Annotated in this window: 120 protein-coding genes, 2 tRNA genes, 1 other RNA gene, 1 pseudogene and 1 riboswitch (1 of these 125 cut by a window edge); of the genes and pseudogenes, 46 read left to right on the forward strand and 78 right to left on the reverse strand. The window is 45.7% G+C overall.

Annotated features, from left to right (window positions below; translation table 11 throughout):
* A protein-coding gene (locus NWF04_03805) for an FtsX-like permease family protein (GenBank protein ID MCW4005707.1) crosses the window boundary here: on the reverse strand, window positions 1-1,501 show its start. Its footprint begins 1,898 nt before the window's first position; 1,501 of the gene's 3,399 nt are visible here — the first part of the coding sequence; the start codon lies at window positions 1,499-1,501; its stop codon lies off the left edge, out of view.
* Between the two features lie 143 nt (window positions 1,502-1,644).
* Here NWF04_03805 and NWF04_03810 point away from each other — a divergent pair, with 143 nt between their 5' ends.
* The gene (locus NWF04_03810) at window positions 1,645-2,295 is read left to right on the forward strand and encodes a helix-turn-helix domain-containing protein (protein ID MCW4005708.1); all 651 of its coding nucleotides are present in this window, start codon (window positions 1,645-1,647) and stop codon (window positions 2,293-2,295) included.
* A gap of 32 nt (window positions 2,296-2,327) precedes the next feature.
* On the opposite strand, the gene ffs is transcribed toward NWF04_03810, so the two are convergent.
* From ffs to NWF04_03835, 5 genes are all read right to left on the reverse strand, one after another.
* Window positions 2,328-2,642, reverse strand: an RNA gene (gene ffs, locus NWF04_03815) — signal recognition particle sRNA.
* 215 nt (window positions 2,643-2,857) lie between these two features.
* Window positions 2,858-4,957 (reverse strand): exosortase/archaeosortase family protein, encoded by a 2,100-nt coding sequence (locus NWF04_03820; protein MCW4005709.1) that lies wholly within the window; start codon window positions 4,955-4,957, stop codon window positions 2,858-2,860.
* 139 nt (window positions 4,958-5,096) lie between these two features.
* A complete protein-coding gene (locus NWF04_03825; GenBank protein ID MCW4005710.1) occupies window positions 5,097-5,423 on the reverse strand; it encodes a winged helix-turn-helix domain-containing protein in 327 nt (108 codons plus the stop codon).
* Between the two features lie 62 nt (window positions 5,424-5,485).
* Window positions 5,486-6,406, reverse strand: coding sequence for an SDR family NAD(P)-dependent oxidoreductase (locus NWF04_03830; GenBank protein MCW4005711.1), 921 nt, complete (start codon window positions 6,404-6,406; stop codon window positions 5,486-5,488).
* A 105-nt stretch (window positions 6,407-6,511) separates the two neighbouring features.
* Window positions 6,512-7,477, reverse strand: coding sequence for a hypothetical protein (locus tag NWF04_03835; protein ID MCW4005712.1), 966 nt, complete (start codon window positions 7,475-7,477; stop codon window positions 6,512-6,514).
* A 184-nt stretch (window positions 7,478-7,661) separates the two neighbouring features.
* Between NWF04_03835 and NWF04_03840 the strand changes: the two genes are divergently transcribed.
* Window positions 7,662-8,777, forward strand: coding sequence for a DegT/DnrJ/EryC1/StrS family aminotransferase (locus NWF04_03840; GenBank protein MCW4005713.1), 1,116 nt, complete (start codon window positions 7,662-7,664; stop codon window positions 8,775-8,777).
* Between the two features lie 121 nt (window positions 8,778-8,898).
* Here the strand turns inward: NWF04_03840 and NWF04_03845 are convergent, their stop codons facing one another.
* Together NWF04_03845 and NWF04_03850 are read right to left on the reverse strand one after the other, a co-directional pair.
* Complete coding sequence (locus NWF04_03845; protein MCW4005714.1) at window positions 8,899-9,642, reverse strand: glycosyltransferase family 2 protein; 744 nt, start codon at window positions 9,640-9,642, stop codon at window positions 8,899-8,901.
* A 161-nt stretch (window positions 9,643-9,803) separates the two neighbouring features.
* Window positions 9,804-11,141: a UDP-glucose/GDP-mannose dehydrogenase family protein gene (locus tag NWF04_03850; protein ID MCW4005715.1), complete on the reverse strand. Its 1,338-nt coding sequence runs from the start codon at window positions 11,139-11,141 to the stop codon at window positions 9,804-9,806.
* Window positions 11,142-11,245: 104 nt separating this feature from the next.
* Between NWF04_03850 and NWF04_03855 the strand changes: the two genes are divergently transcribed.
* Both NWF04_03855 and NWF04_03860 read left to right on the forward strand, forming a co-directional pair.
* On the forward strand, window positions 11,246-12,124 hold the full coding sequence (locus NWF04_03855; GenBank protein ID MCW4005716.1) for a sugar phosphate nucleotidyltransferase: 879 nt from the start codon (window positions 11,246-11,248) through the stop codon (window positions 12,122-12,124).
* Window positions 12,125-12,281: 157 nt separating this feature from the next.
* A complete protein-coding gene (locus NWF04_03860; protein ID MCW4005717.1) occupies window positions 12,282-13,559 on the forward strand; it encodes a Coenzyme F420 hydrogenase/dehydrogenase, beta subunit C-terminal domain in 1,278 nt (425 codons plus the stop codon).
* A gap of 15 nt (window positions 13,560-13,574) precedes the next feature.
* Here NWF04_03860 and NWF04_03865 read toward each other — a convergent pair whose 3' ends face one another.
* The 4 genes from NWF04_03865 to NWF04_03880 form a co-directional block, all read right to left on the reverse strand.
* The gene (locus tag NWF04_03865) at window positions 13,575-14,702 is read right to left on the reverse strand and encodes a hypothetical protein (protein MCW4005718.1); all 1,128 of its coding nucleotides are present in this window, start codon (window positions 14,700-14,702) and stop codon (window positions 13,575-13,577) included.
* A 55-nt stretch (window positions 14,703-14,757) separates the two neighbouring features.
* Entirely contained in the window at window positions 14,758-15,687 is a 930-nt protein-coding gene (locus NWF04_03870; protein ID MCW4005719.1) for a glycosyltransferase family 2 protein, read from the reverse strand.
* 78 nt (window positions 15,688-15,765) lie between these two features.
* Window positions 15,766-16,545: a hypothetical protein gene (locus NWF04_03875; protein ID MCW4005720.1), complete on the reverse strand. Its 780-nt coding sequence runs from the start codon at window positions 16,543-16,545 to the stop codon at window positions 15,766-15,768.
* A gap of 86 nt (window positions 16,546-16,631) precedes the next feature.
* Window positions 16,632-17,096: a DUF1616 domain-containing protein gene (locus tag NWF04_03880; protein ID MCW4005721.1), complete on the reverse strand. Its 465-nt coding sequence runs from the start codon at window positions 17,094-17,096 to the stop codon at window positions 16,632-16,634.
* On the opposite strand from NWF04_03880, the gene NWF04_03885 reads away from it, so the two are divergent.
* Window positions 17,090-17,374, forward strand: a complete 285-nt coding sequence (locus tag NWF04_03885; protein MCW4005722.1) for a hypothetical protein — start codon at window positions 17,090-17,092, stop codon at window positions 17,372-17,374. The two genes, NWF04_03880 and NWF04_03885, sit on opposite strands and share 7 nt — an antisense overlap.
* 74 nt (window positions 17,375-17,448) lie before the next feature.
* On the opposite strand, the gene NWF04_03890 is transcribed toward NWF04_03885, so the two are convergent.
* The 15 genes and pseudogenes from NWF04_03890 to eif1A form a co-directional block, all read right to left on the reverse strand.
* Window positions 17,449-18,702, reverse strand: a complete 1,254-nt coding sequence (locus tag NWF04_03890; protein MCW4005723.1) for a putative glycoside hydrolase — start codon at window positions 18,700-18,702, stop codon at window positions 17,449-17,451.
* A 230-nt stretch (window positions 18,703-18,932) separates the two neighbouring features.
* The gene (locus NWF04_03895) at window positions 18,933-20,660 is read right to left on the reverse strand and encodes a hypothetical protein (GenBank protein ID MCW4005724.1); all 1,728 of its coding nucleotides are present in this window, start codon (window positions 20,658-20,660) and stop codon (window positions 18,933-18,935) included.
* A gap of 211 nt (window positions 20,661-20,871) precedes the next feature.
* Window positions 20,872-21,021: pseudogene (locus tag NWF04_03900) on the reverse strand (acyltransferase).
* A 290-nt stretch (window positions 21,022-21,311) separates the two neighbouring features.
* On the reverse strand, window positions 21,312-22,505 hold the full coding sequence (locus NWF04_03905) for a glycosyltransferase (protein MCW4005725.1): 1,194 nt from the start codon (window positions 22,503-22,505) through the stop codon (window positions 21,312-21,314).
* 95 nt (window positions 22,506-22,600) lie between these two features.
* The gene (locus NWF04_03910; GenBank protein MCW4005726.1) at window positions 22,601-23,620 is read right to left on the reverse strand and encodes a glycosyltransferase; all 1,020 of its coding nucleotides are present in this window, start codon (window positions 23,618-23,620) and stop codon (window positions 22,601-22,603) included.
* A 197-nt stretch (window positions 23,621-23,817) separates the two neighbouring features.
* Window positions 23,818-24,714, reverse strand: a complete 897-nt coding sequence (locus NWF04_03915) for a hypothetical protein (protein ID MCW4005727.1) — start codon at window positions 24,712-24,714, stop codon at window positions 23,818-23,820.
* A gap of 5 nt (window positions 24,715-24,719) precedes the next feature.
* The gene (locus tag NWF04_03920; GenBank protein ID MCW4005728.1) at window positions 24,720-25,721 is read right to left on the reverse strand and encodes a Gfo/Idh/MocA family oxidoreductase; all 1,002 of its coding nucleotides are present in this window, start codon (window positions 25,719-25,721) and stop codon (window positions 24,720-24,722) included.
* 35 nt (window positions 25,722-25,756) lie between these two features.
* Entirely contained in the window at window positions 25,757-26,728 is a 972-nt protein-coding gene (locus NWF04_03925) for an NAD-dependent epimerase/dehydratase family protein (GenBank protein ID MCW4005729.1), read from the reverse strand.
* A gap of 77 nt (window positions 26,729-26,805) precedes the next feature.
* On the reverse strand, window positions 26,806-27,558 hold the full coding sequence (locus tag NWF04_03930; GenBank protein MCW4005730.1) for a glycosyltransferase family 2 protein: 753 nt from the start codon (window positions 27,556-27,558) through the stop codon (window positions 26,806-26,808).
* A 185-nt stretch (window positions 27,559-27,743) separates the two neighbouring features.
* Window positions 27,744-28,343, reverse strand: a complete 600-nt coding sequence (locus NWF04_03935; GenBank protein MCW4005731.1) for a DUF1616 domain-containing protein — start codon at window positions 28,341-28,343, stop codon at window positions 27,744-27,746.
* 12 nt (window positions 28,344-28,355) lie between these two features.
* The gene (locus NWF04_03940; GenBank protein ID MCW4005732.1) at window positions 28,356-28,832 is read right to left on the reverse strand and encodes a hypothetical protein; all 477 of its coding nucleotides are present in this window, start codon (window positions 28,830-28,832) and stop codon (window positions 28,356-28,358) included.
* 593 nt (window positions 28,833-29,425) lie between these two features.
* Complete coding sequence (locus NWF04_03945) at window positions 29,426-30,997, reverse strand: flippase (GenBank protein MCW4005733.1); 1,572 nt, start codon at window positions 30,995-30,997, stop codon at window positions 29,426-29,428.
* Window positions 30,998-31,197: 200 nt separating this feature from the next.
* Window positions 31,198-31,773, reverse strand: coding sequence for a KH domain-containing protein (locus tag NWF04_03950; GenBank protein MCW4005734.1), 576 nt, complete (start codon window positions 31,771-31,773; stop codon window positions 31,198-31,200).
* A complete protein-coding gene (locus tag NWF04_03955; protein MCW4005735.1) occupies window positions 31,760-32,554 on the reverse strand; it encodes a serine protein kinase RIO in 795 nt (264 codons plus the stop codon). The genes NWF04_03950 and NWF04_03955 overlap by 14 nt, the downstream gene beginning before the upstream one ends.
* A gap of 85 nt (window positions 32,555-32,639) precedes the next feature.
* Window positions 32,640-32,945, reverse strand: a complete 306-nt coding sequence (eif1A, locus tag NWF04_03960) for a translation initiation factor eIF-1A (protein MCW4005736.1) — start codon at window positions 32,943-32,945, stop codon at window positions 32,640-32,642.
* A 181-nt stretch (window positions 32,946-33,126) separates the two neighbouring features.
* On the opposite strand from eif1A, the gene NWF04_03965 reads away from it, so the two are divergent.
* From NWF04_03965 to NWF04_03975, 3 genes are all read left to right on the forward strand, one after another.
* Window positions 33,127-33,918: an HD domain-containing protein gene (locus NWF04_03965; GenBank protein ID MCW4005737.1), complete on the forward strand. Its 792-nt coding sequence runs from the start codon at window positions 33,127-33,129 to the stop codon at window positions 33,916-33,918.
* A gap of 190 nt (window positions 33,919-34,108) precedes the next feature.
* The gene (locus NWF04_03970; GenBank protein ID MCW4005738.1) at window positions 34,109-34,924 is read left to right on the forward strand and encodes a tRNA (adenine-N1)-methyltransferase; all 816 of its coding nucleotides are present in this window, start codon (window positions 34,109-34,111) and stop codon (window positions 34,922-34,924) included.
* A gap of 83 nt (window positions 34,925-35,007) precedes the next feature.
* Window positions 35,008-35,793, forward strand: a complete 786-nt coding sequence (locus NWF04_03975) for a sugar phosphate isomerase/epimerase (GenBank protein ID MCW4005739.1) — start codon at window positions 35,008-35,010, stop codon at window positions 35,791-35,793.
* Here NWF04_03975 and rnz read toward each other — a convergent pair.
* From rnz to crcB, 5 genes are all read right to left on the reverse strand, one after another.
* On the reverse strand, window positions 35,782-36,702 hold the full coding sequence (rnz, locus tag NWF04_03980; protein MCW4005740.1) for a ribonuclease Z: 921 nt from the start codon (window positions 36,700-36,702) through the stop codon (window positions 35,782-35,784). The two genes, NWF04_03975 and rnz, sit on opposite strands and share 12 nt — an antisense overlap.
* Before the next feature lie 5 nt (window positions 36,703-36,707).
* Window positions 36,708-37,745: a DNA methyltransferase gene (locus NWF04_03985; protein MCW4005741.1), complete on the reverse strand. Its 1,038-nt coding sequence runs from the start codon at window positions 37,743-37,745 to the stop codon at window positions 36,708-36,710.
* Between the two features lie 3 nt (window positions 37,746-37,748).
* Window positions 37,749-38,624, reverse strand: a complete 876-nt coding sequence (gene prs, locus NWF04_03990; protein ID MCW4005742.1) for a ribose-phosphate diphosphokinase — start codon at window positions 38,622-38,624, stop codon at window positions 37,749-37,751.
* A 274-nt stretch (window positions 38,625-38,898) separates the two neighbouring features.
* Complete coding sequence (locus NWF04_03995; protein MCW4005743.1) at window positions 38,899-39,210, reverse strand: DUF190 domain-containing protein; 312 nt, start codon at window positions 39,208-39,210, stop codon at window positions 38,899-38,901.
* Window positions 39,207-39,596, reverse strand: coding sequence for a fluoride efflux transporter CrcB (gene crcB / locus NWF04_04000; GenBank protein MCW4005744.1), 390 nt, complete (start codon window positions 39,594-39,596; stop codon window positions 39,207-39,209). Before crcB ends, NWF04_03995 begins: the two co-directional genes overlap by 4 nt.
* Before the next feature lie 19 nt (window positions 39,597-39,615).
* Window positions 39,616-39,694, reverse strand: a riboswitch (Fluoride riboswitch).
* Between the two features lie 280 nt (window positions 39,695-39,974).
* Between crcB and NWF04_04005 the strand changes: the two genes are divergently transcribed.
* Window positions 39,975-40,958 (forward strand): hypothetical protein, encoded by a 984-nt coding sequence (locus NWF04_04005; GenBank protein ID MCW4005745.1) that lies wholly within the window; start codon window positions 39,975-39,977, stop codon window positions 40,956-40,958.
* 48 nt (window positions 40,959-41,006) lie between these two features.
* On the opposite strand, the gene NWF04_04010 is transcribed toward NWF04_04005, so the two are convergent.
* Both NWF04_04010 and NWF04_04015 read right to left on the reverse strand, forming a co-directional pair.
* On the reverse strand, window positions 41,007-41,321 hold the full coding sequence (locus NWF04_04010; GenBank protein ID MCW4005746.1) for a hypothetical protein: 315 nt from the start codon (window positions 41,319-41,321) through the stop codon (window positions 41,007-41,009).
* 460 nt (window positions 41,322-41,781) lie between these two features.
* Complete coding sequence (locus tag NWF04_04015) at window positions 41,782-43,284, reverse strand: hypothetical protein (GenBank protein MCW4005747.1); 1,503 nt, start codon at window positions 43,282-43,284, stop codon at window positions 41,782-41,784.
* Window positions 43,285-43,452: 168 nt separating this feature from the next.
* On the opposite strand from NWF04_04015, the gene NWF04_04020 reads away from it, so the two are divergent.
* From NWF04_04020 to NWF04_04030, 3 genes are all read left to right on the forward strand, one after another.
* Window positions 43,453-43,530, forward strand: a tRNA-Lys gene (locus NWF04_04020).
* A gap of 160 nt (window positions 43,531-43,690) precedes the next feature.
* On the forward strand, window positions 43,691-44,146 hold the full coding sequence (locus NWF04_04025) for a MarR family transcriptional regulator (GenBank protein MCW4005748.1): 456 nt from the start codon (window positions 43,691-43,693) through the stop codon (window positions 44,144-44,146).
* Window positions 44,139-45,317, forward strand: coding sequence for an MFS transporter (locus NWF04_04030; protein ID MCW4005749.1), 1,179 nt, complete (start codon window positions 44,139-44,141; stop codon window positions 45,315-45,317). The genes NWF04_04025 and NWF04_04030 overlap by 8 nt, the downstream gene beginning before the upstream one ends.
* 76 nt (window positions 45,318-45,393) lie before the next feature.
* On the opposite strand, the gene NWF04_04035 is transcribed toward NWF04_04030, so the two are convergent.
* Together NWF04_04035 and NWF04_04040 are read right to left on the reverse strand one after the other, a co-directional pair.
* The gene (locus NWF04_04035; GenBank protein ID MCW4005750.1) at window positions 45,394-46,218 is read right to left on the reverse strand and encodes an ABC transporter permease subunit; all 825 of its coding nucleotides are present in this window, start codon (window positions 46,216-46,218) and stop codon (window positions 45,394-45,396) included.
* Entirely contained in the window at window positions 46,215-47,153 is a 939-nt protein-coding gene (locus tag NWF04_04040; GenBank protein MCW4005751.1) for an ABC transporter ATP-binding protein, read from the reverse strand. The genes NWF04_04035 and NWF04_04040 overlap by 4 nt, the downstream gene beginning before the upstream one ends.
* A 79-nt stretch (window positions 47,154-47,232) precedes the next feature.
* On the opposite strand from NWF04_04040, the gene NWF04_04045 reads away from it, so the two are divergent.
* From NWF04_04045 to NWF04_04080, 8 genes are all read left to right on the forward strand, one after another.
* The gene (locus NWF04_04045) at window positions 47,233-47,739 is read left to right on the forward strand and encodes a winged helix-turn-helix domain-containing protein (GenBank protein MCW4005752.1); all 507 of its coding nucleotides are present in this window, start codon (window positions 47,233-47,235) and stop codon (window positions 47,737-47,739) included.
* A gap of 406 nt (window positions 47,740-48,145) precedes the next feature.
* The gene (locus tag NWF04_04050) at window positions 48,146-48,289 is read left to right on the forward strand and encodes a ribbon-helix-helix domain-containing protein (GenBank protein ID MCW4005753.1); all 144 of its coding nucleotides are present in this window, start codon (window positions 48,146-48,148) and stop codon (window positions 48,287-48,289) included.
* A gap of 242 nt (window positions 48,290-48,531) precedes the next feature.
* A complete protein-coding gene (locus NWF04_04055; protein MCW4005754.1) occupies window positions 48,532-48,690 on the forward strand; it encodes a hypothetical protein in 159 nt (52 codons plus the stop codon).
* Between the two features lie 43 nt (window positions 48,691-48,733).
* Window positions 48,734-49,267, forward strand: coding sequence for an Hsp20/alpha crystallin family protein (locus NWF04_04060; GenBank protein MCW4005755.1), 534 nt, complete (start codon window positions 48,734-48,736; stop codon window positions 49,265-49,267).
* A 280-nt stretch (window positions 49,268-49,547) separates the two neighbouring features.
* Entirely contained in the window at window positions 49,548-50,519 is a 972-nt protein-coding gene (locus tag NWF04_04065) for a DUF1508 domain-containing protein (protein MCW4005756.1), read from the forward strand.
* A gap of 247 nt (window positions 50,520-50,766) precedes the next feature.
* The gene (locus NWF04_04070) at window positions 50,767-51,552 is read left to right on the forward strand and encodes a hypothetical protein (protein ID MCW4005757.1); all 786 of its coding nucleotides are present in this window, start codon (window positions 50,767-50,769) and stop codon (window positions 51,550-51,552) included.
* Window positions 51,553-51,865: 313 nt separating this feature from the next.
* Window positions 51,866-52,078: a hypothetical protein gene (locus tag NWF04_04075; protein MCW4005758.1), complete on the forward strand. Its 213-nt coding sequence runs from the start codon at window positions 51,866-51,868 to the stop codon at window positions 52,076-52,078.
* A gap of 356 nt (window positions 52,079-52,434) precedes the next feature.
* Complete coding sequence (locus NWF04_04080) at window positions 52,435-52,950, forward strand: hypothetical protein (protein ID MCW4005759.1); 516 nt, start codon at window positions 52,435-52,437, stop codon at window positions 52,948-52,950.
* A gap of 118 nt (window positions 52,951-53,068) precedes the next feature.
* Here NWF04_04080 and NWF04_04085 read toward each other — a convergent pair whose 3' ends face one another.
* From NWF04_04085 to NWF04_04115, 7 genes are all read right to left on the reverse strand, one after another.
* On the reverse strand, window positions 53,069-54,385 hold the full coding sequence (locus tag NWF04_04085; protein ID MCW4005760.1) for a flippase-like domain-containing protein: 1,317 nt from the start codon (window positions 54,383-54,385) through the stop codon (window positions 53,069-53,071).
* 112 nt (window positions 54,386-54,497) lie between these two features.
* Window positions 54,498-54,656 (reverse strand): lmo0937 family membrane protein, encoded by a 159-nt coding sequence (locus NWF04_04090; GenBank protein ID MCW4005761.1) that lies wholly within the window; start codon window positions 54,654-54,656, stop codon window positions 54,498-54,500.
* A 690-nt stretch (window positions 54,657-55,346) separates the two neighbouring features.
* Entirely contained in the window at window positions 55,347-55,865 is a 519-nt protein-coding gene (locus NWF04_04095) for a hypothetical protein (GenBank protein MCW4005762.1), read from the reverse strand.
* 20 nt (window positions 55,866-55,885) lie between these two features.
* Window positions 55,886-57,070, reverse strand: a complete 1,185-nt coding sequence (locus tag NWF04_04100; protein MCW4005763.1) for a CBS domain-containing protein — start codon at window positions 57,068-57,070, stop codon at window positions 55,886-55,888.
* Window positions 57,071-57,753: 683 nt separating this feature from the next.
* Complete coding sequence (locus NWF04_04105) at window positions 57,754-58,572, reverse strand: DUF3463 domain-containing protein (protein ID MCW4005764.1); 819 nt, start codon at window positions 58,570-58,572, stop codon at window positions 57,754-57,756.
* Window positions 58,573-58,908: 336 nt separating this feature from the next.
* Window positions 58,909-59,112: a hypothetical protein gene (locus NWF04_04110; protein MCW4005765.1), complete on the reverse strand. Its 204-nt coding sequence runs from the start codon at window positions 59,110-59,112 to the stop codon at window positions 58,909-58,911.
* Between the two features lie 95 nt (window positions 59,113-59,207).
* Window positions 59,208-59,504: a hypothetical protein gene (locus NWF04_04115; GenBank protein MCW4005766.1), complete on the reverse strand. Its 297-nt coding sequence runs from the start codon at window positions 59,502-59,504 to the stop codon at window positions 59,208-59,210.
* A gap of 512 nt (window positions 59,505-60,016) precedes the next feature.
* On the opposite strand from NWF04_04115, the gene NWF04_04120 reads away from it, so the two are divergent.
* Window positions 60,017-60,295 carry a hypothetical protein gene (locus NWF04_04120; GenBank protein ID MCW4005767.1) on the forward strand — a complete coding sequence of 93 codons (279 nt, stop codon included), beginning with the start codon at window positions 60,017-60,019 and terminating at the stop codon, window positions 60,293-60,295.
* Window positions 60,296-60,407: 112 nt separating this feature from the next.
* Entirely contained in the window at window positions 60,408-60,947 is a 540-nt protein-coding gene (locus NWF04_04125) for a class IV adenylate cyclase (GenBank protein ID MCW4005768.1), read from the forward strand.
* Here the strand turns inward: NWF04_04125 and NWF04_04130 are convergent.
* Window positions 60,941-61,525, reverse strand: a complete 585-nt coding sequence (locus NWF04_04130; GenBank protein MCW4005769.1) for a hypothetical protein — start codon at window positions 61,523-61,525, stop codon at window positions 60,941-60,943. The two genes, NWF04_04125 and NWF04_04130, sit on opposite strands and share 7 nt — an antisense overlap.
* A gap of 340 nt (window positions 61,526-61,865) precedes the next feature.
* On the opposite strand from NWF04_04130, the gene ppk1 reads away from it, so the two are divergent.
* Genes ppk1 through NWF04_04145 form a run of 3 tightly spaced genes read left to right on the forward strand, consistent with a single transcriptional unit; the run spans window position 61,866 to window position 67,904 of the window.
* Window positions 61,866-64,013, forward strand: coding sequence for a polyphosphate kinase 1 (ppk1, locus tag NWF04_04135; protein ID MCW4005770.1), 2,148 nt, complete (start codon window positions 61,866-61,868; stop codon window positions 64,011-64,013).
* Window positions 63,997-66,321, forward strand: a complete 2,325-nt coding sequence (locus NWF04_04140) for a YfcE family phosphodiesterase (protein MCW4005771.1) — start codon at window positions 63,997-63,999, stop codon at window positions 66,319-66,321. Before ppk1 ends, NWF04_04140 begins: the two co-directional genes overlap by 17 nt.
* The gene (locus tag NWF04_04145) at window positions 66,306-67,904 is read left to right on the forward strand and encodes a Ppx/GppA family phosphatase (GenBank protein ID MCW4005772.1); all 1,599 of its coding nucleotides are present in this window, start codon (window positions 66,306-66,308) and stop codon (window positions 67,902-67,904) included. The genes NWF04_04140 and NWF04_04145 overlap by 16 nt, the downstream gene beginning before the upstream one ends.
* Before the next feature lie 71 nt (window positions 67,905-67,975).
* On the opposite strand, the gene NWF04_04150 is transcribed toward NWF04_04145, so the two are convergent.
* From NWF04_04150 to NWF04_04195, 10 genes are all read right to left on the reverse strand, one after another.
* On the reverse strand, window positions 67,976-68,341 hold the full coding sequence (locus NWF04_04150; GenBank protein MCW4005773.1) for a roadblock/LC7 domain-containing protein: 366 nt from the start codon (window positions 68,339-68,341) through the stop codon (window positions 67,976-67,978).
* Window positions 68,342-68,347: 6 nt separating this feature from the next.
* On the reverse strand, window positions 68,348-69,553 hold the full coding sequence (locus NWF04_04155) for an ADP-ribosylation factor-like protein (protein MCW4005774.1): 1,206 nt from the start codon (window positions 69,551-69,553) through the stop codon (window positions 68,348-68,350).
* Window positions 69,546-70,076 (reverse strand): hypothetical protein, encoded by a 531-nt coding sequence (locus tag NWF04_04160; protein ID MCW4005775.1) that lies wholly within the window; start codon window positions 70,074-70,076, stop codon window positions 69,546-69,548. Before NWF04_04160 ends, NWF04_04155 begins: the two co-directional genes overlap by 8 nt.
* A gap of 5 nt (window positions 70,077-70,081) precedes the next feature.
* Window positions 70,082-70,792, reverse strand: coding sequence for an AAA family ATPase (locus NWF04_04165; protein ID MCW4005776.1), 711 nt, complete (start codon window positions 70,790-70,792; stop codon window positions 70,082-70,084).
* A complete protein-coding gene (locus tag NWF04_04170; GenBank protein ID MCW4005777.1) occupies window positions 70,789-71,523 on the reverse strand; it encodes an RAD55 family ATPase in 735 nt (244 codons plus the stop codon). The genes NWF04_04165 and NWF04_04170 overlap by 4 nt, the downstream gene beginning before the upstream one ends.
* Window positions 71,520-73,895 (reverse strand): PAS domain S-box protein, encoded by a 2,376-nt coding sequence (locus NWF04_04175; GenBank protein ID MCW4005778.1) that lies wholly within the window; start codon window positions 73,893-73,895, stop codon window positions 71,520-71,522. The genes NWF04_04170 and NWF04_04175 overlap by 4 nt, the downstream gene beginning before the upstream one ends.
* A gap of 170 nt (window positions 73,896-74,065) precedes the next feature.
* On the reverse strand, window positions 74,066-75,130 hold the full coding sequence (locus tag NWF04_04180) for a radical SAM protein (GenBank protein ID MCW4005779.1): 1,065 nt from the start codon (window positions 75,128-75,130) through the stop codon (window positions 74,066-74,068).
* 69 nt (window positions 75,131-75,199) lie between these two features.
* Window positions 75,200-76,204 (reverse strand): MBL fold metallo-hydrolase, encoded by a 1,005-nt coding sequence (locus tag NWF04_04185; protein MCW4005780.1) that lies wholly within the window; start codon window positions 76,202-76,204, stop codon window positions 75,200-75,202.
* 11 nt (window positions 76,205-76,215) lie between these two features.
* Window positions 76,216-76,785: an Lrp/AsnC family transcriptional regulator gene (locus NWF04_04190; protein MCW4005781.1), complete on the reverse strand. Its 570-nt coding sequence runs from the start codon at window positions 76,783-76,785 to the stop codon at window positions 76,216-76,218.
* A 98-nt stretch (window positions 76,786-76,883) separates the two neighbouring features.
* On the reverse strand, window positions 76,884-77,234 hold the full coding sequence (locus NWF04_04195) for a hypothetical protein (GenBank protein ID MCW4005782.1): 351 nt from the start codon (window positions 77,232-77,234) through the stop codon (window positions 76,884-76,886).
* A gap of 437 nt (window positions 77,235-77,671) precedes the next feature.
* On the opposite strand from NWF04_04195, the gene NWF04_04200 reads away from it, so the two are divergent.
* Both NWF04_04200 and NWF04_04205 read left to right on the forward strand, forming a co-directional pair.
* On the forward strand, window positions 77,672-80,119 hold the full coding sequence (locus NWF04_04200; protein MCW4005783.1) for a plasma-membrane proton-efflux P-type ATPase: 2,448 nt from the start codon (window positions 77,672-77,674) through the stop codon (window positions 80,117-80,119).
* 74 nt (window positions 80,120-80,193) lie between these two features.
* A complete protein-coding gene (locus tag NWF04_04205) occupies window positions 80,194-80,427 on the forward strand; it encodes an Lrp/AsnC family transcriptional regulator (protein ID MCW4005784.1) in 234 nt (77 codons plus the stop codon).
* A gap of 35 nt (window positions 80,428-80,462) precedes the next feature.
* Here the strand turns inward: NWF04_04205 and NWF04_04210 are convergent, their stop codons facing one another.
* The 6 genes from NWF04_04210 to NWF04_04235 form a co-directional block, all read right to left on the reverse strand.
* The gene (locus tag NWF04_04210; protein MCW4005785.1) at window positions 80,463-81,008 is read right to left on the reverse strand and encodes a ribbon-helix-helix protein, CopG family; all 546 of its coding nucleotides are present in this window, start codon (window positions 81,006-81,008) and stop codon (window positions 80,463-80,465) included.
* A gap of 14 nt (window positions 81,009-81,022) precedes the next feature.
* On the reverse strand, window positions 81,023-81,523 hold the full coding sequence (locus NWF04_04215) for an Lrp/AsnC family transcriptional regulator (protein MCW4005786.1): 501 nt from the start codon (window positions 81,521-81,523) through the stop codon (window positions 81,023-81,025).
* Window positions 81,524-81,813: 290 nt separating this feature from the next.
* Window positions 81,814-82,296 carry a GNAT family N-acetyltransferase gene (locus NWF04_04220; GenBank protein ID MCW4005787.1) on the reverse strand — a complete coding sequence of 161 codons (483 nt, stop codon included), beginning with the start codon at window positions 82,294-82,296 and terminating at the stop codon, window positions 81,814-81,816.
* Between the two features lie 57 nt (window positions 82,297-82,353).
* A complete protein-coding gene (larA, locus tag NWF04_04225) occupies window positions 82,354-83,625 on the reverse strand; it encodes a nickel-dependent lactate racemase (protein MCW4005788.1) in 1,272 nt (423 codons plus the stop codon).
* A 110-nt stretch (window positions 83,626-83,735) separates the two neighbouring features.
* The gene (locus NWF04_04230) at window positions 83,736-84,506 is read right to left on the reverse strand and encodes an HAD-IIB family hydrolase (protein MCW4005789.1); all 771 of its coding nucleotides are present in this window, start codon (window positions 84,504-84,506) and stop codon (window positions 83,736-83,738) included.
* On the reverse strand, window positions 84,496-85,680 hold the full coding sequence (locus NWF04_04235; GenBank protein ID MCW4005790.1) for a glucosyl-3-phosphoglycerate synthase: 1,185 nt from the start codon (window positions 85,678-85,680) through the stop codon (window positions 84,496-84,498). Before NWF04_04235 ends, NWF04_04230 begins: the two co-directional genes overlap by 11 nt.
* Window positions 85,681-86,042: 362 nt before the next feature.
* Between NWF04_04235 and NWF04_04240 the strand changes: the two genes are divergently transcribed.
* The 3 genes from NWF04_04240 to pyrE all read left to right on the forward strand — a co-directional run bounded on the left by NWF04_04240 (window position 86,043) and on the right by pyrE (window position 88,468).
* Window positions 86,043-87,053, forward strand: a complete 1,011-nt coding sequence (locus NWF04_04240; protein ID MCW4005791.1) for a sodium:calcium antiporter — start codon at window positions 86,043-86,045, stop codon at window positions 87,051-87,053.
* Window positions 87,054-87,135: 82 nt separating this feature from the next.
* Window positions 87,136-87,840: an MBL fold metallo-hydrolase gene (locus NWF04_04245; GenBank protein MCW4005792.1), complete on the forward strand. Its 705-nt coding sequence runs from the start codon at window positions 87,136-87,138 to the stop codon at window positions 87,838-87,840.
* Window positions 87,833-88,468, forward strand: a complete 636-nt coding sequence (gene pyrE, locus NWF04_04250) for an orotate phosphoribosyltransferase (protein ID MCW4005793.1) — start codon at window positions 87,833-87,835, stop codon at window positions 88,466-88,468. The genes NWF04_04245 and pyrE overlap by 8 nt, the downstream gene beginning before the upstream one ends.
* On the opposite strand, the gene NWF04_04255 is transcribed toward pyrE, so the two are convergent.
* The 5 genes from NWF04_04255 to NWF04_04275 all read right to left on the reverse strand — a co-directional run bounded on the left by NWF04_04255 (window position 88,465) and on the right by NWF04_04275 (window position 94,022).
* Entirely contained in the window at window positions 88,465-89,031 is a 567-nt protein-coding gene (locus tag NWF04_04255; protein MCW4005794.1) for a TATA-box-binding protein, read from the reverse strand. The two genes, pyrE and NWF04_04255, sit on opposite strands and share 4 nt — an antisense overlap.
* Window positions 89,032-89,092: 61 nt before the next feature.
* Window positions 89,093-89,821 (reverse strand): hypothetical protein, encoded by a 729-nt coding sequence (locus NWF04_04260; GenBank protein MCW4005795.1) that lies wholly within the window; start codon window positions 89,819-89,821, stop codon window positions 89,093-89,095.
* Window positions 89,822-89,879: 58 nt separating this feature from the next.
* Window positions 89,880-90,569, reverse strand: coding sequence for a S26 family signal peptidase (locus NWF04_04265; protein MCW4005796.1), 690 nt, complete (start codon window positions 90,567-90,569; stop codon window positions 89,880-89,882).
* A 140-nt stretch (window positions 90,570-90,709) separates the two neighbouring features.
* A complete protein-coding gene (locus NWF04_04270; protein ID MCW4005797.1) occupies window positions 90,710-90,880 on the reverse strand; it encodes a chorismate-binding protein in 171 nt (56 codons plus the stop codon).
* 265 nt (window positions 90,881-91,145) lie between these two features.
* Window positions 91,146-94,022, reverse strand: a complete 2,877-nt coding sequence (locus NWF04_04275; GenBank protein MCW4005798.1) for a DEAD/DEAH box helicase — start codon at window positions 94,020-94,022, stop codon at window positions 91,146-91,148.
* Window positions 94,023-94,327: 305 nt separating this feature from the next.
* Here NWF04_04275 and NWF04_04280 point away from each other — a divergent pair, with 305 nt between their 5' ends.
* From NWF04_04280 to NWF04_04290, 3 genes are all read left to right on the forward strand, one after another.
* Complete coding sequence (locus tag NWF04_04280; GenBank protein ID MCW4005799.1) at window positions 94,328-94,654, forward strand: hypothetical protein; 327 nt, start codon at window positions 94,328-94,330, stop codon at window positions 94,652-94,654.
* A 110-nt stretch (window positions 94,655-94,764) separates the two neighbouring features.
* Window positions 94,765-95,193 (forward strand): class I SAM-dependent methyltransferase, encoded by a 429-nt coding sequence (locus NWF04_04285; protein ID MCW4005800.1) that lies wholly within the window; start codon window positions 94,765-94,767, stop codon window positions 95,191-95,193.
* A 47-nt stretch (window positions 95,194-95,240) separates the two neighbouring features.
* On the forward strand, window positions 95,241-95,753 hold the full coding sequence (locus tag NWF04_04290; protein MCW4005801.1) for a YkgJ family cysteine cluster protein: 513 nt from the start codon (window positions 95,241-95,243) through the stop codon (window positions 95,751-95,753).
* Here NWF04_04290 and NWF04_04295 read toward each other — a convergent pair.
* Window positions 95,750-96,211, reverse strand: a complete 462-nt coding sequence (locus NWF04_04295; GenBank protein ID MCW4005802.1) for a response regulator — start codon at window positions 96,209-96,211, stop codon at window positions 95,750-95,752. The genes NWF04_04290 and NWF04_04295 overlap by 4 nt on opposite strands.
* Window positions 96,212-96,355: 144 nt before the next feature.
* Here NWF04_04295 and NWF04_04300 point away from each other — a divergent pair, with 144 nt between their 5' ends.
* Window positions 96,356-96,853: a YkgJ family cysteine cluster protein gene (locus tag NWF04_04300; GenBank protein ID MCW4005803.1), complete on the forward strand. Its 498-nt coding sequence runs from the start codon at window positions 96,356-96,358 to the stop codon at window positions 96,851-96,853.
* A 57-nt stretch (window positions 96,854-96,910) separates the two neighbouring features.
* Here NWF04_04300 and NWF04_04305 read toward each other — a convergent pair whose 3' ends face one another.
* A complete protein-coding gene (locus tag NWF04_04305; GenBank protein ID MCW4005804.1) occupies window positions 96,911-97,090 on the reverse strand; it encodes a tautomerase family protein in 180 nt (59 codons plus the stop codon).
* Between the two features lie 177 nt (window positions 97,091-97,267).
* Here NWF04_04305 and NWF04_04310 point away from each other — a divergent pair, with 177 nt between their 5' ends.
* On the forward strand, window positions 97,268-97,618 hold the full coding sequence (locus tag NWF04_04310) for a DUF5658 family protein (protein ID MCW4005805.1): 351 nt from the start codon (window positions 97,268-97,270) through the stop codon (window positions 97,616-97,618).
* A gap of 59 nt (window positions 97,619-97,677) precedes the next feature.
* Window positions 97,678-98,040, forward strand: coding sequence for a hypothetical protein (locus tag NWF04_04315; protein MCW4005806.1), 363 nt, complete (start codon window positions 97,678-97,680; stop codon window positions 98,038-98,040).
* A 12-nt stretch (window positions 98,041-98,052) separates the two neighbouring features.
* On the opposite strand, the gene NWF04_04320 is transcribed toward NWF04_04315, so the two are convergent.
* Window positions 98,053-98,445, reverse strand: coding sequence for a Mov34/MPN/PAD-1 family protein (locus NWF04_04320; protein MCW4005807.1), 393 nt, complete (start codon window positions 98,443-98,445; stop codon window positions 98,053-98,055).
* 85 nt (window positions 98,446-98,530) lie between these two features.
* The gene (locus tag NWF04_04325; GenBank protein MCW4005808.1) at window positions 98,531-98,944 is read right to left on the reverse strand and encodes an NUDIX hydrolase; all 414 of its coding nucleotides are present in this window, start codon (window positions 98,942-98,944) and stop codon (window positions 98,531-98,533) included.
* Between the two features lie 158 nt (window positions 98,945-99,102).
* On the opposite strand from NWF04_04325, the gene NWF04_04330 reads away from it, so the two are divergent.
* Genes NWF04_04330 through NWF04_04340 form a run of 3 tightly spaced genes read left to right on the forward strand, consistent with a single transcriptional unit; the run spans window position 99,103 to window position 100,298 of the window.
* Complete coding sequence (locus NWF04_04330) at window positions 99,103-99,423, forward strand: metalloregulator ArsR/SmtB family transcription factor (GenBank protein MCW4005809.1); 321 nt, start codon at window positions 99,103-99,105, stop codon at window positions 99,421-99,423.
* Between the two features lies 1 nt (window position 99,424).
* Entirely contained in the window at window positions 99,425-100,054 is a 630-nt protein-coding gene (locus tag NWF04_04335; GenBank protein ID MCW4005810.1) for a 4Fe-4S ferredoxin, read from the forward strand.
* Window positions 100,044-100,298 (forward strand): hypothetical protein, encoded by a 255-nt coding sequence (locus NWF04_04340; protein ID MCW4005811.1) that lies wholly within the window; start codon window positions 100,044-100,046, stop codon window positions 100,296-100,298. The genes NWF04_04335 and NWF04_04340 overlap by 11 nt, the downstream gene beginning before the upstream one ends.
* Window positions 100,299-100,339: 41 nt before the next feature.
* Here NWF04_04340 and NWF04_04345 read toward each other — a convergent pair whose 3' ends face one another.
* Both NWF04_04345 and NWF04_04350 read right to left on the reverse strand, forming a co-directional pair.
* Window positions 100,340-100,900 carry an arginine decarboxylase, pyruvoyl-dependent gene (locus NWF04_04345; protein ID MCW4005812.1) on the reverse strand — a complete coding sequence of 187 codons (561 nt, stop codon included), beginning with the start codon at window positions 100,898-100,900 and terminating at the stop codon, window positions 100,340-100,342.
* 352 nt (window positions 100,901-101,252) lie between these two features.
* A complete protein-coding gene (locus tag NWF04_04350; GenBank protein MCW4005813.1) occupies window positions 101,253-102,050 on the reverse strand; it encodes a YegP family protein in 798 nt (265 codons plus the stop codon).
* Window positions 102,051-102,250: 200 nt separating this feature from the next.
* On the opposite strand from NWF04_04350, the gene NWF04_04355 reads away from it, so the two are divergent.
* The 5 genes from NWF04_04355 to moaA are packed head-to-tail and all read left to right on the forward strand — an operon-like array spanning window position 102,251 to window position 105,667.
* On the forward strand, window positions 102,251-103,438 hold the full coding sequence (locus NWF04_04355; protein ID MCW4005814.1) for an ORC1-type DNA replication protein: 1,188 nt from the start codon (window positions 102,251-102,253) through the stop codon (window positions 103,436-103,438).
* Window position 103,439: 1 nt separating this feature from the next.
* Window positions 103,440-103,706 (forward strand): winged helix-turn-helix domain-containing protein, encoded by a 267-nt coding sequence (locus tag NWF04_04360; protein MCW4005815.1) that lies wholly within the window; start codon window positions 103,440-103,442, stop codon window positions 103,704-103,706.
* 38 nt (window positions 103,707-103,744) lie between these two features.
* Window positions 103,745-104,194, forward strand: coding sequence for a cyclic pyranopterin monophosphate synthase MoaC (gene moaC, locus NWF04_04365; protein ID MCW4005816.1), 450 nt, complete (start codon window positions 103,745-103,747; stop codon window positions 104,192-104,194).
* The gene (locus NWF04_04370) at window positions 104,187-104,729 is read left to right on the forward strand and encodes a molybdenum cofactor biosynthesis protein MoaB (protein MCW4005817.1); all 543 of its coding nucleotides are present in this window, start codon (window positions 104,187-104,189) and stop codon (window positions 104,727-104,729) included. The genes moaC and NWF04_04370 overlap by 8 nt, the downstream gene beginning before the upstream one ends.
* Window positions 104,726-105,667, forward strand: a complete 942-nt coding sequence (gene moaA / locus NWF04_04375) for a GTP 3',8-cyclase MoaA (protein MCW4005818.1) — start codon at window positions 104,726-104,728, stop codon at window positions 105,665-105,667. The genes NWF04_04370 and moaA overlap by 4 nt, the downstream gene beginning before the upstream one ends.
* Before the next feature lies 1 nt (window position 105,668).
* Here the strand turns inward: moaA and NWF04_04380 are convergent, their stop codons facing one another.
* The 6 genes from NWF04_04380 to NWF04_04405 all read right to left on the reverse strand — a co-directional run bounded on the left by NWF04_04380 (window position 105,669) and on the right by NWF04_04405 (window position 109,963).
* Entirely contained in the window at window positions 105,669-105,935 is a 267-nt protein-coding gene (locus tag NWF04_04380) for a hypothetical protein (protein MCW4005819.1), read from the reverse strand.
* 64 nt (window positions 105,936-105,999) lie between these two features.
* A complete protein-coding gene (locus tag NWF04_04385; GenBank protein MCW4005820.1) occupies window positions 106,000-106,758 on the reverse strand; it encodes a hypothetical protein in 759 nt (252 codons plus the stop codon).
* A gap of 148 nt (window positions 106,759-106,906) precedes the next feature.
* Window positions 106,907-107,881, reverse strand: coding sequence for a thiamine pyrophosphate-dependent enzyme (locus NWF04_04390; GenBank protein ID MCW4005821.1), 975 nt, complete (start codon window positions 107,879-107,881; stop codon window positions 106,907-106,909).
* A gap of 12 nt (window positions 107,882-107,893) precedes the next feature.
* On the reverse strand, window positions 107,894-109,126 hold the full coding sequence (gene porA, locus NWF04_04395) for a pyruvate ferredoxin oxidoreductase (GenBank protein MCW4005822.1): 1,233 nt from the start codon (window positions 109,124-109,126) through the stop codon (window positions 107,894-107,896).
* Window positions 109,127-109,139: 13 nt separating this feature from the next.
* Window positions 109,140-109,412, reverse strand: a complete 273-nt coding sequence (locus NWF04_04400) for a 4Fe-4S binding protein (GenBank protein ID MCW4005823.1) — start codon at window positions 109,410-109,412, stop codon at window positions 109,140-109,142.
* The gene (locus NWF04_04405) at window positions 109,412-109,963 is read right to left on the reverse strand and encodes a 2-oxoacid:acceptor oxidoreductase family protein (GenBank protein MCW4005824.1); all 552 of its coding nucleotides are present in this window, start codon (window positions 109,961-109,963) and stop codon (window positions 109,412-109,414) included. Before NWF04_04405 ends, NWF04_04400 begins: the two co-directional genes overlap by 1 nt.
* A 318-nt stretch (window positions 109,964-110,281) precedes the next feature.
* Between NWF04_04405 and NWF04_04410 the strand changes: the two genes are divergently transcribed.
* The gene (locus NWF04_04410) at window positions 110,282-111,727 is read left to right on the forward strand and encodes a B12-binding domain-containing radical SAM protein (GenBank protein ID MCW4005825.1); all 1,446 of its coding nucleotides are present in this window, start codon (window positions 110,282-110,284) and stop codon (window positions 111,725-111,727) included.
* A gap of 62 nt (window positions 111,728-111,789) precedes the next feature.
* Window positions 111,790-111,866 (forward strand) — tRNA-Asn (locus tag NWF04_04415).
* Between the two features lie 236 nt (window positions 111,867-112,102).
* Here NWF04_04415 and prf1 read toward each other — a convergent pair.
* Window positions 112,103-113,335, reverse strand: a complete 1,233-nt coding sequence (gene prf1, locus NWF04_04420; protein ID MCW4005826.1) for a peptide chain release factor aRF-1 — start codon at window positions 113,333-113,335, stop codon at window positions 112,103-112,105.
* Window positions 113,336-113,971 lie beyond the last annotated feature (636 nt).

Below are 113,971 nucleotides of genomic sequence, written 5' to 3' on the forward strand. Positions count from 1 at the left end.
CTTCAACTGTCCAGATGACATTGGTGCTGCTTTCGAAAACACCGTTAAACAGCAAAACCACGCAGCCGCCCACAATCGCCAACGCACCCAAGGCTACTAGGTTTTGGCTGGTTTTCTCTTCAAAGCGTGTCTTGATTCCACGCAGGGCTTCAACGATGTTCACGCGCGAAGCTCGCATCGCAGGCAGCAGCCCAGTTACGATGCTTAAGAGTACGCCGACAATTACTGAGATTATTACAATTTCTTGGGAGATTACGGGTTGGACGCTAAACTCACCTGTGCGAAAAATACTAACCAAATAATACGCTACGCCCTGACCAAACGCTATGCCGCCAAATAAGCCTAAGACGCCGCCGATGACGCCTTGGAGTAGGTTTTCGATAAGCATGGAGCGGAAGATGCCTGTTCGGTTCTCTCCGACTGCTCTTAGGACACCTGTTTGGAATTCGCGGTCTTCAACGTTCATTAGTTGGACGTTGGTGATTAGCAAAACGCCAGTTATCATGATAAGAAGCCCCAGAGCAGTTAGCACGCTGGATAGCAGGGTCATGAAGAACGCGGCTACGTTGAAAAAGTTCAAGCGGGGCGCAGTTACGGCGTAGATGTCGTAGGATTCGCCTGTGAGGGGGTTGGTTTGCTGGGGGACTTGGTTTTTGAGGGCTTCAACTTGCTCTTTGAGGTAGTCCTCACTTATTTCGTAGGTGAAGTGGTTGGTTTTTAGCGAGATAAGGTACGTGCTGATTTGGTCGGTTTGGCGCAGGGGGTCTTGCAGGCTTACCCAGCCCTGAAGATGCGGCAGGGCAAAAACTATGTCCGAATATTGTGAGCCGATGCCGGGGCGGTTGGAATCAAAAATGCCCACAACGGTCAACTCGGCCTTTTCAACGCTGTAAACGGGGTAAACTGTGGGTGCCCCAGTGGTAGGGTCAATTATTGGAGCTCCTGTGGTGGGGTCAACCGCGACGGAGAGGGTGACGTTGGTGAATTCTGTATTTAATTTGAAGGGAACTGCGATGTTCTTTGTTAAACCCAGGTTCTCGGCTAGGGCGCTTGACATTAGGACGGTTGAGTTGCTGTTTAGCCGTGAAAGACTCAGTTCACCGTCGGATTGCCAGTCGTAAAAAACTCCGAAAACCTTAGGGAAATCAGCGGGGATGCCAACGGCTGTGACATCAGGGTCAAACTGCGAACCCACGCTCACAGGTATTTGCGACGATAACTCAGGCATTATGCCGACGGCGTCGGGAACCAGCGAGGCTATGGCTTCTTGTTCGGAAGCTGCTAGGTAGCCGCCTGTGGTGGAGTTGGTTACTTGGATGTCTACTTCGCCTTGGCTTTGCAGCAGGCTGCTGATAAATGAGCTCTCCAGCGTGTCAGTGGTAATCTGGATGCCCACAAGCAAAGTCACACCCAACGTAATCGCAAGTATTGCACTTAGATTCTTGGCTTTTCTTCTGGCTAAAGCACGTTTTGCAATCGTGAAACTGGATTTTGTTCCCATTTAGAAGTCACCTGATGGCAAATAGAGACCCAATTTAGGAGGTGAAATATGCTTGCTATAATGCAAGTCCGACAAAATAAGATTCTACCGCATATACTCGGGTCTTCGCAAAGGATATATCCGTAAAAACCGTAAGCGCAGGTATGCGCCGTTTAATATTGGAGGTCTCGGATAGGGAGCTTGCCAAGTTCGGGGTAGACCCAGCTACTTTTCAGAGGATAAAATCTTTGGAGCTGCAGCATTTTCTTAGGCAAGACAAAACAGAATTTGCGGCAATCTGGAAAGTCGAATTCAAAGACCCCACAACACAAGTAAGCGCGATGCTAGAAAACCAGTTCTTAACAGAAGCCCAAGTTCTAGAACAAGAAAAAAACGGAGCCTACACCGTCTTCCTGCGCGGAGGCCCCATCTTATCCTCTGTTCTCGAATCCATAGACATAACAAACGGGTACTTGTTTCCGCCGTTGGAAGTTAGAGACGGCAAAGTCAAAATCTCCTTTTTAGGCAACGAAAAACAGGTCGCAAAATTCTTAGAAGGCATAAACAACTGGGGAATCCGCTACAAGGTTATTCTTTTGGCGCATGCAGATTTCTCTCCGAACTCGCCGCTTAGCAAGTTAACAGAAAAACAACGAGAAATTCTCATAGCCGCCTACGAATCGGGATACTATGATGTGCCCAGAAAAATTAACTCAGAAAAGTTGGCGGAAAAGCTTTGCATTACAAACTCCACGCTGGTAGAGCATCTAAGAAAAGCAGAGCACCGCCTACTAACCCACATACTGGCCAGATAACCAGCAAAACAAAAGTGCAGGAAAAGAAGAGACGGCGGGCCACAAAGATTCGACACCTAGACTCCATCAAGCACCTCCAGCCCTACGCTCTTACCCGCAATCCTTTGTGCGCTAAACGTCCAAACTTAGGTTGCTCTCTCCCGAGCCTAGCCAGATTCGCCTGTCAAACCCTGAAAACAGTTTCCCTACGGAAACCGCTCAGAGACCGCCAGCCTCAAAGGACGGATAGTCACCGTTTCGGAAACGAGGGACAAGACGGCCTTTTGCGCCTCAGTCTTCGCTGTCAGCCCGTCATATAGAGGGTTTACGGTACAGGGGACCCCTACCCCCTCGCCTAAGACCCGCCGCCAAACATAACCACTTGCGCCTCAGTATAAAAGTTTAGTTACGTCGCCAAGATTAAGTGGCAAATTTAGTGGGTGGAGTTTTGGGTGTGCGTAGTGTAGTTTAGGTGCTCACCAATTACCGTGGTTTATGAGGTAGAATGTTGGTGGCACAAAGATTTGTTGTTGAAAAACCTTTAACGTATGCTAAAGGGTTAGACGCGCTAACGCTGTGGTGGTCAATGGTTTGTTAAGCTGCTAAAAAAAGGAAAGTTGAAGCGGAGTATTTGGGATTTCCAGCGTATGGTTGGGACATCGTTGCCGTTATTTACAAGGACACGCCGCAGTAGCCCAACGTTTTCTTGTTCGGCAAGTTTTTGGGCAATCCAGTCTTCAGTAACGGTGGTATCTGATAGCTTTTGGTATTCTTCAAATACGGTGTGTGTGGTTGCCACGCCGTGTTCTTGGGCGTTATTGAATGCGTCTACAACGAGTTGGTCTTGTTTTGCAAGCTTGCTTAAAAGCATGTGAAGACGATTCCGCTCTTGTCGAGAAAGCAAGATAAAGTAGATGATAACAGCCACAAGAAGTACAATGCTAGCCGCAGACAAAGTAAGACCGTTTTGGCTAATGGCTAAGGAAACAACTGTCCAGGTCTGTATGGGCGACCAATAATTTTTGACGGCAAGAGCTACAGGCAACAGTTTAGCTTCAGCTTTAGGAACATCAGCAGGAGATGAAGGATAAGCAATTATGCTCATTTTAACGTGCATTGTTTGAGTTGTCTCGTTTACGTTAAAGGTAGCCGTTTGGTACCAGTAAAGAACCGCTTGAGTTTGGTTTGTAGCGGAATACTGGAAAGCAAAGAACCGCGCAACCAAAGGCGGGTTATCCTGAATAGAAACATCGCGCAGGTCAAGCTGGACCACTTTGGGTTTCATACCCTGACTAAGAGGATAATTCACCAAACAAGTCTCCCATCTGTGAAGAGGAATCATAGATGTTGCTAATTCAACAGCTACCCAAATCGTTTGACCTGAACCATTCGTTGGACGATAGGCATAAACTAAAGAGGCATCTTGCCCAGAGAGTTCCTGAAACGCAGTATCGCGGTACACAAAACTCAGTGCATAACCGTCGATTTGAGGAAGAATTTCGGTGTTCCCTTGCTCACCCGAAGGCGTTTGAACCATAACCTCGGCAGGACCTTGTGTCAACGCAAATACAGGAGCCTGAATGGATAAAAGCGCTACCACAATCAAAGCTATACTGAAGATTTTCACAAAGTCTGCCTTTCGCAGGTTAAGCTTTGGATAAGAGTAAAGTTTTCCGCAATCAGCGCAGTAAGGACTGGCAGATTTAGGCAAAGAATCATTACAGGAGGGGCACGTTGGAATTGGAGGCGGTTTTTTAAAGAGTTTCTCGGTGATAACAAAAAGCAGCAAGGTACCAACAAACATTAGCACAGTAGCACCAAAAGTATGGAAAACTTCGAGGGCTAAAGCGTCACCGTAGTAGTAGCCGATTCCAACTATAGTGGTTATGCGCAAAATGTTTAGGAGAATGATTAAAGGTATGCCTATGATTAGGATGCTGAATTTGTTACGGAATTTTCCGCGTGTGATGTAAGCAATGAAAAGTGAGAATATGACGAAACCGATTAAACTGTAGATGCCTGAACAGGCTACGTCTACACTAAAGGTCATTATGCTGTTGTCAGGTCGGGTAAGGGTAATCATGGGGCTACCGTAGGAATCGGAAAGTACAGAAGCCATTCCAAACAGGTTAGCGATTGAATTTGCTGCGGTAGCACTGATATTTGACAGGGCAGAACCAACGCCGTACAAGAATTCGGACGGGGGAGGCGTTAGGAAAATCAGGAAGACTATTGGAAAGAGTAGCTGTTTTAGAACTTGCATGTCAAACAAAACAAGGGTAAGCCCTGCTACGAACACAGGAAGCGTGACCATGTGATATTCTAGGGGCGTGAAAGTGTATGAGCCATACCAGTAAGTCATGATAGCGGTTGCGCAGAGAAGTATTCCCGCTAAAAGACCGAAGTGTTGCTGGAAAAAGTTGCCTTGTGGCTGATTGACGCGAAGAGCAGCACTCACCATTTTTCTTTTCCGGTACAAGAAGTAAGAGAACAGAAAAGGTATTGCAAGTATGTGAAAAGACGCGTCATCTTGCAGGGCGTTATTCAAAATTATAATCAGGTCTTGGGCGTACAAAGCAATAATACTTATTGAGATAGTAGCTAACTTTAGCGCGATTGTTAACCTATGCTGATTCGCCGCAAAAAACGAATGTGAAGAGGACGATGAAGAGGTATTATGCATTTTTCTACACGCCAAGTTAAGTTATCTTCTCGCGATGAACAATTTAAATCTAGATGTATGTATCATCTACTAGTATGGAAAAGCTATATTTGCAGAAGTAACAGAGCAGACAGGGCAGCATACGGGGAAGGAAAACAAATTATATGCCAAGTTGGGTATCACTGCTGCAAAGTTTCTCTAAAGCAGCTTTCTCTGTCTCTAATTCGGTCATTACAAGTTGAACGTCACGACAGTGAAGCTGAAAAGAGCTATACTGACTAAGGAAATCCTTGCCCTTGGCAGTTAGCTGATACAGGGAACGGTCACGTTTAACAAAATTAAGCTTCAAAGCAGTTTTAAGATATTTCTCCAAAAGCTTGAAACTTAGATTCGCCGCATGCATAATCCGTGTTTTCGGTGACCCTGACCCTGCAGCCTCCAAAATCGCAGCTATAAGACGCAGTTTATCACGGTTTTTCCTTACCATAACGCATTCACACTCTAAAACAGAAAAAGAAGGAAACAAAAGCAAATAGGCTAAGCAGATGCCTATTCAATCAGGGTTTTTAATCCATCGGTGAGGCTAACGTTTGCACTAAAACCTAGTTCTTTAAGAGTTTTGGTTTTGTCGCCGTAACTGTGTTTTATGTCACCGACCCGAGCTGGACTGTAGGTAATTTTGGATTTACTTTTTGTGACGGATAAAATGTTTGCTGCCAAGGCGTTAACACTTGTTGGAGTGCCCGTGCAAACGTTGAAAACATCCGTCTTTACTTGGGTGTTTTCTAAAGCTAAAACCAGAGCACTTACAATATCATCTACATGGATGAAGTCTCTTGTTTGTTCCCCGTCGCCTTCTACAGTTAGGTTTTCGCCTTTCAAGGCGCGGTTGAGGAATTTTGTGATAACCCCGCTGTAGGGGCTGTTCTCGTTTTTAGGTCCATAAACGTTGAAGAAACGAAGCGCTACGGTTTTAAGGTCATAGCAGTTGGAAAAGGCACTACAGTAGGCTTCTCCTGCGGCTTTAGAAGCAGCATAAGGAGATAACGGCTTTAGAGCAGTATCTTCTGTAACTGGCAGGCTTTTAACGTCGCCGTAAACTGCGGTGGAGGAAGCAAACACAACTTTTTTGACTTTGGACTGGACGGCTTCATGCAGCACATTGAATGTGCCAGTGACATTTACGTCATGGTTTGAAGTGGGGTCTACAACAGAAGTCTTAACATCAATTAACGCTGCAAGATGCATTATTGCATTGACTTCACATAAAGCGGTATGTAACGCTTTTTTGTCACAGATGTCGCCCTGAATGAAACTGAAAAGAGGGCTGTCTTGAGCGTAGTTTAGGTTTTCCAGCTTTCCAGAAGACAAGTTATCAAAAACAGTAACAAAATAGCCACTATTTAGAAGGCGTTTGACTAGATTTGAGCCGATGAAACCAGCACCGCCAGTCACAAGAACTTTATACATATTTCAATTCACCCAGATAATAATAGTTTAACGATACATAAAGTATATGCAACTTGGAATTCAACCAAGAAACTTGAGTTTAAAAAAAAAGAAAATTTTGTAGAGTTACTTCGCAGGGCGCTTAACTACCTTAAACACGGCAAAAGCTGCAATGCAAGCAAATAGCGCAACCAGAGCACCAAAAGTGTATTCTGGAACAACTACAGGCGGAGCAGGCGGTACTGTTGGAGCGGGCGGAGATGTTGGAGTAGGTGTTGGAGTAGGTGTAGGTGTAGCAGTTGGAGTAGGTGTAGGTGTAGCGGTCGGAGTAGGTGTTGGAGTAGGTGTAGCAGTTGGAGTAGGTGTAGGTGTAGCGGTCGGAGTAGGTGTTGGAGTAGGTGTAGCAGTTGGAGTAGGTGTTGGAGTAGGTGTTGGAGTAGGTGTAGCAGTTGGAGTAGGTGTAGCAGTTGGAGTAGGTGTTGGAGTAGGTGTAGCAGTTGGAGTAGGTGTGGGTCCGTCGCCAACTCCTATGGGTGTTCCAGTCAAGTCAGATGCTTTGATCATGGCCACTACGGTGTTAGGTGGAGTAAAGGTTGTGTCAACAGCTTTCCAGACGGTTCCGTCCCAGTAGGACATGATGCTGGCGCTGGTGAAGGCAGAATTTGTGATGTAGATGGTAACGTTAACGTCTGATCCAATGCTGGTTTGGTCCAAAGAGACTACTTGTACGTCGTAGAAGGCAAAGTTTACGAAGCCAAAAGCGGTATCTTCTGTTCCTGGAGGTAGTTCAGGTCCGAAGTTTATTGTAGTGATGTTAATTGGTTCACTGTCTAAGGTTGCGGGTCCGTTGATTTCAACGGTTATGTTTGTATTAGCGTGGTTAACAACCACAGCACCGTTCGTGGTAGTTACTACGTCGCTTTGGCTTATGCCACCTGAAAATTGTGCTTCTATTGGTGTTGGCTGTGTAGCTACAAAAGCTATTGCAGCGATTATGACTATGGTAGCTACGGTAATAGCAATTATCGTTGAGTGACTGCGAAGTGACTTTTGAAAACTAGTACCGTTTGAGTTTGTATGTGCAAAGTGCATCGAATAATCTGTCTCCTTTCTTTAGACGATATTCTCTGCGCTACCTATTTAAGTATATATGTTCAACAACTGCGTTGTTCTACGTATCAACAGGTCCAAAACAGGCACTGGCTTAGCTAAAACCAACGCCAACGCTGAAATATAAGCCAAGCAGATAATTTCTTAGAAAAGGAAGTCTATAAACGTGATTCCGATAAACATCCCGACAATTGGGGAAGAAGAAATAGACGCAGTCACCAAAGTCTTAAGAAGCGGCATACTCACCAGCAGTTTAGGCGCAGGTCCAAACGTGACCGAATTCGAAAAAGCCTACGCCAAATTCGCGGGTGTAAAACATGCAATTGCAGTAAATTCAGGAACCGCAGCTTTGCATGCAGCTTTGGCGGCAGCTGGCATAAACCGCGGTGACGAAGTGATTTTGCCAAGTTTTACGTTTGTAGCCACTGCAGAGGCAGTTGTTCTGGCGGGGGGTAAACCCGTATTTGCAGATATTGACCCTAAAACATATTCTATCTCGTTAGAAACCGCAAAAAAGGTCTTTACAGACAGGTGCAAGGCGATTGTTCCTGTTGACTTGTATGGGTTACCTGTGGATGTTGCGCCAATCAAAGAGTTTGCGGTTGATCATGATTTGGCGGTTGTTGAAGATTGTGCACAATCTCATGGAGCAGAATATAAGGGTAAGCCTGCGGGGGCTTTTGCGGATGCAGCTTGCTGGAGCTTGTATGCAGCAAAAAACATTGGCACGGGGGAAGGAGGCGTAGTAACAACAGATGATGATGACATAGCGGAGTTAGTGCGAATGGTTCGAACCCACGGAGAAAAAACAAAGTATTCTTCGCTTATGTTGGGTACAAACTACCGCATGACCGAAATTGAAGCGGCTATTGGCAGAGTGCAACTCAAAAGGCTGCCAGAGTTTCTTGAAAAACGAAGCCGAAATGCCCACAAACTCAATAACCTGCTATGCAACAACGACAGACTGGTTTTACCCGTTGAATCAGAAAAACAAAAACCCAGCTGGTACCTGTACACCGTCAGAATCAACGACGCAACAGAAACACAAAGAAACCAGATAATAACGGAGATGCACAGCAAAGACATCGGAGCAGAAGCATATTACCCCATACCCGTCCATCAAATGCCGTATTACCAAAAAGAGTTTGGCGCAGGCGAGTTGCCTGAAACCATGAAAGCAGCCAAACAAGTGATTTCGTTACCTATCCAACCACGAATAAGCGAGGAACAGATAGAATTCATTGCAACCGCGTTTCTAAATGAACTGCAAAAGCTGTTCTGATAAAACCAAAGCAGCAAACGACAGCGCAGAAATCAACGACAAAGAGGGTAAAAAAGGCAGTTGAAGGTGTTGCTTTGCGAAGACGGCGTGTAAATGGGTTGTTTTTCAGAGTAAAAGGGGTTTAGTGCAGCAAGGAAGCTGCGAATTCTTGGAAGATGGTTTTGAATATTTTGAAGCCGTCTCTGAAGGTTCTTAGATTGGAGGTTCCGTTTTTTCGTTCGTATTCGACGCTTGGGACTTCTTTGACGACTAAGCCGCTGGTTAAGGATTTGATGAAGAGTTCTGTTTCGATTTCAAAGTTATCAGACTCTAACACGGGAGCTAATGTTTCAACGGCGCGTTTGTTGAATGCAGCATAGCCGTAGCATAAATCGGTGTAGTTAGCTTGGGGCCAAAACATGTTCACTACGGAGGTCATGAGGGTGTTTCCGAATCTTCGCAGTGCGCTCATGTCGTGGGTGTATGCGTCTTTGAGAAAACGAGACCCTTTTGCAACGTCGGCGCCAGAAGCTAAAGCCTCAATGAAGACAGGGATTTCTTTTGGGTCCATAGAGCCGTCGGCGTCCATCAAAACCAGAGCGTCAACATCCAAGTAGCCATTGCTTAAGACCTGGCGAACTGCAGAACCTTTTCCTTTACCTATCTGCAGCACAACTTTAGCACCATTTTTAGATGCAACCTTTGAAGTATCATCGTGTGATTTACCATCAATAACTAAAACGTTCCCATAACCAAGACTCTTAAGCTCAGAAAGAACCTCTCCAATGTTCTTCTCCTCGTTAAGAGTTGGAATCACAACGCCAACAGTAACGGGTTCCTTGACAGAGTCAGAGAACAAATTGCTTTTATGCATACTTGCCATCATTTTAGCATCCACATAATCGGATACTTCACGACACCATATAAGGCAAGTTTCGGCTGAAAAAATACATCTGGAAACGAAATATAACGGCTAAAGAAAGCCTCTGGACAGACCCTTGACGTAACTTCAGGGACAGTAGATATGTAGCTAAAAAAGCAGCTTAACTATCCAAGGCCTATAGCTGCAAACTGTAGGCTTTTACTGTATTCTACGGGGTCATAGATACGTCGTCCGTCAATGAGCACAGGCTGTTTGAGGTACTTCACAAAGTTAGCGGGCGTGAGTTTTTTGAATTCATCCCATTCAGTCACGAGAATAGCTGCATCGGCATTTCTTAGGCAATCAATAGCGGTGTCTGTGTACTCAATTTTATCTTGGAATATTTTTTTGGCAACAGACATTGCAACGGGGTCATAGGCAACCACAGTAGCGCCTTCAATCAGTAGCTGGTTTATTATAGGCACCACACGGGCTTCTCGCATATCATCTGTGTTTGGCTTGAAAGCTAAACCTAAAATCGCTATCCTCTTGCCTTTGAGGGTGCCAAGTTTGTTTTGGCATAATTGAACGGCGTGAAGCGGCTGAGTTTTATTTACGTTTTCAATTGACTCTAAAAATTCAGGGGTGTAGCCCAAAGCTTTTGAAGAGGCAATCAAAGCTTTCACGTCTTTTGGAAAACATGAACCACCATAACCTAAACCAGCAGCCAAAAAGAAGGGACCAATCCTTTTATCTAAGCCCATAGCATGAGCCACAACTTTTACGTCTGAACCAGGAACTTTTTCGCAGATATTGGCGATAGTGTTGATGAAGCTTATCTTGGCTGCGAGCATCGAGTTGCTAGCATACTTGATTAATTCTGCTGTGGATAAGGTTGTTCGGATGAGGGGAGGCAGATTTTCTGCGTAGAAATCTGTGTACAGCTTTTCGAGGATGTCGCCTGCCTTTTTGTCACATGAGCCGATGACTACGCGGTCGGCGTCAAAGGAGTCCTTGAAAGCTGAGCCTTGGCGTAAAAACTCAGGATTCATGCATAAACCAAACTCTGCGCCACATTCTTTTTGGGACGCTTGCTCTAAAATAGGCTTTACAACATCTTGAGTGGTTCCAGGTATAACCGTGCTCTTTACCACTACAGTATGATAGCCCTGTTTTTGTTTTAACGCGTTACCTATTTCTTGTGAAACAGCTTTTACATATTGAAGGTCGATGCTGCCATCGGGTTTACTTGGGGTTCCTACGGCGATATAGGTGATATCAGTTTCCAACACAGCCTTCAGGGTCTGATTAGTTAAACAATGTAAACTACCGTTTTCAATAACGGCTGTAAGCAATTCAGATAAACCAGGTTCATGAAAAGGCGGGATGCCTTCATTTATCTTGTTAATCTTTTCAGAAACAACATCTGAAGCAATAACATCATAACCTTTACTTGCAAAACCAACAGCGGTACATAAACCAACATAGCCAACGCCAATTACAGATATTCTTGGTTTATTCATCATAAGATCCTCTAATAGAGATATAATTTAGCTCTAGCAGTCACATTAGATATATACTTGTTTACCCGTTTACCAAAGAAGAGGCACATGGAGACGATAAAGGAATGGTTCGCAAAGTAATAATTACTGCAGCAGGTTTGGGTACACGTTTATTCCCAGCAACTAAAGAGCAACCCAAAGAAATGCTGCCGATTTTTTCTCAAACTTTGGAAGGCGATTTGTCGGTGAAGCCACTTGTCCAAGTAGTGTTTGAACAGTTGTATGAAGCGGAGATTAAGGAGTTCTGTTTTGTAGTTGGGAGAGGAAAACGAAGTATTGAGGATCATTTTACTCCAGATGACAACTGTGTTAGAAGTTTAGAGGGAACAGGGAAGTGTACCCAAGCAAACGACTTAGAGAGTTTTTATGAAAAACTTAGAACCGCGAAAGTGATGTGGGTTAATCAGCCAGAGACCAAAGGGTTTGGAGACGCAATTTTAATGGCGCAACCGTTTGTTCAAAACGAACCTTGTTTAGTGCACGCTGGAGACGGCTACATCATATCGGAAAAGATGGATCACCTTACGAAACTAATCAGCACATATGAAAGATTCAACGCAGATGCCGCATTTTTGGTCTTAGAAATTGATAACCCCAAACAGTACGGCATTGTTGAAGGCGAAGAGATTGAATCGGGAATCATCAAGGTTGACAAAGTGGTGGAGAAACCCAGCGAGCCGAAAACAAATCTTGCAATAATGGCTATGTACGTTTTTCATCCAGTCATCTTTAAGGCACTTGAGGTAACCAAACCTGGAAAAAACAAAGAGATACAGATAACAGACGCCATTCAAAAACTCATTGACTGGGGATTAAATGTTTATGCAGTTAAGCTTGACAAAAGGTACACGCGTTTGGACATTGGCAGCCCAGAAATATACCGGGAAGCATTAACGTTATCGTACCAAAGATTTGGCCCTAAAACAGAAGAAAAGGAACAGTAAAGGAAAATTAGCAATTTTACACGGTAGTAACAAGGTAACAACCGCAAAGCGGCGCCGCGTAAAGATACAGCAGATATCAAAAGAGCAGCAATTGAAGAAGGACTCTGGATTATATGCTAAAAAGGCTTGTATCTGAATTCAAGGTTGGAAGTGAAGCATGGACTTAATTTCGAAAATAGTTGACAAGAAACTATGCGTAGGCTGTGGAACATGTGTTGGCAGTTGCCCTACGTTAAGCTTAGAAATTAAGGAAACAGAATACGGGTCATATTCACCTATCTTCAAGGGGGAAGGATGCAGTGACTGTGGTGTTTGTCTTGCGGTTTGTCCAGCAAAAAACATGCCCTTCAACTCAGAAGCCAAAGCAGCAGATAATACCCCTATTGGAGTCGTGAGGGCAGGATACATTGGGTGCTCAGGAGATCAAGAAATTCTAAAGAAGGGAAGCTCTGGCGGTTTAACATCATCAATATTAACGTATGCTCTTGAGAGCAAATTGATTGACGGCGCAATTGTAGTTACAATGGATAAAGAGGAACCATGGAGAACAAAAGTTGTCATCGCTAAAACAAAAGAGGAAATACTACAAGCAGCGGGTTCAAAATACGCCGTTGTTCCAGTAAATTCAGTTTTTGCGGCAATACGCAAATCAAAAGGCAAATTTGCGCTCGTGGGCTTGCCCTGTCATATTCGCGGGCTTGAGTTAGTGAAACAACGAGGTATGCGAAGTATTTCAGACAAAATTGTTTTCACGGTGGGTCTTTACTGCGGCTTGAACCTTCGAACAACTGCGACCACTTTTCTTACAAAAAAATTAGGCATAACTAATAAAGAAACAATTCAAAAACTAGAGTACCGACGAGGCTTTCCTGGAGCGCTTTACATCAAATCACAAAGCGGCGAGGTTTCGTTACCGAAAAAGGATTATAGGCTCATTAACCTTCTTTTCCAAAACGAAGCTTGCTCTTATTGTGATGACCTAACAAACCAGAAGGCGGATATTTCAATTGGAGACCTTTTTGATGCGGAGTCCAAGGGTCCTGTGGGGATGCTGTTAACAAGAAGCAAAACGGGAGAAAGTATTGCCGAAGAGGCATGCTTAGCAGGATACTTGAAACTGAAAAAGACGAATGTGAACAGGCTCATTAGGTCGCAAAAACAAGGGCTTATCCACAAGAAAAAAGGAGCACCGGTTAGGGAGTACCTGCGGACGTTAAATGTAGACAAGTCAGACCCTAACTATGTAGTACGACCAAAGTCTGTTCCTACTGCGGGGCAAAAAATGTATGAAACTCTTCAGCGCAGCATTCTTTTTGGAAAAATCAATAAACAGTTAGTAAGGATAGCAGAACACTTACCTTTAACGGTCACATCAGTCTTATATAGACACATATTAACGGTGCTTTTTGTATTAGGCAAGTTTTGTTACGAATAAAAGAGCAACAGCAAATCATGACGGTTTTACTTTGACGGTTAAATCCAAGTTTTGCAAGCTGCACAGTTCATAAAACCTAGCAGACAGCGTTTGTGGGTCTTCCGTGTTTTTAGACATAGTATGTTCGTTGAAATCGTAGTGGTCATCGAGCTGCCGTTTAACCCAAACTTCAGGTGAAATAGCAGGCGACAAGTAAGAACCAAAAGATTCAGTTATATATGCAGCTTCAAAACCTACAGGATTATACGGAAAAGCGTACTTGTTTTGATTCAAACCCAAGTTGAACACAGATTTCTCCAAGTACTGAAGTGATTCTGCAATTTTTTTCTTGAAGCCTGAATCACCCCATAAGCTCAAGTTGGGCTCCAGCAGATATAAGGTAGCCAACCCAGATAACGTAAACGCGAGGTAACCTTGGCCAACAGTGTATTCATCTCTTGTTAAAGCGTTACGCATACGTAATTTTGCAAAGCTCAAAAAATTTTGTGTAAGATGCCTTTCGCTTATGAGCATACCAATAAATTCGCTGTTAAACTTCAAAATGTAGGGCAGTTGTGCTAAGAATTTTGTGTTATGGTCTCTAAGTTCGGCACGATTTGTTAGAGCGGCTACTTTGTACGACATTATGAAGAACCATAATTGCTGGTTTAGAGTTGAATGCACTTGGAGCTTTTCGCCGTCTACAGCTAAAATATGCCAAAGGGATAAAGGTTCATTGAAGGGATGTTTAATGAGAACATCGTGAGCTACATCCAAATATCTTGAGTCACGTAAGATTTTGTAAGCTTCGATTAACGCTTCCAGAGTCCAAGCTTGCCCAATTAGTCCATTGCAACTTATGATCTTATTTTCAGATTCAGCACAATAAAAAGAAAAGCTGTTGGGTCTAGCATCGACGCTGGTAAGATAGGAACAAGCCCTTTCAGCAGCTTCCTTGTAAAGAGAATCATGAGTTAATTCGAAAGCTTTCAAAAAAAGAAGGCTCCAATGAGAAGTAAGACGCACGGGGGTTGCTGAATTGTTCCAAGGTCCATTATGACCAGATGGAAAAGTGCCATCTTTTTTCTGCAGGGTTAAAGCTTTTTGTGCGCTCATCAGGATGAGTTCGCGAAGGGTAATTGTTGTTTCTTTGATAGCTGCCATTGTAGATTACCTGAAAATTAATTTTATGGAGTCTAAAATACAGAGGTAGAATAAATTATGGATAACTGCTGAATTTGCGAAGAGCATAATTAATGCGAGTTTCGGTCATAAAAGGATAAAGCTTGACAAATGCATCCCGCCCAAACAGACTTAAAACAAACTGTACAAAACAGCTCATATTACGGGGGTTAGCAAGTGATGCATGAAACAAATACTTCCTGCATAACTGGATATTCCCGTTGAAACAAAAAGCAACACCAAGAGGCAAATAGTATTTTGATTTCACAACACTTGCAGGAATAAACTGGCTGTATTTCAGGAAGAAGTGAAAGAGCCCATTGGCAGTCTTGGTACGATTCGTTGTTATACTGTTCCGAGTTATATAGTAGTTAATAAGAATTTCAGGTACAAAATCAAATTCATAACGTTTCGCAATTCGCAACCATAAATCCCAATCCTGACTAGAGGGCAAAACTTCATCAAAACCATTTATCTCAACCAAAACGTGCTTTTTTACCATGACAGTTGAGGTGGTTCCTACATAGTTGTATTCTAATAGTTTGTGAAAAATTTTACCATTATATTTTGGTAAACTTTTGACCCTGCGATTGTCATAAGTTACCATTTCAAAACCAGTATAAACGGCGCCTAGAGAATCATTACCTTGTTTGAATACGGCTAATTGCTTTTCAAGTTTGGTCGGCAACCATTCGTCATCGTCGTCTAAAAAGGCAATGAATGTTCCTTTTGAGTGACTGATTCCAGTATTTCGAGAAAAATTAGCGCCTCTTTTGGTTTTATTTCTAAAATAAGTTACACACGGGTCATCATACTGGCGAACAACCTGCTCGGTGTTGTCAGTTGAACCGTCATCTACAACTAGTATCTCAAAGTCAGTGAAAGTTTGAGCAAAAACACTATCTAGTGCACGCCTAAGAAGATTAGCTCGATTACAAGTTGGAATAACTACGCTAACAACAACCAAATAAAATCCGCCTTAAGAATTCTTTCTCCAAGTGTATCTGTAATAACGCAACAAGTTTTGAGTGATGGGCTACGTCTGTCACGGGGTATCTATTATCAGAAAGGTCATAATTGAAGTTTTAGTTCGGGAATCAGTAATTTCATGGTGAATCACAATAGGTTTACCTACAACTTTTGCTAATATGCAGGCCAAGGCACTGGACAGCGTGCAGCCAACCTGATTGTGAGTATGTGGACAACTATTTGCTTGTTCACAAATTTCGCTGAGAACGTTTCCAGCAAGTGTAACTACCACTTTGTCGTCTTCAGAGCTGATTTCAATATTCTGAGCCAAGGCTAAATCGTCAATTAAGGTCTTGGGAAGCGTTTGCTTTAGTGACACAAGGTCAATTTTGGTAAAAGACATCGCCACGGCTTTTTCAAGCAATTGAGACAAACCCCTTCCGGGGGGAGTAAGAAATAGACCATCTTTGTGTTGAGAATAGAGTTGCCCGTTACCTTCATCCACCATGGCAGGTATGGAGGTCTGAGGCTTTTTGGGAAGGAAAATTAAACTTGATTCTATGTTCTTGAGGTTTTTGGGGGGTATGTATAAGCCTTTTTCAGAGGAATTAAATTCGAGTAGAATACGCTCAAGGTTATCAAATTGGGAGGTTACTATTGCATCTACAAAGGTCAAGGGTACAGTTCGAGAAGGGGAAATGTAAAAGAGGATAACACCCCAAAAGATTACAGCGGTACCAAAGATAGCTAAATAAGATGAGGCATCAAAAGAAGAAATAAGCAGTAAAACTATGCCAACTACAACTAGGACAATTTCTGCAATTTGAGGCAAGCGGACATTTTTTAGCGAGGGCATGTTTGGAGTTAACCTCTCTTTTACTGTTCAATAGCAATTGCACATTTATTATTTAGGCTGCTTGAGTTCAGTTTTCAACTCAGTTATTAGTCAGTGGCTGTTTTGGAGTTTTTCACCGTTTGATATTCACGGATAATGCTTACTGTAGCGAAACTTAGAGTGAAAACGACCAAAACTGTGGTTAACGGGACTAAGGTTATCGCCCAAGGGGTATAATTAAGCAACAAGCCGACCATAGAATCAAACAATAGGCTAGAGCCAAGGCTCAATACGAAGCGGGCAAAAACATTGAGAGGCGCATTGGTTGAAGGCTTAGCAGTAACTGGCGGAAATAACAAGCGTATCAGAGCATACCCAGGCAGGAAAGCCAAAAAAACTCCACCGAAAAGAATACGCAGAAACTGCAGCACCACGAAATCACCTGGAACTAAAAGCACAAAGACCACAGTTAAAACAGTGAACGCTACAATTATCCAGTACCAAGCCGCTTTTTCTGAAAAAAGAAACTCAGAAAATGTGCTGCCAGCATCGTTGAAACTCTTGGTTGTCATTTGAAGTCACCGGGATTATGTTTTATACACCAATTAGAGAAATAACGCGCAAGGTAAACGTTGCAAAAAACAAAAACGCCAAAAAGAAAGACCCAAGTTTAAGCTTTCTTTTATCCACCTCAAAGTTTGTAGACCCATACCGAGAAGAAGAAAACTCTGTTAAGACGAGCAAAACAATCGTACCTACCGCTATTAAAAATGTAACATCTTCAAAGGTTAATGGTGGAATTTGCACAGTTTTTCCTCTTCAATGGATATCAAGCAGACGCCGAGTTTAATAGTTTTATGGAATATTTCGTTATTAAAAATTTGAGCATGAGAAAATCAAAAAAGGAAGGTTGATTGGAAGGGTTTAGCGTTCTATCAAGACTAACCCTTCATGGGGATTTATCACTAAAGAGGTTGAAGCTGCAGTTCCGTCCATGAGGTCATAATTCTGGTCTGCGGTGTATGTGAGGGGAACGTTGGATGGATTAACGAGGACTAAGCCATTAGAGAAGTCACGAGCGAAAAGTGATATGGACTCAACTTGATAGTAATCACCACATGGCACACCAATGTTCAACTCTTTAATCTGACGGACAAATGAAAGCACCTGAGGGTCTTCGATCATTGTACTTGGGGAACCGCCAAAACCAATGAAATTCTGGCCTGAATTTTCTATTCCAAGTAGCAGTGAACAAAAGCCAAACATTGCCAAATCGTACTTTGTTTCAGCGTAGGGGATAGGCGGGCATTCAACTGGTACGAGCGTTACATAATGGTTTGCAGGGTTTCGTGATAGAAAACTGTCTTGAATCCATTGTACCATGTTAATTGATTGTTGCCATTGATCAACAGAATAGTATTTCGTAGTGTATGAATGATAAAATGGACCTTCACTCATGATTCCAGTCAAACCAGGAGTATTCGATAATATGTACTGATAGTTAATGCCAGTTGGCGTACTCATTTCGAAGCAGAAGCCAGTGAAAATTCCATTAACCACAACTGTTTTGTCGACCCCGACGGCAGCAATTATTGCATTCAACGTATCAACACAACCGTCAAGTATTTGCTGGGTTGTAAATGGTGAACCAGTAGCGGGATTGATAGGCGTTGAATTTGACCCACGCACCCAATCTTCATAGCTGTAGAGCAGGCTGTTATCAACAAAGACACCTGCAAAAGACGGATGCTGTTCAAGCCAATCTGCGACGTTACGACCAACCCATTGTTGATAAGAAGAATTGGTAATGTCAACCAAGTAGTCGGTAGCAGGATCGGATTCAGCTACATAATTGCCCTGCAGGTCTTTAAGCAACCAACCTTGACTTTCAGCGTAACTCCATTCTTCGACCCAGTAGCTATAAATCGAAATCATATTACGGTAAATCAGGAATTCGTAGTCAGGGTTAATTGAAAGGACTTGTTGCATCTTTTCATCATATTCGTTACTAGGATCAAGCACTCGCCATGATTGGCTCATATTGAAGTTGTTGGCGATGGTCTCTGCATCATATTCATTGAAGTTCCAAGATAATTCATAGGTCCCAACCTCAAGGGATGAGTGGACAACCGTGCCAGAAGATGGAAGAGAAGCAACCGCAGGCTCCGCATTACTCACTACAGACAGCGGAAGTAAAAGGGATACTGATAACAGCATAACGGCGAAACAGATACTAAATCGTTGTTTTAGACAGCGATACATGAATTAATCGTTAATGTTACGATTTAATATATATTTTTGTCGTCTTGAACTACACAAATACAAAAACAAAAAGCTTGCCCGGAGAAACCTAGTTAGCAACAATAAGTTTAGAATTCGCGAAGATAAAGGCAAACCAGAGAAAAATGTTACTTTGAGACGGGAGTGTTTAACAGCACATAAGATTCTCCATTATTATAGATCACACTATCGTTCTGAACTGATTCAGCTATTGCAGTAGGAGAACGCGATTGGGCAGGCTCTGAAAAAACTCCAGCTTTCCCAGGAAGGTGGGTTACAAAGAAGTTATAGCCTTGTACGGGTTTGTCACCAAGCGGATAATAGCGGCTGGAATAGTGTTCTGCAGCAAAAGTATTATTGCTTACAGCCGTTATTTGATTTAGAGTTATTTCATCCGCGGCTATGATACCAGCAGATACGTAAGTTACCACAAATTTTGCTACTGCTCGCTGATAAGCCGAGTTATATGTAAAAGTGTTTGCTATTGGAACGGTAGCAGGCAAATCGTCGTATAGAATGTTTGCTTGGGGGTATATTACGTCACAGCTGTAAACTTGGATTGTTGCCAAAGCAATCAAGCAAGCGAAAACTATAGGCATAAATCCTTTCCACTTTTTGTGCAAACGATAAACAGCATATCCAATGAAAAAAGGAGCAGAAAGGTTTACGAAAAATAGGAAACGTACAGGACCAAGACCAACACCTAACCCAATAAAAACTCCTAAAATGGATAAGCAACAAAAAACGAGCATAAAACGGCTCACATCAGCCAGTTTTGGTCTCTTAAATAAAATAAAAGCTATACCGACGCAAGCTAAGAACAGCGCAAAAAGATCAGCACCTTCACGTACAATAACTGTTCTTGAAGCGGCCAACAAGTCTACACGCACCAAGGAAAAAAGAACGTCTGGAACGGCTTCAGCCCTTGGCCCTGACCCAGTTCCTAATCGGAGGAATACGTCGTTTGCTATTTCAGTTAAAGTTGAAATACCGTGGAACATAAGCCATGATGCGCTTATTGAAGCAATTGTTAAAACAGCTGGAAGCGCAACGACCCGGTTTAACCTGCTGAAGGGAACTTTTTGCAGTACAAAAATGAGAGCAAGAATTACTGCTAAAACAACAGATGAAACAGAGTGGGCTGCAGCCAACCCAATAACAAAGAAGATGCATAGTACCCAATAGCGGCGGTCTTTTTTTGCGATTACAGAAACTATAAGGTACAAAGTAATAAACGCAAGGAACATACCAAACAAAGTTCCAGTTACGATATAACTGAAGAAGGATAATGGAATAGCAGAAATTAGTAAAACAAACTTTGTTATAGAATCATTTTTTGGAAAGACTAGTTTTACTAGAACATAAGTCAAAGGTGGATATATGCACCCGAAAACGAGAGGCAGATACTGCATTATGTTCTGCACTGGAACGTTGAGAACCATGGAGAATTCTGAAAAAAGGACGTGTAGTAGGGGAGTGTTAACGTAGAAGGTAAAAGAGGGTGCGTTTGTTGAGGATATTCTCCCTGTTGAAGCAATGTAGGATGCGAGGTTGTATTGCATCTGCTGATCGATGAAACCGCCGGGGAACCAGCCGTATTTCAAAGCTGGAACCAGTATGAAGATAAGTCTACCGATAACTGCCAGAATAACAAGGTAAGACAGCTTTTTCTCTGAAAGGAAACTAAACAAAAAGGCAGATATGAAAAAGATAAAAGGTAACTCTAAGCCTTCTAACGCCCAGCTATCTTGGTAATCCCGCCTAATCAAGATAGCGCTTGCTACAAGATATGCTATTGCAACAAACAAAAGTAGCTTGGAAAGCAGGTTTCGATTAATCGTGGTAATTGCCTCCAACGGCAGCTTCGTAAAAAATAATCATCATTTCATGAAAAAGAGGCATAAAGCTATGTTATTAACTATTTGATATACCAGCTTTTCGTTTGAGATTTGTCCAGAACATATAGGGGTCTTTTTTTCTTGGTCTTTCATGTTCGAAATCAGCCGAGACTATAAAGGAATCAATTTCATCTCGACGAGATTTGATGTAGTCATCAGTGTTTTTGATCACGCGGGCGGGATTTCCTGCAACTATAGACCCATCAGGTACATCACGCGTAACAACGCTTCCCGCGCCGATAATAACATTATTGCCTATATGAACGTCGGGAAGAATTATAGCTCCAGCACCAACGAAACAATTATCGCCGATATGCACTAGACCCATCCGTGAATAGCCAGTTTGGCGTTTTGTGCTTGCGTCATGTGCAATGATTTGTACATAGAAGGAAAACGTGCAGTTGTTTCCTATTGAAATCAACCAAGGAAACGTTGGGTCTATAACGACTGTGCGCGCGATACTACAGTTATTACCAACTGTAAGACCTTTTTTGATTAACCATTTAACTCGCAGTTTTGAAGGAAGTTAAAATAACGCATACAATACCATGCACTAACACCAAGTGACCAGTTTTTTGGTTATCATAACTCATCAGGTATAAATAGAAGTTACGGGGAACTCGTTGAAAGCAGCTTAACTGCTTTATGTAGAAGTTGCTGATTTTTTTTCCAGTCCGCCTTATCCTTAGCAACTTTTAGACCTGCTTTAGCCATTTCGTTGCGGCGTTCAGGATTCTGGATACAGAATATGAGGTTTTGGGCTAAAGCTTCGGGGTTTTTTATTTGGGTAAGCAAACCGTTTTGGTCATGTTTAATCCATTCGCGGTTGGGAAGTATGTCTGAGACAACTACGGGTAAACCGCAAGCCATGGCTTCTAACATTGAAATCGAAGCGCCATCAGAATATGAAGTTGAAACATAGATTTGAGCGGCTCTCAGATGGCTAGGAAGCTCCTTATTTGGGATTCTTCCTGTAAAATGAACATAATCAGTTACGCCTAACTCGGAAACCAAGTTTACAAAAGACCCAGTTAATTTGCCGTGACCCACAATCAAGAAACGAGCGTTTGGACACGATTTTATTACAAGCGGAATAGAGCGAATTAGGTCCTCTACACCATAAACCGGAAAATGATTCCGTGTGCTTATAATAACTGTTTTATCTTCCCAGCCCAGTTGCTTTCGAACTAAAGAACCATCAACTGAGGGGGAAAACCTGTCTAAATCAAGTCCCCAAGGGAAATTCCACATTTTTTTAGAATAGCCTAGTTGTCTAACTGCGTTAGCTTTAACAGCACTGTCAACGATAACTCCGTCTGCTCTACCTAAAATAAACCGAGCCACCGTTCGCAAGACAAAAGAGTTTTTGGCTTCGTCAAGTACGTCAGCGCCCCAAATTAAAACAACGAAGGGGTGGAAATTGGAAAAAGCAGCAGCGAGACCATACGGATTAGTCCCTGAGGCACCATTCCCAATTATTAAGTCAGGGCGAGACTTCTTGACGTAACGTCTAAAAAGCAATGCCCGCATGAAAGCTTTCAAAAGCCAACCAGCATTTCCTTTTTGCGAAGACATCTGCAAGGTTAAAGGTAACTTTAGCAGGGGAGGGTCTTTTATGGTGACTATTTTTGCGTTTGGAGAAATCGCAATAGGCGGTGCCTTTTCACGGATTACTTCGGTTCCAGTTTCATCAAAATAGAAGGCAGTAAGGTCAAAATTGTCGGCTAAAGCTGCAATGAACCGTTGATTTGCGTAATGTTCAGGCCAATTAGCGTAGATAACTTTCAAATCAGTATCAGTCATGTAGTAGCACCTCATGTTTTAGAGAAATGCAGTGAAGAAAAAGTTGGGAAAATATTCCCGAAAGGTTGGCAGTTAACCAAAAAGGGAAAACCTTCTTAGTCAACTCTTCTTGTAGAGGCCACGGTTTCTATTTTGTCAAGTGAACGCCGTTTTATGGTCACTTCATACAGTGCTTTTAGGAGACTGCTCTCGAGGTCAAAGAAGGTAACAATGAAAGAGCGCGAAAAGATCAACGCAACAACAAAGACCAAACCGATGAGACCCCAAATTGCGGCTGCGAAAAAGAAATTAAAGAACGTTAGCGGAACAAGCAGCAAAACGCCCAGCAAAAGCGATATGGGGACAATGGAGAGCATAGCAAAGTTCAAGGGCAAGATTATGGAGCCATACTTGCCGTATTCTCTTTTGAACATCATATGCTTGAAACGTGTGAGAACTCGAATCAGGTTAGCTGCGCGGATTGTTTTTTGTTTCACTCGGTCATTTCGTGAGGCAGCCGCGTATTCATAGAATTTCACGTTTGGGTCATATACGGTTCTAAAGCCTTTCTGGCGAATAAACAGGCCCACAGCAGTATCGAAGGTTTCAAAGCAGTTGTCAAAGTCTTTGATGAGTTCGCTTCGGACAGCGGTTGCTTCACCTTTTATGTACAAAGTTGAATCCATTTTGGTTTCGGCTGTTCGGATATAATTGTAGATTTTCTGGTATAGGCTCTCAGATTTGCCGATTTGTTCATCCACATTTAAAATGACATCGTTACCAGTTACGGCGCCGACTTTGGGGTTCTGAAAATGAACAACGAGCCTGTTTAGGGCTTCACTATCCAAAAACGAGCCAGCATCGCCCAAAACGGTTATCTCGCCTTTGGCGGATTTTACTCCCGCAATCATAGAGGGGCTATAACCCATGCGTTCCTTAAACTGCAAGAGATGCACACAGGAATGCTTTTTGGCGTACTCCGCAATTATTTGAGGAGTCTCGTCGTTGGAGTCGTCTGCAAAGATTATTTCCATTTTGTCTTGGGGGTAGTTGAGGGAGAGGAAGTTTTCGATTTTTTTTGCGATTATTGTTTTTTCGTTGTGGGTAGGTACAACTATGGACACGGTTGGTTGCAAAGAGGTACCACCGCTTGTTTCCGGGTTTGAAACGGCTTTTTTTGTCTTGGATGTGTTGTAGTACACCAAAATTATGCCGTAGGTACCGAAAACAAAGAAAGGAATCGCAAAGCATAAGACCACAAGGATCTGCAAAATAAAACCTATTTCAATCACTATATTTTCGCCTTCATTAATTAATTCTAATAAGAGAGGGGTTAAGTTAGCCGCTGTGAGAACAACGGAAACAGTTCACGCGCTTGTTGTGGATTAGACACGCCTGCGACTACGCCTTTTAGGTTATCTAAGCCTGCAACGTAATCTACTGCTTGAGGGGGTTTGAAGTAGCCACAAGCCATAACGCTAATTGCGAGTACGTTAGGGTGAGGCATTTCGGACAGGGTAGCTTCGCATTCTTCGCGTCCAGGATTCATCTGGAAACCTACTTTGTTGAATGGCGTCGTAATCATCAGCTCATTGAGGTCATAACCCCAGCTTGTTAGCTTGTTCACCAACAGCGGGAAGTTACGGGTGTGGAAGCCAGGGGTGACATTGTGTTTTTTGAGGTAAGTTGCGTAGGTGTCAAAGATCCATTTGAAATCTAATGCCAGGCTCATGTCAGTTACTACTTCGTGGAGGAAAAGCGACGAGAGGGGGGTTTTGTCTCCGACGGCGGATTTGATTCGTGAGATCTCGTAGGCTAGATATGTTTCCAGAAGACTTGAGGGTTCTGACCGGGTTACTGCTTTTAAGCCGCTGAACATGGCTCCAAGGTTCCCTGACCCTGCGATTTGTTTTATGAATTTGGTTGCAAGACCAGGTGTGCCAGTTTGGGTGGCTATTCGTACGTATTCAAAGGTATAGGGAACAATTGCGTACAGGTTAATCCCCAAGGCGTCTTGTTTTTTGCGCATAGCCTTTAGGATGCCAAGAGTTGTTTCGCTAACTGAAAACATGAAGCCGTCAGCACCATTTTCGATGGCAGTGAACACGAGGTCGGCGCGTTGGTTGTCAGTTGAGTCGTTTCCAGATCGGGCTCTGGCGCGTTCCTGTGAAAGATGGCTTATGCCGTGGAATGGATTGTCTCCGATGATAATTTCTTTTTTAGTAGTCATGTTTATCATTGCCCCTCCATGGTTTTTACTTGCTCGATGATGTAGTCGACTTTTGAGGCATCATCAAAGCTTGGAGATGCTTGTTTGTGTTGTCTAACGGCATCTATGAAATGCGCGTTTTCTCTGTAATACTCTGATTCGCCTAAGTAGAAGGGTACGCTATCGGACAGGTCTTGTCGGTATAGCTTCTTTTGATCACCGTTCTTCTCGGTTAGTATTATGCGGTCATCATTGACGGCAATTGTTCCTTTTTCACATTCGATGCTTAGACCAAATTCAGGCATCCGGTAATTTTCCATGTTTTGGGAAACCTCAAAGACGCCTGGAACGCCGCTGGAGGTTTTAGCTGAGAAAGACACGGAAGTTTCAGCGTCTTCTCCGCTTTTGACGCAGGATAATACTTGATTGACAGCTAAGTCGCCAAGCAGCCAAAGGCTCATGTCTATGATGTGGCAGCCGATATCGCGTAGAGCTCCACCTCTGGAAGCAGATGATTGCGATTCTTTTGTGAGTCCTTGGAAGTCAGAGGAATATGCAAATGACTTGAAAGAAACGATGTCGCCGAGCTCTTTTTGCTCAAGCAAAGACTTGGCTTTACCAAAAACAACGTTGAACCGTTTCATGTAGCCGACCATGTTTACGCTTCCAGCTTTGTTGGCTAGTTCACAGAGCTCTTTTGACTGAGCATAGGTCAGGGCCAAAGTTTTTTCACAGAAAACGTTCTCGGCTAAATGGTCCTTCAACAAACTGCTAACAAGAAATGAGTGAGAAGCAATCGGTGTTGTAACATAGACAACTTGAAGGTTTAGGTCCTTGAATTTTTCGATATCATCAACGACAGATACTCCAGTTGGGGAAAACATTTTTTTGCCGATTCTATTTAGAATGTTGCTTTTATCACATAAAGCAACTAACTCGACATTAGGAAGGGTATTTACGATGCTGGCATGCAGTAAACCCATTTTTCCTATGCCAACTACGCCTAGTCTTATCTTTTCAAGTTGCAATAAAAAACACCTAAATTAATGAAAAAAAGGATTCATTATTGTTTTTCTCGGTCTTCTTTGAGCATTTGCTGAATCCAAGTGTATGTTCGCTTCAAACCTTCTTCAAGAGGCACAGCGGGTTCCCAGTGAAGAACGTCCTTTACCAAGGTTAAGTCAGCGTTTCTTCCGCGTACTCCTTGAGGCGCCGTTAAGTCATGGGTCTTTGAGATTTGTTTACCCGCAATCGTGGCGACCATGTCTGCGAGCTCGTTGATGCTTACAAGCCGATCTGAACCAATATTGATTGGTTTTTCGTAATCAGACTCCATAAGCGTAACTGTCCCTTTAACAGCGTCATCTACGTAGCAGTAACTTCGGGTTTGTTTGCCGTCGCCCCAGATATCAATGGTTCCAGGGTTTGATGCCTCGGCAACTTTTCGGCAGATAGCAGCGGGAGATTTTTCTCTTCCACCCTTGTAGGTTCCTTCGGGCCCGTAGATGTTGTGGTATCTCAAAACGCGAATTGCCATGCCGTAGTCACGTTGGTAAGCTTCACAGAGTTTTTCAGTGTAGAGTTTTTCCCATCCATAGAAATTGTCTGGGTCAGCTGGATAGGCGTCTTCTTCTTTTAGACCGGGTAGTTCAGAATTGGTTTGACGGTAAGTTGGATAGATACAGGCAGATGAGGTGTACAGGTATCTTTTAACTTTGTTAATTCGTGAAGCTTCAAGCATGAAAGTGTTAATCAACACGTTATCATACATTACTTCGGCTCCAACGTCAGTTATGAATCCAATTCCGCCCATGTTCGCGGCAAGATTGTAAACTTTATCCATGCCCTCAGTTGCCTTAAGGCAGTTTTCCTTAACCCTAAGGTCGAGGTCGCATTTTTCATCGTAGTACTTTTCTTTTAGGTAGTCGTCAAATTTTATATCAGCGATTCTAACGAAGTTTCCTTGTTGTTTCAGGTACCTAGCTAAGTGGCTACCGATGAATCCACCACCGCCAGTGACTAATATACGTTCCATTTTTTCAGCACAACCTTTACTTTTATAACCGACTATTTAAACAGATATGGACAATAATTCTACGGGAAGAGTATTCATTAATGAAAACTAAAAAATTGTTTAAATATTGTTTTAAAAATCTTAAAGCCATCTTTGAATGCATGTAGATTAGATGTCCCATTTTTACGTTCATATTCGATGCTTGGAACTTCTTTCACGCTCAACCCTAGAGTTAAAGCTTTTATGAAGATTTCAGCTTCAATTTCAAAATGCTCAGACTCTAAGACGGGCGCTAACTCTTGAACTGCACGCTTATTGAACACAGCATATCCATAGCACAAATCAGTGTAATTCGCCTGAGGCCACAAAGTGTTGACGGCAAACATCATAAGTTTGTTACCAAGCCAACGAAACGTGGTCATATCATGTGTGTATCCGCCCTTGATGAAGCGTGAACCTTTAGCTACATCAGCTCCCAAGTTTATTGCATCGATAAATGCAGGTATCTCTTGGGGATCCATGGACCCGTCAGCGTCCATTAGCACTAATGCATCAACATCTAGATAGTTGTTATTGAGAACCTGTCGGATTGCGTTGCCCTTTCCACGCCCAGTCTGTGCAACAACTTTGGCACCGTTTTTGGCTGCCACGTTTTTTGTGTTGTCTTTTGATTTGCCATCGATTACTAGGACGTTAGAAAACCCTAGGTCTTTTAATCTGCAGATAACATCTTGGATGTTTTTTTCTTCGTTTAGAGTTGGAATAACAACGCCCACATTGATTGTGGGATAGGACACCATTGAAGTAAGTGATGTTCCCGTTGTGTGACCAGTTTGTAGTGGAGTTGACAAGTTACATCTAGCTACCATTAGCTAGGCAACTCCCAAAGTAACAGCTTGGAGCGGACTACTATACAATAGCATACGCCTTTTTCTCCTTTCTCCATATAAAGCGCCTTCCGACTCTTTTATCACCAATACAGGTATTTAAATCATCATAGACCACAGGTCTAGAATCAATATACTATGAAGCTGTTTTATACAGCAGAGGTAACGTTGAGCCAGAAATAAACAGCGCGCTGATGATACTGAATGCTCCCTTCTGTTTGGTTAAAAGCCCATAACTCCAGCAACAGTTGATAAGGGAACCCGTTTTTTTCAGAATCCCAAAGTGCCGTGGCATCCACGTCAAAGGTTACATTATTTATTGTAAGACTCTGCAAGGTTGATTGATTGTTTGCAGCAGTAAAACCAGATAGTGAAAAAACCAAAGGCAGCTCCACGGTCTGCTCGTCCTGAAGAAGGACACGGTACTCATATAATGGTGGAAGACCCGAAGGAGTCCCCGCTGTTATATCTGGAAAAGATTGAGTTGCGTTTCTCAGGTAGATATAGCAAACATAGTAAAAAGGACTGCCCATGTGATTGCCTACGCCTAACTGGACTTCATAATCAGTGTCGGGTTGGATATTGAAGGGAATACCTTCAGTCATGTGCCCAGACCCTAGAATGTATATTTCTGAAAACGGTTCGTCACCTGGAAAAGTAACATAAGCGCTGATGGCAGGGGAGGAAAGAATCAAGATGCCAATTAGACCAGCAGTGATGAAAAAGAGCTTATATGTTCTTAGTTTCATGCATTAGTCACTTCAGGTTTTAATTTTGCCTGCCCGTTTGAGGTAGTCTTGTTTGAATTCACGCCATAAAAGGAAAAGACCAGCAACGAACACTGCACAGCTAATGATAGCGACTATGATGGTTGTCCAGAACGTATTTTGGCTGGAAACTGCGGCTTCTTCTTTTAGACTTTGCGCGTCAATAAGAACCTCTTGAGCCGCAACCATAGCGTTATCAGCCATATTTGTGGCTAAGTTCAGGTCACCAATTCGGTAGCCCATTTCGGCTTGAGACAAAAAGGCAGCGGCAAGATTTAGCTTGTCCATTAAAAGTGTGATATTTGCACCAGCACTCTTGGCATCTGCAACGGCTACAAAAGCTTGTTCAACTGCAGTATTAGCATCAAGCAAATCTGAGTCTATTTGGGCAACACTAACATGCAGACCAGAAAAACTGATGCTGCATACAAGAAGAACAGAAAGCAATACAATACTTCGCCTATGACTCATTGCTAGTTTACCCCAAACCAGACATCAAGACCAAATTAAACTTCATGAACGAAATTATAATCAACAGATTACCCAGAACTGGAAAACACAGTTAACAAATCCCCCTCTGACGAGAGCGGATAAGAATTAACATAAAACCCTTAAAGCAAAGAGCAGGGGTTTTCCTGTTTCCCAACTTCATATCAGGAACAGATTATGCCTTAATAAACCATTAGGTATTAAAAAACCAGCCCAATTTTATAGAACAAAGTTCTATTTGATCAATTCTTACAAAGAAAAAGCACAGACAAAGCGCTTTTTGCGAAAGATATTTTTCAACCTTTTGATTCGCCACATAACCAAGATAATTGGAGATAGCACACAAACAGCAGTTAAAACTTTAAGCTAAAGGACGAAAGCGTAAACGCGTTTTGGTGACAAGCCACAAGAACGTGTAACAGCTAAAACTAGATGAATCCCTCTCTGACGAGAGCAGACAGAAATAGGGTGTCCTGAAAGTGATGTGTTGCAGGAACAGCTTCTTTCACAGATACTATTCTTGCCGTATAAGTGTTTAGGATTTAAACTCAATGTTGCCAAAGAAAAGACGCCAGTTAAGAAGCGTTGATTAGGCGTAAGAGTCGTTTTTGGTATGCGAACAGCGGTTTAGCTATATACTTTAGCAGGGGTATTCGCGACGTTATTCTGTCAAGTTCTTGAAGGTCGAACTTGTTGACCACACGCATTAGAGGCATCAAAGTAAGGAAAGCTGCTAAATATGCAATGCCACCGATAACTAAGACAACAAAGGAGCTCAATGAAGTAAAGAAAAGCAGCATTAAGGAAGGCACAGCAGAGATAGCAGAAACCAGGTAGATACGCAGTATTGACTTTAAGTTGAAACCAATGTTAAGCTGTTTTTTCGCAACTATTGCTGCATACAAAGTCGCGACCGCTCCAGCGATTAAATATGCCACTATAACCCCAACTACATCGTAAAACATGGCAAATATCGGAGACAAGGTTATCAAAAGAACGAAGTTGATCAAGGTCATATTCATTGTTAAACGAGTTTTCCCTAAACCGTTGAACACTCCAGTAGTCAAAGTCAGATAGCCAATACCGACTAAGAAATAGAGCGAACAACTCAAGGAGAGAAAGAGAGGAGCAGTAGTGTATTCTGCGCCATAAAGGAACTGTACGATGGGTTCAGAGAAGATAATTACCAAAGTTGTTAGGGGCACAATTATTAGTGTTGTGTATTTGTTTGCTCTATTGAAGAATTTGTCGATCAGTTCAGGTGAGTGTTCTAGTTTGGAAAAAGCTGGAAGCAACGCAGTTGAAATCGCAGTTAAAATTATTGTCAGAAGCGTAGCAAAATTGTAGGCGGCTCTAAAATTTCCAATGGCAGCATCTGTGGAAAAGAATGCCAAGACAAGCTGTTGATAAAGAGGAAAGAAACCAACTAGAACAACTGAAACGTACACGGGCATGCAATAGCGGCCTAAAATCTTAAGTGAATCAGAATAGCTTTGAGAGACAAATTTGCCAGAAACCGAGCTGGATCTAAAAAATTTAAAAATCAACAAAGCAAAGCCACAGACAGCGGCAATTGCAAAACCGGCGATATACCCAATCAAGGCACCCATTATACCAAAGCCTAACACAACAAGAGAAAGCTGGGATACAGTCCTAACTATTGCTTGTGTATTGGATGTAAGAGCGTTATATTCTGACTTATCTAGGCCGATAAAAGCGCCATTAAGGGTAGTGTATATTGCTTGAAATATCAAAGACAGAGCAGATATTTGAACATAAAACGCAAGGTCAGGTCGATTAATTAAAAGCGCAAAAAAATCTGGGAAAGCAATACATAAAGCCGAGAATACAAGACCTATGGCTACACGGAAAAGCAGCCCATGATTTATGATACGTGCAGCATGTGCATCTTTTCCCTCTGCGCGAAGGCTAGAGACAAATTTTGTAATACCCGTGGTAATTCCAAGGTCAGTAAACAACAAAAGAAGAGGCACAATAACAATCACAAGGCTATATTGCCCGTATAATTCTGGACCTAAAAACCTGCCAAGAAGAACAACAGAAATTGCCAAAATTGCTGAAGACAGAGTTGTTCCAGAGAATAAAAAGAATCCTCCGCGTGCTGAATCCTCCGTTATTTTTGACAAGTCATCTGCTTCTATGGGTATGTCATCTTTTTTGGCCGTTTTTTATCCTTCCAGTTTTCTGTCTGCGATTCAGCGAGCATGTATCGTATATGAAACGGGTATTTAAATCAAGATAGATTATGTGTCTATATCAAAAGTGAAAGCACTTGTTCAAAGCCTAAGACATCGGGGATAACAAAAGAAAAAAGCGGAGCAGGAAGCTATTTTTCGTCGGGTTTTTCCCAGAGTTGCAGCATTTGTTTTTTGAGTTCGCGGCGTTTCTTTTGCAGGAAGTTGTAGACGGTGTGATGTTGGCTGCCTTGGATTATCATTTGTACGGCGTTTTTGGCTATGTCGACTTGTTCGTAGGTTCCGATGAATCCTATGGTGTGTCCGTAGACTACGGTGTCGGCTTCAGATAGTTCTTCGATGGTTCGGCGGGTTTTGCCGTTCATGCCGATAATGCGGCTTTTTACGCGTCGTATGTCTGAGTCTGAGCGTCCAAAGACTAAGCGCAGGTCAATTAGGTCGAAGATGACGTCGTCGTTGCGGACTAGACGGAAGGTCTGGTCGGGAGCGAATCCTCTGCCTATGGCGGTTACTGCGTCTTTGGCTTTGAAGAGCAAGGAGGGGTCTTGGGCGTTTTCGTTTAGGATGATTTCTACGCCGCCTTCGCTTTCGACTTTGAGCTCTACGCTGAGTCGTTCTTCAAGTTCATGTTTTACTTTGCCGTCTGGACCCACAAGCACACCCACGCGTTCTTTGGGGATACGAACAAACATGTTAGGTTTTGACATTACCTGTTACCTGCCTGTAAACCTCTTCGTTAGTTGGAACTGTAACGCCTAAGCGACTAAAGAATCTATTCACGTTAGTTATGTCTCTTCGCAACAGGTCCTGCGACAACGGGTGTGACAGGGGCACGGACTGGGACATATCAAACACTACAAGTTTGCCCTTCCAAAGCATCATGTTGTACTCGCTTAGGTCACCGTGAACTATCTTGGCTTTTTGGTAGAGCCGCTTCAGATACGTGAGTAGTGTTTTGTAGACTTTTTCGGGGTTTTCTGGGGGCTGCTCTTTTAGCGAAGGCGCAGTGACGCCGTCTTTGCCGATGAATTCCATAACGACGATGTTACTTTCAACGGCTATGGGTTTGGGGACGCGGATTTTGGCTGCTTGGGCTTCTTCTAGATTGCGGAATTCCTTTTGTGCCCAAGTATAAATCAGCGACCGCGTATCTTTCTTAACGCCCTTGAAGCGTTTGTCGCCCTCAATGTACATAGCCATGCCTTTCTTGAACTCCGCCGAAGAAGTCAAATAAATCTTCACCGCCAAATCTTCGCCTGACTGGGTTTTGCCCCAGTAAACACGAGCTTCCTTGCCCGAACTTATGACACCGTTGACTTCGTATAGGATTCCTTTGTTGAGCAGCCGATAAAGCACCAGCCGAGTAGCTTGGTCGAAAACTTCTTCGAACGTGGCGCGTTCAGAGGAAAAATCGTGGCGCAACATTTTGTCTCGGCGTTCGAACCGTTTTTCTTGGCGGGAAAGTCTTTCGCGGGCTCTTTTTGACATAACCTAACCAACACCTATTATGCGTGTGCTGCTGAAAAAGGTTTAACGTTGCAGGTCAAAGCAAAAATCTCTTCAAAGAAGGGGGTTAGACGGTTAGGAAGCCTTTTCTGCGCAGAATTTCGGCTTGTGCATGAGTGTAGCGCCAAACCACATCGCCGCGCGTCTCTTTTTGGAAATCCCATGGCGAAACAAGAACCACATCGTTCTCGCGAATCCAAACACGACGCTTCATCTTGCCGCGAATGCGACACAACCGTTCAAAACCGTCTTGGCATTTAACTTGAATACGGTCAAAACCCAAAAGCTTCACTACAACACCCAAAATCTGACCTTGAGATGGATAAACCATTTCACCAAGGGAACCTTCGCTTAGAACTTTTTTCTTTCCCATGCCAACAACTCTTACTTTGAACAAAGGATTAGGGAATGTCACTTAAAAGCATGTTCATCATTTTTCCCTTTTTTGTCGTCTACAGCAGTAGCCGCTTGAGGTAAACTGGATGTTTATTCGAGTATAGAGCAAGGCTTTAATTCAGTGTAGAAAGTTTGTATTTAAGGGAGAGGTACACGGTTTGGCGTATGTTTTTAACATACCCTGCGGGAAGAACGTGAAGCTTCAGCAGGTTATGGATCAGATTAAGCAAGACATCAAATTGCATACTTACTGGCGCTGCGCTAACATCATGGCTATTGAACGCATGGGCTACACCGACCATGGTCCCACCCACGTTAAAATTGTCGCTAATCTTTCGTTAAAACTCATGCGCATGCTCATTGATAGAGGCGTAATGCCTAGCATCGTGAAGAATTATTGTATGCGAAAGGAGGATGCGGAGGTGGTGGTTGTTTTGGGCGCGATTTTTCATGATTTGGGCATGGTTGTTATGCGTAGTCGTCATGAGGTTTACAGCGGCTTGATTGCGCTTGAGTTCTTGCAGAGGTGTCTTGAGCCTGTGTATTCGCCTGAGGAGCAAGCCGTAATCACATCAGAGGTCTTGCACGCCATAGTAGCACATGAGCAACCAAGCACCCCCACCAATAGACCCCTAACAGTTGAAGCAGGCATAGTAGGCATCGCCGACGCCTTAGACATGGAAGCAGGCAGAGCACGAATCCCATTTAGCTCAGGAAAAATCGACATCCACGCCGTCTCAGCCCTAAGCATAGAAAAAATCGAAATCATAGACGGCGCCCACAAACCCGTAACCATAAAAATCACCATGTCAAACTCCGCAGGCGTCTTCCAAATCGACGAACTACTCAAACCCCGCATAGAAAACTCGGGACTCCAACAGTACTTCCACGTAATCGCAGAAATCACAGGCGAAAAAGAACAAAAAATCATCGACAAATTCGAAATCTAAACCGCCACAACAGCAACGGAGGGCATCTTTGGGGCAGGGCTTGCTTGCTTTGCACCTTTGATACGGGGGGCGGGTACCTCAACAATTATAAGGTGATTTGGATGCATTTAGAGAAACATCGAAGGCGAACGTGTCCCTTGATTTGCATCAAAAAGGGCGAGTAGCCTTACGGCGATAGGTGAAACAAGAATTGAGCCAGAAAATATCTGAAGGCGACAATGTCCTCTTGTATTTGGACGTACGCAGAACTTACATGACCAAGGTTGAAGCAGGAAAAACTTTCCACACTCACAAAGGCTACGTCAACTTTGACGAAATCATCGGGAAAGATTACGGTTCCACCCTCAAAAGCAGCTTAGGCACCGAATTCATACTGCTCAAACCCATGCTAACCGACTACATCATGAAGTCCGCGCGCAACACCCAAATAACCTACCCCAAAGACAACGCATTAATTGTGATGTTTAGCGGCATTGGCTCGGGTAGCCGCGTTGTTGAATCAGGCACAGGCACAGGCGCCCTAACCACAGCGCTTGCTCATTACGTGCAACCAAACGGCAAAATCTACAGCTACGACATACGCGAAGAATCCCAGAAAACCGCCAAGAAAAACCTAAGCCGCGCGGGACTGATAGATTCTGTGGAGCTTAAACTCAAAGATGTCGTCACAGGAATTGACGAGCGTGACGTGGATGCGGTGGTTTTGGATATGGCGGTTCCGTGGCTGGTTGTTCCTAAAGCGTATGAAGCTTTGAAGCCGTCGGGGATGCTGGTTTCGTTTAGCCCAACCATTGAGCAGGTGGTAAAGACTTCAGAAGCGCTAAAAGAGAACAATTTTGTGTGTATCGAAACCTTCGAGTGTATCATGCGGGGCATGCAAGTTGAACGCGGCAAAACCCGACCTCAAACGCTCATGACAGGACACACTGGATACATCACGCATGCACGCAAAGTAACCCGACCAAAACCCGAACCTGAGCCACAAGAACCCCAAGAAGAAACATAACTTTTGCCTGCAGGGTTGACCTAGAGTTATTAGATGCGGTTTCAACTCTAAACCTACCTACTTAACTACGTGAGGAACAAACTGTGTCCAAGCCCCGAATCGGTCTGTCAATGCTCTACACCCTAAGCGAATCCTTCAACAAAATGGTCAAGCAACTAAACAAAGCCCCCGTCAAATACATCGAAATCGTAGACGAAGGCGCCCACACCCTAAACAACAAACGCGTAAAAATCCTCAAAGACGCCGCCAAAACCCACGGCTTCAAATACTCTGTGCACGCGCCGTTTGCAGACATCAACCCCGCATCACCCAGCAAACCTATTCTCAAAGCGTCGTTGAAGCGGCTAAAGCAGAGCATGCAGTACGCCAACGACCTGGACGCATACTTGTGGGTTGTCCACCCAGGCAACAAATCAGGCATAAGCACCTTCTATCCAGGAGCCGACTGGAAACAAAACATCCAAAGCATAACAGAGCTCCACAAAACCGCACAAGACTACGGCTTAAAAATGGCTATGGAAAACCTCCCAGAAAAATACAATTTCCTCATGAAAACCCCCGACGACTTCAAACGGTTCTACACAGAAACAGGCTTAACAGACATCGGTATAGTACTCGATACGGGTCACGCGCATCTTGAAGGGCAAATTCAGCCGTTTCTCAAAGAAATCCCCGACAAACTCGCTCACATACACATAAGCGACAACCACGGCGAAACCGACGAACATCTGGGTCTAGGCGAGGGCACCATAGACTGGCAAGAATTCACCACGCTAGTGAAAGCCGCAAAGTTTTCAGGCACTGTGCTCACTGAAGCAGTCTTTAGCTCCAAAGAAACCCTGCAAAGAACCCAAAAACTATTCGCTTAAGGGCAACTCTAACTCCAAAAAATCTTTCGCGACCACCGTGCTTGGGAAGACTTTTTGGGCTTGCTCAAGTAGCAGGTCAGTGTTTTTGTATCGAGCACTAATATGAGTCAGGATTAAGCTTTTGGCGTTGGCGTCCTTGGCGGCTTTTGCGGCTTGGCTAGGGGTTGAGTGACCATCAACCTGAGCTTTTTCAGAAAGGGCATCTTCGAATGTGGCTTCGTGAATAACCAAATCTGCATCAGAAGCAAACCCTGCAAACCCAGTGAATGGTCGCGTATCGCCCGTGTAGACGATTTTTCTGCCTCTTCGCGGCTCACCAGTTACCTCGCCAGATTGTACTATGCGCCCATCTGTTAGCGTTACGGCTTCGCCGTGCTGCAGCTTGTTCCAGGCTTCCCCTTTAGGCACCTCCAGAGCAGCGGCTTTTTCAGGGTTAAACCTTCCAGGGCGCGGTTTTTCCACAAACGCATAAGCAAAACTGGCTACGGAATGATTAGCAGGCTCCGCGTAGACGCAGTATTCTTCGGTTTCGCACACCAAGCCTGCGCCTGAAACCTCGTAGACTTCAACGTCGAAGGTCAAGCCAAACTGCAGCGTCTCTTTTAGGCAGCTTAGAAAACGTGCGGTTCCCACTGGACCGTAGACTTGTACGGGTTTTTGGCGGTTCATCAACGCCATAGTCTGCAACAACCCAGGCAAGCCTAGTACGTGGTCGCCATGCATGTGAGTGAGGAAAATCCGCTGTTTTTTGTGCAGGCTTACTTTGGCGCGTATCATCTGTAGCTGCACGGCTTCGCCGCAGTCAAACAGTAACTGCTCATTTTCACGCTGCAAAACCACGGCGGGCAAGCTGCGGTTTGGGGTTGGAACAGCTGCGGAGGTTCCCAAGAAGACTATGCGTATGCTCATGTCAGTTATTCCTTCTCAAACACGGCGACTTCACGCGTTAAAGTACTATGCACATAGGCAAAGTGAGATTCTATGTGGCGAAAGCCGCGTTGTTTGCCTAGTTTGGAGATGCCTAATGTTTTGGGTGAAGCGATACAAATGCGTTGTCCTGTTGACAAGAGCGCCTGCGCCGAATCCAGTGTGGCTTCGACTATGGTTTTGGTGGTGGATTTAAGCGTGGTTGCGCTTTTGCCGTAGGGCGGGTCGGTCACTATGCAGTCAACGTTTAGGAGGGGCAGTTTGCGGGCGTCGGCTACAAGCATGGCTTCTGCAGTTAACCCAAAATGCTTGAGGTTACGTTTAGCGCCGTTTGCCATGCGCCTCTGAACGTCCACGCCGACTGCGCGACAGCCAATCAAGGTGGCTTCAAGCAACGTGGTTCCCGTGCCGCAAAAAGGGTCAAGCACGTACCCGTCCGATTTAGCATGTGCCAGATTTACCATGCAACGTGCCATCTTTGCGTTCATGGCTGAGGGGTGGAAGAAGGGTTTTTTGCGTGGTCTGCGTTCCACAAAGGGTTTAGGCTCGATTTCGGCAAGTTTTACTCCAAAGATCAGTTTGCCGTTGGTGAGTATGCCGTAGAAGGTTTTGTCTGGTTTGCTAAGGTTGACTTTGGCGTGGGGCGTGTTTTGCAGTATAAGTTTGCCTAGGAGGCGTTCGAGGTGCATGGTGTCGTCTTTGCTGGAGTATTCTTTGATGCGGCGAATGCGCACTTCAAAAGTTTCGCCCTCAGACAGAACGCGAGTGAAGTCGGTGTTTTTTGTTGCGGCGGTGATGTCGGGGTCGGAGTGGTTGCAGGCAAAAAGTTCTTGGGCGCAGACCCGCGTGTATCCTGAGCGGCGCTTCACGTCTTGAATGCATCGGGCATCAGCTTCTAAACGCACAGTTTGGTCAAGTCGCTCATTTAGCGTATAGGGATAACCTTCGGCTTCTAAGATGGCGAAAAGTTCAGAAACAGAGAGGGATTCGTATTCTCCGCTGACTAAAAAGAAGAGTTTTTGCACTGTTTAGAGCGCCTTGAGTTCTTGGCTTATCAAAGAGGCAAGCGAAACCTTGCTGTTCTTGCCAGGCACGCTATCCGTGCAGATGATTTCTTCAACGCCCGCGTCCAAAATGCGTTTCTCAGCATCACCAATCAAGAGCCCGTGGACCGTTGCGGTGTAAATGTGGGCGGCGCCTTGGGCTTTGAGGATTTTTGCTGCACCCACGATGGTTCCGCCCGTGCTGATGATATCGTCAAAGATTACTACGGTTTTGCCTTCGACGTTGAGGTGTTTGCCTGTCTGGGTGGTCTCGCCTGTGTAGCGGTCGCGGTGCTTCTCCAAACTTCCGCATTCGCCGCCTAAAACCTGCTTGGCTTGGTCAGCAATGTACAATGCGCCCTTGTCGGGGGCAAGCGCAAAGCCGTCTTTTACGCCTTTTTCGACAAAATACTGCGCCAACAAAGGTATGGCAGTAAGCGACTTGGCGGGGAACGGGAAGAGTTTGAGCGCGTTTTCTTCGTGCACGTTCACGGTTACGAGTTCGTCAACGCCTGCGGCTCCCAGCATACGCGCGAGGGTTTCGATGCTGATGTTTTCGCCCTGCAAAAAGATTTTGTCTTGCCTAGCATACGCCAAGTAGGGCACGACTGCGGTGACTTTTTTGGCGTTGTTGCGTTTGGCGGCGGCTGCCATGAACCCAAGCTGCAAAAGCCGCGTATCCTGAGGCGCACAAGTCGTCTGCACCAAAGCCACATCCTCACCAGAAACATCTCCATCCAAACGGACATAAGACTCCCCATCAGGAAAAACCTTAGAAGCCACATCAACTTTTTCAAATCCAGTTAACTGCGAAATCTCCTCACCCAAACGTGCCGAAGCAGGACCACAAACAATTTTCATAGCTCTTATTCCCTCGCAACCATTCCGTAATGTTCAGTGGTTTTTATGGTAGCTTCAAAACGCTATTTAACCTTCCCGCTAAAAACCGCAAGGAAACAAGAGGTGGCGGGCTCGTGCATACCCCATCCATGCACAATTGTGTAGGCAGGGCATGCATCGCACTCAAGATCTAAATCATCCTTAACGTCTTTGGGCCAAAGTCGTCATCGCCCACCATGCAAAACTGCTTTTTCAGGCTTAAAACTCTTCGCAGCCAAAGCCGTATGCTGCGGGGTTAGATGATGTAGGTTTCGTTTATGGTGACTATGCCGTCGTCGCCAATTAGCTGTTTGAGTTGTGGGAGGAGGGGTTCGAGTTTTTCTTGCAGGTCAATGATTTCGATGATGAGGGGCATATCAAGGGTTATGCCTTCGATGTGCATGGTGGATTTTCCGCGTTTTCCAAAACCGTCCACGCCCGTCCAAACCGTGGCACCCGCGATGCCTGCTTTATGCAGCAACTCCAAAACTAGATTTTCTAGGCGTTTGCCGTATATGCGGTCGTTCTTTTTTATGCGTATGGTGAGGTTCCACATTTTCATTTTCATTGCAGTAGCCTCTCTATGAGGACGTTGCCTATTATTCTGCCGCTTAATAGGGCGCCTAAGGAGAGTCCAACGTTTGCAAGTATGTTAAGCGCGGCGAGGGCAAAGCGGCTGTTATCTAAAAGGTTGGTTGTTTCTAACGCGAAGGAGGACATAGTGGTTAAAGAGCCGCAAAAGCCGATGGCAACGAGCAGGGCGTATTTAGCGTCAAAGTTCAAGGCTAAAGCGGCAACGGAAAACAACCCTAAAATAAAGCTGCCCAAAATGTTGACGGACAAAACGTTGACTTGCAAGCCACCTAAAAGCAGGGGAGATTCACACAGTTTATACCTTAAAAGCGCACCTAACGCGGCGCCAACCACCACAACAATTACTTCAAGCACTTTCATTTGCCCACCCAATACTTTGTGTCAGGTAGGCATTATCAGCACATAAATGCGGTTCTAACCACCAAACGGTCAAGGCTAATGCCATAGCCATTCCACGCAAAAGAGAAATAACCTATTAATACCTATCGCAAACAAAAAGAGACTAAAAAAGACGAAATACGACTTTTTGCACCTTTTAGGGACGCAACCAAACCCCAATTCAACCACTAAAACGTAAAAGCACCCCAAAACGGCGCCTGCAAAAACATAGGGGGTAGGGCAGCATCAGAAGCAAAAAAATGAGACGAAGGATAGAGCGTGGTTTTGGGTGTTTGGTTGCGTAATGGTTTAAGCTGTGTGCGTCTAATTGGTTGTGGGCGTGTTGGTGTGCTAAATAAAATGAAGGTAACGCCGTTGGCGTCGGAAAGTTTTGGGGCACGTTCCATGTGCACGTTAGTTGAGACGCCTGATGTGACTTTGCTTTTGGATGCGGGAGTTTCGTTGTCGCCGTACCGGTTTAGCTTGCTGCCTCACCCGGTTGAGTTTCAAACCATCATGCAACTGCGAAAAGAAATCGCCCAAGCCGCAGAGAAAGCCCAAATCGTAACCGTTAGCCATTACCATTTTGATCATCACACACCCAGTTATGAGGATTGGCTGGTGAACTGGACTGACGGGGGCGAGACGGCGCGGCAAATTTATCAGGGCAAGCAGGTGCTTATGAAGAATCCCCGAGAACAGATTAACGCGAGCCAACGCCAACGTGCGTGGATGTTCCAGAAAACAGGCGGCAAACACGCCGTGAGCATGCAGCCAGCCGACGGCAAAAGCTTCAGCTACGGCGACACGACGGTGCGGTTTTCACAGGCGGTTCCTCACGGAGTTGAAGAGTCGGGGCTTGGCTACGTAGTCATGACAGTTATCGAGCATCAAGGCGAGAGGTTCATGTTTGCACCTGATGTACAAGGTCCCATGGACACGCAAACGGCTGAGCTGATTCTAGCAGAAACGCCACAGGTTTTGATGGTTGGGGGTCCACCGTTTTATCTGGGGGGTTTTCGGGTGGAGGAGAAGAACCTGCAGCGGGGCGTAGAGAACCTGAGACGCATTGTTGGGGTGGTGCCTGTGACGGTTATGGAGCATCATGCCCTAAGAGATGAACAGTGGCGCATGAAAGCCCAGCAGGTTTATGATTGTGCTGAGCAGGCGGGGCACCGTTTGGTTACGGCAGCCGAGTTCGCAGGCAAACAAAACAGGTTTTTGGAATCCAACCGCAAACAACTCTACACGGACATGCCGCCGCCCAAAGAATTCACGAAGTGGACAAGGCAAAGCGAAAAAACGATAAGCCACAGCAAACCCCCAATAGCCGCAGCTAATTAGTTGCAAACAAATGTTAAAAGGAAGGTGCACCACGAAAAAGGTGGTGGTTTATTCTTCTTGTTTTTTTGAGTGTTGTTTGTGCCATTCGGCTTTGGTTGCTTCGATGATGGCTTGGATGGATTTGTCTTCTTGCAGGTCGGCGATAGCGTTGGTTAATTCGTATTTGATGAGGTAGGACATTTGACCGGGTTGCAGGGGAACGTTGGTGCCTGTCTGATATAGACGTAGGGCGCGCATCCCAAACTTCACCATCAAATTCTGCAACTCCATCCTCAAAACTTCCAACTCGTTATGGCTGGTCGCCATCGTCTGCGAATAAGCTTCCGATTTCTTAGGGTCAGATAAATTATCACGTTCAGTCATTCTTCAACACCAAACTAGTTAACCATACTAACAACAACACACATTATAGCTTTTCCCATAACCCACCCAAACCAAGCAGCCGCTCAGAGTGCATTTGGCGTTAAAGCAGAAAACGCAGAGCAAAACCAAACAGCAACCCAAAGAGAACAGCAACAGCCACCGCGCCTACAACCAAACGCAGCCCGAACAACTTGAAAGATTGAACCACTCGGAAAAAAATTATCAAAAACAAAGAAAAAACACCGCCACACAAAACGGAATTAACCAACGAAAACTCTGGAAACAAAAACACACTAACAAGGGGAACTAACCAAACAGGAAACAAAACCACAAACAAGAACAGAATCCAACTGCGCACCCACCAAACTGGCAAAGCAACACCAACAAGCAAATTTCAGTTAAACAAATAAAAGCCTGCCTATCAAAACGGACAACCTAAAAGAAAACGCCAAAGGGAGTCTTACGCGGTTGTGCCATACAAGCTAACTGTTGCGGTTGCGGTGGTTGTGGGGGTGTTGGTTTTGGCGTCTATGAGTATGGCGTAGACGAGGTTTTGTGAGGGAAATAGCGTGAGCAAGTCGTTGTCGGTGAGCCATGTTGAGTTGGTGGTGGTGAAGGTTTTTTCTATGGGGTTGGAGAGGGTGTTGTCTATGAATTCGAGGCGTACTCTTACGGTTATGGTTTCGTTTTGGTCAAAGCTGCCTTGAACGGTGATTTGGGGTTTGAAGCTGGTTATGGTTGCGGGGCGCATCTGCACGACCGTTGGCTCGCCGTAGCTTGAGGGGCTGATTTGGATGGGCAGGTTTTCTTGTTTGAAGACGCCGCCTGCGCCAAAAACCCAGTTACCGTGGGGGTTGTATATTCGCGCTGTCCAGCGTCCCAAAAAGTTTACGCCTGACTGCAGGTTTGGCGATTGGTACGCGGTGCCGCCAAGTTTTATGGCGTAAATCAGGGCATTGTTTAGGTCGCCGTTGGCAAAAGATTCGAAGACGACGTTGTCAAGCAGAGTCTGATACATGGAGCCGTCCATCTGAAGCCCTGTTTGGTTGTAATGATCGAATTCGCCTACCCAGATGCGTATGTTACAAAGTTGGCTGTCGGTGAATTCGGCGTGGGGTTCTACGGTTATGGCGGTGGCGTTATCGCGCAGGTTGAAGTAGCAGCGGGTGATTTGGGTGTTTGTGTAGGAGCCCGTGGAGGTTTTTCCAGCTGCGTAGTTGCTGGTGTTAGTTCTAAAAACCAGTCCTTGCGTGCACATGTTAAAGTGTACGGTGTCGATTTTGGTGCATTCTGTCCACTTGTCAGTGTTAGCCAACTCCACGCCGACAACGCAGCTTTCAAAAATCATGTTGGCAACGGTGGTTTGGAAACTGTTTTCTATGCGCAAGGTGCCGTTGACTATTTTGAATCCTGAAACTTGGTTGTTCTGCGACTGCTCATACGTCTCGCCAGCCACAATAATTTTGCCGCCGTTCAAAACCAAAGTTGCGCCATCACTATCCAAACGCGCGTTCTTCTTGTTATTCACATAGACGTCAGAGGTTAAGTTGTAAGTGGTGCCTTGAGCTTTTATGTAGACGCTGCTGCCGTAGGTGAGGGCTTGGTTGAAAACAAATGACGCATCCGAATTGTTGAAGTCAACATTGCCCGTTCGCCCGTTCTTGGCAAGGACTGCGCCGTTGTCTTGGTACAGCACGTAGTCGTATTGTTCGATGGGCAGGCGCGCGGCTATGCTTGTGAGTTGGCTGCTAAACAGGTTGGAGAAGTCAGTGTAGGTCTGGTTTAGGGCAGTGTATCGTTGGTTCAGGTCTGTGTAGGCGTGGTTCAGTTCGGCGTAATCCTGGTCGCGTTGCGCTTGAAGCGTGTTTGTCCGGTCAAGAATCAGGTATGTGTTAACGCCTGAAAAAACTAAAACCGCAACAAAAAGCACAGCCCAAACGCGGTTGGAGAGAGCAAACTTCACTTCTGGTTCTCCCTAAGCAAACCTTGACGCCTGCAAGTTAAAATACAGGTAACACCAGACGCTAAAGAAAGTTTCTATAAAACAAAAACAGCCCAAACAAACCAAACCAGCCCCAACCAAGCGAAAACTCTATATTCCTTAAAGAAAACACCTTTTGAACACAAGCAGGGGCCCGTAGCTCAGTCAGGTCAGAGCGGAGGACTCTTAATCCTTAGGCCGCGGGTTCAACTCCCGTCGGGCCCGCCACAACCACAAATCAACCCCGCCATGGCTTTTTGCTTCTCCAACCGTCTACAACGGTGGTTTCCAACAAACCAAATTGGTTGCATGCACAACCTTTAATAGAATTGGCTTTGCCTCAACTATATTGGTTGCTAACGCAACTATCTCGTTTGGGTGAGTGAAGATGGCGCAGAAGGTATCTTTTGGCAGATTGATTTCGAGGCTTTATCAAAACATCAGCATTTACATAGATTCAAAACTCAAAGATTACGGAATTGGGTCAGGTCAAATCTCGTTTATGATAGCTCTTCAGCAGGAGGATGGCATAAATCAGGAAGAGCTCACTGCCAAGCTTGGAGTTAACAAAGCAACCACCGCTAGGGCGATAGCTAAGCTCGCAAAAGAAGGCTACGTTTATCGGAGAAGAGATGAAGCAGACAATAGAGCCTACAAAATTTATTTGACGAAGAAATGGCAAGAGACAGGTCCAAAAGTAGAGAGCGTTCTGCAAAGACTTACGGAAACACTTTCAACGGGATTAAATGAGGACGAAAGGGCAGCTGTAGTACGCTTGCTAGAACAGATGTCTCAAAACATTTTAGTAGAAAACCAGAAAAATGGAGAGATACCCCATGAATAGGTCAGTTAACAGGAAAGCGTTATTCATCATTTTAGCGGCTTCAACTCTGGCAGTGATGGCGGGTTCGATAATTTCGCCGGTAATATCTCTGATGCAGGGAAATCTTCAGGGCGCTGATGAGAATAACATCCGCTTTGTCATAACAACCCATGCGTTATTCATCGCAGTTTTCAGCCCCATCTTTGGAAGCGTTATCGACAAAATTGGACCAAAAAAACCATTCATCCTTGGACTGGTACTTTATGGTATTGCGGGGGCTTCGGGTCTTTTCATCACAGACATAACAGCCATGATAATAAGCCGAGCAGTGCTAGGCATTGCTGTAGCTGCAATAGCAAACCCCATCATAATCCTGATCTTGAATGTTTACAAAAACGAAGAATGCAACAAAATTATGGGTTGGCAAGCTAGTGCATCGTCAATTGGAGGCGTGATTTGGCCACTTTTAGGCGGCGCTTTAGGCGTTTTGGCTTGGAATTTGCCTTTTGGCATTTATTTGGCAGGCATCCCAACAGGTTTGCTGGCGTGGCTGCTCGTACCCAATGTCTCGGAGAACAAAACGGGCGACGAAAACCAAGCAGCAAAAGAAAAATCAGTGTTAAAGACACTCAAACGAAAACCGTTCATCCTTGCAATTTACGGTTTAGGATTATGGATGATGGCGCTACTGTACACTAACGTCACGTTTATCCCTCAGCTTCTAGCCACTGATTTTGGCGTACATAATAGTTTGATCATAAGCGCATTCATCAGTGTTATGGGCATTGCGGCTGCAGCAATTTCTTTTATGTACAGGAGCATCAAATCCAGATTTTCGTATAACATGATTGCGTTTACGGCGCTTGGTTTGTGGTCTGTTGGTCTTGTTTTCTTATCCCAAGTCATAGGCATTGCATCTATCATAATTGCGGTCATACTGTTTGGAATGGGACAAGGCATGATTATGCCAACACTAAACCTGTGGGTCGGCGAATTAACAGACACATGCATACGAGGCAGAATGGTATCCTACCTAACAACATTCCTGTTTATAGGCCAGTTCCTGCCGCCCATAATATTTAACCCAATATTCTCAGCCTTTAGCTTTAGCGGAGTATTCTTAACATCAGGAATAGTCTGCACAATCCTAACAGCACTGTTCATCATCAACTGGAGAAAAAACAAAAACTAAGAGCTAATTAATCACTGCCAAGCCTTCTTCCAGCAGGACCATCAGCTACAGTTACACCTGTTGCCACAGCCATGTCTCATGCGGGTTTAGATAGAATTTCTTCTCTTTGGAACATTTTTACTCCGACATAAAACACTACAGCATCCACCAGTATGAACAGAGCCATTATCAAGGCAAGCATCAGGGGTCCTAGAATCATTACGCCTGCGATTTGGGCGAAGACCAGTCCGAGTATGGGTAGGAGGAGTATGACGCTGATTTGTTGGGCTTCTTTGAATCCTTTGACTTTGGCGGATATGATAACAGTTAAGCCTATGCTGAATAGTGCTATGGTGGGGGCGACGCCAAATATGGTTAGGAGCCAAGTCAGGTTTGGAAGCAGCAAGGTGCCGTTGAAGAGGCTAAAAGTTGCGGCGTCCACCAGTATGGTGTAGACGGCAAAGGATACGAAGGTAATTATCATTGCGGGTATGAAGCTGACTAATATTTTTCCCATTAAGAGTTCGCTGTCAGATATGGGGGTGGCTAGTAGGGCTTCGATTGTTTTTCGTTCGCGTTCTCCTGCGAAACTGTCTGAACCCATTACGCTTGAAGCCATCACGGGGATGATTAGGAAAAACGGTGCGAAGAAGTAGAGTGTCATGATGTAGATTAGAACCTGCTGTGGGGACATTTGGGCGAGTTGCGCTTGGATGTCAAGGGGCAAATTGGTTATCAGTGCTTGGAAGTCGGTGTTGGTTGTGGGCATTTGAGATTCGGCGCCTGAAATCAGCACAATGGCGCTTGGCAAGACAACGGCAAAGATCAAGGGCACAATAATTATGGGCAAAAGGACTTGCCAGTTGCGTTTGACCTCTAACCAGTCTTTGCGGAAAACCAGCCAGACCTTGCGCATGTTCATGGGGTTTCCTCCTCTATCAGCTGCAGATACGTCTCTTCTAGTGAAGGCTGGAAAACGTTAACGAAAAGAATTTGCCCCTTTGCCTCCACTATTGCGCGCACCAGTTCAGGCGTTGCTTCACGGACATTCTCAACACTGACCTTAAGCATTGACGCCTGCGTGTCTGCCTCCACTTTTTGGGCTAAATTGCACGCTTTTACAGCAGCCACAATCTGCGGCGTAACCTTTACCAAACCAACCTGTATTACGGGTTGAACATTGGTTTTTCTGCGCAACTCATCAGGACTGCCTGTTATGACGCTTTTGCCCTTGTTCATTATTAGCACGCGGCTGCACAGTTTTTCAGCGTCCTCAAGATGATGCGTACACAAAAGTATGGTGCATTTATCGCGTTGGCTTAGCTGGGTTATTAGTTCGCGGATTTCTTTTGCTGAGGCGGGGTCTAAACCAGCTGTTGGTTCATCTAGAAACATCACGGGCGGCTTGTGGACGGTGGCGCGTACGATTGCCAGTTTTTGTTTCATGCCTTTGCTAAAGGTCGCCACTTTGTCGTTTCTGCGGTTCCATAGGTTGAAGAACTCTAGCAGTTCCTTGATGCGGCGCTGGCGTTCGGTGGCGTCCTCTATGCCGTAGGCTTCAGCGAAGAATTCCATGTTCTCATACGCGGTTAACCGTTCGTAGAGGCTTGGGTTTTCGGTGAGTATGCCTACTGATTGGCGCACTTTGAGGGGGTCTTTGGTGATGTTGTAGCCTGCAACGGTGGCGGAGCCTTTTGTGGGGGCAATTAGGCACGATAGCATGCGGATGGTAGTGGTTTTTCCTGCGCCGTTTGGACCCAGAAAACCGAAGACTTCGCCTTTTGCGATGTTCATGCTGATGTTGTCTACGGCGGTGAAGTTGCCGAATTTGCGGGTTAAGTTTTGTGCGTCAATCATGCGCTGCGTCTCCGTGGTCGTGTTTGTTGTATTTAGGTAAGCAATAACTATTTAAGCGATATGAAAACGTTTTCACAGCATGAAACTGATTAAGCTGCTGGACCAAGAAGGAACAAAAATAGTCGCAGACTCAATCAACCAAAGCATCCTGCAAAACCTGGTAACGTCAGACTGCTCCGTCTCAGAACTCTCCAGAACCCTAAACATCCCAACGCTGAAGCTTTGGAGGCGAATACAAAAACTTCAAAAAGCAAACCTAATCGAAGTCACAAAAACCACAAAAGTAAGAAATTTCGAACAAAAACATTACCGCGCCACAGCAACACAATACATCCCCTGCCAACACTTCAATTATCAACCAAAAGACCCCAACCTAAAAGCAGCATCCGAAATCTACGCAAAAATCCAAAAACAAATGATAACCGCAACCGCAGCCTTCGACAACATACCAGACAACACAGACCCCATCGACTACACACTATACGTACAAATGCAAACCTTCACCCAAATCTGCACAAACCCAGAAACCCAAACACAAATTGCCGACCTCCAACAGAAACTGTCAAAATTCAAGACCCCAAAATAAGCACTGCACTAATTCAAAACAGTACAGTTTGCACAACTGTTGTTTATGGCAAGTGCCTTTTTGGCGTATTCGACCAGCTACAAAAAATACGCCCACGATGAAGCGTTCAGCGACGAAGCAACTGTTTTCTTTAGAAACATGGGGCTATGGGCTTAAACCAGTTAAGAAGCCTACACCAGAATTTTTAGGGGTAACCAAAAAACTTTAGAAAACGGCACCCCATCAGAAATAAGCACATAAACACATATGTTTATAAGTTAGTATATACATAGTAGTATATGTGAATAAGCGAGTTGGAGTAATTAAAAACGCAAACAAGAAAACAAGTGTTTCGCAATCCGCTTATTGGAAGAACAGTTGACACGTGAAAAGCGTGCATAAAACTTGATAAAAACAGGCGTTGGATATGGGTCGCATCAGCGTGGATATACCCGATGAGTTGGAAAAGCAATTCAGACTAAAAACGGTAGAAAAATTTGGCGGTAAAAAAGGCGACCTCTCCCGCGCAATCCAAGAAGCAGTAAAAACGTGGATTTCAAAAAAAGAATAACCACATACCCCAAGTTACCGCCCACTAACTCCATTTTCGTATCCTTTCGTAGAAAGGCATTAAGGGAAAGCCAGCTAGCCCCGGACACTTGAAGGCTAAAGTCGCGTGAGGGGCAAAGAGCTGAGGTCCCCCAGGTTCAGAATGTGGTGTTGAAAAAAGTTTCCAAATCTTGTCATGATAACTAAAAGCAGCAGATTACTGGAGCTAGGTCAAGCAGCGTAGATTTTTATGGGGGTGAAAAAATGGTTGATAAAAACAGCAACTTGGACCTTGTATTCATGGATAAAGAGGGCAAGTTTTACTCGTTAGCCGATGTTGATAGTGCAGAGTTAGCAATTGGACTTGAAAAAATCTCCAAAGAAATTACAACAAGAATACAATTGCAAAAAGAACAAAGATAACGAGATTCAAATTCTGATAATAAATTAATCGAGGTTAAAAGAAATGATTAATGAAGAAGAAAAAAAGGCACCAGAAAAGGTAATCAAAAAAGACGAAGCCACAGCAAAACCTGTAAAACATGTTCCAGCCAAGCACGTTCCCACAGTTCACGTTCTGACGACATTTGACGATCTGATGGATAATTTTCGCAGAAATTTCATTGAAAATATAGCTTTTCCGATGGAGTGGGTAAGTCTGGAACCTGTTCGTGAGGCAACTTTGGACTTAGTTGATGAGGGAAACAAGTTTGTGGTGCATGCTGAATTGCCTGGCGTATCTAAAGACAAGATCGACGTAGCCCTTACGAAGGATGGCATCGAAATCTCAGCTGAAACAGATGTTGAAAAAGAAGACAAGGCTAAGAAGTTTGTTGTCAGAGAACGCGTTTACTCGCATGTTTACAAACAACTGGCGTTCCCCGAAGAGGTCATTCCAGAGGAAGCAGAATCCACATTTAGGGATGGCTTGCTTGAAGTTTGCATCCCAAAGAGGACGATTGCGCCCGCGCCTAAAAAGCATAAAGTGACAGTGAAATAGTTTGATACAGCAGCATTTTTGTGCTCATTCACTATTTTTCTGCAATATTTTTGAGAAACCACGCCACATACGCGAGCCTCGCATAGCGGTCACTAAACAAATTGGTACGCTAACGTTTGAAATAAACTGAACCTAAAAATAATTCGAAAGCGTCCAGAGGTGCTTCTGTACGGTGAATTAAAAATGGCGATGAAGCTTTGACTGTAGCTGGTGATTCACAGTTACACACCTTAAAATTATGCGTGTATGTTATAAATATGGAGTAAAGAGTGTGAAAACAATGGCAGGAAAAATTCTAATAGTTTATTCGACAAAAACTGGAATAAATGCAGCTGCAGCGTATACTATAGCTGAAGCTTTAAAGACAGTTTACGCTTTGGATGTGACTATCGTTGATCTTAAGAATGGTTCACCCGACATTACCCCATTCAGAAACATCATCGTTGGCGGTGGTGTAGACCGTGCAAACGTTTACAATGAAGCCGTGGATTTTTTGGAGGAAGACTTTTGGGGTAAGAATGTTGCAGTCTATTTCTCTTGTGAGGATGATGAAAATCCGAGAGCGAAAAGTACTGAAGACAACACAAAAAAAGTACTGACTAAAAACACGGCTCTCAAGCCCATTGATGTTGCTGCCTTTGGAGGCTGCAGGCTTAGCCAAGGAAGACCAGTCATGGATGAGTTAAACATGAATAAGGTAAGGGACTGGGCGATAGAGCTGGGAAAGAAGTTTACCGCGCTCGAACCAGAGCCCGTCGTTGAGGTAGCGCCAGTGGTTATGAAAACGCCAGCACCCACGCCAGTGGTCGAGATGCATACAGCGACGGAAGAAAACGAAGGAGTTTTCGAAATTATTTGTGATGCAGCTGACAGATTCCGTTTCCATCTAAAAGCCGGCAACGGGGAAATAATTGCTGTAAGCCAATCCTACGGGGCAAAAGAGTCAGCCATAGTGGGCATTGATTCAATAAAGAAGAACGCTCCAATAGCCAAAATCGCTGATCTCTCAACGACAGAAGGGGTTAAGACAAAGCAGGCAAAGCGTCCAGCCGGGATCGTCCAAGACCCGGTTTTTGAAATTCAATTCAATGCGCCGGAGAGGTACCGTTTCCATCTAAAAGCCGGCAACGGGGAAATAATTGCTGTAAGCCAATCCTACCTGTCAAAACAGGCAGCCAAAGGAGGCATAGCATCAGTGAAGAAGAATGCGCCAGCGGCCCCGATCGTTGACCAAACAATTGCGGCAACCTAAGCCGAAAACTTCCTTTCTTTTTCTTCTATTAGTACTTGGTTAGAGTTGCGAAAAACTGCGAAGGGGTTTGTTTAATTTCCTGTTTTTATGTTTTAATAAACTATTTTTAGGAATTGCAGGAAAAAGAAAGAGAAGCTATCATTGAAATCAAGATATGTTACCTTTTAATTGTCCCTCAAGAGCTTTTATTTTGCGAAATCGCGAAAAACTCAAATACAATTGGACGCTATAAACATTTGGTAGCCGCATGTCAAATGACGAAAACACCGATCTTTTGCTGGGTCTGGGCTTAACGCTTAATCAGGCAAAAGTTTACTTAGCAATACTTAAGTTGGAGAGAACTACAGCAGCGCAGATAGCTAAGTATTCGAAAGTTCGTCGGGAAGATGTGTATAGGGTTTTGCCGCTACTTGAAAAAATGGGCTTGGTCGAAAGGTTGTTGGGTAAACCGGTTGAGATTCAGGCGGCTCCTATTGTGGATGCATTAACTAAATTGGTGGATGAAGAAAAATCAAAGTCCGATGAGAGATTGTCAGGTATGAGGATTAAGGTTCAGAAGCTATCTATTAAAAATTGGAAGCACCCGCTCCCTGGAGAAGAAAGCATCTACATACTTATACCTGAAAAAAAAGCAATTTTGACCAAGACTTCAGAACTAATAAGAAACTCCCGAAAAGAGGCTGCTTTAGTTGCTGACAAGGGGAAAATCATTGCGTTTTTATCTTTGTTTTCAGATGAATTTAAGCAGGCAATAAAAAAAGATGCTCAGATTCGTTTAATTTGTGAAAGAAACAAGCCCGATCATGAACTTGGAGAAAGGGTGCAAAAACTCATTGGCGGAGTTTCGGTTCACGTAAAGTTTTACCGTGAACCCCTAAATCACTTCATAATGTCGGATGACAAAGAAGCATTGATTACCGCCTCCAAAGAAAGCGGACTAGGCGAAAGCACTTCCTTGTGGACGAACAACAGCAACCTTATTGGCTTACTAAGAGCAGGTTTTGAATCCGACTGGGAAAAAGCTGAAAACTAACCGTTGACTCTTATTTCTCCGGTAGTTTCAAGTCCACTTTTTTTCTAACACTTGGACCGAAGCGCGTTAATCAATTCAAAAACCGGCAAGAATCAGCGTATCGTTTTGTTTGCGTCCGCTACCGCTCTTGTTACTGGAACTCCCCAGTCACACACACTTAAGAACTCTGCGCACAATTAGGCACACAGGTTTAGCGGTGGAGAAAAGAATATGAAAAATAGTTTTGCCATAATGGAGTTTGGGCTAATCTCTTGCTCTTTTTGTGGCGAAATGGCTCGCGCGCAAACGGCGAAGATGACGGAGGTGAATGAGAATGACAGACAACGAGAAAGCAGTTGAAGTTACGATGGACAAAATGGAGGAAATTAGAAAGGCAATGGGGGACTTCAAGAATAATGTGGCTAGCCATCTAAAAGACGTACAAACCGACGTAAAGGATTGGCGTTTTGCAGTAGAGAGTCATGAAGAGGGTGTCACAGTTGATGTCTCCGTGAAGTTGCTCATCAAACAGAAAACGGGAAAATAGAGCTTAAAGTACGCAACTGATGATACTATGAAAATACGTCTTGAGGTATTTCGTCGGATTCTTCTCAAATTTCTCCCTATTTTCGGACGACTTCTCCCGATCCTCGCGAAATTATTCCCTTTATTTGAACGATTCATTCCTGTTTTTGTCTCATACTTTCTAGAGCGAGCATTGAGGGCATTGAAAACCGAGGGGTCAATTGATGATTACCGTACAAGAACCGTGCGGACTGGCAAGTTTCATTATAGACTAGACATAAGGCTCGTTTTGTCTGCAGAGCAGGCAGAAATCATATTAGATGACGTGGTAGCCAAAATACTTGGGATATTTGGTTGGGATAATGGAAGTAACTAAAGATGGAAGTAACTAAAGATTCTAAAATGGACAGGGTAGATGCTGAAATAGACGAAATAGCGCAAAGGCTTTTGTTAGAGCTTGAGGGCGCAAGTTCCAGGGATTTATCAGACGTTAGTTATGCAAAAAAGATTTTGTATTTATCAGACGTTCATTACGCAAAAAGGGTACTGCAACAGATAGGCAGTGTTACAAAGCTCCGCAGTGGAGCTGAAAGTGAGATAGAGAAAAGAGCAGTGATTAAGGTTCTGTTGTTTTCTACGTGGTTGCAGAGACTTTATTTCATCATAAGATCCTGCATGATGGGGCTGATAAGTTCGGTCGTTACATTCATTTTCATATGGTATGTTGGCTCAATAAACGCTATTACATATTATGTCTTTGGCATATTTGTGTTTGCGCTTTCGTTGGTTATAACAAGACTATTTGATGCACAAATAACCAAAGCTACAAAAAAGATCGTCGAACTCGTGGCTAATCATAGAACGGTTAGAGATTTTATCATGAACCACTTCTAACTGAAGAGTTGGCAGTCAAATCCTAAAAGGGCTAGGTATTGGACCGAACTGCAACCACCACGCAACGGCTCCACCCGAAGAAACTCGATGCTTATCTAATCGACAACTTTCTCACTTTTTAGAATCTTTTTTGGTCCTTGAAATCTTTTTTATCTTTATCCCTTTGTTCTTTGAAATCTTTTTCGTTACTATCGCTTAGTTTCTCGAAATCCTTTCTGTCACTGTCGGTTTTTTCTTCAAAATCTCTTCTATTAGTATCCCTTTGTTCTTTGAAATCTTTTTCGTTACTATCGCTTAGTTTCTCGAAATCCTTTCTGTCACTGTCGGTTTTTTCTTCAAAATCTCTTCTATTAGTATCCCTTTGTTCTTTGAAATCTTTTTTGGTTTTTTTAGTTTTCTCTTTAAAGGTTCTATTCGCTATCTTTTCGGCAATAGTTCCTATTCCATACATTTGGAAAAAGACGAAAGAAACCACCAATCGGAACCAGAAATTGGCTAACCCGGCCAACAGACTTGAAGCCTGCGCCAATGATAAGTTGATTCCAAGAATTCCGTAAAGCTGACTGGAAACTATTTGCGAAAAACCTGCAAGAGTTACCCCTTGTCCCCTGATATTACTAACCACAGTATTTGTAATCACAATCTTATCAACTCCAATTTGCGATCCTAAAGCAACAAAAACAAAGACCAACACCAAGATTTCAAAAACCCACGTTACAGATTGAAAAACAATGGGTTTTACCATAGCTTTTGGCTTTTTCTTAATCAACATTATTCCATCATGAAATTCAGTAATTTTACTTTCAAGTCCGGTAGTGTCGAACGGTTTAACCCTAATTTTTGCCATGGCCCCTACAAGCACTCGAAGAAGTCTTTTAGTGGCTGAAACATTGGTGCTTAAGTATACTATTAGGACAAGCGGTACCGCCAAAAAGACCATCATTAGCCCAATAGCTATCAACAAGAAACTATCTACTGAGTAATTTAGAAAGAGGAGAACAATGCCAATAATTAAGGAACATAAGACAACTACAAGTTCAAGAACATCCTTGATTATAACTGACGCTAGTGCTTTAGCTCCATCAACACCTTTGTCTTTACTTAACAAATAAGTCATGAAAAGGTCTCCCGCCAAACCGCCTGGAATAAGGCAATCAACGAAAGCCCCGACCCAGCTGAGATTAAAGATTCTTCTAAATGTTGTTTTCACTCCAACAACATCGAGTGTTGCTTTCCATGCCAATGCGTTAAACAACGCGTCCAATATGACGCATACAAAAGATAGAAGATAAATCGGGACGCTTACCCCGGCAATAACTACTGCAACTTCGCTCAAATTTGTGAAGAATAAGAAATAAAGTATGAAAACAACGAACCCAAGCCCTGCTATTAGACTGACCCCCTTTTTGAATGAGGGCTTATTCGGCATTGCCATATTTTCCCACATACTCTCGATTGTTAGGCTCCAGTAATCGCAGACAAATTGGTTTGCGCGCAATTCTGATTTTGTATTTCTTTGGGTTTTGAACTAAAAATGGAAATTTTGTTTATTTCCAGAGCTTTTTTCCAGTCAAAAGCCAAAAGACTATCAAGATTACGGCTATTACGAGCAGTATGTGTATCAATGCACCTATGCCGGGCAAAGCGAAGAAACCAACTAGCCAAAGTATCACGACAATAACTGCAATCGTCAATAAGGTGTTCATAATTATCTATCCCCCCATATGGTGACTACTTATGGTCACAGGCGGACTTAACTGTGTGTAACTGTGGGGCTACAGCTACAGGTAAACAGTTAATATTGTTGCTAACATGCGGACAGAACTTATTTCTAATAGCATGAGTATTGCACCGCCAAGGCTCCAAAGAAATTGCAACAAGACTGCAGTTGCAGAACGAACAAAGATAATGGATATTGCAATTATAAATAATAAATTAATCGCGAGCTTTGACAAGACAAAAAAACAAGCAGATCCCTAATGGTTCTTGTTGGAACTCAGAGGAAAACAAATGTTCAAAACAAAAAAGCATACGACCTATTTGAGACAGCTTCAGGGTTAGAAGAGGTAGATTTATCCTTTCTTTCTGGGTGGGTCCCAAAGTACCAAAGGCAGACGCGGTTATTGGCAGGTTTTTATGTCTGTCCATTGTTTCTTTGGTTGCTCTGATTTTTTCCTAAACCACTGTTATGTGCGCTCAACACAAATTTTAGCGTGCTTTCCATGAAAAATTCCCTGAATTGATTTTTCGCATTTAGTACACTTATACATCTTAACTCTGAATCACTCAAAATTCCATTCTTTATCAGGTTCTTTCATATGGGCTGTACAATTTGGACATTTCGGCATAATTAATCACTTCAAAGGTATTGTTACGCTTGTTATATATCGTTTTCATTATGATGTAACAGCAACTTTAAGCATTTTTTGTTCGCCGCGAAGGGCTTCCATGTACCCTTCGGCAGTCTGCTTTTGTTTTGTGCCTGGGTCCAAACCGTTGCATAATTGAACAAACGTCTTCCGCAACATCTCCGTATCTTCACGCGAGATCTTAAAAGGCAACTCACTCCCTTCATACGCAGCAAATATTGATGACAACCCCTCGATGTACCGTCTATTCTCTATGATGTTTTCACGTTTTTTCCTATAGGCTTTGAACCAACTTGAAACAGGTCTGCTTGTGATTCGGTCAATGCAGTTATTACACACATTTAGTCTATCCCCTTTTTCGCTTCTGATAACTGAAACATCAAAAATGGGATAGTTACCGCAAACATCACATTTCATATGCTGTGATGAAGCGAAATTGTCAATTAAACAATACGACCTGCCTTTATACTGAAAAGACCTAACACTCTCGATGCATTCAGGAATAGTTCGACTCAACGCCAGCAAAATATCATCTGTTTTTGCCAATTTGTTCACCAGCTACCGGGTTAGGTCAACGGAAATCTTCGGCGTAAATAGCCCTTTAAAAATTCTTGGTCATCTGCTAATTCAGTGCTTTTTACAATTTGACCCTCAAGCCTATCCAAAGCTACCCTAAACGTCTGTTCCACACCATAGCCTTCACCTGAACTGAAAAACGCTCCCTTCCTCGTTCTAAACTGCAGTCGACAATGAATCAACTGGTCACCCTTGAAGTTTGTACCATGCGTCTTCATATAGACAAATAGCGTGCCCGATTCCAAGTTATCTCCGTATCTATGAGTGAAAGATTCGAAGTCATCCATAATGGCGCCTCGTTGAATTTCATCAATTTCTACGTCTTTTACTGAAAACTGCACAGTAAGCCTTTGCACTGGCTGTTCCAGTTGAGCTAAAGGTTCAAGAAAATCCCGTTTAGTTATGATACCAACAGGTCTTCCTTTACTGATGACCACCAAAGAGGAAATTTTGAATTTGCGCATTTGCTCTTCAGCATCTCGCAAATTGGTTTCAGGCAAAACAGTGACCACCGGCTTAACCATTATTCCCTTGGCAGGAATACTCAAAACAGGAATTTTCTGACCCACTCTTTCGCCAAACCTTTGCACATGTCTAGGCTGAAAGACATTTTTAATAATATCTTGAATACCCACAATTCCCACAAGTTTTCCATCGCTAACTATGGGCACGTGAGAGATTCCCTCAGTTCTTAAAAGGCTCAGCACAGACCCTAGCGAATCATCTTCTTCAACGATAAAGGGTTTCTTGGTCATTATTTCTTCAACACGAGTGTTACCCCATTGCTCTAGTATAGCACCATGGATAACATCGTCGTCGGTAACAAAACCCAAGAGTTTCTCTTCGTTATAGACTGGAAGTTGCCTAATCTCGCTCGCAATCATCAACTTAGCGACCTTGCTAAGAGAGTCTTGCAGAGTAACAGCAGGCGCTGACCGCATCAAGGTCTTAACTTTGGTTCCAGAAACATTAAAACTAGACCGTGTTATCCATTTTCGAGAAATAACCCCTGTGTAACTACCTTTATCATCCAGGACCGCTAAAACAGGCGGCGTCTCTTCTTTGAAACGCGATAGACAAGATGAAAGCGTATCATTTTCGTGAACCTCTAAGAACCCTTTTGAAAAAATTTCTTCGACAATTTTAACCACAGAAAACACTTCAACACTATTCATTCTCACGGCTTAATTTAAGCATTAGACGAAATGAGGTTGTAGTCGTGCGAAAATAGGCAACAATTGCAACAAGAAGCAGTAAGCCGCTGGGCGTCATTTTCTTTATGACGTTTTGGTCAATAAGATAACTGTTACGTTACCCCGCAGTCTCAGACGTTAACTTTTTATATTGGGAATCTCGCTTCGCGGCATTCAATGGTAAGGCAGTAACTGTGATTTGCGGGGTTTAATTCAAGCGGATAAAGTTTCTTTTGAGAGCTTTTCCGCCAATTCCGCTCCCTTTCGTTGTGAGTTCGTATTGACGGCATACGTTATGCTCCGGGTATTTTATTTCGCCTTTCACTATGTGGGTTCTTTCAAGCACAACCAAATCGTGCTCAGTTTTGTTCAAATCACGCGGTTGTGTTCTTTCAAACGAAATTATTATATCCAGTTTCTCCTCCTTTGCCATCTTGAATAAAAGAGAGTTATAGCGATGCATCCCTTCCTCAAACTCGGCATCAAGTTTGCAATCTTTAAAAGCTACATGATATCAACATCATCTTTAGTTCTAAGGACAGAAACACCGACCCGAAAACATCATTCAAAACACGTACAAGAGTGTAGGCAATCAAAAATTTTAACTTACCGCTGCACACGGGTGTGTAGCGACTAAAAAAGAAAATGGCTAATAGGTCACAACTTCAGACGCAAATTCTAAAAGCCCAATTTGCGTAAGTTCGAAAATCCCGTGAAAGCACCAAAGAAGGCCCCACGTAACAATGAAGGCTACATTTTTGGCAGTTCTGGGTTTCTTTCCAGTTAACTGCAGAGATTGCCGTTTTGATGTCGGTTTCCAGAACTGAAACGCGGGGTGTATAGTCGTTGCGGACATAGCAGGGCAGAACCAGCTTTCCATCAGGACCTACATTAATCAGGGCCCAAGGTTTACATTTCAAGATTTTATCCTTTGTCATGACTTTAAAATAGCTAATTGAGTTCACAAGGGGGTATCCGCTCTTTTTCATTTCAACGAGTTTTTCAGCTATTTTCACAGTTTCTTTTGCTACGGGTGCGGGCATCGTAGCGCTACAATAATCATGCGCTATAGCCACTGATATCCGGGCATTCAATTCTTTGGCCAGCTTTATCATTCCTTCGATTTCATATAGGTTTTCAGCCATTATTGTTGTGTTGATTGTCACAGGAACTTTCTGTGTGGCTACCGTTATGCCGCGTATTGCTTTTTTGAAGCAGCCCCTAAATCCCCTTATCTCGTCATGGATTTTTTCTAACCCATCCAACGAAACGTAGACAACACCGTTTATGTAAGGTGATATTTCGTCTATTCTGGATTCGAGTAGAGTGCCGTTAGTTATTAGGCTTGTATGCAAAGGCAGAGAACGCGAAAAAGCAAGAATTTCAACCAAATCGCTCCTCAAAAGAGGTCCCCCGCCTTCAAACGCGATTCCGCAGGCTCCCGACTTGTAAATCTGTTTTAGAATTGCTTTTTCGCTCTCCAAACTTGAACGTTTTTTTCTCCCCCAAAATAGTTGGAAACTAGCGCCAAGCCTCCAAAATCAAGTAAACATAAAGGCATAAATAAGCACCGACAAAAACAAGTACTTGTCTCTTTTGTTTTAAAGAAAGGGGCTATTAGAGTTTATTCTTTTTTCTTGAGTTCTTTCTTTACACCCTTTCCGAAATCACTTACAGCGTGGGCACTTTTCTTAATGCCTTTGCCGATTGCTTCTCCTGTTTTTTCGGCGGCATTTTCAATTTTTTCTTCGCTTCAGGCATTCTGGTCATCTCTAACTAAAGGTCGATTATTGTGGAAGTAAGTATTTGTGATTGTGAGACTACAGCGGCAAACAGAAAGCCAGCTCAGCCTCTGTTAGTGGCAAGTTTGTATCGTCATCTTTGTTTTTTCCGCGAGATTTTCGCGGTCCTGTTTGTTGATCGTTAAGCTTGGGGGTCACTTTTTTATTCTCACCTGAAAAGCGTCTTTGTTGTCGCCTTCCACGGTCTTGCTCATTAATCGCTCCAGTTCCTTTCTCACGCATATTCTTTCACTTCAACTTTTTCAGTTTTCCTTTTTTTCGAACAAAGAGTTGAATGAATAATGCACTGTTTAAACTGCCGCCCATTAAGGCGTTAGTTATCTGTCTTCACTGTAGTCTCTATCCTCGTGGGCTTCTTCTTCTAAAGCCTCTTCGGCCTCTTCTTCACGCGCTCTTTCCATAGAACCTGCAGCTCTTGCTTTGTCTTCAGCTTCACCTTGTCGGGGAAAAACCTCATCCAACCAAGCTTCAAACTGTTTTTGACCTTCACGATTGGAAAAAGCCCAAGCACACAATTCACTAATGACCCCATTCAAATCAACTTGGTGATTGTCCGCCAACTGTTTAAGAAATTGCACCCACTTTGCAGGCAACACTACCGTAGAATTAACCATCTAAATCTTCTCCACATTTTCGGTAGGGATAACAGTCATTTTTTTCACTTGCTCAGTATTTATTGGATCGCTCTTAGGCAAATACATAGAAAATAACAAAAACGTAGCCATAAAGTAATACTCCTAAAAGGGAAGACACTCAAACTAAGATATAAACCATAGCAAAACGGCGATTAGCTAAAAAGCTGCTTAGCAGAAGGGTAGTTGCGTAAGAGATTATTTTGACTGATTGTGCGTTTGCGTTTATGCGCGTTATTCGGAGGAAGGCATATCAAAATTTTTAAAAAAAGAATTAATCATTATTGCACGCCGTTAGCTGTCGATTTGATTTGCTCTGAGAAAGAGGCACACCAATTATTCCAAACAATAGAAAAGACAGGAACTGTTTTCATCTGTACACGGTTTAGTACAGGTTGTTCTATGGCATAGTATAATTAAAAACGTGGTGTCAGTTTATCAGGATGAAAATGCGAAGAAAATCTTTTTTGCTGCTGTTGTCAACGTTTGTGGTTTTGGCAGTTATCATCGTGTTTGCTTTGGTTTTCATGGCTCCGCACTTGGGTATGGTGCCTGAAGAGATTACAGAGGAGCAAGCCGTTGAAATTGGTCGTAGCTTTCTTGAAGACGAAAATTATGTCGTAGGGGAGGTATTGTTTGCAGAACTGGAAGAGAGGACGCCAAATCTCTATGGGCACGGGGACAACAATTTGTCAGACCCACGTGAGGAAAAAGTGCTTTGCTGGGTTATCAGGTTTGAACACGTGCTGCCAAACGGCTACTTTACGGTGTAGATTGATGCTTCAACAGGCGCAGTTATTGAAGACACACAAACCAAATAGGTCGCAACAGCTAAAAGGCGCCTAAGCGGCTAGTTTTTTTAGGTGCTAAAGGGTTTGTTTGTGTATGCAGGAAGTTGAAGCGAAGATTTTGGGTATTGACCGCGGCAAAGTGGAGGCGCAGCTTATTGCGTTGGGGGCGAGCAGGGTTTTTGATGATGTTATGGAGGCTTTTTTTTATGATTTTGCTGATAGCTCAATTATCAAGGCGGGGAATGTTTTGCGTGTTCGTCGCGAGGGTCGCGAGGTGGTGTTGACGTATAAGGTGGTGTCGGCTACGGGTGAGGCGAAGGTTGCGCAGGAGCATGCGGTGGTGGTTTCGGATTTGGCGGCTGTGCAGAGGATTTTGGAGGCGTTGGGGCTGGTTTTGGTTGAGAGTATGCAAAAGCACCGTGTCAGCTACAAGCTCAAGGATGCCCGCTTTGACATCGACAAATACACGGGAAAATACAGTTACATACCCGAGTTCATGGAAATCGAGGCAGAAAACCCGCAGGTCATACACAGATACGCAGAGAAACTGGGTTTCAAAACCCAAGATTGCCTACCCTGGTCTACGGTGCAGGTAATCGATTACTACGCAGACAAGCAAAAGAAGAGTTACTGAGTGCCAGATTGCGTTTTGGCTGTTCGTGAAGCTGCACTGCTCGCCGTGGTTTTGCGGGGTCGACGAGCTGGAGCGGTCTTGGGTGTAGCGGGCTGTGACTCGGCTTTGGGTTTTTCGGCTGGTTTAGGTTTTGCGGGTGCTTTGGTTTTGTGGGGCGTTTTTGGTTTTGTGGTTTTGGCGGTTTTTTGGGGTGCTTTTTTGTTTGGGTTGTTCCAGATGGGGTATGTGCCGTGTTCTTTTTTGTAGTTGGATAGGAGTTCTTTTTGGGTTGTTTTTGGGTTGTCGCTTGGCAGCCAGCTTATGCATGCGGTTTCGATGTAGCCGTCGCTGAACAGGGCGGCGTGGATTTTTGAGATTTCTTTGCCGTTTAGGCTGCCGCTAATGTAGCCGCCGAAGACTTTTTTGGCGGGTTTTTTGGTGCGTCCTATATAGAGGATGTCAGATTGTGTTTGTCCTGAGAGTGACTTGTCAATTAATACAAAAACGTTGTTTGTTTTGCTGGGTAGGTTCATTACGCAGAGTTCTTTTAGGGGAGAGAGTTCAGTGAACCCGTGTTCTTTAAGCGTTTGAGAATTCATACGTGTTTAGTGTTTGATGCAGGATTTAACTTTTACTAAATAGACCACTCACAACTATAGATTCTATATTCACAGCACTTAATGATTGGCTACTTCCCCATATAGCCGTTGAAGGAACAGAAAATGAACACACACCCCGCGCGTTCTAAACACGAAATCCCCCGACGCGGCAAACCCAAAACCGTACAGGCTATTTTGCAAAGGAAGCGAGCCCGCTGAGCACAACCAGATTTAGCAATTGCACAAAATTATATAGAGTGAATTATAGATTACATATTGGGCAAAACTCTGCGGGGCAATTTCTACACGCAAAGTCTGATGTTTAAAAGAGGGAAATCGTTTGTCGAAAACAGAAAACGTTACTTCTGGCAGTAAAAAAATCCTCAACAAGGATAAGTCGCTTGATAATCCAGAGTACTTCATAAACCGCGAGTTAAGCTGGATACGATTTAACTCACGCGTCCTAGAAGAAGCACGCGACCCGTGGCATCCCCTCTTGGAGAGGGTGAAGTTCATAGCTATTTGCGGGAGCAACCTGGACGAGTTTTTCATGACCCGTATTGCTCGTTTGCTTAAGAAGACGCGTAAGGGCACGGCAAAAACGTCTAAGGACGGTATGACGGCTATGGAGCAAATCCAGGCTACACGTGCTGAGATACTGCCGCTGCTTGAAAACCATGCCCAGTGCTGGAGCCAAGAACTCATGCCCGCTTTGGCAAGCGAAGCAATCTACATCAAAAAATTCAAAGAGTTAACAGAAGAAAAAAAGCAGGCACTACGAGATTACCTAAAAAACACAATCTTGCCAGCCATGGATATACCCAAAAAACAAGGGTTGGATCCCAGCAAAACAGAGAACCTGCACCTGAATTTGGCAGTTCAAATCGATTCGCCCAAAAAGCAAACATATTATGTCGTGGCTGTTCCCACAGAAAAGTTTGACAGGCTAATACGCATACCAAGCTACGGCTACAGTCTTGACACGGACAAGCCAAACGAGGGCACAGAATTCTTTTTTGTCTTCTTGGAGGATTTGATAGCGAATAATTTGGATTTGCTGTTTCCAAAGAAGAAAGCGGTGGCGGCGTATCCGTTTAGGTTGACGCGAAACGGCGAGATTGACATAATTATGGATGAGTCTGCGGATTTTCTGGTTCGGGTTAAGAGGAGCCTTACGAATCGTAAGTCGGGGTTCCCAAGTAGGTTAGAGTTTGACAAGAACATGCCGCAGTCTATTAGGATAGAAATTGCCCAAGCCTTCAAGTTGCCCGATTACCTAACCTACGAGTTCGATGGTCCCTTAGGATTAGTGGATTTCTGGCAACTCACAAAGCTAACACGAACCGACTTAAAAGACAAAACGTTCCTGCCAAACATCTCACCCATACTAACCTCAGACGATGACCTGCTTGGAACCATAGCCAAACGCGACATCGTGCTGTATCACCCGTATGACGGCTTTGAGGTTATCGTTGAGCTACTGCGTGAAGCCGCTACTGACCGCTACGTGAAAGAGATATGCATAACCATGTACCGCATGGACCCCAAATCACCCGTGGTTGAAACATTAATCGCCGCTGCAAAACAGGGGAAAAGAGTAACGGCAGTTATCGAGTTAAAAGCCAAGTTTGACGAAGAAAACAATATAGTCTTGGCGTCGTTGCTGCGTGAGTCAGGCGTAAAAGTAGTTTACAATTTCCCCAACTTCAAAGTCCACGCAAAACTCTGCCTAATTGTTAGGAAAACCAGTAAGGAAACCACGCGGTTTTCACACATCGGTTCGGGGAACTATAATTCAGTGACGGCGAAAATCTATGGCGACATTGGTTATTTGACGGCGAACCCTGAAATCGGCAAAGAGTTAGAGGAACTGTTTAAGTTGCTGGTTAAGGGGAAGCAGGAAAAAGAGTTCAAGCACCTGCTTGTGGCTCCCAAATCGTTAAAACCCGAGATTCTTCGACGCATCAACAGGGAAATCGAGTTCCACCAAAAAACAGGCAAAGGCTACCTCGCGTTTAAACTCAACAACCTTGAAGAAACCGAAGTCATCCAAGCTCTTTACCGCGCATCCATGGCAGGCATAAAAATCGACCTCAACGTCCGAGGCTTATGCTGTCTGCGTCCAGGCATACCAGGAGTTAGCGAAAACATCTCGGTGGTTTCAATTGTGGGGCGTTTTCTGGAGCACGCACGAATCTACTATTTCCGCAACGGCAAAGAAGACGAAGTTCTAATCGGAAGCTCGGATTTGATGTTTAGGAATCTTAACGAACGCGTAGAAGTGCTCCTGTCGGTGCCTGACCCCAAAGTACGCCAAGCAATCTTGGACAACATGCTAAAGATTCACTTAAAAGACAACATCAAAGCCCGACGACTGATGCCCGACGGCACGTATCAGCGGGTGGAGCAGAAGAGGGGTGATGCGTTGATTAATTCGCAGGGGTGGCTTATAGAAAATCGAGGCATTTGGCATGAGCAGCAAGCCTAAACTTTTGGGCTACACAGAAGACGAGAGCTACTGCGCCTTTGGTGTTGACCGTCTTTCAAAGCTTTTAGAAGCATTAGAAGACCAAATCGGCGGCGTCATGCAAAGCAGCGATATCGAATACGTCCACAAAATGCGCGTTGCCTCCCGAAGAATCCGCGCCACCATGCCTCTTTTCCAGACCTGTTTTCCCGAAAAGAAATTCAAGAAGTGGCTAAGGCAAGTAAAGCAGGTAACGGGGCTTTTGGGGGAAGCTAGAGATCTTGACGTGCAAACCGAGTTCGTCAAGCAGTACAAGAAAACAAGCCAAGCCGCAGCAGAAGAGTTAAGCTTGGAACTTTTGCTTAGCGGCATCAGAACGCAAAGAGAGCGGATACAGCCAGATGTAGTTAAGGGACTTCAAGCTCTGCAGACTTCATGCGGGTTAGAGGAGATGCACCGTTTCTACGACGCCGCAAAAGAATACCTTGGCGAATCACAGTTTGAGCCCCAGCAGGTTAAAGAGAAAGCGCACTGGACAATTACTAGTCGCATAAATGATTTTGTAGAGATGGAAGAGTACGTTCACCAAGAAAACCAAAGCCGCAAACAGCATGAAATGAGAATCCAAGCCAAATGGCTACGGTACACCATGGAAACCTTCGCGCCACTGTACCCAAATAAACTCAAAGACGACATTGAAACCATAAAAGATTTCCAAGATGCATTAGGCGAAATGCATGACTGCGACGTCTGGACAGAACGCATCCCCAAATTCCTCGATGACCTCACAAACAAACCTGAGTTCAGACACGACAACAAAACCCCCCAACTCACAGCATTTCTGGATTACGTGAAAACCCAACGCAAAAAATACTACACCCGCTTTGTTGAACTGTGGGAAACCAGCAAACAAAATGGCTTTTTCGAACAGCTACAAAAGAAAACAGGTGAAGGCTTTCCCAGCGCAGACGACAAAATAAAGGAGCTAAAGCAAAATCCAGAAGCCAAAGTTGCGGTCATAGCAGATGTTCATGGAAACCTGCATGCGCTACAGGCAGTCATGGAGGATGCCGAAAAGCGCGGCGCCAACATTTTCCTAAATGCAGGTGACAGCGTAGGGTATGGGGCGTTCCCAAATGAGGTAGCCCAACTGCTTTGCGCAAAACAGGTGGTTAGTGTGGTTGGGAATTTTGACCTTGAAGTGCTAAGCAGGGACAAAAATACGAAGAAAGGGATCAAGGGGGTTGCGGTTGATTTTGCGAAAGAGCAGGTTGATGGTTCGTGTAGGGCGTTTTTGTTGTCGTTGCCGCGTGAGGTTAAGTTTGAGGCGGGGGAGAAGCGGCTGCTTTTGACGCATGGAAGTCCCCAATCAATTGAAGAGCACCTGCGCCCAGACACGCCACAGACACGCATAGAAGAGATTGCACAAAAAACCGCTGCCGACCTCATAATCACGGGACATTCCCATCAGCAGTACCTTCGTAAAGCGGAAGGCAAATTTTTCCTAAACCCCGGAAGCGTTGGGCGACCTGACGATGCAAACCCCCAAGCCGCCTACGCCGTAGTCACGTTCAAACCTTTCTCCGTGGAGCTGCTACGGGTCAGCTATGATGTCGTTGCCGCGGCGGATGCCCTACGAAGAAACGCTTTGCCTGAAAGTTTTTCGCAGATGCTCTTGAAGGGCGTTTCAATTGACGAGATTGCCAAGGAAGACCGCCTTCGAAGCGAGGCGTTGGAGAAGTCTTGTAGAGAGGTCGTGGCGAATTGTGAGGAGGTTGCGTGTGGGTACTGGGCTGAGGTTGAGCATCCAAAGCAGGTTAGGAAGCTTTCGCTACAAATTTTTGATGACCTTCAAAGCTTGCATGAGTTAGGCACGACGGAGAGGTGCTGGCTTGAATGCGCCGCCATACTACACGACATCGGCATGGCAAAATCCGCAAAAGCCCACAACAAAAACTCTATGCAGCTAATCCTAAACGACCCGCGCCTGCTTTTGCTGTCCACGCAAAGACGAATAATAGCCAGCATAGCACGTTATCACAGAAAAACCCTACCCAAAAAGACGCATTATAACCTGTTAACGCTCAACTCCAAGACAATTTCAAAGATACGGGTGCTATCAGGCATTTTGCGGATCGGCGACAGCTTGGATTACAGTCATGACAGCGTGGTGCAGAACGTGCGCGTAAGGGGTGAGGATAGGCGGGTTGTTGTGGAGGTGGCTGCTTTGGAGGAGCCCGTGTTGGAGCAGCAGGCATTTATTAGGAAGAAGGACTTGTTGGAGAGGGCACTAAAAAGGAAAGTGGTGCTGGTATGGAAACAGCCTTGAAGACGAAAGGCGAAGTTGTTGCCTTCGTAGATATAGGCACAAATTCAGTACGCCTGTTAGTGGTTAGGGTAAACCCGAACTTGTCGTACACGGTTATTAGCCGAGAAAAAGAGGTTGTCAGGCTTGGCGAGAACGAATTTGAAGATAACGCACTGCAGCCTCAAGCAATTGAACGCACAGTTTTTGTCTGCAAAAAATTCGCTGAACTCGCAGGCACGTATGGAGCCAAAAAAATCATAGCAGTGGGAACCTCGGCGACAAGGGAAGCAAAAAACAGGGACGAGTTCTTGCAAAAGCTAGTGGATGATGTCGGGTTTACGGTTCATGTAATCACAGGTTTAGACGAAGCACGGCTGATTTACCTTGGAGTCTCAAGCTCAGTGGATATAGGCGACCAGAAAGCCTTATTCGTAGATTTAGGCGGAGGCAGCACCGAAATATCCATCGGGGACCAACGCAGAATCTTCCATTTATCAAGCTTCAAGTTTGGGGCTATACGGCTTACAACCCAGTTCATTGGGGAAGGCTGGACAGGACCAGTTTCAGAAAAAGCGTACAAGCAAATCAAAAAAAGAAGCGCAGACGAACTGCAGGAAGTAAAAGCCAAAGTTCAAGAATACGGCGTACGACGAGCCTTTGGAACCTCAGGCACCATAATTAACCTTGCAGAAATCGCGGGCAAACTGTTTAAGAAAAACGATAACGGCAAAGCGCCGTCTTTGACGCGAAAGCATCTGCGAAAGTTGACGCCTATTCTTTGTTCAAAATCGCTTGAGGAGAGAAAGAACCTTCCAGGCATTAACACGGAGCGCGCAGATATTATCGTGGCGGGTGCGGCGATTGTGGATGCGGTTATGGATGAGTTGGGTATTGAAGAAATCGTCATAAACAATCGGGGTTTGCTTGATGGGTTGCTGGTTGATTACTTGTCCATGTTTGAAGGCTTCCAGCAGCTGCAAAAATCGCCCATACGAAAACGAAGCGTCCTAACTTTGGGCAGGTCATGCAACTTCGACGAGAAACACTCCCAAACCGTAGCCGACCTCGCACTACAGCTCTTTGACAGCGCCAAACAAATCGGACTCCACCACCTTGGAGACTATGAACGCGATTTACTCAAACACGCCACCATGCTCCACGACATAGGCGATTTTCTCTCGTTCAACGACCACCACCTACATTCGCATTACATCATCAGCCACGCAGACCTTTACGGGTTTGACAGAAAAGAAAAAACGGTTCTGGCAAACATCGCACGTTTCCACCGCAAGAAATTGCCTTCAAAGAAAGGTTTGAAGATAACGGGGTTAGATGATAAGACAAAGAGTGTAGTTGTGTTGCTTTCTGCGTTTGTAAGGTTTGCAGAAAAGCTTGACCGAAGCCACTGTGGCATAGTGAAGAAGGTTGAGTTTAGCAAGAAAGGAAAAGATCATGTGCTGCTTTCGTTTTACGCGGAAACAGACTGCAGTTTGGAGAAATGGAGCATCCTCCAAAACAAACAGGCATTTTACGAAGCATTTGGGCGAGAACTTGAAGTACGCTGCATAGTCGCTGCCGACACAGCCCAAACCGCAGCAACCTAAAACCACGTTTTTGCCACTGATTAAAAACCTGTTGTCACTACGAAAAGAAAAACAGCCAAGCCTAAATGGGGTTAGGTTACTAGGCTGCCGAGTTTTCTTGCGGCTTCATTTAGTTTTAGCAGAATAAGTCCTAAAGCGGCGTCGCGTGTGGTCATAACAACAAGCAAAACTTTTGGTCCTGCGCCTAAAGCGATTAGTTTAGAGTTTTCGCTTTCCACAATTACGCGGTTAGCGGTTCCGCCTTTTACTTCGGTTACGGCGGTTTCTGCGGAGCCTACCATGCTGGCGCTCATGGCGGCGAAGGTTTCAGCGTCTACATCTGGTGATGTGTCGGAGGCTACGAGTAAGCCGTCTCGTGTAACAACCGCAGAGGACTCTACGCCACCTACGGTTTTTAGTTCCCGCAAGATTGAATCAATCAAGCTTTTTGTAGACATTTAGGTTTAACTCCATTGTAGCAATATTTTGTCAAGTAGTATATCCAAGGCTTTTAGAACGGTTTCTTTGTCGCTGCCAACGGTTCCGACAATGGCGGTTTCAGGTGAAACGTTCATTTTCTTTCGGATTTCATCAGTAGACAAAGCATCTGGCAGGTCTTGCTTGTTTGCGGCTATCACGTAGGGTAAACCGTAAACGCCTGCTTTTTTCATCATCTCTTTTGCCCTAGTGAACTCTTCGGGTTTGGTGCTGTCAACAACCAGTACGGCGCCCAAAGCTTCACCGCCCATCCGCTCCAACACTGGGTCAAAACGGGGCTGCCCCACCGTACCAAACAAATCCAACGTGAACCCACGATGGTCAACATGTCCAAAATCCAAAGCAACAGTTGTTCCCATCCGCTGCACACTAACTGCCCGCGTAGACAAAGTATGTACAATTGTAGTTTTTCCCGCATGAAAAGGTCCGGTGACTAAGATTTTGGGGATGTAGCCTTTGACTCCGCCTGTTATGGTTTTGGTTATGGGTATCATTTTTGTGGCGACGGGGTTGCCTTGGTTTTTGGTTACGGTTACGACTTGGGTGGCGATTATGCGTTCAAGGGTTATGAGATCAACGATGTTTGGGAACAGGTTTTTTATGGCGTCGGATATTTGGGGTGGGTAGTTCCATTCGGTGTGTATGAAGCATAGGATTGCGTCGTAGGCTATGGCGATTTTTTTCCAGGTTTGGATTTCGTTTAGGATGGTTTCGCCTGATTCGTCAAGGGATGTGTTTAGTGAGTCGTAGACCATGAAGACTTTTCCTTTGCTTGAGCACTCTGAAAGCGCCTGCGAGACTACTTTGGATACTGAAGATGGGTCATAGGCGTTAGCAACCCCGTAAGACTCGCTGCTTTTAAGCCCAAACAAAGCCGAATAAGCATCCACAAAAAACAGTTTGCCATCCCGCTTAAAACCATCCAATGGCAAAGAAGCAGCTACCGATTCCTCCACAACCGAAGCAGGTGACTTGTTGTTCACAAAATACAACCCCACACCGCCGTCGTTTAAGCGGTTATGCAAAAACTGCACTGCCAAGGTGAACGGGTCAGCAAGCGGATGCGCCCTAAGTAAAACAGAAGACCCCTTGGACATGCCCCCGTCTAACAGGTTGTCTACGATGGGTACGCCCGTTGGGATTTTTCCGCTACTAAGGGAGGGGTCAAACATTGAAGATGCCTCGTTTTCTTTTTGGTTTGTATTTGCGCAGGTAGCTAAAGCTAAAGGAAATCCATTTTTTCATCAGGAATATGCCCCAGCAGATGCCAAGCAGGATTAGGCCTGTCATGCTGTAGAGTATGTGTTTGGAGGTTGTCCAGGGGTGGAAGTAGTTGTTTAGCCAGTACCAGTTCCATTCGACGCTTTCTGCGGGGAACTGTCCGTGCCACAAAAACCACAGGATGTCTTCGAAACCAAAGTAGTAGGGCAGCATGATGGTGATGACGACGAGTATGCACAGGTAGATGTTTTTGTCGCGGCTTTCTAGCCAGTACGACGCCACGGACAGGGCTGCTAGTGCCCAAAAACTAGCGGTTAGGGACATCCAGTAAGGTTCTGCCCAAGCCAAATCAAACTGCAAACCGTACTGATAGAGGTCGTAATGCACAATCAAATCTATCTTTGTCAAAATCAGATAGAACGCAAAGATTATAGCAAACCACACAAGCAGGTTTTGGCGTCTTACGTACTGCATAACTCTCAACCATACAAGCTAATACCTAAACTGGAGTCAATGTTGAATTTGCGAACCCGCAGGTCAATTGGGGTACCACGCATTTTGCGAACCATCATCACCCTGTTGTAAGCCATCTCGTCACGTTCAAGCCAAAGCACGATAACTCCTGACGCAAAGAATTCTTCAACTCCGAACTTGCTAATCATGTTCGAGCCAGTGTCGATGATTGATGAAACCAAGTTTGTGGTTCCTAGCTCGTCTAGGGAGAACATTAGTTGGCGGATGTATTCTCGTAGCTGGAACTGGTTTTCGGAGCTGGCAAACATGGGGGCAATGGGGTCAATGACTACTCGTTTGGCGTGGACTTTTTTGATGCTGGAGCGGATTTCTTCGATGATTTGACCGTTTTCTACATTTCCTTTGAATCTGCCAAGCCGTAGCTCGGAGAACTCGGGGGTTATGTCGATGAGGTTTAGGCGTTTGTCGCTGATGGGGTCGTCAAGGTTCCACCCAAAAGTTGCGGCGTCTTGAACCAAGTGTGCAGGGCGCTCGTCGATGGTCAGGTAAACGGTGTTTTCGCCTCGTTTTAGGCCTTCAAGCACGTACTGCAAGCAAAAGATGGTTTTTCCTGTTCCTGCCTCTCCTGAGATGAGGTAGGTTTTTCCTTGCTGGAATCCACCGCCTATTAACTCATCCAAACCTACTATGCCTGTTGGTATTCTGTCTAAACTCATGTTTTTTCACCGGATTTATTTTGAACTGGGATTGTTGCTTGGGGCATCTTTTGTTCGGGGGCGAACAGTTTGTTGGGCAAGGGGATGTCGGAGCTTGCGGGGTAGCCTTCAAGCTGCATGCGTGCAGAGTCGATTTTGATTGCCCCGTTCGAGAAAGTTTTGAGCTGGTTGAAGGTAACCGCTTCGTGGGCGCCTTCTTCAAGCAGGAAAAGCCCCAGCACATTTTGTCTTCTAAGTTGACCCAAAAAAATGTGAAGAAACCGCATGACTGTTTGGAGGCTACTGTAGATGAGAAACGAAGATAACGAGTCAAGCAGCATCCGCACGCCGATGTTTTGGACAAAATATCCCGCGCACCACTCGTTAATCACCACAGAAAGCTTCGAGTAATCCAGTATGCTAGGAACACGCCGTATAGAGGGCGTATCTGGAACATTAGCGCCAAGCATTTTTGAGTAGCAATCCACGAATTTTACTCTGCCCTCTTTCTCCCACGCAGGGTCCAACCCGTAGCGTTCCCAGTGAGAACGAACCTCCTCAGCCGTATTTGAAGTGGAAACATAAATAGCCGCTTCGTTTTGTTCAAGCCCGCCGTTAAGCAACAGCATGCCCAGTTCGCGTTTAGAAGATAAAGGCTCTCCGATGACTAGAAAGTTTGCGGGTTTAGGAAAACCACCTTTCAAGCCTTCATCCAGAAGGCTGATTCCTGAGGGTAAAAGCTGACTTGTCATGTTATCGCCACAGATGACCTATCAGGTTTTGTAACGCCAACATCGCGTATGTCCCGCACGATTTCAGTGAGGTTTTTAGCCATGTGAATAACTCCGATTGCGTCGCCGTTCTCGTTTTTTAGGGGGCTTAATGTGGCTAAAGCGGGGAAGGTGGTGCCGTCTTTTCGTACTTGTGTGATTCTTCCGCGGAATACGTTTTCGGGAGAGGTGTTTAGCGCTAGGGATTCAAGTTGAGGGTTGTAGTAAAACGCGGCTATCCAATGCCCGATCAGGTCTGAGGTGTCTTCTTCGGTGTAGCCGTGCATTTTGAGCCATGCGGAGTTAACGAAGAGGATTTTGCCGTTGTTGTCGGAAACTGCGATGCCTTCGATTGTTTGCTGGGCGACGCTGGATAGAAGGCGGATTTGGGTTTCGGCTTTTTTGCGGTCGGTTATGTCGCGCGCTGTTGCGATTACTCCAGCGATTTTGCCTGTGCTGCCTTTGAATGTGCTAGAGGAGACTTCAATTGTGAATTCTTCGCCGTTGCCTTTTAGCCCCTTGAATTCTTTGTTGCGAATTATCTTGTTTGTTTCAATAACTGCTTTGAGGTCAGTTAATGTCCGCTCACGTTCAGACTCAGCCACTAAATCAAGACATAACCTGCCGATAATTTGCTCCTTAGACTCATAACAGAAAAGCTCCAGCACCGCATCATTGCAATCAACTATACGTCCAGCCAAATCAATGTTCAAGATTGCATCGGGAGAAGCCGCAAAAGTTGCCCGTACCCGTTCAGTTTGGAACAAAAGTTCCTGTTCCGCTTTTTTGCGTTGGGTAACGTTTTCACAGAAAGCCAACAAGTTGCCGTCGGGCAGCTGTACAGAGTTTAAGATGACGTATACGTGGCGTCCAGTTTTTGTTTTCAGTGCTACCTCGCTTAGGGAGCGCCCCGTTTTTTTGACTTCTGCAAAGCTTTTGAGCGCGGTTTGCAGGTCTTCTTCGAAAAGTAGCTGGGGAATGCTCATAGTCAGCAGTTCGTCACAGGAATACCCCAGCAGCTTGGAAGCCGCTTCGTTTGCGTACTCGTATTTACCTTCAGGATTAGCCACGAAAACAGCAACAGGCGAGTTCTCCACGTAAACCCTAAACCGTTCCTTAGCCTTGGCCATTTCCAACTCGGCGTTTTTACGTTCAGTTATATCCCTGCCGATAAGAACCAACCCAGCTGGACGATTAAACTTGTCTTTAAAAAGACCCCCAGAATACTCCAAACTAAACGTTTCACCCTTCTTATTTACGGCTAAAGTCTCCTCGTTACGGACTATACCAATTTGGGAAACGCGTTCAACAAATTTTGTGGCTTCATCACGGCCAGTTTCAGGTGATAAGTCCAAGGCGTTCTTGCCGATTAGTTCTGTTTTTGGGTAAAGAAACAGGTTAACTGCTGCGTTGTTGCAGTCAATGATTTTTCCAGATAGGTCGATGAATATGATGGCGTCGGGGGAAGAGTCGAGTATGGCTCGGGAGCGTTCTTTTTGTCGTGAAATCTCGTTTTCGGCTTTTTGACTTTCAGTGGCGTCGCGGATTATGGCTAACCCCTGCCATTTGTCGCTAATCGTCAACGCGGACATGGACATTTCGGTGGGGATAACGGCGCCGTCTTTTCGTTTGCCTGGAAGCTGAGCTACCCTGCTGGGAAACGCCTTTGCACCCTTCGCGTTTAAGCCTTCAAACATTTTTTGCTGACTCTGACGGAAAACCTCAATATGCGTGGACGGCATCAAAAAATCAAGAGTCTTGCCCATGGCTTCTTTTTTGGTGTAACCAAAGATTGTCTGGGCGGCTTTGTTCCAAAAAGTGATTTTTCCTTTGGAGTCAATTAGTACTATGCCGTCTTTTGCGGCTTCGATTATGGCTTGGAATTTTTCTTCTTTGGCTTTTAGGTCTTCAAAGGCGCGTTTCTTTTTAACCAAGTTCAGGATGGTGCAGACAAGCTGTGCAGAGGCTTTGGTTTTTTCGGTGACTTCAAAGTATTCTGCTACGTCTAATCCAAAATGCAGTGCCTGCGCGTGTGCTTCAGGGAGTTTCTTGTTTGGCACTAACACGATTAAAGGAACACCCAAAGCTTGCTCGCTTAACTGTTCACAAATTGCCACGTCGTCTTTTTTGGGAAAAACCCAGTGCACCAGTAAAGCATCAACCTTTGACCTTGCCAAAAAACCGCGAGCATCATTAACAGAATAAACCACATCAACCGTTATGCCTCCTTTTTTCTCCAACTCTTTTAATAAAGGCAAAACGGCAGACTTGTCAAAGACAAGAGCTAAAACATGAACCTCGCCCGTTTCTATTTCGTCTCCATCACACAGCACATCATTTTTGACATTAATCATACCAAATCAACCTTAGATTTAGCGTTCAAAACGCTACGGGCTTCTAACAAAACTAGGGATGAAGCAATCTATTATAAGATTCTTACGAATCCCGAATCCTGACGTGAGATTCGCTTTGCAAAAAAAGGCAGAAGAAAAGCAAGAAAAGGAAAAGAAAGAGGGGCGTGGAGCTATTTTTTGCGCAGAGTTTTGGGTATATATGCGCAGCTTGGGTCGGAGCCCATGATGTCTCCTGTGAGGAAGTAAGCGGCGGTTCGGCAGGCTCCGCAGATGTCAAGGTACTCGCAGACTCCGCATTTGCCTTTGATGTTGCGTTTGTCTTTGACCTTGTTAAAGAAGTCTGAGGATTGCATGTCGTCCCAGATTTGCGCTATGGATTTGTCTTTGACGTTGCCTAAGCGGTAGACATCGTTGAAGCTGCAGGGTATGGCATCGCCGTTTTCTGCTATGCTCATGAATTTTCCAAAGAAGCACCTGCCCAAAAAGAAGTTGTTGTACCATTTGTCAAAGTCGGGCATGCCACGTTGTTTGGCTATGCGTGCAAAGAAGGGGCAGTAAACGTTGATTTCGGGTTTGCCTTTATAGACGGCTTGCAGGTCATAGAGTTTGTTCCATGCCCACTCGTACTGCTCGGGCGTTGGCGAGGCTTTGAGGTCTTTTTCGCTACGGCTATACGGTATGTACTGGTGGAAGATTACCCAGCGGGCACCGTATTTTTTGGCTAAATCCAAAACATGCGTAAAATCCTCGTCAGTAGCATTTGTTTTCGAGCCCGCGTTAGCTAAGGTGTACACAAGGCAGTTAAGCAAATTCACCTTCGACAAACGCTCAATAGCCGACAATGCCTTATCATAGGTTCCTTCGCCCCTAATCGCGTCATTAGCTTCTTTGGCGCCATCAATGCTCACTGATACGCGAACCTCATACTTCACGATGTTCTCAAATGCCGCGTCATCCATCAGGTGTCCGTCAGTGATGATGCTGGAATTCAAGCCCAGTTTCTTGGCGTACGCAATTATCTCGAAGAGGTCCTTGCGCAGAAGGGGTTCGCCGCCGCTGATGCCAAAAAAGCTTGCACCAAAATCGCGGATTTGCTCAACCATCTTCAAAGCAGTTTGGGTGTCGATTTCGTCTGGGAATGGGGGTTTAGATGCGGATGGACAATGCACACAGCCGATGTCACAAGCAAATGTGCACCGCCAAGGCAAAATATACAAAGGTCCTTTCTTACTCACGTGGTCAACTCCAATTCATTTTTCGTTTTGTTATGCATACTTGACTGTGAATTCTGGAAACCGCGGGGGTTACTGTATTGTGTAGAGGTTTCCTGTGCTGTTCCATACGAATGCCTCGGGGAAGGTCTGAGCCATCTTGCACATAGCTTTCCAGCCTGTGCAGTGCATGGGGACAATTAGGGAAGGGTTAATGCGTTTTAGTTCGTTGATAGTGGGGTCGATGCGGGGTTCGTAGGTTTTTCCTGCAAGATGAAAACCACCCAGTACCGCGTAAACGGTTTGGTTGCCTGTTAGCTGCTGGGCGTAGCTTGCGGTGTTTATTATACCTGCATGCGCACAACCTGAAATAACCACTAAACCCTTGCCGTGGACGTTGATGACTACTGCGCGTTCATCCATAATCAGCGAGTCAACTGCCCAAGAGCCGTTCTTTTGGACGCGGTTAGAGCCAAAACCTTTTTCGAAGCTGGTTTTGCGGGGGATTTCGCCGGTTATGCAGATTAAATCGTTTGCCAAGGAGGAGGGCTGCTTGGTTGGGACGAGCCGTGCTGGGCTGAGTTGCTCGTATGTGGGAAAAGCGGTGTGTTTGCGGACAGTTCCGTTTGGGCGGGTGGTTCCGCGTTCACCCAGCATATTTTCGTGGACAATTATTGGCAAATCGGGTTTGTTGATTTCTTTGACGACAGCTCTAAGTCCGCCGAAGTGGTCGTAGTGCCCGTGAGAAAGCACGATTGCTTCGACTTCTTGCCGCAGGTCTATGCCCATGCGTTTCGTGTTTTCCAGAATGACCTCAGGCGTGGTTCCTGTGTCAAAGAGTATAGCGTGTTTTTCGGTGCCGTCAAAGACGCGAATTAGCATGGAAAATCCGTGTTCGGCGGTTGGCATTTGCATGTGAGCTTTAAGCCATAAGTCGTCGTGGCGCTCTTGAGTCCACTGCCGCAGTGTCTGAACCTGCACTTTATCACAAGCAGACAACATATCCACAGAATTATCCACCAAACTAACCAACTCCACAGCAGTTGCCTCTCTAAGCTTGAAACCCAAACCGACCAAGGCAGAGTTCGCAGCAGCCATACGATTCTCCTCTACAAGGTGCCTTTGTATTGGCTTGTTGTGGGGCAACCGACGCATTTTTTGATTTCAAATCGTCTGCATGGGCTGCATTCTACGTTGCAGGGTGTTATGGTTCGTTCTTTGTGTGCCAAGTTTCCGCGGATTTGCAGGAACGGCGAGAAGTAAAAATCGCTTATGGGGTAGAATTCTGAGCGGCGAATTCCCTCGCTGCATCGGAGCGAGCATTTTTCGGTGGAGATGCTTTCGAGGGTTTCTTGGTTTTCTGCGATGACAAGGGCGATGAGGTTGTAGCCGCCTATGGTTTTGAAGATTTGGATGACTCGGGGGCAGTCTTTGAAGCGGGCAAGCAGTTTTTCCATGGCTTCGGCGCTTTCCATTTCCAGCATGACTATGGCGGGGTGAAGACCCAGCGCGTTGGGGTTTATCAGGGCGGAGACTTTGATGACGCCGCTGTTGATGAGTTTTTCAAGGCGTTTTTTGGTGCCCATGCTGGTGTATCCGATGATCTTGGATAGGTCCTGCAGGGTTGTGCGTCCGTCTTGCTGGAGTTGCGCCACTATTTTCTTGTCTATGTCATCCAAACTGTTCAACCGTTTACTAAACAAACATAAACCATTAATAAGGTTTATCTATTAAACTGATTCAGGCAAGAAAAAGGAAAACAAAACAAACAAAGGAGCTAAAGCCGCAGACCCTGTTTAGCGGCAAGGATATCCCCAAGCGAACCCTTCAAAGACTTGCCAATATCCTCCATGAAGGCGTATCGGCTTTGCACGGCTTTTTGGGTTCCTCCCGCCGCCAAGCAACATACTCCGATGCATTGACTAACGGGGGTGGGTTCAGGAAAAACCATCAGGGTTAACCCGACCTTGATGAGCTTAGACTCTTGGTTTTCACGCCACAACTTCTTAGTTGCCCTCATGTTCTGGGCTGTTTCTTTTATGGAACCCATGGCGCGTACAGTTTCCATTCGACTCTGGCGTAGCTCAGTCAAAGTCTTCGCTGTAGTCTTAGCTTCATCTAACCGCATAAACAACTCACACATAAACAGCGCGCTCTTGGATGAAAAACCTTTAGCCCCCAAAGCATGGACAAAAACTCCCACCACATCAGGCTCCAGCATAAACTTTGCCACCTCAAACGCAACCCAGCCACAACAGCAACACAGGTTTCGCACAAAAAACTAAATCCAAAACGCCGCCCGTCCAGAAAAGTCAACAAACCCGTGCAGGCAGCCTTGCTTGGTTATATGCACAATCGGCGGTTTCGTGCAGGCTCAAAAAACCATTAAGCCACAGAAAAACATCAAGCATTCAACGTTTGCCCCCAAAAACATTGACGTTAAAAACAGGGCTCCACCAAGCGGCACGGTTTTAAAAGGCAAACAAACAAAGGTTTTTGGCGGAAAAACTAAAAAGCAAAGCCACACATAATTTTGTTGCTGGTTTCTGAATAGAAGGTTTGTTTGTGAGCAGCAAAAAGTTATCTGATGATTCTTCGGGCGAGACCCCGTTTGAGGTTTACGCTAAAACAGGTTTATCCAATCAAGAAGTCAACAGCAAAATAGAACAGTACGGCTACAACGAGATTCCTGAAAAAAAAGTGAATCCGTACCGCAAGTTTTTGGGTTATTTTTGGGGACCAATTCCGTGGATGATAGAAGCCGCGGCGGGTTTGTCCATTGCGATTGCGCATTATGAAGATTTCGCGATAATTTTGACGTTGTTAATTGTGAATGCTGTGGTGGGTTTTTGGCAAGAACACAAAGCTGACAACGCGATAGAGATGCTCAAAAAACGTTTAGCGCCTAAAGCGCGGGTTTTGCGTGAGGGCAAATGGCAAGAAATCCCGTCAAGACAGCTGGTTCCAGGCGATATTGTGCGTGTGCGTTTGGGAGATGTTGTGCCTGCTGACGTCAAGTTAATGAAGGGAAACTATGTACTTGCGGATGAATCTGCCCTGACAGGAGAGTCCTTGCCAGTTGAAAAACATGCGTCAGACCTTGCCTACGCGAGCTCAATTGTACGGCAAGGAGAAATGGACGGATACGTCGTAGCAACAGGCATCAGCAGCTTCTTTGGCAAAACCACAAAACTCGTAGGCGAAACCAAAACAGGCAGCCACTTCCAAAAAGCCGTAATGAAAATCGGCAACTACCTAATCGTCCTAGCCGTCATAATGGTCGCCATAGTTTTCATGGTAGCGCTTTTCCGCAGCGAAAATTTGCTGGAGATTTTGCAGTTTGCCTTGGTGCTAACGGTTGCGGCGATTCCCGTGGCGTTGCCGGCGGTTTTGACGGTGACCATGGCTATTGGCGCGGTGGAGTTAGCTAAGAAGGAAGCCATTGTGAGTAAGTTGGTGGCAATTGAGGAGATGGCAGGCGTGGACGTGCTGTGCTCGGACAAGACGGGAACCATTACCAAAAACGAGCTCACAGTTGCACATGCGAAAACGTTTGGCGACTTCACAGTTGAAGATGCCCTGCTGTATGGCGCACTGGCTTCACGTGCTGAAAACCACGACCCCATCGACGATGCGGTCATAACCAGAGCCCGAGCAATCAAAGCCACCGCCGACCAAATAAAAAAATATGAAACCGTCGAGTTCGAACCCTTCGACCCGGTCTCCAAAAAAACTCAAGCCACCCTCAAAACCCAAGGCAAAACAGTAAAGGTTTCAAAAGGCGCCCCCCAAGCCATCCTCGCGTTAGCAGCAAACAAAGACGCCATCCAAGACAAAGTAAACGAAACCGTGAATTCATTTGCCAGTAAAGGACAACGCGCTTTAGGCATCGCAGTAGCAGACGAAAAGGGCAAGTGGCGTTATGTTGGGCTTCTTGCGATTTATGACCCACCCCGCGATGACTCTGCGGACACCATAAAAACTGCTCAAAAACTTGGAATGCATGTAAAGATGGTGACAGGCGACCACATAGCTATTGCGCGGCAGATTAGTCAGGAGGTTAATTTAGGTACGAACGTGTTGCCTGCGGACGCGTTTGTGGACAAATCAGACAGTGAAGCAAAGGGGCTTGTGGAGAACGCGGACGGGTTTGCACAGGTCTTCCCCGAACACAAATACCGCATCGTACAACTACTCCAAGAACGCGGACACATAGTAGGCATGACAGGAGACGGCGTAAACGATGCGCCTGCGTTGAAGAAGGCGGATGTGGGCATTGCGGTTGCGGGCGCTACGGATGCGGCGAAATCTGCGGCGGATGTGGTGATTACGCATACGGGTTTGTCGGTTATTATTGACACGATAAAGGAGAGCCGCAAAGTTTTCCAGCGCATGCAAAACTACTCAATCTACCGCATAGCCGAAACGGTACGTGTCTTGTTGTTCTTGACGCTTTCAATTGTAGCCTTCAACTTCTATCCTATAACGGCAGTGATGATTGTCATATTGGCGTTGCTTAACGATTTGCCTATCATGATGATTGCCTATGATAAAGTAAAAATCCAGGGTAACCCTGTAAGGTGGAACCTGCATGATGTCTTGCTTGTGGCTTCGCTGCTGGGCATCACAGGCGTGTTCACAAGTTTTGGGATGCTCTTGATAGGGCTAAACGTGTTCCACTTGGACATGGCGACAATTCAAACGCTCATATTCCTCAAGTTAACCGTCGCAGGACACCTAACCATCTACCTCGCACGCACAGGCACCCACCACTTCTGGGAACGCCCCTTCCCCGCAGGCATACTCTTTGGCATCACCGAAACCACCCAAATCTTTGGCACACTAATTGCAGTCTACGGCGTATTCATGGCGCCAATTGGCTGGGAACTAGCTGGGTTTGTCTGGGGCTACGCGTTGCTGGCGTTTTTGATAACTGACACCCTAAAAATACACTATTTCCGCCTAATGAAGCACAGCGAAACCAAGTTGAAACGGGTAAATACCGAGTCTTAAGGCTGCTGGCGGGGATTTGCATAACGCTTTAATTGGAAAGTGTTGTATTGGGTAGTTAGAAAAAGGAGATTAGTATGCCTAGAGCGTTTGTGCTGATAAATGTTGAATCAGGCGCCGAAGATGAAGTTCTAACAGAACTAAGGAGCCTTAACTTTGTGGAAGAATCCTACTTCTCTTACGGAGTATACGACATCATAGCAAAAGTGCACGCGGACACCATGGAGCAACTAAAAGAAATGGTTACGTTAAACGTCAGGACTCTTCCAAAAGTCAGGTCAACCTTGACGCTGATCATGATGGAAGAGTAACAACGCAGCCAACTTTTTCTTCATGTTTTTTCTTGCTACGACTTAACAGTAATGTTGAGTTTAGTTAGGTTTTCTTTGATTTCCACACGGAAATTCATGGCAGAGAAGAATTCTTCAAGGAAGATGCGCACGAACTTTTTGGGTGTTTCTGACCCGAAAATCAACGTGAATTCCTTGTCGGAGTTTTTGGTTAAACGGTAAAAGTTGCAGACTTCAAGGCGCGTTAGAATTTCCTCTGGAGAGCGTACCTTACTTTTTAGCTGTTCGTGATGGGCGCGGGCAACTTCGCGGTGTTCGTTCCAGAATTTTTCTTGGTCAGGACAGTTTTCGATGAGCCGCAAAAACAAGAGCCAGTGGTCGTTGTCAAGAATTAAGTGCTCACCGTCAAGAAGCAAGTCCATATACGCGTAGACTTTCTTGCGCACTGCAGGATCAGTTAATGCGTTGTTGTCATAGTAGAATCTTAGGGCGCGGCGCATTATCTCACTGTTTGACATGTCGGTTTCTTCACTGATTTTCTCCAGCAAAGTTGTAGTTGGCTGGTCAAATGCGACGGTTATTCGTGTGGGGTTTTTGGGCATGTTACTTCACATTTTTATGGTTTGAAGTTAGGGGGCAGCAGGATTCTAAAGTCCTCTTTGACGGTGTTTAACGCGACGTTCATGGTTGCGCGTTTGATGTTGGGCATAGCTGCTAGGTGCTTCATGTATTTGCTTAGGGTTTCTCGGTCGGTAAACTTGGCTATGACCACGGCGTCAAAATCTCCTGTTACTTCATATACACTAATTACATTCTTGTCCTGAGATATTTTCTTTGCTACAGGAGCTAAGTAGCCGCTTTGGGCTTTTACGAAGATTATAGCTGTCAGGGAAAAACCCAGTTTTGATGAGTCAATTCTTGCGCTGTAACCTTTTATTAGACCTTGGGCTTCCAAATGTTTTACGCGGTTATAGGCGGTTCCAACTGAAATATCCACTTTGCGGGCTAGTTTATTGAAGCTCAGTTTGGCGTTTTCCTGAAGCGTTCTGAGAATTTTGCAGTCCACAGCATCCATGTCTTCTGTGGGGTCTGCAGGAGAAAGCACAGCTCGAACCACAACATACACCCGAAACAAGTGTCCAATAGCACAAAGATAATATAAACATTTCTTCACCCAAACCAAATAAACACGCACACAAATCCACAATAACCAAAAAACACTCAACAAACATCCGAAAAACAGACGCACAAACAACACAACACAAAACCACAAACCAAACCCCACACCAACCTAATAGCAGCCTATTAGGCTCCAAATTTTAATTCTATGCAGAAACCATAGGGGGAGGGGGTAGGTCTACTTCTGTAAACTGCAGGCAAAAACTGCGAAGACAAAACAGTGGATGTTTAGAGTTTCTTGCTCATTACGTAGGCGTTTTCGCCGTCGGAGTAGTAGCCGTTTATGGTTTTGGTTATGTCTAGGCCTGCTTTTTTGTAGAGGTTGATGCCGATGTCGTTTGTGACGCGGACTTCAAGGTAGATTTGTTTGGCTTTGTAGTGTGCCATGCCTTCCATGGCTTTTTTGATCAGGGCGGAGGCTACGCCTTGGCGTCGGGCAGGGGGCAAAACTGCTATGGAGACTACGTGTCCTTTGCGGATTAACCCGCTTAAGCCAAAGTTGCCCAAGCCAACTTCGATGCGGCACATGATATAACCTGCGATGACGCCTTTTTCTTCTGCCACGATAAAGGTTTCAGGAAAACGCTTATGCAAGTCCATAAAGAACATGTCAGTGTAGTTTTCGGGTAAACAAAAACGGTTAATCCGCATAACTGCCTGTAAATCATCAGGCTTGAACTTTCGCAACTTGAACACTTGTTGCATCTTCATTGTATCCTACCAGTTTTCCATATTGAACTTAAACATTATGTTTTAGCGTTCCACACATTAGTTGTCGGCGGCTTTAACGGTGGGTAAGACGCAGTTTCCGTGGGGTATGGTCCAGACGCGTGCGGCTCTGCCTACGATGTTGAAGGCTTCGTTTAGGGCTTCGTTCACGGCGCGAGCGGTTTTCATTTTGAATATGTTAGATGCATAGTAATCAGGCAAAGAGGAAACCAGGATGATTTGGTGGTTTTGCAGGGCTTTTAGCAGGTAATACGCTTTGTGTCCGCCCAAGACGAAGTTGCGTTTGATTTCGCGTTCGGCTTGTTTTACGTCTGAGAAACGACTCATCCAGTCGTAAAAGTTTTGGTTCCCATGACCTTCCGCGCATTCAGCAACCAACACGATAATGCCGCCGCGTTTCACAACTTCCAACGCGCCATCCACAGCCTTGTACGCCTGATACAGATTCATGTCCGAGGGGGCGCCTCCGCAGCTAACAACCACAATCTCAGCTCGGCGGTCAACAGATACACGAAACATTTCATCAACCAGCTTGACGCCCTCCATGAACGCCGCCTCCAAATCCCCCGCAAACGCCGCCACTACCTCGTCCTTGCTGTTGGCAACCACGTTCACAATGAAATCAACTTTTGCCATCTTGGCGGCTTCGGTCATGTCTTCATGCACGGGGTTTCCCTCCAAGACGCCTGTTCGCGCAGAAGCCTTGAGCATCATCGCATGGTTATGCTTGATTGTTTCTTCCCCGGCAACAGCAGGCAAAACGCTTTTTCGCCCTCCCCCATAACCCGCATAGTAATGAAAACCCACATCGCCTAGCAGTACCCTAACGTCTGCTTCGGCAAAAACGCGGTTCACCATGACTTTGTTTCCGCTGCTTGTGGTTCCTAAATGCACCAAATCGTCTGCGCGGCAGTTATGGCTAATTACCGTGACTCTGTTGACGGCTTCTTCGCCTAAAAGTTTGAAGGCTTCCTCTGGGGTTACGGGGCGGTGGGTGCCGCAGCCAAAAATCACGGTTACCGCTTCGTCTTTTACGCCTGCTTTGTTGAGTTCCGCAAGCACGGGCAACAGCATGACTTCGCTGGGGGCTTTTCGGGTAGCATCATCCACGACTATAGCAACTTTGCTGTCGGGCTGGGCGATTTCGCTTAACCGTTTGGTGCCTATGGGTTCGTTGAGGGCGCGTTCAACTTCGGCTTTTGCGTCAGGGCAACCCTCGCGTTCGTTAGGTTCAATGGAGCCCAAAAAGTTGCGGGCAGGAACCCTAACGCACACATCAGTTTTTCCATAAGGCAACCAAACATCAACCATGAAGCATCACGTTATAAATAGAAAACACGCCAAAAGAATCTATTAAGCCTTATCAAACAAAACCGCAAAACACCTAACACCGCCGCCTAAACAGACAAAACAGGGAAAGTTTAGAAGTTGAGGTTCATGATATCGGCGAGGATTTTTTTCCAGATAGCTTCAATGTCGTCGGTTTGAGCTACGAACACGGGAACATCTACGACCTCGAGCATCTCGAAATCGTTGGGTCCGTTACCTACACCAAAGGTTTTGACTTGACCAAATTCTTGGAAGTACAGCCGTTTGAGCAGCTCTACAGCGGTTCCTTTGCTGTGTCGCCCAGTTAAATGAGAGTACCTATCGCCCTTGGTTACACGCAACCCTTGAGCTTCCAAGGCGGCAAATAGTTTTTTTTCGTCACCTTCTACTACGCGGAAGGGTTCATCGTACTCGCGTGCTTTAGCTAGCTCCGCAAGCCCCAAAGGCAAACCAGTATCCTCTGCGACTTCTTTCACGCTCAAATCGCCAAACCCAATCACCTTGCTGCTTGTTTGCTGCTGTGCTTTCTCAAGCTTACTGCGCAGTTCAGCATACGGGACGCCAAGCTCAATTACATCGTGGGTGGGGGTTTTTTTGGCAAAGCTATATTCTGATTTGAAGTAGCCGTGGGGCACAAAAATTGCGGCGCCGTTTTCTGAAATAAACGGGTCGTGTACGTTCATTTCGCAAGTGTAGAATTCGATTTCTTTGCGGGTTTTGCTGCTGGCAAAAACTACTGACGTGTCAAGAGAGAGGAGGTGGTTGATGGTGGCGTTTACTTCGCTGTAGCTGTATTCGTGGGTTAGCAAGGTGCCGTCAAGGTCGGTGAAGACTACTGCTTTTTGGGGTTGGCTAGGTTTCAACGGCTGCGCTCCTTAGGCGTTCTCGGGCATCAGGCATAACTGATAGCGTACGTAGCCAGTCGGGCAGCTGCGCAGAGGTGGGTTTGTTGAGGTACTGCTGTCCGCCTTCCATTATAACCCGCGACAATGCTTCTACGCTGCTTTCTTCACTGTGCCTGTCAAAGATTAAGTCGTTGCACAGGGCATCGGCGGCGTACTGGCGCACTCGGTCTTGGGCGAAACGGCGGTAAATAACCTGCAAGCTAAGCAGAAACGGCAAAGACACGTTAATGCCGTCGGTTTCAGTTAAGGTGCGGAAGATGGTGATTAAGCTGTTGCCCGCGGTTTTTAGCAGTTCGTCTTGGTTCATAGCTTTGTGTTTGTGGTCGAAAAAGCCCATGTCCACTTCGCAGATGCGTTTGGCAGAGACGTTTCGGTATAGTTCGGCGAGCATGCCGATTTCAAAGCCCCAGTCGCCTGGAATGCGCAGGTTCAAAGCTAAATCGCTGTATATGGCAACTTCCCCCGCCAACGGGTACCTGAATGATTGCAGGTATCGGATGAACGTGGATTTATGTCCTGTTTTCTTTTGCAGAGCCTCCAGAAGGGGGTTGATGAATAAACGGTAGATGCGTCCGTACATTCGTCGGCGTTCTAGGTTTACGCGGGCGTAGTAGCCTTTGCAAAATGAGAAATCCAGTTGGGGTTCAACAACTGAGTACAGCAGCTTGGTGGGTATCAGTTCCGTGTAAGAAACAATGTCGGCATCATGTATGGCTATGGCGTGCAAATCCAGCGAAGCTATGCCAATTGCCATCCAAACGTCTTTGCCTTTGCCACGAGACGCCGTAACGTCTAAGCCTTTGCTTTTGAGTTCTTCTAGGACGGTTGCGACGTCGGGGTTGTTGCACCAGAGCAGTTCGTAGGGCAAATCAAAACGTGACAGAATCTGATGTGCTAAACGGTATTCTTGGGGGGAAGCCGAAAGCGCGATGAAGACTTTTTTGAGGTAGTCACAGCCGTTTAAGCCTTCAACTATCTCTTTGAACGTGGGGTTGGTTAAGTCGCTTCCGATAACGGGAATAATAACTCCTGAGGGATACTTGTGGCTTAGATTCTTTAGTCGACTTTTTAGCACGTCAGCTTTTATGTCAAAATCATGAATCCTAGTTATTCTACCTTGATCAACATCCATACATTACACTCCCCTTCAAAGATAAATACAGGAAATAGGTTGATGATAATGTACTAAAGCAATATTTATAAGCGTTCACAGCGCTGCTAATGAGTTTGATCATGCTAAGTGGCGAACTTGTGCGAGTTCAGGAGAACAAAAAATGGGCGAAAGAGGGGCAATTAACGCTATGCAAAGTGCAGGCGTAAACTCTCAGCAGGTTACAAGTCGTTCCACACACCAATTTTACAGCCAAAACAAAAACCCCTGCAGCGCACAGGTATTTTTCGCCGCCATGTCTCTCAAAAACATGAATGGGCAATATGCAAGCCCAGCATAAACAAGGTTTTTAAAACAAAAACAAATCTGGAGGAACATAAGGCATGGCTATAGAATTTGGTGACCTTATAGTTAATATCTTGATAATTAGCGCCTCGTTTGTTGTTTTGAACTATGCAAGCAGCCTCACCATCGGAAACGCTGTAAAGGTAGCAACTGCTACGCGCCTAGGAAAAACCGCTGTTGGTTTTAGTTTGCTTGCATTTTCGACGTCGTTGCCTGAGTTAACCGTGGCTGTTAACGCTGCGCTTTCGGGCGGCGCGCCCATATCAGTAGGAAACGCGTTGGGCTCAAACATCGTTAACATCTGCGTCGTGGTCGGTTTAGCCGCGCTTGTCTTGTTTTTCAAACGCAAAAAAATGCCCAGCGCATCCAACTTAGTTCCAGAATTCGCAAAGTCAGAGCTAAACAGCATATACTTTGGGTTACTGGTCTCCTCCATGATACCGCTCGTGTTGATTTACATTAGCGAAGCCACATGGGTTGTAGGGTTTATCCTGATTTCTATTTTCGTGGTTTACATGTACAACATGTCCAAGGTTAGACTGCCAACTGACGAAAACTCGGAAGCCACTCCCTCAGAGGGAAAGTCAAAACTAAAACGCTATGGGCTGCTGACAATTGTGGGTGCTTTGGGCGTAGTAGCAAGCGCGCATTTTCTTGTGGACTCCGCAGTTTCAATAGCTCAGGGCGCAGGCATTCCCCAAACGGTCATAGGCGCAACCATAATCGCGTTTGGAACCAGCCTGCCAGAACTCACGATAGATCTAAAAGCATTCAGCAAAGGACAATCCGCGTTGGCGTTTGGAGACATAATCGGCAGCAGCTTCGTAAACATCACCCTCATACTGGGAATCACACTCTTCGTACCCGCGCTCATAGGCACACCCATAGTCATGAACATGGCAGCATACCAGAACTTGGTCATATTCTCCATAATCACAAACCTGTTCTTCTGGTACTTCATATCCCAAGGAAAACTAACATGGAGAGAAGGAGCATTGTTCCTGATAGTCTATGCCCTGTTCCTAATCACCACGCTGGGAGCGATGTAGCCATAGAGGGGTAATGAGGTATGGAGCGTAGCGTAATCCCTTTTAAACGCATCAACTAATAATACTACCGAGAAGATTATACATGCCAGTAGACAAGGTTCCCGAGAAAAACAGTATCCTGTTCGTGTGGCTCAACAACTACGCTGGAGTCCTGATTAAAACCCCAACGCGAACACTCCTAATAGACCCTGTAGATGTCAAAGCCCGCAATTTTCCCAAAGTCGACGCGATTTTAATAACTCATGAACACTACGACCACTTAGACCAACGCCTAATAGCCGAGTTTCAGAAAACCACTGGCTGCGCAGTCATAGCAGACGCCACCTCAATCAAAAGCCTCAAAACAAACCTGTCCTCAAACAAGCTCTACGAAACCAAACCAGGCGACCACATCAAAATCGGTGCAGTCAACGTCAAATCCGAAAAATGCAACCACAAAGCCGCCGCATCCCCCGTCTCATTCATCATAACCAGCGAAGACGGCGTAAAAATCTTCCACACCGCCGACAGCATGCCATACCCCGAAATGGTAGACATCGGATTACGAGAAAAACTCGACATCGTATTTTGCACAGTAGGCATTGCACAGGGAACCTCCCCAGAAGCAGGTTCGGAAATCGCGTGGTTAACCAAACCCAAAGTAGCAATACCGTATCACACGAACTCGGTGGCAAGCCAGAAAAAATTTGCCCAAATCCTTCGCAAAGACATGCCAAAAACAGCATGTCTCATCCCCGAAGTGAACAAGATTTACCAAATCTCCAAAGGTGAATCCCAAAATGGCTAAAACCAAAAAAACCGAAATGGCAAAAATCTTAACAAAAATTGATGCCCTGCAATTTGGGCTCTTTGACATGGCAGACGGCAAAGTAAGCCCGTACTACATTGACTTGAGGGTTATTCCTAGTTTTCCTGACGCCTTCAAAGACATCTGCGCCTTGTACGAGCAGACCATAAAAAAGAAGATAGGGATGAAAAGTTTTGACCGCATCGCAGGCATTCCCTTGGCGGGTCTTCCTTTTGCCTCGCAGGTGGCGTACAATCTTGGAAAACCGTTCTTGTATGTGCGTAAGGAGGATAAGGGTCAGGGTCGTGAGCGGCGTGTGGAGGGGGTTTTGGTCAGCGGCGAGCGGGTTTTGCTGGTTGATGATTTGACAACGACGGGGTTGACGTTGGGGCAAGCTGCAGAGTCGGTTAGGGCAGAAGGCGGCGTAGTCGTCAACGCGGTTTCGCTGCTGGACCGTGAAGAGGGCGCAAAAGAAAAGCTTAACCAAAAAGGCATAGACTTGCAGGCGGTGCTCAAGATAAGCGAAGTAGCCAAATCACTCTACGAAATGGGCACCATAGACGAAGAAAGCCTCAACGTGATTATGAAACAAATCAAGAAAAAGAAGGCTAACCAACCTAAGCGTTAGTCGTAGAAAATCAGGTCTTGCTCTTCCAACAGCTTATGCAACTGCTCAACCGCAACGTACACATACTCTTCCTTTTTAGCACCCGTGCAAACGAGTTTGCCGCTTGCAAACAGCAAAATCACAACTTTTGGCTCCGCCATACGGTAAATCAAACCGGGAAACTGTTCAGGCTCATACATGGCTCTGCCCAAAGTGTAAGCAGCCCTCTCCAAATCAATCATGCCGCCCAAACTTGCCGACGCCACAATATTTTGTATCTTAAGCTCAGGCTTGCTTATGATGATTATACCGCCTTTCTTGAGTTCCTTGACAACTTTCATGACGGCACGGCGGGCTTCTTTTTCGGATTTTGCGCCTGTGCAAACCATTTTTCCTGAACTAAAAATTAGGGTGGCGGTTTTGGGTCTTTTTAGCCTAAAAACAAGCCCGGGGAACTGTTCAGGGCGGTATTCTACGCCGGGGTAGCCTTTCACTACGGAGTTGAGGTCTACTTTTTGGTTTAAAGTAGCCGAGGCAACTACGTTTTGTATGCTTATGCTGGATTTAGCGGTAGGCGTGGACATGCTTTAAATCAACTGTGATTATTTGTATTAAATAGGCTTTGTTAATAAATACATCTAATTGTTACGACTCCGAAGAAACCGTGTTGCGCTCATCTACACCTGCTTTTCTGCTCCTCATCAAAGGCAACACAAACTCTGCAATCACCAACAAAATAATAAGCAAAATAATCACAGGCACCACAATAACCAAATTGTTTAAACCAAAAAAGCTACGCGCAAAAATGGCCAAATGCCCAACCCAAGGTATGCGCAAAATTACCTTGCCGTAGATGTAATCTTCTGAAACCGCGCCGTTGTAGGTGCTGGTGGAGTCTGTGGGGCTAGAACGCCAGTTATCGTAGTAAGCAGGGTCAGAGACAACAGGCCAACTGTAGCGGGGATTACCATCGCCTTTAGTGTAAAAATATAGTGTTCCGTTCACTTCTACGCTTTCAGTTATGCGGTGCACAATTTTTGCGTAGGGGTCATTTTCAGGTCTGTCAGGGCGTTGAAAGACGATAACGTCGCTGTCGGGATAGTCAACTTTGAGGTCTTTTGGGTCTACGCCTTGGATGATTATTAGGTCCCCGATGTGCAGGGTGTGGTCAAAAGGATGGGTCCAACCGTCACAGGCACCACCGTACGGGATACACATGCTGCCGCTTACTACGGCTAAAGCAGGAGGAATATCAGTGTTCAAAGCTAACTGGGAACCATACCAGAAACCGAAAACGATGCCCACGATTAAGAGGATGACAGTTACTGTTTGGAAGTAGTCGTTTTTCCATAGGCGCTTTATGGGGGCAGTCAAGCTGTAGCTTCCTCCTCGATGTTTATGGTCTTGTAAGGGATAGGTTACGTTTTAAAAGTTACCTGTGAAGAGCTGTTTCAGACAGATTTTGCGGTGGTGACCTTTGTTTTTTGATGAGGGGCAAGATGAACTCGTAGGTTATAAGCAGGACAATGAGCAACGCGATTATGGGCATGGCTAGGTATTTGTAGTTTCCAGCAAAGACGCTTTGTGTGAAAAGTGCTATGTGCCCAATCCAAGGTATGCGCATGGAAACTTTGCCTACGACAAGGTCTTGGCTAACAGAACCTTGTGGAATGCTGGTGTTGCTGGAGTACCAATGGTCATACATGTAAGGCTGCACAGGGTCAGGCCAGCTGACAGGAGGATTGCCATCGCCTTTAGTGTAGAAGTATCTTATGTCGTTGAGTTGGGTTTCAGCGGTTATGCGGTGGACTATAAGCTCGTCGGTTCTGCTGGGGTTATGAAAGACGATAACGTCGCTGTTGGGGTAATCTGCGTTGAGGGTTGCGGGGTCAACAGGCTGGATAAGCAGTATATCGCCTACGTGCAGGGTACGGTCAAAGGGGTGAGTCCAACCGTCACAGGCACCACCGTATGGAATGCACATGCTGCCGCTTGGGACTACAGCGATGAACCCAGAGGTCTCAGCCACGTAAAAGCCAACGATAAGCACCAAAAACAAAGCGACTGTAACGCCTGTCTGGAAATAATCGTTCTTACAGATTCTCTTGATTGTAGCGGTCAAACCCTGCCTCCTTTGAGATTATAGAGCAGTCTTGTTGGAGGTAGAACTTGACGCTTTAATACTTTACCAATATCGAAAACAAACTCAAACCAAAAACAAAAGGGAGGGTTGGGAGAAGCAAACGAAAGCCAGTTACGCCGTTAGATTTTTTGTTTACTAAGTACTTCGCGGAAGGTTGCGTGACATTTGGGGCATTCAAAAAGCCCGATTTCAAGCTGCATTCTTTTTCCAGCCTTGTCTGGTCTGCCAGCCATTTTCCAGGTCTTCTTTGGTTGAGCAACTTCAGTGTTACATTTTGGACATTTGCCCATTTTAAGTTCCTCTAATAATAACTATGCATGTTTCACATGACGGAAAATAAAAAACTTGTCCATAAGTTCAAATCGAAAACACATATATCGCAACACTCAAAATTAACATGAAACAGTGCAAAAACGTTGGAGCCTAACAAAAACAGGCAAGCATACAGTAAACAAAATAAACGCAAACCCCGCAAAGAAACCACGCAAAAACATCAAGTTTAGGAAACAAACTCCCACAAAAAACAAAGAAAAAACCTCATCCACACACGGAAAATCAGCGAAAACGTTTGCTCAAGGCTTTGCGCTCTGCCTCAAGAACCAACTCATAAAAGCCCGCGTTCAGCTTGGGTTCCTGTTCAAGCACCTTGGCGGCGTCGGAGGCTTTTACTTTTCTACCGCTCAAAGCAACGGCGGCGGGCTTGCCATATTTCCCAATTACCTGCGCGGTCTGCATTGCCCAGTCACGCAGTTTCTCTTCGTCCTTTGTGAGCTTTTGCCCCTTCTTAACCACCAACGGCTCCGCACGTTCCTCAGTAACCTTTAGCAGCCCCAACTCAGAGGAGCCACAACATGGACACTTAGGCACATCAGGCAAATCCTTGAGGCGAATCGAATCCAAATAATCCCAGCAACGCGTACAAACAAACGTGCCCGTTTCATCCAAAAGCCGCGCCTTAGCCGATTCCACCAGAACCACGCGCATGCGTTCAGGCGGGATAAGGTCGGTTTTCATGCTTACCCGTTCAATGCCTGTTCGCGCAACGGGCGTGGCGTTGCCTTGGTTGTCTACGGCTACAAAGTGGATTTCGCCGTTTTTCATCTGCTTGAGGACTCGGACTAGGTCGTCGGCGTCAAGGTCTTTGGTGAAGACTTCTTTTAGTCCTTCTTCGTAGATGGGGGTGCCTTCGAAGCTGGTGATTAGTTTTTGCAGGCTTACGTTGCTAAAGTCTGCCCATTTTTTGAGGGCTCCAAAGCGTCGGGCTACGTGTATGACGCGGCGTTTGAAGAGCCCAGTTTTTACGGTGGAGCGTAGCAGGGTCTGTTTGATTGCCTGCTCGGAGAGCTCTTTGATTTCGTTGAAAACCCCAACGAGCCGCGTGGCGTCTGCGTTGCCTAAGGTCTGTACGAATATGCGGTAGGGGTCGTGCTGTACGACTATGCCAAAACCCAGCTTCTCCGAGAGTACTTGCCCTAGCAGTTGGGAGAGGGCACGGTTGGTTAGGGAGCCAAAGTTGGTGTGGATTATAACAAATTCGGTCCAGCCCTCAAACACGAGGCGGTTTGGCGTAGGAACAGGAATGCCCAGCTGCACTTGCTCTGCGGTTTCGGTTAACGCCCGCTGGATAGTCTCGGGTTTAGCGGGGTAACGCTCACCAAGTAGTATGCTGACCTGCTCAACCGAGGTGCCGCTTTGCAGTTTCTCCTCCACAAAACCACGTATCCAAGCCAGCTCCTGCGCGATTTCGTAGGGAACAGGAATTTCTTCGCCTATCCAGCTTGGGATGGAACCTGAAGGGTCATTTACTGAGCGCACGTAAACTTTGTCGTCGGTGGTGTGCACGATTTGCCAGGGGCTGCCGCGTATGATGAATTTAGTGCCTGCTTTGCCGTATTCTGCCATGAAAGCTTCGTCAAGAACGCCAATGCTGCTATCAGAAGCCTGGTCGATAACAAGGAACTGTTTTTCTTCGGGAATCATGCTCAAGTTGTCAAAGTAGTATTCGAAAAGCGCCTTGCTCTTAGACGGCTTCAAAACAACCTGGTCTTCAAAAGACGCCCAAGCCAACCGCGGAAAACGCCCATGCATATACTTGAGAACCTTCTCGACTTCCTCCATGGTTAGGTTTTCGTAGGGGTAGGCGTTCTTGTAGACTTGCAGGATTTCGTTGAAGGATAAGCGTCGGGTTTTCAAAAGCAGCCCTGCAACCTGATGGGTCAGGGCATCGTAGGGTTTGGGCGGTACCGTTACGGGCTCGAGTTCTTCGTTGAGGGCTCGGCGGGCTATGACCATCGCTTCTAAGACGTCGTCGGAGTCCATTCCTATGATTATGCCTTGTGCGGTGTGTCCGTAGGTGTGGCCTGCCCTGCCCACGCGTTGAATTAGCCGTGTGACTTGGCGGGGGCTCATGTACTGGATAACAAGGTCGATGCGTCCAACGTCTATGCCCAGTTCAAGGCTGCTGGTTGCTATGAGCCCTTTGAGTTCGCCGCGTTTGAGTCCTGATTCTGCGGCTATGCGGCTGGGTTTGGCGAGGCTGCCGTGGTGGATGCTAATGGGAAAGTTCATGTCCCAGACTTTGATTCGGCTCGCCAGCACCTCACTAATCGAGCGCGTGTTCGTGAAAAGCAAAACCGACTTGTGATTGCTCATGTAATCGCGAATAACCCTAAGCCTAGCCGCCACTTCAGGATGCGTGTACAGCTTCTCCGCCAAACGCACATCCTCCTCATCGGGTTTAGGATACAAAACCTCAAGCTTTACCATCTTCGCCACAGAAACCCTCACAATATCCACGGGACGCTGGTCCCCAACTAAGAACTCTGCGACTTTGTCGGGCGTCCCAATGGTTGCGGATAGGCCTATCATTTGGAAGTTTTTGCCTTTGAGGTCACGCAGCCGCTCCAGGGCTAGGGAGAGTTGGCTGCCGCGTTTGCTATCCGATAGTTCGTGGACTTCGTCGATTATCATCCATTGCAGGCTTTGCAGGTGCTGGCGAAGGAGCCATCCTGAAAGCATGGACTGCAGTGTTTCGGGCGTGGTTATTAGGATGTCGGGGGGGCTGCGGGATTGTCGGGTGCGTTCTTTGGCTTCGGTGTCGCCGTGGCGAACTGCCAAGCGTATGTCAAGGTTGTTGCACCACCATTCGAGCCGTTCAAGCATGTCACGGTTCAAAGCCCTAAGCGGCGTGACGTAGAGCACTTTGATTCCGGGGGTTCGCGGCGCCTGAAGCAGCAGACTTAGCACGGGCAAAAAAGCCGCCTCAGTCTTCCCAGTAGCAGTGGGAGAAATCAAAAGGACATTCTTGCCTGCCAAAATTTTAGGAATAACCTTTTCTTGGGGCTCCGTAGGCTTCTTGAAGCCCTTCTGCTCCACAAGCCTTCGCACCGGCTTAACAAGCAACTCAAAAACATTCTCAGAAACGTCTTCCAAGATGGGTTTACCTATTATACGTTAACAACACTAAGCAAGATGTCTAACGTAAAAGCATTTTGGAACAAAAACGTACAATCTGCAAAACACCCCAACCACATAACCATCCACACCTACCCCATCCAAACTAAACACCACAAACCCAAAACCAGACCCCCCTCCCCCCTTTTCTGCATACAAATAAAACCAGCAACCAAACAGACGACAAACAGGCGCGTTGCGGGGGGATAGGCGGGTTCACCGTAACTTTTTAAGTGCATGGTAGGGAGTATTGGGTAAGGCAGTTAGTACGTTAGGTGATTGTATTGGAGATTAGTCGCAAGAAGATGCGTGAAGAGGTTCTTGATCGGGTTAAGTATGTTAAGACGTGTGTTATGGCGCGTGAGTTGTGTTTGTTGGTGCGAACGAATCGGGCGGTGTTGGAGCCAAAGGATGTGGAGGATATTTGCAGGTATGTTGCGGGTTTGTGCAAGGAGGAAGGATGCATTGAACCTAGCGGTCTTTGTTTGAAGGCATCTAAGGCAGTAGGGTCAGGCGATGAAGAGAAATACTTGGATTTGTGTGCTCAAAGCTGTGTCAAATGCGGAGAAGCCCGAAGACCCACGGCTAAAAGAAACGCCTACGTCGCCTAAACGGGCTTGCGTAAAACTTAAACATCAAACAGGGCATAAGTGAAAAACAGGACGAAGCGTCAATGTTTATTGCCCCTTTTGTACCCAGCCCAGTACCAGTTGTTAGGTACATGTTAAAGCTGGCGGAGCTGAAAAAAGGTGAAGTTCTTTTCGATTTAGGTTCAGGTGACGGACGAGCAGTCATCATGGCGGCTAAAACGTTTGGAGCCAAAGCAGTAGGCATCGAAATGCGAGAAGACCTAGCCAAGCGGGCAATGAACGTCATACACGAAAACAAACTCGACGACCGCGTCACCATCATAAACGCCGACATATTCAACGCCGACATCGCGTTGGCAGACGTTGTTTTCCTGTACTTAACCACCAGCGCCAACGAAAAAATCAAACCCAAACTTGAAGCCCAACTAAAACCTGGCGTACGCGTTATCAGCCACGACTACGAAATAACAGGCTGGAACCCCCTAAAAACAGAAAAATTCGTAGAAAACCAAGCAAAAGGCTACCCTGCACACACAATATACCTCTACCAAAAACCCTAACTGCCTGCAAAAGCCTTTAAACCGCCGCTGCTGCCCTACAAAGGGAGATGGATGCGTCACAGTTTGTTCCGTGGAGGCAAATCTCCAGTTGGGCTTGCACGGGATGTGGGGAATGCTGCCAAAAGTACGGTGTCGTGCTAAAATTTCATGAGTGGCTCAGGATAACGCAGAGTTTTGGTGCTGACAAAACCATTGTAGGCTTGGATAAACTGTTTATCAAACGCGCGTATAACGGCGACTGCGCTTTTCTTTGCCATGCCGGAGGCAACCGCTTGTGTGGACTGCAGAGAATGAAGCCTGACGCATGCAAACTGTGGCCCTTCAAAGTGTTACCAGAACCCAGATACGGCAACGCACGCCAAGCAGCATACGATTATTTTGGAAAACAACTCTACGTTTATGCTGACTGCAACTGTAACGGATTGCGCTATGGTAACCCTACGTGGACGTTTGGTGCTCAGACGTTAAAAGAGTTTGTAGGGGTTGCTTTGGGAACGTGTCGGGTGCAAAGAAACACTACGCGCAGCAGCAGGGGCTACGGCAGGAGATTGGGGGTTTAGTGTACTTGGGTGTCTTTGCTGTCGAGTTCTTTGATGCGGGTTTGGATGAAATCAGCTACGCGTTGTTCGCTAAAGGCGCGTTCTTGTCTTTGCTTTTCTAGTTGTTCTTTGATGGTTTCAAGCATCTTGTCAACGTCAAAGGGTTTCATGACGTATGCGTCTGCGCCCTTGTTGACGGCTGTTACGGCGTTTTGCAAAGTAGGATACCCGGTGACCATGATTTTGCGGATTTTGGGGGTGGTGTCGTGGACTTTGCTTAAAAGTTCGGTGCCTTCCATGTCAGGGAGCCTGATGTCGACAAGCATCAAGTCATAAGAGTTCTTCTCAGTTTTAGCTATAGCTTGACTACCAGAATCTGCGGTATCTACTTCGTATCCATTATCCTTTAATATCGCCAACACAACTTTGCGGATGTTCTCATCATCATCAATTACGAGTATTCTCGCAGGTTTGTTCATTTTGTTTTTCGCCAACAAAACAGTGAGTTATAGTAGAATTTAACCTGTATGAATCTACAGTATGAATTGAAGAGTACACGCGGCAGGGTATAAAAGAGCCCAAGCACCCACAAAATAAGCAGTAACAAGGGGATGCCGCAATAAATGAGCCAAACCGACGACTTCCAATGCGCACAATGCGCCAAATGCTGCCAAAACATACTCGAAACCCGCGGCGGCGTACTGCGTGGTTTACCTCTAACCCAAAAAGAAACCGAACTTTTCCCAGAAAAGGTCATCTCACCCAAAATGGGCATCGGATTCAAAGATGAACCCGAAGTCATTGTGTTGTACCAGATTAACGTGAACTGCTGCCCCTACGTAAACAAGCAAAATCAGTGCCAAATCTACCAGAAACGACCCCTCATGTGCCAATCCTTCCCCATAGTTGCAGGCGCCATATCCAACCGCTGCCAAGTTTTCAGCTACCGCAAACCAGGCGTAACCTACAACGAACCCTACCCCATGACCGCTCAGCTGCAGGCAAACGATAAACTGGAAAAATACATACAAAACCGCATCAAAAAACACAGCCGCCACGGACTAAAAATCTGGGAATATAACCTAGCCACAAAACAGTGGATACACACCCACACCCTCTAACAACAGGCAAGAGGCGGGGTGGCAAAGCAAGCAACGTGCGTTTGTGGTGGGTTATTTTTAGGTGGCTGCGGGTTCGCCACGTTTTCCCCAGCTGGTTTTTGGTACGTCGTGGATTATGACGGTGACGTCGGTTTTTGGGACGCCGATTTCTTCGAATGCTTGGGCTATGCCTTTGATTAGTTTTGCTTTTTGCTGGTTGGTTTTTCCACTCCAAGTTTCAACTATGACTACTGGCATTGGTTTTTCACCTCCCAACGTGCGTGGGGGTTTGTGTTTACGAGAGCAGCTGCGCGGTTTTTAACGTTGCCTTTTGCAGTTACGGTTTGCGTAATATGTCAAGAAAGGCAATTTTGTTCTTAAGCGCCCAAAGCCAAGAAGCAGTTATCCTAAAAGTGTAAGGAGAAGCGTGAGTTAATGTTTAAGACGAGTGTGTTTCCGGCTTTGCTGCTTGTGTTAGCGGGTTCTATGGACTGCCTCACCACAGGCATAGGCATATCGTATTTTGGAGCAGTTGAATGCAACCCTTTCATGGCGGGGCTGGTGCATACGAACTTGGCAGCATTTACGCTTCTCAAACTGGCAACAACCCTTGTTGTGGTGCTAATTTTCTATTCGGCAAGAAAAATCTTGGCAAGCACTTACGACAAAGCAAGCAAAGCATTCAAAATAGGACACAACTTCATCAAAACCGCGTATGCAGGCGTCATAGCCATAACATTGGTTGTGGTTGCAAACAACGTATTGGTCATCGCAGGGTCAGTATAGCAAAGGCAGGTTTTTTAGAGGCTACCCAGTAGTCCCATGTATACGTGGAAGGTACCAGGTTGGAAGCTAACTTCAAAGTCGCAGTTGTCCATCTTATTCTTAACAGCCAAACAGAAGAAGCCCTAGAATTGCTCTCCAAACAATACCAGACCGACACGCCCAAACTAAAGATTGGGTTGCCAAAAGGTCACAGCCGCAAAGCTTACGGGACATATGCAGCCAAAACGCAGACCATAAGCCTGCTCAACAGCGACATGCTCGCCAACCCGTTTGTCGTCCTGCACGAGTTTTACCATCACCTACGCAGCAAAAACGTCGAACACCAACACAAAGGCACAGAAAAAAACGCCGACAAATTCGCATCAGACTTCATACGCGAATACCAAAAAGCAGCAGCCAGCCAAGCTCAAAACAGCCAATAACACTTCAGGCGATTACTCATCGGTTAGTTCCACAGGCAACCTGTCCCCGTTCGAGTCATAAACCGCCACGCACGCCGCGCCTTCAAAGGGTGGACCTACAATCATCAAAATTCTGCCAAAAAAATGGTTCAAATCCACATCTGACGGCGAGATGTTCCCTGAAGGATGCGAATGCACCGTGCCGACCAACGAGAAATCCATGGGTAACATGTGCATGGGGAAGCTGGCGGAGCCGTTTCCGTGAACAGAAAAAGGTGCCATGAGCAAATCAGTTATGTATATGATGTTTTTGCGTTTTTTCCCTCGTAGCAGTAGGAAGCTTTCGCGTGGGTAGAAGTGTTTTGCGCCAGTGTATATGTTTTCAAGCAGCTCGTTTGGGAGGCTGACGACGGTTTGAGGGGGCATAACCCAGATAATATGCGGGCAGATTAATTACTTTGACCCCGCCCAAAGCCAAAAAGCGCCCAAGCAGCAAATAGAAACGTTTGGTTTACGGTGTTTGCCGTGCAAGGTAATCTTTTATCATTTGTCCGTGTTCAAAAGCCAGTTCCGCGGGCAACGCATCCAAACTAAACAAGCGAAGCTCGGAGATTTCGGTTTCCTGCTTCTTCAACTCTCCACCCACAGGTTTTACGACAAAGCATGTTGGGTTGTAATCGTATTCGTAACCGCCTTGAACGCCCTGTTCTTTGTACGAGCCCAGCTTGTAGAGAACCTCCACATCCAAACCAGTTTCCTCTTTAACTTCACGCACAACATTTTGCTCAGGCGTCTCACCCGCCTCCTCACGCCCCCCAGGCAAAGCCCAAAAACCAATAAACGGCGGCGTAGTACGCTTCGCCAACAAAATCTTATCTTTAGGATAAACAATAATGGCAGTCGCCGATTTTCCGCTAAACTTCATACGCATCCACGGGGATAAGGCATCAGGGAACATAATAGTTTTGCCGTTTCCACGGGCTGGTTGGGGTCGGGGCAGCCAACAAGTTTATATGAAGTTTTGTTCATATGAATTGTTGTTCATGAAAGTGTTGTGGTGACCGCTATGGGGCGTGTTGTTGTTTGAAGCAGGGTTTGACGCAGATTTGCCATCGGTTTTTTACGAATTTGGCGAATCCTACGCGGCTGGCAGTGCTGGAGTTGCTTATGGACAAACCAATGAGCGTAAACGAGTTGGCGCTGGCAATAGGTCAGGAGCAAAGCATGGTATCGCATAACCTTAAGCCGCTACTGGAATGCAACTTTATCCACACGCAAAGAGACGGCAAGAAACGCATGTACGAAGTCAACAAAGAAACCATCGGCGCGGTTTTTGCGGCTGTGGAAAATCATGCCCAAAAGTTTTGCCCCACGGGCGGGAAGTGCCTTAAAGGAGAGAAATAGTATGGTTGTACGAAAAATTGTAAATATCGACGAGAGTTTGTGTAACGGCTGTGGTAAGTGTATTCCGAAGTGTGTGGAGGGTGCGTTGCAGATTGTGGATGGGAAAGCCAGAATCATCAAGGACACGTACTGCGACGGTTTGGGAGCGTGTTTGGGGGAATGCCCGCAAGGTGCTATAACTATAACCGAGCGCGAAGCAGATGCGTTTAGCGAACAAGAAGTGCATGAGTACCTTAAAACCAAAAAAGCCGCCATCACTCAACCCGCTAAGCCGCAGTGGCCAGTAAAAATCAACTTGGTTCCACCCAAAGCACCATTCTACGAAAACGCAGAGTTACTGGTGGCTGCGGACTGCGCCCCTGTTGCCATGCACAACTTCCACGAAACGATGCTTGTGGGGCGGCGGGTTATAATTGGCTGCCCAAAGTTTGATGACGCCAGAGCGTACGCGCAAAAACTCGGCGAGATACTAAAGCAAAACAACGTCTCAAGCATAGCTGTTGCGCACATGGAGGTTCCGTGCTGTTCAGGGCTTAAATGGGCGGTGGAGCGCGCAGTTGAGGCTTCAGGCAAACAAATCCCCGTGAAGGAGTACGAGGTAACTGTTGGGGGTGAAGTGCATGAACTCTAAAGACCCCTCGGTGCCCAAGAATCCGAAAACATGCCCGGGTCTGCGTGAGTTTCTGCAGCCAACCGTCGCTTACATCCAATGCCACGTCTGCGGCAGCGAACTGGAAATCTGGAGCGACGAAGACGAAACAACCTGCAGCGAATGCGGAGCCCAATGGAAACGCCCCAGCAAAAACGCCGCTTGCTTAGAATACTGCCAATACGCCGAGCAATGCCGTGGCATAATTGAAGCACGAAAAAAATAACGCCCAAACAAGGGCTTTTTTTAGGAAATAGTAAAGAAAGGTTATGGTTTGAGGGGTTTATCGTCGATGAAGACGGCTGCTGCTATGGAGGTTGTCCATAAGCCGTTGTTGTCGCCTACGGCGGTTTGGGTGATGTTGGCTGTTTTTATGATGAGTCCGCTGGTTTTGAAGAGTTGTTTGCGTTCGTCCCATGCTTTTTCGGGGTCGAATTGGATGCCCATGGTTGTTGCGAGCATGGTAGCGGCGAGGTCTTCTGCGTAGTCGCCTGCGGTTTCGTCGTTTTGTCCAAAGCAGTGGTGTTCGGAGAGGTAGCCGTACTGGTTTTTGCCTGAGGGTATGGCAACGCCGATAGAGGAGGCAACGAGTCTGTGGGGTTCGTTTGTGGCGTTTCTGGCGATGACTACGAACGTGATTTCTCCGGGCTCAACCATTTTTAGACCTTGTTCACGTGGAAGTAATTCGCAGCCGGGGGGCACGATGCTTGAGACGCTGACAAGGTTACAATGCTGAATACCTGCATCTCGAAGTGCCAACTCAAACGATTGAAGCTGCTCCTTATGCTTACCAACGCCTTTTGTTAAGAAGAAATACTTTGGTATCATTGTTGTCGCAGATAGACAGTACAGCATTTGTTTAAAAAGGTTTTTCTGGACAATAGTTCCATTGAATTTTGATTCGCCCCATTTCCAGCACGCGTAAGTTTGAACGAAAAAACCATGGATAACCAAGTTTTCTGCTGTTTTAGTAGACCCCCTCCCCCTATCGTTTCTGCATACAATTAAAAACAGCAGCCAAATAGACAGCAAATAGGTTGTGAGTGCCAGTTAGAAAACGTGTAACAGCTTGAAACGCGCAGAGAAGGTTGCTGAGTCAAAAGCTTCGAAGAAAGGTTTCGTCTAAACTTAGTCAGATTTAAAAGCGTATGAAAAGAAGAAAAAGTTGGGGAAAGTCCCCTTATTCGATGATTATTTTTTGTATGGTGCTTTTTGAGGGTTTGGCGTCTTCGGTTCCTTTGAAGTACGCGTAGACTTGGCCAGTGTTTTCGAACCATGTCAAAGACCTAGCTCTCCAGTCGACTTTGAAGGTTCCATCTTCAGAGGTGTAGCCGTACGCTAAGAAGTCGTCGCCCAGCAGGGAACGGTCGCGCTCATAGATGTCAATCTTGGCTTTAGGTATTCCTTCTCCAGAATCACTTCTGACGAGTCGTCCCTTGAAGAACACAGGGTCGTCTTTTTTGTAGGTTGAAAGACTCTGAAGTTCAATGGTTGTTGGAACTGGACCATCGGTTACTGTTCGAACAGGCGCAGGTGCGGGTTCAGACGCGACAACAGGCGGAAGTTCCAATGCATCATAAGACATTGTGTCTTCTTTGGGTTTTTGTGTAGTGGTCAAATCTTCAATTTCTGCATCACAGCTCGCTTTAACAGCGTGTATTCCGTTCAAGCAGCCGCTTTTTGCTTCGTACCCTTCGCTTGCAGCTATGATTTCGCCGTTCGTAGCAGTCAAATGGAATCGGTACCCACAGCTTTTATCGAAGAAAACCTGGTATTTTGGGTTGTTAATTCTTGGACCTTCAACGGTCAGGTCTTCAATCTCTGCGTTGCAGTTTGCCTGTATGCTTTTTATGCCTTTTATGCAGCTTGCATGTTGTTCGTAAGCTTCGCCTACAGCAATGATTTTGTTATTTTCGGCCATGAGTCGAAAACGAAACTTGTCTTGAACGTCTCGGTATACTTGATACTTTTTTGACATAGAAAACCACAAAATAAATACAGTCAACGTATTTAAAAAAGTGTTGCACATACCACCCTGATGCCCCTAAAGCGTTATACACCAAAACTCAAAAGAAGCAACAGAAGACTTGCCTAACGGATTTATTAGGCGTCACTCTAACCAGTATTGTTTGACCATACAAATAAGGCGTGAACATAAAACGGGGAGGCAGTAGAACCGTGAAGTTTCGAAGGAGCGTATTCAAAGACGAGACGAAGCTGGATATAAACTACATACCTAGCCGTTTGCCTCACCGCGAAAAAGAACACCGCCTCCTCACAGAGTTTTTCAGTTTTCTCACCCAGTTTCCTGAACGCATGGCGCAGCGAGTCATCGTCACGGGGGAAGTGGGCACGGGAAAAACGGCGTTGTGTCAGCGTGTTGGGCAAGACATAACCAGCCAAGCCCGCAAAAACGGCGTAAACGTACGCTATGTTCATGTTAACTGCCGAGAATACCGTGGCAAACTCTCACTTATCATGCAGCACGCCGTAGCTGTTTTGCGCCCCAACTTTCCCAAACGCGGCTTCTCGTCTGAAGAAATTCTAAGCGCGCTTCTGCAGACGCTTGATGAAGAAAACATGCACATGGTCTTGGCGTTGGATGAGTTTGACAGCCTCATAGAAGCTGAAGGCTCAGACTCCGTCTACAACCTAACCCGCATGCAAGAAATACGCCCCGAAAAACCACAACGGGTCTCTTTGCTGTTTATTATGCGCAACTTGCAAGCCACCAAAAAACTCGACGACAGCGCCAAAAGCACCCTACAACAAAACATAATCCGCCTAGAAGCATACGACAAAGAGCAGCTAGTAGATATTCTTAACGACCGCGTAGCCATGGCGTTTGAAGCATCCACGGTGGCGGAAGATGTGGTTTGTTTGGCGGCGGATTTGGCTCAGGGCGAAAGCGGGAATGCACGGTTTGCTATAGAGTTGCTTTGGCGTGCAGGCAAGTACGCAGATGCGGAGGATTTGGGGGATGTGACTCCTGAGTGTGTGCGTAAAGCCATATCCAGCATCATCCCAACGCTGCAAAAAGGCGAAGTATCAAATCTGGGACAGCATGAGAAACTGTTTTTGCTCTCCGTAGCCGAGTTTTTCAAAGAAAACGCCAAAGCATACGCGACTCTAACAGAGCTGGAAAACGAATACGGCGTCATCTGTGAAGAGTACGAGGTAGAACCAGTTAGCCATACGCAGCTTTGGAGTTATGCCAAGTTGCTTTCGGCGTTGGGTGTGCTGCGAACGGTGGTTTCGTCTGAGGGCGCACGTGGTCGTTCGACGCTGGTTTATTTGCCGTCTGTTTCCGCTGAAGAGTTAGCCAAGACGTTGCGGTTGATTTTGGAACGGGAAAGAGGTGCCTAACATGGATGTTGAAGAGGTTTTTTCGTCCAAGCCGCGCATGAGAATCCTCAAACTTATCAACCAACTTAGCGAACTCAACGTCTCACATATCGCAAGGGAAATAGGGCTTAACTTCACCGCAACCAACCGTCACTTAAAACTCTTAGAAGAAGAGGGCATACTGTTGCAAAAAACGTATGGGCGAATTAGGCTCTACAGGTTCAATCAGGCTTCGCCTAAAGCCGTGGCGGTGCAAGAACTCATCGATGTTTGGGAACAAGAAACATAAAGCTTGTTTACCACATTTTAAAACAGGAGACGACACGTTTGACTATGGTTGATGTTTCAGATAAAAACCAAGTTTTCAGGGAAGCAACTGCCTGTGGAACCATACGGCTCAAACCCGAAACCGTAAAACGCATCAGGGAAGAAGAAATAGCCAAGGGCGACCCCCTCTACACCGCAAAGGTTGCAGGCATACTGGCAGCGAAGAGAACTAGCGAAATCGTTCCTTTGTGCCATCCGTTGCCGTTAACTAACGTGGAGGTGACAGCTAAAGTCGCGGGCGAGTGCATGGTTGAGGTGACGGCTCTGGTGAAGACGTGTGCGCAAACAGGCGTGGAGATGGAGGCGCTTGCGGCGGTTTCGGCGGCGTTGCTGACGGTTTGGGACATGACCAAGCAGTACGAGAAAGACGCTCAGGGGCAGTACCCGTCCACGGCTATTGAGGACATACATGTTGTGAAGAAGGTTAAGCGGGGGAAGGGTGATGAGTGAGAGCACTAAGAGTCATAAGGCGCATGCCCCCAAGAAACTGAATTTTGCAGTTTTTACCTGCAGCACCAGCCGTTACCGTGCACTGGAGAACGGTGAGGACGTGAAAGATGTTTCAGGCGAAACCATAGAGTTCCTCCTCAAAAAAGCAGGGCACAGCGTCCTGTTTAAGCGCGTGATACTGGACGACCAAGACATGATAGCGCATGCCGTCAAAAGCGTCATAGACAACCAAGGCTTAGACGCAGCAGTATTTTGCGGCGGAACAGGCATAGCCCCAACCGACGTAACCATAGAAACCATAACACCATTTTTTGACAAGACCCTACCAGGATTTGGCGAAATCTTCCGCAGGGTAACCTATGATAAACGGGGCTCGTCCGCGTTGATGACGCGCGCAACCGCAGGCGTAGCCAAGGGCAAAGCACTGTTTTGCATACCAGGTTCCCCTGACGCAGTAAAGTTTGCAGTCGAACTGCTTATATCTCCTGAAGCGGCTCATATCGTCAAGCACGCTCGGGAACAACGGCAATTATGACCCTACACGACTGCTACAACCGCCCCTTGCTAAACTTGAGGATTTCAATTACCCAGCGATGCAACCTAAAATGCATCTACTGCCACCGCGAAGGAGAAGTCAAACGCGCAAACCGCAGCGCTGAGAAAATGACCAGACAAGAAATTGTGCGCATCGCCCAAACCGCTGTGGACTTGGGAATCAAACGCATAAAACTCACAGGCGGCGAACCGCTCATGCGCAAGGACGTGGTGGAGGTGGTTAGGGGCATCGCGGGGATTTCTGGGTTGAAGGATTTGTCAATGACCACTAACGGCTTGATGCTCAAGGATATGGCGGTGGATTTGTTTGCGGCGGGTCTTAAACGCATCAACATCAGTCTGGCAACGTTGAATCCAGCTACGTATCACAGACTCACAGGCGGCAACGTGCAAGATGCTCTGGCGGGTGTGCAGGCGGCGGTGGATGCAGGGTTTTGCCCCGTAAAGCTAAACATGGTTGTTTTAGAAGACGTAAACGTAGGCGACATACCCGACATGATTACGTTCGCAGGGCAAAGCGGCGTTACGCTACAGCTCATCGAGCTAGACCCAATTAACGTGAGCAACACCTACTACGAAAAACACCACCGCTTCCTAGATGCCACCGAAGCTATGCTCGAAGAAAAAGCCGTAAACGTCGAAATACGCCCGTTCATGCATAACCGCAAAATCTACCACCTGCCAAAAGCCAACGTCGAAGTCGTCCACCCCATTGACAACACCGACTTTTGCATGCACTGCACCCGCATGAGAGTAACCAGCGATGGCAAACTCAAACCCTGCCTCATGAGAAACGACAACCTAACCGACTTGCTCACCCCAATAAGAAACGGCGCCACAGACGAAGAACTCCAAAACCTCTTCCGCAGGGCAAACCAGCTACGCGAACCCTACAACAAAACCCAAACCCAAAACTAACTCAGGAAGCCTTTTCCGCGGAGCCTGCCGCCTCGTTTTTGCTCTCAATTAACTTTTTAACCACACGCTTAAGCTCCTCTTCAAACTCAGGCGCAAACGCAATCCCCAAATCCTCCTCATAATACACACACAAAAACCGCAAAACCGCATAAGCCTCCACCGCACCCTTACTACGCCTACACAACAAATCATTCACCTTACTGCCAATACGACCAAGCTTATCAAAATCAACCTCAACCTCACCAGCCAAACGCTTCTTCCCAGACACAATACATCACTTAGGTAGGCATAGCGCATGTAAGTATTTGACTTTTATGATATGTTAATTGAAATCAGCCTATGATGATATTGAAGATACTGACTGCCAAGGTAACCACCGCCACCAAAATTTCTAAAATACCTTTTATGTTATTTACAGGTTTTATGAACCTCGCGTGTCTTTCAAGTCTACTATATTTTTCAACTTCCGTAACGAGTCTACCTAAATACCGGTATGCCCGAGGGTCATCATGATTCACAAGAGCAAGAGAAAAGTTGGTAAAGGTATCTACCAATTGTGATTCTGAAAAAAGGAGCATACGACACATCTCAGTTTTTCTATTGGCTAGGATAGAAAACTCTGCGGCATACAAACTGCCTCTGCGATTTAAGAATTTTGGACTTTTTGAAAAAACAGAAAACTCGTAGCACATAGTGTTTGCTTTCCTTGCTGCCTTAAGACGTTTGTTTTCACAAAAAAGTTGTGCAGTTAGAATGCATTGAGCAAAAACAAATTCGTCCGGACTTGGATAACCATGAATTTTTCCATAGACCAACCGAAGGAGTCGCATCACTATATCAACGAGTACAGAACCCGCTATTATTGAAATTATAAGAGAAAGAACTAAATTAATTACAAGAGCAAGTAATGGCGCCGTGATGAAATTGAGCAGAAGAGTCAAAAGATTTACGGATATAATACCCAAAAGGATGGTGATTAGCGCAGATGCTATTAGGGTAACCCGATACTTGTAGTCCACAACTTGTGCTCTTTTAACTAGTTCAGCAAAGGTTTTGGCACTGTAGTATTTTGGGTAATCATAGTCCGTCATTCGAGTCAGAATCAACATCAGGCGCCATTGTTTTTTTAGGTTTCGAATTAAGAGACAAAAAACAAAGAATTGAAAAACAGTAAAACATCAAGTCAAGAAGAGGATACAAAGCAAGCAAAAGTTAACCAAAGAAAAGGAAGGGTGGGGGTTAGGCTTTGGGGGTGTCGCCTGTTTTTTGTAGTAGTTGTTGCCAGCGGTTGTCGGTCCATTGTTGGATGTTGTCGAGTACGTTTTGGTTTTGGGGTTTGAAGAGGTGTCGGTAGCGTCCTTGTCCTTTGAGGTAGTCGGTGACGGGTTTTTTGGTTTGGGGTGCGAGGGCGTACATTTTGCTTGGGGTGGAGAGTTGGTATTGTCCGTTGGTTGCTTCCCAGAGGGGGAATAGGCAGGTTTCGACTGCGAGTTTTGAGTATTCGATGGATTTGTTGGATGCGGTTCTCCAGCCTCGGGGGCAGGGGGCAAAGACGTGTAGGAAGGCGGGTCCTTCGACTTCTAGGCCTTTGCGGACTTTGGTCATGAGGTCTTTCCAGTAGAAGGGTGCGGCGGTTGCTACGTATTCGATGCCGTGGGAGACCATGATGTCGGTTATGGGTTTTTTGTTTTGGAGTTTGCCGGGCATGACTGAGCCTGCGGGGGTGGTGGTGGTTGCTGCGCCCATGGGGGTGCCTCCGCTGCGTTGGATGCCTGTGTTCATGTATGCTTCGTTGTCGTAGAGTACGAAGAGGAAGTCGTGTCCGCGTTCCATAGCACCTGAAAGCGCTTGGAAGCCGATGTCGTAGGTTCCGCCATCACCTGCAAACGCGATAACGTCAACGTGTTCTTGGAGCTTGCCCTTTTTCTTTTGCATCCTCAAAGCAGCTTCTATACCTGAAGCGTTCGCCGCAGAAGTTTCAAAGGCAGTGTGCAGCCATGGAACAGCCCAAGACGTATACGGATAAATCGACGAGACCACTTCCATGCAGCCCGTCGCCTCAGTCACGATGGTTGGTCCGCGGGTGGCTTTCATGATCATGCGCAAAACCGCGGCGGGTCCACAGCCTGCACAGGCGCGGTGTCCTGCAGTGAACAGGTCAGGTTTTTGGGCGATGTCTTTTGCAGTAAATTTCCATTCTTCTTGAGTAGACATTTTTCTTTCTCCTTATTCTCTTAATCCTACAAAGTTTACAGGTTGACACACAGTGTCCTCGTACGCGTTCTTGGCTAGCTCCTCAAAGATTTTCTTGAACCCTGCGGGACTAGTGTCTCTGCCGCCTAAACCGTAAATGTAATCCACAATTACGGGTCTTGAGGGCGCGTCGTAGAGGGCGTGGCGTATTTCATGGAAGAGAGCGCCACCGTTTCCGCCAAAACTCATGCTTTTATCCATGACACCAACGATTTTAGCGTTCTTGAGAGCGTCGCGTATGGCTTGGACGGGGAAGGGTCGGAAGGTTCGCAGACGTAGCAAGCCGACTTTCATGCCTGTTTCGCGCACTTCGTCCACTACGGTTTTTAGAGTGCCCGCGGTGGAGCCTGCAGCGACAACAACGACTTCGGCGTCGTCAAGCATGTACTTCTCAACAAGACCATCACCGTAGCTTCGACCACTCATTGCGGCGTATTCGGCGTGGACTTTCTGGATGACGTCTAAGGCGTTTTTCATGGCTTCTTCTTGCTGGCGCTTGAATTCGAAGTAGTAGTTTTGCAGTGCGATGGGTCCCATAGTCATGGGGTTTTTGGGGTCAAGCTTGAAGGGGGCGGTTTTGCCTTCGTGGGTGGCTACAAGCGGGAATTTGCGTTCGCCTACGAAATCTTTGGCTGCCTCGTCGGAAAGCACGGTTACGTTCTCAAGGGTGTGGCTCAAAGTGAAGCCGTCTAAACCGACCATGACGGGAAGTGTGACGTTTAGGTCTTCGGCGATGCGAAAAGCTTGGATGATGGAGTCGTAGGCTTCTTGAGCGTTTTCAACGTAGATTTGAATCCAGCCGCTGTCGCGTTCTGCCATGCTATCAGAGTGGTCGCCGTGAATGTTTAGCGGAGCGGATAATGCGCGGTTTGCAACTGCCATGACTACGGGTGTGCGGCAGCCAGAAGCTACAAAGAGCATTTCATGCATCAGGGCTAGACCTGCTGATGCGGTGGCGGTGAATACGCGTGCGCCTGTTGCAGAAGCAGCTACAGAAGCAGCCATAGCAGAGTGTTCAGATTCGACACAGACGAATTCGGTTTGAACTTCGCCGTCAGCTACATACTCACTAAACTTTTCTACGATAATGGTTTGGGGGGTGATTGGGTAAGCGGCTACGACATCAACGTCTGACTGTTTGACAGCAAACGCGACTGCTTCGTCGCCGTTCATAGCGGTGCGTTCTTGTTTAACCTGAGTTTTCATCACAATTGTTCACCTATTTTATGGTCATGGTTATTGCTTTGGTTGGGCATTCGTTCGCGCATATGCCGCAGCCTTTGCAGTAGTTGAGGTCAAAATCTAGTTCGCCAGTTTCGGGTTTCCAGTGTATGGCGCCTTCGGGACAAAATATGGTGCATAGCAGGCAGGTGGTGCATTTTTCGGGGTCACGCACAGGAGTATAAGTCTTCCAGTCGCCTGTTAGGAACTGGGTGCTTGGCTTTGATGAAACGCCTGCGGGCGCGATTTCTTTCCAGTTTTTATCAACCATTATGCTTTTGCCTCCTCGTAAGCTTGCTTGATTACAGCAATGTTTTTCTCGGCAATATCGGGGCGGAATTTGCCTTTAACTGTCTCTGCGATGCCGTCCATGGAAACCACGGATGTGGAACGTGCAACAACGCCTAGCAGGGCAGTGTTTGTTATGGGTTGACCTAAAATTTTGACGGCTATGTCGGTTGCTGGAACTGTCCAGACCGCGCCTTTTTCGATTTTGAGGTCTGCTTTTAGTTTTGCAGGTTCTTCTGCAGAGTTTATTATGATTATGTCTTCGTCACTGTTTATTCCAGAGGTGACTGGTACAGTTTTGAGCAATGTCGGGTCAAGGACTACTACTACGTCAGGGTCGTATACTGAGCAGTGAATCCGTATTGGTTCGGTGCTTATGCGCGTGAAAGCCGCTACGGGTGCACCCATCCTTTCGGGGCCAAACTCGGGGAAAGACTGTATGTACTTGCCTTCGGCTATTGCTGTTCGTGCCAAAAGCTCGCTTGCAGTCCATGCGCCTTGCCCTCCTCTACCATGCCATCTGAATTCTAACATTTTCTTCAAATCTACTTGCTCCGCGATAGTTTTTCATTAAATAGGAAATTTCCTTGATATACGTTTTTGTAGAAAAAGAAATATTCCCATGTTAATCATCAAAGTCGCAGGCGACACAGCCACACATCAACTTGACGTTTATATACAAACGATTTCGAGGCATATAAGTTTTGTATGAGGTATATCACCGCGTTTTTGGCGTCAAATAAATCTTATTAATATGAATCGCACATCATAGAAGTTGAGAGAGTGAACATCTGAACCAGCGAAGGTGAGGATAAAACGTCAAAGATACTTTTAACCAGCGACCGAACCCTAATGAGCAATTACCACAAAAACGAATTCGTAGGCTTTGGAACCTGCGCACCCCCAAACTTCCTGCCCGAATGGATATACAGCTACCTGTTTTTCCCCCACATAAAAACCCGAAAAGGCACCCCCCAAGAAGCCCCCTATGGTTTACGAAAAATCGAAGCCCAACTGCTAAAAGAAAACTTTGATGTCACCACCGTAAGCCCCACTCACCTTAAACAATTCTTAGACACCGCCGACGTACTAGGCATACATACCATGGACCCGTTTGGACTAGGTCCCGCCTCAAGCACCCTTTCTGCCCTGTTCAAAAAAGAATCCTACCTAGCAGTGCATTTCAAGCGGTTGTTGAGCCAACCAGAAATCGTCAAAGCAAAAAAACGCGGACTAAAAATCCTTGTCGGAGGTCCAGGTGCGTGGCAGTTCAAATATAGACCGGACTTCGCCAAAAAATACGGCATCGACTGCATCATGGAAGGTGAAGCAGAAAACGTTCTTGGGCGCCTGTTTGAATCAGCCGTTAAAGGCGAATTCCTACCCGAATACACCACGGTCAACCCCACCGACGTACCTAAACTTGATGATATTCCAGATATTACAAAACCCTCCGTCAACGGCTTAGTAGAAATCGGCAGAGGCTGCTGTCGGGGATGCGAATTCTGCAACGTCACATTGCGCCCGCTACGATGGTACCCCTACGACAAAATCATGAGGGAAATAGACGTCAACATAGAGAAGGGCAAAAACAAGGTCTGCTGTTTGCATGGCGAGGATGTTATGCTTTACGGCAGCACCAACGTCACTCCCGACGAGAAAAAACTCGTCAAGCTACACGAGATGGTTATGGCAAAAATCGACAGCATCTCATGGAGTCACTGTTCGCTTGCGGCGGTTGCTTCAAACCCCAAACTGTTCGCTCAGTTAAGCGAGATTATACTAACGAAGCAGGATTGGTGGGGCGCAGAAATCGGCATCGAAACAGGCTCAGCCGAGTTGGCACAAAAGATTATGCCGGCTAAAGCGTACCCGTTCAAACCCTCAGAGTGGCATGAAGTGGTTAAGCAGGGCATGGGGTTGATGCATGATAACAATTTGGTTCCCGCCGGCACAGTCATCGTCGGCTTACCCGAAGAAACCGAAGACGACCTGCTCAAAACCATGGACATGATAGACGACCTCAAAAACTGCCGCAGCCTCATAGTCCCCCTATTCTTCGTCCCCTTAGGCAAACTCAAAAGCAAAGACTGGTTCAAAAACACCGAACTAAACAACCTACACAAACAACTCCTCATCCAATGCGCCGAACACGACTTCCACTGGGTCGGCAACCTCATGGACATAACCTTCTCAGGAAAATGGTACAGCCCCGCACTCAAAAGCGGCTACAAAGTCTTCACATGGATAGCCAAACGCAAAGCCAGAGAACAAGAAACCAAAGCCATACCCGCATAACCAAAGAACTAAACTTAAATACTCTACTTCCGACTTGAGAGAGCATATGCGCTTTGCGCTGTGCCGCCGTAGCTCAGCTAGGTAGAGCGGCTGGCTGTTAACCAGTCGGTCATAGGTTCGAGTCCTATCGGCGGCGCCAAACCTAACCATAAAAAATTACTGTTTTAGGTTATGCCGAGACTTCCTTTTTTTGATCAGTTGCTTTAGCTGTTCTGTAAGAATGGACAGTGGCAGTTCTCTATTTGACCTTGGGTCAGATGATATTTCCCGTATCAAAAGCGGCTTTGGTGAGATTTCTTTGGGGTTTTTGCTCCAGGGTCGTATGTTTTCTGTTAGCCAGTCAATTTGTTTTTGCTTGAAATTCTCGTTTTGTTTTCATCCATGTCTGTATCTTAGGAAAGCTGCGAATCCTCCCAAAGAGGCGAGCTTTGATTTTTCTTCTGACATGGTAGATATCACTTCAACTATGGCGTCTGTCTGTGTTGCGGCATCCTCCAAAACGTCAACGATGTCTTTCTCCTCCACTGCGTAATCAACGGCACCGCACCGTTCACATGGACTTAATATCATTTCGCTAATAGCTGGTGCATTTCTCTTGTCTAGAATCTTAGCCTTTGATAATCCGCATCGTTTACACAATACAACGTTTTCAATCATGCCCGTGTTGTCGGTTACTATGGCAACTTCAGCTTGGCCTTCCCTAAGTGCTTCCAACACCGAATCCAGCCCATACGTGACCAACCCATATTGTTTTGCCAGTTCTTCCATAAGGCGTTGCACGGTTCGTTTCTCTTCAGGGGCGCACATGCCTTTAAGTACGTCGAATGATTTGCGCAGCATTTCTTTTACACCGTCTGGACCTGCAGATTGTGTATCAACTGTGTCTAAAAGCATGTTCTTCAACTCATAGTGCAGGTAAGTTCCCTTCAGAAAATCGGTTTTGGTTAATCCAGGTCCCCCAATCAGCAACACCGTGACTTTGTAATTCTCCAGAAACAGTTTTGTTGCGTGTTCCGCGATTCTGTGGAAAAAGTTTGTGAGCTCCATGTTGCGTTCTCTTTCGTAACGCCTTTGGCTTTGCCCGCCTTTTCCCGACTTGCCCGGAATTCCTGATGTTATGGTCTTTAGTAGTTTAAAATGTTCTCCGATGAGTATACCAAAGCAGGCTTCTTTTGCATCCAACGCGATAAGCCCCACGACTTTTTGGTCTCGGAGCATTGCCCTAAGTGGTTCAAGCTGGAAATGATTATCAACCACGCATAGATACATAGCAAGGGGTTCGGGTGGAACAATTTCCTCAAAGGTCAAGACAGGGTTGTTTGTGGGAAAAGTTCCGGCGAATACTACAAGGCCATTCGCGGGAATTTCTTTTTCTTGTTTTAGACGTTGGATTAGTTTTTTGAGGTTTTTTTGGAGCTGACCTTCGATTCGCTCCGATTTCTCATCGATAGAGGTGTTTTCTTTTTTTATGGTTGCGATTATCTTGTCTATTGTTGCCTCTGGAGGTATGTAGAGTGAAATGAAGTCTTTGTCTTTGCCTTCTTTGTCTGCTAACCAGGCTATGAGCTTTCTTAATTTGTGCTGTTTAACGGAATCTGTTGTTGCCATGTGGCATGCGTGAAAATTTGGCCCATTTTTGATGGACAATCTGGCACCTTAACAGTCGGTTACCGCGTGGGCTAATTTATTATTTTCTTTAGGGAAGCTGCTTTTGTTTTCAAGTGGCTGGAGTTCCATGTTGCCGTCGAAGGCGATGGACCTGAAGGAACAAGATGTTGAATTTGACCCCAATTGTTCCCATTTTGAGCATAACGGAGTTAAAGCATTCAGAGGGATCAAAGGAATTTACTTTCAGTAGCAATGTAGTTGCTCCATGAAAAGGATTGAAGGAGAAACATATGTCCAAAACGCCATAAGAAAGGTAAAGAAAAACTATTGTTATGGTCACACTCTCAGGTATGAAGCAGAAAGCCATTAGGGGTGTGTCAATCGGTGAGAACAAAATAGAAAACTAATGCAGCATACAAAGCTGTTTACTGTTGACCCACAGAGGGCACAAATAAACTTGCTAATAACTACAAAAATAAAACATATCCAACAAGACTAAAAATAAGGAATAACGACCAAAATTTTGGTGTTTGAGAAAGAAGAAGTTCCAGGTTGGGTCTAAGCCTGAACGGCTAACATTGCTCAGTCAATTGTTAACTAACTGTCTTTTTGCGTGCCTTATTTGAGGTTATCTGG

It is taken from the genome of Candidatus Bathyarchaeota archaeon (assembly GCA_026014465.1).
Lineage (GTDB): Archaea > Thermoproteota > Bathyarchaeia > Bathyarchaeales > Bathycorpusculaceae > JADGNF01.

What these genes read in the sequence shown, in the direction of transcription:
- NWF04_03905 (MCW4005725.1), bottom strand. Translation starts at nt 22,505, where the DNA reads ATGACTGATACTGATTTGAAAGTTATCTACGCTAATTGGCCTGAACAT.
- NWF04_03855 (MCW4005716.1), top strand. Translation starts at nt 11,246, where the DNA reads ATGGTTCGCAAAGTAATAATTACTGCAGCAGGTTTGGGTACACGTTTA.
- NWF04_04240 (MCW4005791.1), top strand. Translation starts at nt 86,043, where the DNA reads ATGGCTATAGAATTTGGTGACCTTATAGTTAATATCTTGATAATTAGC.
- NWF04_03825 (MCW4005710.1), bottom strand. Translation starts at nt 5,423, where the DNA reads ATGGTAAGGAAAAACCGTGATAAACTGCGTCTTATAGCTGCGATTTTG.
- NWF04_04410 (MCW4005825.1), top strand. Translation starts at nt 110,282, where the DNA reads ATGAGCAATTACCACAAAAACGAATTCGTAGGCTTTGGAACCTGCGCA.
- NWF04_03955 (MCW4005735.1), bottom strand. Translation starts at nt 32,554, where the DNA reads ATGTCAAAAAGAGCCCGCGAAAGACTTTCCCGCCAAGAAAAACGGTTC.
- NWF04_04055 (MCW4005754.1), top strand. Translation starts at nt 48,532, where the DNA reads ATGGTTGATAAAAACAGCAACTTGGACCTTGTATTCATGGATAAAGAG.
- NWF04_03860 (MCW4005717.1), top strand. Translation starts at nt 12,282, where the DNA reads ATGGACTTAATTTCGAAAATAGTTGACAAGAAACTATGCGTAGGCTGT.
- NWF04_04300 (MCW4005803.1), top strand. Translation starts at nt 96,356, where the DNA reads ATGAGCCAAACCGACGACTTCCAATGCGCACAATGCGCCAAATGCTGC.
- NWF04_04030 (MCW4005749.1), top strand. Translation starts at nt 44,139, where the DNA reads ATGAATAGGTCAGTTAACAGGAAAGCGTTATTCATCATTTTAGCGGCT.
- NWF04_04010 (MCW4005746.1), bottom strand. Translation starts at nt 41,321, where the DNA reads ATGACTGAACGTGATAATTTATCTGACCCTAAGAAATCGGAAGCTTAT.
- crcB (MCW4005744.1), bottom strand. Translation starts at nt 39,596, where the DNA reads ATGAAAGTGCTTGAAGTAATTGTTGTGGTGGTTGGCGCCGCGTTAGGT.
- porA (MCW4005822.1), bottom strand. Translation starts at nt 109,126, where the DNA reads ATGAAAACTCAGGTTAAACAAGAACGCACCGCTATGAACGGCGACGAA.
- NWF04_04060 (MCW4005755.1), top strand. Translation starts at nt 48,734, where the DNA reads ATGATTAATGAAGAAGAAAAAAAGGCACCAGAAAAGGTAATCAAAAAA.
- NWF04_04205 (MCW4005784.1), top strand. Translation starts at nt 80,194, where the DNA reads ATGCCTAGAGCGTTTGTGCTGATAAATGTTGAATCAGGCGCCGAAGAT.
- NWF04_04255 (MCW4005794.1), bottom strand. Translation starts at nt 89,031, where the DNA reads ATGTCCACGCCTACCGCTAAATCCAGCATAAGCATACAAAACGTAGTT.
- NWF04_04340 (MCW4005811.1), top strand. Translation starts at nt 100,044, where the DNA reads ATGAACTCTAAAGACCCCTCGGTGCCCAAGAATCCGAAAACATGCCCG.
- NWF04_04040 (MCW4005751.1), bottom strand. Translation starts at nt 47,153, where the DNA reads ATGATTGACGCACAAAACTTAACCCGCAAATTCGGCAACTTCACCGCC.
- rnz (MCW4005740.1), bottom strand. Translation starts at nt 36,702, where the DNA reads ATGAGCATACGCATAGTCTTCTTGGGAACCTCCGCAGCTGTTCCAACC.
- NWF04_04130 (MCW4005769.1), bottom strand. Translation starts at nt 61,525, where the DNA reads ATGAATTCTCAAACGCTTAAAGAACACGGGTTCACTGAACTCTCTCCC.
- NWF04_04145 (MCW4005772.1), top strand. Translation starts at nt 66,306, where the DNA reads ATGGAAACAGCCTTGAAGACGAAAGGCGAAGTTGTTGCCTTCGTAGAT.
- NWF04_03810 (MCW4005708.1), top strand. Translation starts at nt 1,645, where the DNA reads ATGCGCCGTTTAATATTGGAGGTCTCGGATAGGGAGCTTGCCAAGTTC.
- NWF04_04335 (MCW4005810.1), top strand. Translation starts at nt 99,425, where the DNA reads ATGGTTGTACGAAAAATTGTAAATATCGACGAGAGTTTGTGTAACGGC.
- NWF04_04065 (MCW4005756.1), top strand. Translation starts at nt 49,548, where the DNA reads ATGGCAGGAAAAATTCTAATAGTTTATTCGACAAAAACTGGAATAAAT.
- NWF04_04185 (MCW4005780.1), bottom strand. Translation starts at nt 76,204, where the DNA reads ATGGCTGCTGCGAACTCTGCCTTGGTCGGTTTGGGTTTCAAGCTTAGA.
- NWF04_04305 (MCW4005804.1), bottom strand. Translation starts at nt 97,090, where the DNA reads ATGCCAGTAGTCATAGTTGAAACTTGGAGTGGAAAAACCAACCAGCAA.
- NWF04_04110 (MCW4005765.1), bottom strand. Translation starts at nt 59,112, where the DNA reads ATGCGTGAGAAAGGAACTGGAGCGATTAATGAGCAAGACCGTGGAAGG.
- NWF04_04070 (MCW4005757.1), top strand. Translation starts at nt 50,767, where the DNA reads ATGTCAAATGACGAAAACACCGATCTTTTGCTGGGTCTGGGCTTAACG.
- NWF04_04125 (MCW4005768.1), top strand. Translation starts at nt 60,408, where the DNA reads ATGCAGGAAGTTGAAGCGAAGATTTTGGGTATTGACCGCGGCAAAGTG.
- NWF04_03915 (MCW4005727.1), bottom strand. Translation starts at nt 24,714, where the DNA reads ATGACTACTAAAAAAGAAATTATCATCGGAGACAATCCATTCCACGGC.
- moaA (MCW4005818.1), top strand. Translation starts at nt 104,726, where the DNA reads ATGACCCTACACGACTGCTACAACCGCCCCTTGCTAAACTTGAGGATT.
- NWF04_04210 (MCW4005785.1), bottom strand. Translation starts at nt 81,008, where the DNA reads ATGCCCAAAAACCCCACACGAATAACCGTCGCATTTGACCAGCCAACT.
- NWF04_04025 (MCW4005748.1), top strand. Translation starts at nt 43,691, where the DNA reads ATGGCGCAGAAGGTATCTTTTGGCAGATTGATTTCGAGGCTTTATCAA.
- pyrE (MCW4005793.1), top strand. Translation starts at nt 87,833, where the DNA reads ATGGCTAAAACCAAAAAAACCGAAATGGCAAAAATCTTAACAAAAATT.
- NWF04_04085 (MCW4005760.1), bottom strand. Translation starts at nt 54,385, where the DNA reads ATGGCAATGCCGAATAAGCCCTCATTCAAAAAGGGGGTCAGTCTAATA.
- NWF04_03950 (MCW4005734.1), bottom strand. Translation starts at nt 31,773, where the DNA reads ATGTCAAAACCTAACATGTTTGTTCGTATCCCCAAAGAACGCGTGGGT.
- NWF04_04320 (MCW4005807.1), bottom strand. Translation starts at nt 98,445, where the DNA reads ATGCCCCCTCAAACCGTCGTCAGCCTCCCAAACGAGCTGCTTGAAAAC.
- NWF04_04405 (MCW4005824.1), bottom strand. Translation starts at nt 109,963, where the DNA reads ATGTTAGAATTCAGATGGCATGGTAGAGGAGGGCAAGGCGCATGGACT.
- eif1A (MCW4005736.1), bottom strand. Translation starts at nt 32,945, where the DNA reads ATGGGAAAGAAAAAAGTTCTAAGCGAAGGTTCCCTTGGTGAAATGGTT.
- NWF04_04005 (MCW4005745.1), top strand. Translation starts at nt 39,975, where the DNA reads ATGAAGGTAACGCCGTTGGCGTCGGAAAGTTTTGGGGCACGTTCCATG.
- NWF04_04325 (MCW4005808.1), bottom strand. Translation starts at nt 98,944, where the DNA reads ATGAAGTTTAGCGGAAAATCGGCGACTGCCATTATTGTTTATCCTAAA.
- NWF04_04045 (MCW4005752.1), top strand. Translation starts at nt 47,233, where the DNA reads ATGAAACTGATTAAGCTGCTGGACCAAGAAGGAACAAAAATAGTCGCA.
- NWF04_03880 (MCW4005721.1), bottom strand. Translation starts at nt 17,096, where the DNA reads ATGACAACCAAGAGTTTCAACGATGCTGGCAGCACATTTTCTGAGTTT.
- NWF04_04155 (MCW4005774.1), bottom strand. Translation starts at nt 69,553, where the DNA reads ATGTTTGACCCCTCCCTTAGTAGCGGAAAAATCCCAACGGGCGTACCC.
- NWF04_04270 (MCW4005797.1), bottom strand. Translation starts at nt 90,880, where the DNA reads ATGGGCAAATGTCCAAAATGTAACACTGAAGTTGCTCAACCAAAGAAG.
- NWF04_03875 (MCW4005720.1), bottom strand. Translation starts at nt 16,545, where the DNA reads ATGCCCTCGCTAAAAAATGTCCGCTTGCCTCAAATTGCAGAAATTGTC.
- NWF04_03820 (MCW4005709.1), bottom strand. Translation starts at nt 4,957, where the DNA reads ATGCATAATACCTCTTCATCGTCCTCTTCACATTCGTTTTTTGCGGCG.
- NWF04_04385 (MCW4005820.1), bottom strand. Translation starts at nt 106,758, where the DNA reads ATGACGGACTATGATTACCCAAAATACTACAGTGCCAAAACCTTTGCT.
- NWF04_04245 (MCW4005792.1), top strand. Translation starts at nt 87,136, where the DNA reads ATGCCAGTAGACAAGGTTCCCGAGAAAAACAGTATCCTGTTCGTGTGG.
- NWF04_03925 (MCW4005729.1), bottom strand. Translation starts at nt 26,728, where the DNA reads ATGGAACGTATATTAGTCACTGGCGGTGGTGGATTCATCGGTAGCCAC.
- NWF04_04035 (MCW4005750.1), bottom strand. Translation starts at nt 46,218, where the DNA reads ATGAACATGCGCAAGGTCTGGCTGGTTTTCCGCAAAGACTGGTTAGAG.
- NWF04_04295 (MCW4005802.1), bottom strand. Translation starts at nt 96,211, where the DNA reads ATGAACAAACCTGCGAGAATACTCGTAATTGATGATGATGAGAACATC.
- NWF04_04235 (MCW4005790.1), bottom strand. Translation starts at nt 85,680, where the DNA reads ATGGATGTTGATCAAGGTAGAATAACTAGGATTCATGATTTTGACATA.
- NWF04_04285 (MCW4005800.1), top strand. Translation starts at nt 94,765, where the DNA reads ATGTTAAAGCTGGCGGAGCTGAAAAAAGGTGAAGTTCTTTTCGATTTA.
- NWF04_04165 (MCW4005776.1), bottom strand. Translation starts at nt 70,792, where the DNA reads ATGAGTTTAGACAGAATACCAACAGGCATAGTAGGTTTGGATGAGTTA.
- NWF04_03845 (MCW4005714.1), bottom strand. Translation starts at nt 9,642, where the DNA reads ATGATGGCAAGTATGCATAAAAGCAATTTGTTCTCTGACTCTGTCAAG.
- NWF04_03940 (MCW4005732.1), bottom strand. Translation starts at nt 28,832, where the DNA reads ATGAGTCATAGGCGAAGTATTGTATTGCTTTCTGTTCTTCTTGTATGC.
- NWF04_04100 (MCW4005763.1), bottom strand. Translation starts at nt 57,070, where the DNA reads ATGAATAGTGTTGAAGTGTTTTCTGTGGTTAAAATTGTCGAAGAAATT.
- NWF04_04050 (MCW4005753.1), top strand. Translation starts at nt 48,146, where the DNA reads ATGGGTCGCATCAGCGTGGATATACCCGATGAGTTGGAAAAGCAATTC.
- NWF04_04310 (MCW4005805.1), top strand. Translation starts at nt 97,268, where the DNA reads ATGTTTAAGACGAGTGTGTTTCCGGCTTTGCTGCTTGTGTTAGCGGGT.
- NWF04_04090 (MCW4005761.1), bottom strand. Translation starts at nt 54,656, where the DNA reads ATGAACACCTTATTGACGATTGCAGTTATTGTCGTGATACTTTGGCTA.
- NWF04_04195 (MCW4005782.1), bottom strand. Translation starts at nt 77,234, where the DNA reads ATGCGGTTAGATGAAGCTAAGACTACAGCGAAGACTTTGACTGAGCTA.
- NWF04_03865 (MCW4005718.1), bottom strand. Translation starts at nt 14,702, where the DNA reads ATGGCAGCTATCAAAGAAACAACAATTACCCTTCGCGAACTCATCCTG.
- NWF04_04150 (MCW4005773.1), bottom strand. Translation starts at nt 68,341, where the DNA reads ATGTCTACAAAAAGCTTGATTGATTCAATCTTGCGGGAACTAAAAACC.
- NWF04_04160 (MCW4005775.1), bottom strand. Translation starts at nt 70,076, where the DNA reads ATGCAGTACGTAAGACGCCAAAACCTGCTTGTGTGGTTTGCTATAATC.
- NWF04_03935 (MCW4005731.1), bottom strand. Translation starts at nt 28,343, where the DNA reads ATGAAACTAAGAACATATAAGCTCTTTTTCATCACTGCTGGTCTAATT.
- NWF04_03850 (MCW4005715.1), bottom strand. Translation starts at nt 11,141, where the DNA reads ATGAATAAACCAAGAATATCTGTAATTGGCGTTGGCTATGTTGGTTTA.
- NWF04_04345 (MCW4005812.1), bottom strand. Translation starts at nt 100,900, where the DNA reads ATGATACCAAAGTATTTCTTCTTAACAAAAGGCGTTGGTAAGCATAAG.
- NWF04_04115 (MCW4005766.1), bottom strand. Translation starts at nt 59,504, where the DNA reads ATGGTTAATTCTACGGTAGTGTTGCCTGCAAAGTGGGTGCAATTTCTT.
- NWF04_04170 (MCW4005777.1), bottom strand. Translation starts at nt 71,523, where the DNA reads ATGACAAGTCAGCTTTTACCCTCAGGAATCAGCCTTCTGGATGAAGGC.
- NWF04_04080 (MCW4005759.1), top strand. Translation starts at nt 52,435, where the DNA reads ATGGAAGTAACTAAAGATTCTAAAATGGACAGGGTAGATGCTGAAATA.
- NWF04_04360 (MCW4005815.1), top strand. Translation starts at nt 103,440, where the DNA reads ATGGATGTTGAAGAGGTTTTTTCGTCCAAGCCGCGCATGAGAATCCTC.
- NWF04_04220 (MCW4005787.1), bottom strand. Translation starts at nt 82,296, where the DNA reads ATGAAGATGCAACAAGTGTTCAAGTTGCGAAAGTTCAAGCCTGATGAT.
- NWF04_04290 (MCW4005801.1), top strand. Translation starts at nt 95,241, where the DNA reads ATGGATGCGTCACAGTTTGTTCCGTGGAGGCAAATCTCCAGTTGGGCT.
- NWF04_03835 (MCW4005712.1), bottom strand. Translation starts at nt 7,477, where the DNA reads ATGCACTTTGCACATACAAACTCAAACGGTACTAGTTTTCAAAAGTCA.
- NWF04_04400 (MCW4005823.1), bottom strand. Translation starts at nt 109,412, where the DNA reads ATGGTTGATAAAAACTGGAAAGAAATCGCGCCCGCAGGCGTTTCATCA.
- NWF04_04390 (MCW4005821.1), bottom strand. Translation starts at nt 107,881, where the DNA reads ATGTCTACTCAAGAAGAATGGAAATTTACTGCAAAAGACATCGCCCAA.
- NWF04_04175 (MCW4005778.1), bottom strand. Translation starts at nt 73,895, where the DNA reads ATGATTAATGTCAAAAATGATGTGCTGTGTGATGGAGACGAAATAGAA.
- NWF04_03830 (MCW4005711.1), bottom strand. Translation starts at nt 6,406, where the DNA reads ATGTATAAAGTTCTTGTGACTGGCGGTGCTGGTTTCATCGGCTCAAAT.
- NWF04_04075 (MCW4005758.1), top strand. Translation starts at nt 51,866, where the DNA reads ATGACAGACAACGAGAAAGCAGTTGAAGTTACGATGGACAAAATGGAG.
- prf1 (MCW4005826.1), bottom strand. Translation starts at nt 113,335, where the DNA reads ATGGCAACAACAGATTCCGTTAAACAGCACAAATTAAGAAAGCTCATA.
- NWF04_04370 (MCW4005817.1), top strand. Translation starts at nt 104,187, where the DNA reads ATGAGTGAGAGCACTAAGAGTCATAAGGCGCATGCCCCCAAGAAACTG.
- NWF04_04140 (MCW4005771.1), top strand. Translation starts at nt 63,997, where the DNA reads ATGAGCAGCAAGCCTAAACTTTTGGGCTACACAGAAGACGAGAGCTAC.
- larA (MCW4005788.1), bottom strand. Translation starts at nt 83,625, where the DNA reads ATGGTTGATGTTTGGTTGCCTTATGGAAAAACTGATGTGTGCGTTAGG.
- NWF04_03995 (MCW4005743.1), bottom strand. Translation starts at nt 39,210, where the DNA reads ATGAAAATGAAAATGTGGAACCTCACCATACGCATAAAAAAGAACGAC.
- NWF04_04350 (MCW4005813.1), bottom strand. Translation starts at nt 102,050, where the DNA reads ATGTCAAAAAAGTATCAAGTATACCGAGACGTTCAAGACAAGTTTCGT.
- prs (MCW4005742.1), bottom strand. Translation starts at nt 38,624, where the DNA reads ATGAAAATTGTTTGTGGTCCTGCTTCGGCACGTTTGGGTGAGGAGATT.